The following is a 110,225-nucleotide window of genomic DNA, read 5'->3' on the forward strand; positions in this document are numbered from 1 at the left end:
CGTGACGTAGCATGAGGTAAAGCACACCGCCCGCCAGAGCCCCCCTTTTGGCGAGAGCGCGTGTCGCCACCACGGCCGCCTCGCATGCTGGCTCCGTCTGTCACGTTCGGCGGTCACGGGACTTGATCTCCCGTGTGAGTTGAGAAAGGCTGGTGCCTTTCCATATCGAAGGTTTGTTGCGTCATGAGTATTGAAAATCTGAACGACGAGAGCGTGCTCCGTCTGTATGAAAATATCCGGATCCAAGTGGCCGCCGATCGTGCCTTAGGTGGCCGGTATCATCTCCTTGGTAACACCGCGAAACACCGCGCCGACATCCTTCGCGAGGAGATCGATCGCCGGCGGTTACGGGCCGATCGGATCGATTGGTACCGATGAGCGGAGGCAGAGGTCTCCGTGTGCTCGCTAGTTCATCTTGCGGCGGAGTTCCTGGATTATTCGCCCGCTGGTCGTCGACGTATTCTTGGGGCGACTTGCCGCGCTTCCTCAGTAGGCTCCGGATGGGGAGGCTGGAGAGGCTCTGGGGCGGGCTGCTTCTCGGTCTGATGCGTCTTGCTCACTGCTTTAGCTCGCTAAGTATCAGGTCCCGATAGGCCACGTGCCGCGCTTGCGATATCCGCAACGCATCAAGCAACTGGCGGGCCTCCGTCGCGTCATGGCCGCTCCAATCAATGTCAGCTATGCGCTGCTCTTGATCGTTAACATGCCGGTCACCTTGAGCTATGTGCCGTTCGGCTTCCCCAAGGTGGCGAAGTTGCATCGCGCGGTCCACTGCTCCGTGATCTTCATAGCGCTCGGCTTGGTCGATCGGTTCATTGCCGTCAAAGAAATGTCAGACGGAGCGATGCTTGCCGCTTTCGCGGGATGTGCGGCAACGGTGGTCGCGGTATCAGCGCTCACGTTCCGATATATCGAGGCGCCATTCATGGGGAGCCGTGCCAAGACGGCGATGACCTACAGCGCCCAGCCTAGCACTTAGTTTTACGCGAAATGGCAGGCTTACAATCTGTTCAGCAGATTGCTTCTACTCGGGCAAAATGGAAAATATCTCGGTATGGGGGTGTCGCGGCCTAACGTGTTGACCAAGGCGTCGATCCAGTTCGAGAGGGCTCTTAAGCTTCAGCCCGCCGAAGGTCTCGCAACTCGGATACGATCCGCTGTTGAAAAGACGGTGCCGTCGTCCCGATCCAAGCAGATGCGCTTTCAGCTTGCTTATTAGAAGCCCTAGGATCACCCAAGGACTCGCTGGAGCCGTTTGGGCCGTGCGTGCTGGGTTTCCCGTACCGCGTTCTGCGGGCGCGCCTGGGCTTCCTGAGAGTCACCTGGGGCGGCGCGAAGCGAGCGGCGACGTGTAAACGGTTTGCCGCGGGGTTAGGCCAGTCCGATATTCCAGGCCGATAGTGCCATTAATTGCCTAAGTTCGGCTTCTTATCTCGGCCACCTTTATTCACGATTTGCCGAGAGAAAGCGAAGCGGCAACCCACCTTTCTTTGAGGCGTCCTGATAATTGCGCTTAATCTTAAATATGCAATCCACCTTCGACGGGGTGTGATGCCACTTGTCATAAGACGTGCCGACATTTAACAAATACTTAACGACGATACCGGCAGGGGCAAAAGCATGCTTATGCGATCAAATGCTGTGCGATCAAATTTTGCATTGGATGGCAAAACATTTGCTGTTGCCTATCAGCGGGCTCAACCCTTCCCACATATCGCTCTCAAGGATTTGTGGGATGCGGAACAAATTGCTGAGGTCTCCAGGCAAGTCAAAGAGTTTTCGTTTTTTGATGGAGAGAAGGATTTCTACGGGACGCAGAAAAAGCGTTATTGCGGAACTTACGAGAGAATGCCACCAGCGGTACGAGAACTGATTGATACTTGTCACCAGCCCAGCTTTATCAAATTCCTGGAGGACATGACCGGCGAGAGTGATCTGGTCGGCGACCCCCAATTGGTTGGAGGAGGGATTCACAGTTCGACGAGAGGCGGCTTTCTCAAGGTGCATGCAGACTTCAATTGGAACGAACAACTTGGTTTATACCGCCGTCTTAATTTGCTCATTTATTTGAATTCTGGCTGGGAAGAGTCTTGGGGGGGATCTCTTGAATTGTGGTCAAGGGACATGAGCCGGAAAGAGGTTTCGATCGCTCCGCATTTTAACACGGTTGCAGTTTTTTCGACTGACGAGAGTAGTTACCATGGCCATCCGGACCCACTGAATTGTCCGGAGAGGGTGACGAGAGATTCAATCGCTTTATATTATTACAGTCCCGCGAAGCCAATCGACGCGAGAAAAACCAAACGCGGCATCAGCGAATATCGCTCTAGAGGCATTTCAGACCTCCTGTCTTCCGTAAAATATAAGCTGATCGATAAATTCAGAGCCAGGTTAAGATACTAGTTTCGCGGAATGGCTGACTGACAGTAACAGTTCGCCTGCTCTCGACGAGATCAAGCTTTGGTTTGTGGCTACGCAACAGGTGATGTTCCATAAGGCCAGCCGAGATCACGCCGCCGCCAGGTTCATCGCCGGAGAACCAGTGGAGCTAAGCAAGCTCTAGCAATCCTTCTCGACTGCGTAGCAGTAACGCTGCGGAAACCAATCGCGACTAGGCTTGCTATTGCGCTGGTGGACTGATCAAGCGCAATATGCATGGGCATGAGGAGCCCGTTCCCACTTGGTGAGGGGGCTTCCTTTTTGATCGACAGAAATGCGCGTTAACAAGATCAGTTGGGACAAGATCGGCCGCGTGACGGAGCCCGGCCGATACAAGTGCTTCTTCGGCTACCTAACTGTAACGTCAGACGATATCGAAGTGTGGGCGCGCTATCCCGACGCGACGTTCACCTTGATCACGCAAATGGCAGACGAGCAGTCGGTGGGCGAAGAATATCGTCTAGGCGCATTCGACATCGGCGATCCTCAACGATAGGAACGCCCCTTTCGGCGAGGTCATTACGCCGCCGCTTGCGCAGCCTTCGCACGCTCCTCAAGAGCATAGATTGTCGATACGAGGTTGTCTCGTCGCGAGCGAAGATTTAGTGCGAGAGGCGGATATGCAGGCTGTCGCACATCGAACACACCTGCTTTGGCTTCCTCTTCGAGGATGTCGGAATTCAAAAGATCGACGCGCCACCATAGATCGGAGATGAGCGCGCTGAGCTGCAACTCCCCGGTGATGCCGGAACGGGACACTTCTTGCATCGTTTGCCTCAACCTGAAACGGCCAGTCGTTGGGACCGACCTTTAGGTCGTGACTGAGCAAATAGGATGCCAAGGATGCCGTCGCGGGCGAGTTCCGCAATTAACCCCGCGCGGCGGCATCAAGCTTAATTCGCCAGTTCAAGCGGCAGCGAACGCGCAGGCCGCGTTGGGTGACTGCTTCAATGGTCCGAGCGAGGTTTCCGTCTTCCGTTTGAGATCGACGGCCTCGCCACGCACGACCAGCTGCGCTTCTCCACTCAGGCGAGGGATGCGGGGCCGCCCGCTGTTCACGCAATTGTTCCTGGAAACAGCCTCCAAGGTCGCTGATCGATCGGCACCTTCATATTGCGTATCTACACAAACACATCCTATAATTGACTCTCTCCGAGAGATGCGAAATGTCGGTTGCTGGCTTCCGGGTCCGAACGCGGGCGGCTGGAGTCGAGCACCTTTGCAAGGAGGACAGCATGACGCTCAAGCCCGGATTCCAATTCGCAGAGGCGCAAGTTCTGCTCGAGATGGCGCAGCATGCCTACGCCGGCACGCCATCGCTGACCGAAGCGGTGGCAACCTGCGGCGTTCCCGGCGTGCCCAACCCAAGCTCAAATTGGGCGATCCGTAAGGACCTCACCCCGACGAACTCCACGCTATTGGATAACTACTGGCAGGTCTGGCAGAACCAGAGTGACACCACCCAATACGCGATCGCAGTGCGCGGCACCGTCGCAAGTGCCGCCAGCGTGTTGGCCGACTTGCTGTTTCCCCTGATCAACGCGCGCTTCGACGTGAAGTTCGGTCAGATCTCGCTGCCGTTCGACCTGGCCCGGGATGAGGGTGACAGTGCGGTGAAAGCCGGTGTGCATTCGGGCTTCGCTTTGAGTTTGCTGCTCATGCTGTTCACCACCGATCGCCCACTGTTCGTGACCTTGGGGCTGCTCGCGGAGAAGGGCAACGACGTCTACATCACAGGGCACAGCCAGGGGGCCTCGATTGCTACGCTGCTGACCTCGCTGGTCCGGCACTCGACGCTTCTTTTTAAAGGGCCGGTCTACAAGACCTATACCTTCGCGCCAGCCAAGGCCGGCAACGACCATTACGCATACGATTACGCGCGGCTTGCCGGGGTCGACGGATATGCTTGGGCCGTGACGTCGACGCAGGACTGGGTGCCGCAGGCACCGTTTTCCCTGGAGTGGATATCAGACCTCAACACGCCAAATCCGCTGCGCGGGTTCGGCGGCAGTCCCAATCCTGAGGCCATGATCGCGCTCGGTAGCGCAACCGCCGACGCTGAGAGCGCGGTCAATCGCGTTCGCGATGATTCGGTGAGGCGGCTCAAGCAGCGGGTCGAGAGTCTCTCTCTGAGACTGGCGTCCGAGACGATTCACTTGAACGCCGCCGATCTTGGGGCGGCATCCGCCGCACCGGTCACCGGATCGACAATCTCGGACATGATGCAGCAGATCCTCGACCAGATTCAGCTCTCGCTGAACTATGCTGACGTCGGCTCGCTGCTGCCGCTGTTCGCCAATCCGGGCGGCAACCCGACTGATGGGACGCCAGGATGCCAGAAGCTGGACTATTTCTGGCAGCACCACCTCGGCAATTATCTGAAATACCTGAAGCAGCAGTATGGCGGCTGAGCCGACGGACGAATCGAACGACGTTGTCATCTCTGCTCCGCCCGGGCGGCTTCATCCGCGCGTCGCCAGACCGGAAACGGGTCTGCGAGCTTGGCCCATTCCGCAACGTTCATGGCCGGTTTGCCCGGCACGAGGCATGCGTCCAGGCCAGCGCGGAGCGAGCCTTCGTCCATGCCGGTGCCGATGAACACGATTTCCTGGCGGCGATCGCCATAGATGTCGTTCCAGTTCGCACGCAGCCGCTTCCGCCAGAAAGGATCATCCGGCCATCGTTCCGCAGGCACGCTTGCCCACCACGAACCAAGGCCCTGGGTGCGCGTGATCGAACCGGCCTGACTGATCTCGCCAAGCCAATGCGGGCGTGTCGCCAGCCAGAAATGTCCCTTGGCGCGAATGACGCCGGGCCACGGCTCCTTGATGAACTTGTCGAACCTGGCGGGATTGAACGGCCGGCGCGCGCGATAGACGAAGTTCGTCACGCCGTATTCTTCAGTTTCCGGCACATGATCGGCAAAGCCATAAAGCTCCTTGTACCAGAGCGGATGCTGCTGGGCCCTTGCGAAGTCGAACCGGCCGGTGTCGAGAATGCGATCGAACGCGACGCGACTGTGGTCGGCTTCGATGAAGTCCGCTTCCGGATTGAGCGCGCGGATGATTTGTCGTGCCGCCTCGCGCTGCGCTGGTGAGGCGTCATCGATCTTGTTGAGAACGATCACGTCGGCGAACTCGATCTGCTCGACGAGCAAATCGACCAGCGTGCGGTGGTCGTTGTCCAGCGCTTCGCCGCGTTGAGCGAGAAATTCGGTCGACGAATAATCCTTGAGCAGGTTCACGGCGTCGACCACGGTGACCATGGTGTCGAGGCGTGCCACGTCGGAGAGGCTTTCGCCGCCCTCGGAACGGAAATCGAAGGTCGCGGCGACCGGGAGCGGCTCGGAAATGCCGGTCGATTCGATCAGCAGATAATCGAAGCGATCATTTTCGGCGAGGGCGCGCACCGCCTTCAAGAGATCATCACGCAGCGTGCAGCAGATGCAGCCGTTGGTCATCTCGACAAGCTTCTCATCGGTCCGGGACAGGTTCGCACCGCCATCGCGAACCAGATCCGCATCGATGTTCACTTCGCTCATGTCGTTGACGATCACCGCCACTTTCAGGCCGTGGCGGTTGTTCAGGACGTGGTTCAGCAAAGTTGTCTTTCCAGCCCCGAGGAAGCCGGACAAGACGGTGACGGGGAGTTTTGGCATGGAGATCGAAGAGCCTTTTCAAGGGGATACGGCGTTGACGTTCGGGAGCCGGCATTTGAACCGCGAATGTAATGTTATAACATTACATTCGTTAGGCAAGCCTTCGTCAAGTCGTTTTGCGGTTCAGCCGGAATTGTCAGGAGACTTGATCGTGGCCCCTTCGGTTGGGGCAGTGCCTGTTGCCGGACAGCAGCACGCCCGAGGGATGAGCGAACAAGCGCTCAGCCATATTCCTCGCCGATGCCGTACTCCCGGTAGATGTCGAGCGGATCGACGTCGGGGAACAAACGGCATTTGGCCTGGGCCAGATGCAAGCTGACCGCCGCCGGCTCCTTGCCGTTCGACAGCATCTTGCGGATGTCGTCCATATGCGCGCTCGGCTGGTGCTTCGGCGCGAGCTGCTCCAGCGCGACCAAGGCGGTCGCGAGCGCCTCGGTCAGCACCCAGTCGTCGTGGCCCGTGATTCCCTTTCTCGGCATCGGCAGACCCCACGCAATACGACGACAACACTCTACCGTAGCTTCCGTCAAATCTCCATCGAGCCGCGGGACGCCTCGTAGCGAGCGCGGAACATGCCGGACGCTCTCGCTTGCATTGTGGCGGCGCGTGGCTAAAAGGCGGCGGCGCGCGGGCGCTGGTATCTTTGTTGAAACAAAGTTCGCGTAGACGGACCTGCGCGGCGTTCAGGCCGGCCGTTCCGGCCTGAACCCCACATCCCCGAATTCGCAACACCCTTCCGGTTGCGCGCCTTCTCTCGGCTGGAGCCAGCATGGTCTTTCTAAGCTTCGTCTACCGCTTCCTGACCAACTTCGCGTTCATGGCGATGGTGTATTTCAGCCTGAACTTCATGGAGAAGTATCCGAACCGGGCGATGCTCGCGATCCTGGTGCTGGTCTACAGCGCCATGCGCGCGGCCTCGACGCTGCGCTCGTTCTACTTCTTCCAGAAGATCGAGAAGCTCGAGACCGAGGCGCGGCGCCTCCAGGGCCCGATCAATGACGGGTCCGGTGGAACGAATGCGCGCAAGCAGGTCGTTACCGACGTTGCGCGGCTGCGCCGTGACGGCGAGCTGAAGTCCTATATGGACCTGTTCTTCCTGGCGCTGATCGTGCTGCTCTGCGTCGCCAACATCATGCGGCAGTAACCAAGGCTTACTGCGCCCGCTTCTTCAGGCTGGCAACCCGCGTCGGGCGCGGCGTAGCGCCCTTGGAATGAGCTGAATGTTTCGGCGCGGCATGTGCGGCATGTGCCGTCCGCCGTGCCTGCATCCTGGCCGCCTTGCCTTTGGCATGAGGCGTCTCGGCCGCCATCGCGAGCCGCGTCGCGGCCCGCCGCGACAATGTCGTCGACAGCAGCACCTCGATCGAGCCCTCAGGGATCACGAAGAGATCGCGGCCGGGCACGGGCAGGGTGGCCGCGACATCCGCCTGCGCCATGGTCTTGCGCGGCAACAGCGACTGATGCGCGGTTTGCGCGTTGAGATCAGCCAGGCCGGGCGCCGGGAGCCGCTCGGTTTGCGTGAACACAAAATTCGGCACGGCCGGCCAGCGCGCGATCGGTGTCGTCTCCGTCGGCGGATGCAGCAGCCATTCCACGGCTGTGGTCGGCGTCGCCGGCCGCTCAGCGGTCGCGGGCACCACATGGACGATGCGATAGCCACGCGCCTTCAGGTCGCGGATGATCTTTGGCAGCGCCGCCACGGTGCGGGGCTGGATGTCGTGCAGCAGCAGAATGCCCTTGCCCTTCGCCTCCAGCCGCTGGATCGCGAGCTGGTAGACGCGGTCGGGCGAGACATGGCGCCAGTCGTCGGCGGGGAAGTCGGCGCTCCAGACCTGGATGCCGCGCGAGATCAGAAGATTTTCGACGCCTTCGGCGCGCATCAGGCCGGGAATGCGGAAGAACGGCGCGAGCTTGGATGAATCGGTCATCGCGGCCGAGGTCCACTCGATGCCGCCGTTGATCTGCGCCTCGGCTTTGTCGAGCGGCATCCGGTCGAACGTCAGCGGATGGGTCATGCTGTGGGTACCGACGGTGTGGCCCGCTGCCACCAGCTTGCGCACGCCTTCCGGGTTCGCCTTGGCCTGCTCGCCGATGATGAAGAAGGTCGCCTTGATGCACTCGTCTGCGAGCATCTGGAGAATCTGGTTCGAATATTTCGGCAGCGGACCGTCGTCGAAGGTCAGGACGACTTCGTGGTCCTTCAGCGGCAGTGTCTCGCGGTACTGCATGGTGCCGATGCGCGGATGTTCGTGCGGGTCGACGACAATGGTGCGGGAGGTGCCGAGCGCGTCCGGATGGCCTGGGCAATCGGCCGCAAACGCCGCCGGCGAAGCCGTGGTCAGCAACCCCAGAAGCAGGACGGTCCAGGATCGCTTCCGGAAAGCAACGCTACTGCCGATCATGAATCCCGTCTGTCCTCACACGCGATTGTCGCAATATTCGTTGGTCGGAGCCGTCCCGAAACGGTTCAGGCTTAAGACCCCGGTCATCATTGCATGGGGTAGCATGAACAGAGTGTTAATAGGGCTCAAATCACCCCATTTTGCCCGGGCGTGACATTCCGGCATCAATGCGCGTCAGCATTCTTCTGTGATGTGCCCGCCGGCACCAAATGAACCACGTGAAAGCCGTTCTCCCGCAAATACCGCAAGAAGGCCGGCATGATGGCGGCGGTGCGCGCCTTCGGATCGTGGAACAGGATGATGCCCTTGCCGGCGGCCGCAAGGCGCTCGGTGATGAGCTTCAATTCCTGATCCGGCGTCATCTCGTTCCAGTCGCTGGCCCACAGATCGGCTCCGAACACGGCGATGCCGCGCGACTGGAGCAGGTCAAGCTCGGCTTGCGTGGACTCGAAATAGGGGAAGCGAAAAAACGGCGTCGAGGGCGTCGTGGTTGAGACCCCGTGCAGCGCCATCTCGTCGGCGGCGATGCCGCGGTCGATTTCGCCCTTCGCCTTGTCGAACGGGATCCGCGCCATGAACGGATGCGACCAGGTGTGGTGTCCGATGGTGTGGCCCTCGCGGGCGATGCGCTTGACCATGTCGGGATGCTCGGACGCATGCAGGCCGATCAGGAAGAAGGTCGCGCGCACGCATTCCTGCGCCAGCGCGGCCAGCACCTTCGACGTGGTCGGCGGGTTCGGGCCGTCGTCGAAAGTCAGTACGACTTCGTGATCGGCGAGCGGCAGTGTTTGCGGAAAGCTCTTCAACCCGACGCGAGGATAGGTCTTGGCATCGACGCTCAGCAGGCGCGAGGTACCGAGTGCGTCCTTGCGCGGGCAGTCCGCAGCCTCGGCCGAGGCGCTCGCGGTGAGGGCAGCGAGAGCCACGCCCACCGTGATCGAGGTCCATTTCGGTCGATGCATCTTTGTCATTGCGCTCGCGATTGCCTTGTGGGTATTGCCTGACCGTCAGCCCAAACCACCTGATCCAACCTGTCAAACGGCGAGGCGTACCATGGATGAACATATGGACGGTACCCCTTCCGCCGAGGCCTCGGTACTCGACCACGTTCCGATGCGCAATGAAGACGGCGAAATTCGGCACGAATTCGTCGCGGAGATTGCGCATGCGATCGAGGCTGGTGACAGTGCCGCGCTGCGCGCCTGCGTTGCCGAGTTGCACGAGGCCGATCTCGGCGATCTGATTGCGGCTCTCGAAGCCGACGACCGCGTCCGCCTGGTCGAACTCACCGGCCGCGACTTCGACTTCTCGGCGCTGAACGAGGTCGACGAGTCCGTCCGCGAGGAGATTCTTGACGAGCTGCCGCCCGAGACCGTGGCCGAAGGCGTCCGCGAGCTCGAATCCGACGACGCGGTGGAGCTCTTGGAAACCCTCGACGAGGAGGAGCAGGAGGAGATCCTCGAGAAGCTGCCGCTGCAAGAACGCGTCGCGCTCGAGCGCAGCCTGCTTTATCCGGAAAATTCCGCCGGAAGGCGGATGCAGACCGAGTTCATCGCCGTGCCGCAGGATTTCACCGTCGGACAGGCGATCGACTACATGCGCGACACGCCCGATCTGCCCGAACGCTTCTACGAGATCTACGTCGTCGACAAGGAGCAGCACTGGCATGGGGCGATCTCGCTCGACGTGCTCCTGCGCGCGCGCCGTCCGGTGGCGCTTGCCGAGCTGACCGATGAGGACCGCCGCCGCGTCTCCGTCCTGGAGGACCAGGAGGAGGTGGCGCGCATGTTCGGCAAATATAACCTCGTTGCAGCCCCCGTGCTCGACACCCAGGACCGCCTCGTCGGCGTCATCACCGTCGACGATGTCGTCGACGTCATCGAAGAGGAGGCGGACGAGGACCTCAAGGCGCTGGGCGGCGTCAACAGCGACGAAGAGCTTTCCGACACCGTGTTCACCATCGCGCGGGCGCGGTTCAACTGGCTGCTGGTCAATCTGGCAACGGCGTTCCTGGCATCTTCCGTGCTCGGCCTGTTCGAGGGCCAGCTCGAGAAGATGGTGGCGCTTGCGGTGCTGGCGCCGATCGTGGCGAGCCAGGGCGGCAACGCCGCGACCCAGACCATGACGGTCGCGGTGAGGGCGCTTGCCACCCGCGAGCTCGGCTCCTCCAACGCCTGGCGCGTGGTGATGCGCGAGGCCCTGGTCGGCATCGTCAACGGCCTGGCTTTCGCCGTGATCACGGGCATTGCCGCGGTGGCCTGGTTCAAGATTCCTGGCCTCGGCATCGTCATCGGGCTTGCGATCATCGTGAACCTCTTTGCCGGTGCGCTCGGCGGCATTCTGATCCCGATGGCGCTCGAGCGCGTGCGGGCCGATCCGGCGGTGGCCTCCGGCACGTTCGTGACGACCGTGACCGATGTCGTCGGCTTCTTCTCCTTCCTCGGCATCGCGACGCTATGGTTTGGGCTGAAATAGGGGCTAGTTGGGGCCGCTGCTCTCTCCCAGCCCGTCATTGCGAGCGTAGCGAAGCAATCCAGAATCCCTCCGCTGCGGCAGTCTGGATTGCTTCGTCGCAAGAGCTCCTCGCAATGACTCGGGGGAGATCGCGCGCCTCACCGCCTTTAATCCGAACTTAAGCGTGCTGCCGCATCATCGCCCGCGCTTGGGGGAATGAGCATGCGTGTGCGGCTGAAGGCGGACGGACGGATCGTCGAGTTGCGGGACGGGCAAGAGTTTCCTGTCCAGCCGTTTCCAATCCAGCCCGCGACCAGTCCAACACCGGCCGAGGCCGGTTCGCTCGCGGTCCGCTATCTGCGCCGGCGTGCCTGTCTGACCCAGATGGAGTTCGCGGCAAAGCTCGGCGTGCCCGTCGAAACCATCCGCAACTGGGAGCAGGGCAAGCGCGCCCCGCGCGGTCCCGCGAGGGCGCTGCTGGCGGTCATCGCACATGCGCCTGATACGGTGTTCCAGGCGCTCGCCAAAGCTTGACGCCAACCTCCCGTTGGCATTGCGCTGAATATCCGGCCCAACCGCAGCGGCTTCCGTTGGCAGCCTGACGGGCCGGGTCCATAATGACGCCTGGTGACATTTGGGGCGATCGCAACAGAGAGGCTTCCTCATGCTGTTCGTCGAGGCCAACGGCGCAAGCATCCCGGCGATCGGGCTCGGGACCTGGGAATTGAGCGACCGGACCTGTGCGCGCGTGGTCGAGCAGGCGCTGCGGCTTGGCTACCGCCACATCGACACGGCCCAGGTCTATGGCAATGAGCGCGAGGTCGGCGACGGCCTGCGCGCCTCCGGCGTGCGCCGCGACGAAATCTTCGTCACCACAAAAGTCTGGACCAACCATTTCGCGCCCCACGATCTCGAGCGGTCGCTCAAGGAGAGCCTGGTCAAGCTGCGGTTTCCCGCCGTCGATCTCGTGCTGCTGCACTGGCCCAATTCGCACGTGCCGCTGGCGGAGACGCTGGGTGCGCTGGCGCACGCCAAGAAGATGGGCCTGACACGGCATATCGGCGTCTCCAACTTCACGGTGGCGCTGATCGAGCAGGCGGTCGCGCTGTCACCGGAGCCGCTCGTCTGCAACCAGGTCGAATATCACCCCTATCTGGACCAGGCGAAGGTGAGGGCGGCCTGCGGCCAGCACGGGCTGGCGCTCGTCGCCTACAGCCCGATCGCCAGGGGCCACGTCAAGGCCGACCAGGTGCTGGCCGAGATCGGCCGCGCCCACCACAAGACGCCGGCGCAGATCTGCCTGCGCTGGCTCGTGCAACAGAATGTGTCTGCAATTCCCAGGACCTCGCGCGTCGAGCGCCTGTCGGAAAACATCGAGATCTTCGATTTCGAGCTGGCGGGGGACGAGATGGCCCGGATCGCGGCGCTGGCCAGCCCGAAGGGCCGCCTGACTGATTTCGGCTTCGCGCCGAAATGGGATTGAGGGGTGGCCGCGGTATGGTAGGAGCAAGCCGGCAACCCAAGATCGGGCGATGGAACCGCGGAAGATCATACGGACGGACATTGCAGCGTCGGCGATCGCGCATCTGACGCTGGTGGGGCTGATCATCCTGATCAGCGAGGTTCATCCATTTCATCCCGCGCCGCCCGAGACGGTCTCGGTCGACATCGTCACGCCTCAGCAGGTCCAGGAAGAGATCAAGGAGCAGGAGGCCAAAGAACAGGTCAAGGAACAGGTGAAGGAGCCGGATCCGACCCCCGATCTGCAACTGCCGAAGATCGACTTCACCGACAAGGACAAGGCGGCGATGGCGCCGAAGCCTGCGGCCAAGCAGCAGGCTTCGCCGCAATCGTCGCAGAAGCAGTCCGAACCGCAGCAGAAACAGGCGCAGCCACAGCCCTCGCAGACGCCGAAGCAGCGCGAGGCCAATGCGCAGACGCAGACGCCTCAAACGCCGCCGCAACCACAAACTCAGCAACCGCAACAACAGCCGCCGCAGTCGCAATTGCCTCCGCAACAGCCCCCGCCGCAGCCTCAGCCGGAGCAGCAGCCGCCACCGCCGATGCCGCAGGCTGCGCCACCGGCCTATCAGGCGCCGGAGCCGGACGTGACTGTCAAATACGGCGTCCTGCTGGGCCTGCCACCCGAATTGCCGACCGAGCCGAAAGACGCGCCCAAGGATGACGGCGGCGATGCCAAGGATTCGGTCAGTGCGAAGCTTCCGCCCGAGGTGATCGCCGAGCTTCGCCGGCACTTGAGGAGCTGCGCGAAGCTTCCGGCCGGGGTCGCGCCGACCGACAATGTGCGCATCAAGCTGCGCGCGGTGCTCGCCACCAACGGCACGCTGGCGCGCCCGCCAATTCTGATCGAAGCCCCGCCGTCCGCCAAGGGTGTGGCCGTCGTGAAGTCCGCGATGAGCGCGCTCGAGGCCTGCCAGCCCTACAAGATGCTACCGGCCGACAAGTACGGGGAGTGGAAGGTAATGGACCTTTCGTTCACGCCGCAGGATTTTGGGTCGTAGAGCGGAATTCAGTGTGTCGCGCGGAGCGAAACCTGTTTGGTGACATCATGCGTCGCTCCTACGGCCGCCCGGTACGCGGCTTCAGCCATGCCATCATCGCGGCCTGCGGCGTTCGCCGGCTGCGCGGCAGATTGTGTCTTGCGGTGGCGCGCTGCGCAAAGTCGATTGCCTGTTCGGCGGACCGTCGCTGCTCGGGCGCAAGAGCCATCCACTCGCGGATGACGGCGCGTCTTGTCTTCGATTTCAACATCTGATTGAGCCTTTGAGGGGTTCTGACGGTGTGCGTGCTCACGCCGCCTGCTGGACGGGGATGGCCTGCGAACGTCGCGCCAGTAGCACGCTGCCGCAGGGATGCTCGGCGCCTTGCAGGACGACGAAGCCGTGCTTCATCACCGCGGCCCGAAGAGTTTCCTTCGCTGTCGCCTTCTGCGCATCGAGCCAGATCACCAGCACGGCGCGCGGGCTGAGGAAGTCATCGAGCCAGTCCATCGTGGCACCGAGCGCGTGGAGCGTGCGCCGCCGCCAGTCCACGAGCGCGACTTCATATTGACCTGCCGGGCGGCCACAATTGCCTCCCGCTGCCGCCAGCAGATACCCGCGGCGATGCAATGCCATCATCAGTTCCATGCTCTTTGCGCCGACCACGACGATGCGCTGTCGCGTCGAACAGTTCGCGATTGCCATCATCGGATCAATGATCCTGTCGCTGCCCTCTGAAGTAGACATCATTTTCACCAGTTCGTTGCGCCGCGCGAGTTTGCGCGACGGAGCGGATATGGTGTCTGAGACTGTATGATTTCGAGACTGGCGCGATCGCGACCGCATAGGATCGGCATAGGACCAGTTCCGACTGCGCGCTTCCGGCAACTTATGCCGCGGCTAGAAGCGGGCGATGCGATCCCCATCGAATTCAAATGTGCTCGGCGTCATCTTGTGGGCGAGCGCTCGCCATTGCGCCTTGTCAGGAGACCGGGATGTCCGCCTATCGTGCATTGATCATGGGACTACACGACCGCCCAATCCGAATGATCCAGATGGATTGCATCGACGATGAATCCGCGATCAGCTCCGCGGAAAGGCTCGTCGACGGCCACAACGTGGAGCTCTGGCAGATGGATCGGCCTGTGGCCAGATTCGATTCCCGGTCCGGGAAAATCTACAAGAAGTGAGCCGGGATCGCGCGGCGGGCAGGCCATCCTTGACGGCCGTGAGCACGCTGTCACGCTAGGACGGTGTCACGCTAGACCAGAATGGTCCTCAATGGTTGCTACGCGCTATATGGTTCGCGAGCCAGGTGAGTGCTGCCAGGATTCCGGGCAGTTGCAGGTCATGACGAAGCTTGCCGGCCGCCGGCAGGAGACGATGGTCCACAGTGACACCGACCCGGGGTAGCGCCTAGTAACGCCCGCGAAATCCGCGGAGCAGCACACGGCAACAAGCTCCCGCCGGCAAATCGCGCGCCCGACGGGCAAAACACCCGCGGGGCCGTCAAGGCGCTCGAGCGAAGATATTCCACTTTACCGAAATTCGGAATTGACGTATGTGTCGCCCATCCCGGCTCGACCTTGAGGGGCGATCATGTGTCGTCACGTTTCGCGAGCCGGGCTTGCGGTGGACGCGGCAGCGTCGGGGGCGAGAGGTGCGGGCAGGGCGGATTGTTCTCCGTGAGCCCGAGGCTTCGTGCCGACGAGCGGCGCTGTTAGGTTCGTCTCGCCAGCATTCTTTCGGCAACGTCGACAACGCCGGAGGATAATGCTGCGAACAAGCGGGCCGTGCGTACGGCAAAACCGTGTGGTCCTGGCCGTCGTTGCTACGGCCAAGCTCTTGCGGAGGCGGCATTCGCGTCAACCGGCGCGATGCCCGCGAATTTCGCGGGGGCGAGGGAGGCCAGAACGAACTCGGCTCCCGGGAGAGCACGGCATAAGCCGTCAACCCACTGCGCAGGGAAGGCCGTGTGTTGGGCTTCACCTGTATGCCGCTGTGCAGTTTTTCTGCATGTGCCTTCGCACAGCGGACCGTGGGTGCCAGCCGGCACCCGGCCTTCCCTGCGCCCTCTTGGATAAGAGGGTGGAGCGATGAAGCAAAGCTCGGGCGAATTGCGCCGCGAGAATGCGAAGGCGTGTCTGCACGTCGAATGGCGAGCTAGAAGATGACGACGATGCACCTTGCTCCGTCATTGCGAGCGCAGCGAAGCAATCCACCGTCTTTCCGCGGAGGGATTCTGGATTGCTTCGCTGCGCTCGCAATGTGGAGAGAGTCGGAATCAATGCCCGCGCCGCTGCATCGCCTCGCCATCCCCCACCACCTCCGGCGCCATCGCCTCCCACGCGCTCGACGCGAACTGGCGGCGCCAGGTCACGATCACCACCGCGGCGGTGGTCACGAACAGCACCCAGGGGCTGACGAACCAGCCGAGATAGCCGAGCGCGAAGAAGAAGGCGCGCTGGCCGCGGTTGAAATGGCGGCCGGCGGATTCGAACACGCGCGTGGTGCGGATGACGTGGGCTTCGGCCTGTGGCGTGTCGCGCTGCGAGGCCGGCGGCATGCCGCCGAACAGGATCGCGACATAGTTGAACAGGCGATAGGCCCATGCGAATTTGAAGAAGGCGTAGACGCAGATCAGCACCAGGCCGACGCATTTCAGCTCCCACATCGCGGGCGAGACGCTGAGGTCGATCGGCAGCTTGCCCAGAATGGCGATCGCGTCGTTGGTGGCATGTAGCAGCGCCAGCGCGCCGCCGAGAGCGAACAGGCTGGTGGAGGCGAAGAAGGCGGTGCCGTTCTGGAGCGAGGCCATGATCTGCATGTCGACCATGCGGGTCTCGCGGTCGAGCAGGCGGCGCACCCAGACCTCGCGGTAGCGGTTCATCCGCGCCGACAGGCTGTCGCGGCCATAGGCCGAGTGCTCCAGCGTTGCGGCATAGACCAGCCATTCGATGATGAAGAAGCCGACGGCGGTGATGTCGACCCAATGCCTGCTCATGTCGCACTCCTCGCGAGGATCACAACGATTGCCATGCATGCTTCGGCGCGGCAACGATTGATTGGCGGCAGCGGATGGCGTTAAAAGCAGCCACATCAGGAGACTCGGGAAGGACCAGTGCATGGCAGCGCTCAAGCTTGCGATCGGCAACAAGAACTACTCGTCATGGTCGATGCGGCCCTGGCTCGCGCTGCGCGCCAACGACATCCCGTTCGCTGAGACCGTCATCCCGCTCTACACCGACAATCCCGCGGACAAGCAACAGATCCTGAATTTCAGCCGCGCCGGCAAGGTACCGGTGCTGGTCGACGGCGACATCACGGTGTGGGATTCGCTCAGCATCATCGAATACATCGCCGAGCGCTACCCGGAGAAGAAGCTCTGGCCCGACGATGTCGCAGCCCGCGCGCATGCGCGTTCGGTGTGTGCCGAGATGCATTCCGGCTTCGTGCCGCTGCGCAGCGAATGCGGCATGAACCTGCACCGCCCCGTGCGCCCCGTGACGCTGTCGGCGGATGCGCTGGCCAACGTCGCGCGCGTGCAGGAGATCTGGCGCGAGTGCCGGGCGCGCTATGGCGCCAACGGGCCATTCCTGTTCGGCCGCTTCGGCGCGGCGGATGCGATGTATGCGCCGGTCGTGCACCGCCTCCGGACCTTTGCGATCGACGTCGAGCGCGAGGCCAAGGCTTATATGGAAACGATGATGGCGCTGCCGGCCTTCCAGGAATGGACCCGCGACGGTCTCGCCGAAACACTTGTCATCGAAAAGTTCGAGACTGTGTAAATCACGAAATGTGATTGGGCGCCGCTTGACGGCATGCCGGCTCGCGGCGCTCAATCGCGATGGAACAATCCGCAAGGAGAGGGCTCGGCTATGGGAATTCTGGACTCGCTGGAAAACAACCCCGCATTGCGCAGCGCGCTCGGCCAGCTCGGCGCGGCGGTCCTGCCCGCCGTGATGAACGAAGTGCTCGGCAGCAACAATCAGGGCGGCCTCAGCGCGATCGTCGCGAAGCTCCAGCGGGCGGGCCTCGGTGACCAGGTCAAATCTTGGCTCGGCAATGGTCAAAACCTGCCGATCTCGGCCGACCAGCTCCGCGCCGTCCTCGGCAACGACACGGTCCGCCAGCTCGCCGCCCGCTACAACATTCCGGTCGACCAGCTGGGCCAGATCCTGGCCCAGGAGCTGCCCAAGGCGGTGGATCAGGCCAGCCCGGAGGGCCATCTGCCCCATACCGCCTGAGGGGTGGTTCCAGCGGTATTACCGGGGGGCTTTGTTCCCGTTATCGTCCTGAAAAGGCTTCCAAATTGGTGTGTTTGCCATGCTCGCATGAGGCTGGCCAAAAACGCCGCATGCGTGCTATACAACGCCCGGGTTTCCGGCCGGCCGCCGCAGTGGGACCATGGGCGAGGCAGGCGTTGTTTGAGTGATGGAGAGGGTGTTGAAGCACAAATTCCCGATTGGAACGCGCGTATTGTTCACGGCCAGCAACGTCGCGCGCCCGGCTGCCAGCGGCGCGTATGAGATCATCCGCCTGCTGCCGACGGATGGCGACGACTGCCAGTATCGGATCAAGAGCTCGACCGAGGCCTTCGAACGGGTCGCCAAGGAAAGCCAGCTCGCACCCTCCTGACGCGCTGACGTTACGGTACTGCGCATTGACGTCGCTGACGAATTTGCTCTGCTCGCCGTCAAAAGGCCCGCTTCACCTCAACAAGGTGGGCCCGGCGGCAGTGGCCGACACACGGTGATCGCTTTGACCATTCGCTCTCTGCTCGCGTGAGGGGACGTCGCGCATGAACTGGGCATGGGCCACCTCGCTCGACGAAATCTGGCGCTCGCCGGCCTTTCCGATGTGGATAACGCTGGCGGCTGCCGGCTTCTTCGGATTGATTCTCCTGATCACGCTCGTGCGCGCCGAGAAGTCGGTCGCCAACGGCGCGCTGACCGTCATCACGCTGCTCGCCATCGGCATTGCGGTGGCAGCGACCATGCGCATCTACGGACCGGTGGGCCGCAACGCGCCGGACGAAGCCCGCGCACAGGCCGCAGCGACTGCGAATCTGCCGGCGCTGTCCTGCCTCGACGGTCTCGCCGGCGAAGCCGTGCTGACCGGCTGCGAGAAGGCGTTGTTCGGCTCGCCGGATGCTGCGGCTGCCGCCGTCTCCTACACCGCGGCGAGGATTGACCGGCTGACCGCGCTCGGCGATGCCGCGACCGCCGAGATGAGCCTGACGCCGGACATGAAGGTGCTGCGCAAGGCGCTGGAGCGCGATCGCTACGGTCTCGTCGCGCAGGTGCTGGTCGCGCGCGATGGCTGCACCCAATTCGATTGTGCCGTCTTCCGCTCGCTGACCGATCAGCAGCAGGTCGCCGCCAATATGGATGCGCATCTCTATGACATGCTGGTCGCGCGCTATGCGCCGGCCTGGAACGCGCCAGCAGCGGCGCCGGCGATGCCGCCTTCGGGGGCACTTGCCGGGCTGCCGACGGGCAAGCCGACCAATGCGGAGTTCCCGAGTGCCTCGTCGACGCCGCCGGTCAGCATCATGAATCCGGAGCCGCCGACGGCTGCGACGCGCCCGGCGCCTGCCACTGCATCAGCGCCGCGCGCACCGGCCGCGTCCTCCGCGCAGGCCGCAGCGCCTGCTGCACCGGCCGCGAAGAAGCCGCCGGCGCCGAAGGCCGCCCGCGCGCCGGTAGCTGCGCCGGTTCCGCTCGCGCCGCCGCCGGCCTCGGCTCCCGCGGCTGCGGATAACGAGTAGTTCGGCTTTGAAAACCCGCGGCCAGCCCGCTAATGCTGGGCCATGCCACTCCATCTGATCAAGCTTGCCGTCGGCTGCGACTCCATCAAGGAATTGAAGGGTTGGGTTGCCGAACGGATGCAGACGGCCAAGAAAAAGGGCCTGCCGCAACACCACATCCATATCACCCGCATGGTGCCCAAGCGCGACGCCGAGATCCTCGCCGGCGGTTCGCTCTACTGGGTCATCAAGGGCGAGGTCGCCGCGCGCGAAAAGATCATCGGCATCGAGCCGTTCCGCGACAAGGACGGCATTGGGCGCTGCCGGATCGTGATGCAGCCGAAGGTGATCTCGGTGTCGCCGCGGCCGATGCGCCCGTTCCAGGGCTGGCGCTATCTCGCCGACGATTCCGTGCCATCCGATCTCGGCAAGTCCGCCGCAGGCTCCATCGCGGCGATGCCGGAGCCGATGCGGCGCGAGTTGCGCGATCTCGGACTGCTCTGAGCAATCGGACTGCTCCGAAAAGGCTGCTCAAGGCGGCGTGACGATATGCAGCCGCGCCACGTCGGACGGCGGCACCACGAACGGACGACCGCCTTCGTCGAGACTGTCGACGATGTCGACCAGCCCGGGTTCGACGCCCATCTCGAGCAGGTACTTCCGATACTGCTCGCCAAAAATCACCGTCAGGCTCTCGCGCTGTTCGTCCGAGACATTGGGCGCGCGGCGGTTGCGGATGGAGCGGCCACTCAGCACCACCCTGGCGCCTTCAGGCAGGCTGCGATGCACGCCGCCGGCGAGGACAACACGCAGGCCAGATCGCACGCGGGGTCCGGCACTGACACGGCAGCGTCGAGCGGCCCGCCCTGGCGCTTCAGCGCAAAACAATCCGCCTCCGGCCTGCCGGCGCAGGCCTCGACCTCGGTCGTGCCCGCGGTGGCGTCCAGGCCGTGGTCGCGCAGGATGCGGCCCATGCTGGTCGCAACGTTGAGGTTCGATGGGCCCCAGCTATGGCGAGGGAACGAGCCTAACGGCAGGGGCAAGTTGAGGCGAGGTGTAAGATCAACCTCGGCTATCGCACCGAGATATTGTCGATCAGCCGCGTCGTGCCGAGCTTGGCCGCGACCAGGATTCGCAGCGGCCCGTCCTTGCGCGAGGTGACCTGTGCCAGCGTCTCGGCATGGCGGACTTCGAAATAGTCGAGCGCAAATCCGGCCGCGCTGATCATCTCGGCGCCGCGCGCCATCGCGGGCGCGATCGCTTCGCCGGCCTGGATGCGCCCGGCGCTCTCCTTCATGGCGCGGTAGAGCGTGGTGGCGGTCTGCCGTTCGTCGGCCGAGAGATAGACGTTGCGTGAGGACATCGCGAGCCCGTCGCGCTCGCGCACCGTGCGGGAGCCGATGACCTTAACGCCGAGGTCGAGATCGCGCGCCATTTGCGCCACCACCCGCAATTGCTGAAAGTCCTTCTCGCCGAAGATCGCAACATCCGGCCGACATTGCGTGAACAGCTTGCCGACCACGGTGGCGACGCCGCCGAAGAAGTGCGGGCGGAAGCGGTCCTCGAGGTCGGCGAGCGCCGGACCTTCCGGCACGATTCGGGTCGCGAAACCCTCCGGATACATCGCCTCGACACCGGGGTGCCAGACGATATCGACGGCTTCGGCCGCGAGCTTGGCGATATCGGCCTTCCAGGTTCGAGGGTATGCGCCGAAATCCTCGGTTGGCGCGAACTGGGTCGGGTTGACGAAGATCGAGACCACGACGCGGCTCGCGCGCCGCTTGGCCAGGCGCACCAGCGACACATGCCCGTCATGGAGCGCCCCCATGGTCGGCACCAGCGCGACCGTGGCTTTTCGCTTGCGAAGATTGTCGACGGCGCGCCGCAGCGCGGGGACCGTGCGGGCGATCAAGGGGCTTGGTGACATCAGGACTCGAGAGGGCTGGGCAGGGAGTTGGGCGCGGCCGATCGCGCGACCGGCTAACCTTAACAAGCGGCGGCCGTGGACGCCATGCATCGACATGCGGCACAGCATCCGCGTAGCGCCCCGCGGGATGTCGCGACGTTGTGGGCTGGATCACAGACGCGACACGGCGACGCAATTCATGATGAAAAACGGCGCACTGCGATTTCGTTGTCCTGTCACGCATTTCACTTGACCGCAGACGCGGTCAACTCGAAGATATTCCTTAGGGGTGTTGAGGATCGCTATGCTTGTGCAGGCTAGCCAAGGCCAATCCGGCACGGCGCATGTCGTCGTGCTCGGCAACGAGAAAGGCGGCTCCGGCAAGTCGACCACCGCCCTGCACATCGCGGTTGCGCTCCTCAAGGCCGGCCAGCGCGTCGCTACCATCGACCTCGACTGCCGCCAGCAGAGTTTCACCCACTACATCAACAACCGCTCCGCCTGGGCGCGCCGCACCAGGCTCGACCTCGAACTGCCGGTGCATCGCTGCATCAAGCTCGGCGAGACCATGCAGATCGCCGAGAACGAGAGTTCCGAGTTCCAGCAGTTCATGGAGGCGGTCTCGGCGGTCGAGAGGAGTTTCGACTTCATCGTCATCGATACACCCGGTACCGACAGCTACCTGATGCGGCTCGCACACTCGATGGCCGACACGCTGGTCACGCCGATCAACGACAGCTTCCTCGATTTCGACGTGCTCGGCACGGTCGATCCCGCCAATTATGCGGTCACGGGGGAAAGCCACTACGCCGAGATGGTGCGCGACACCCGCCGCAAGCGCCGCCAGCTTGACGGCGCGAGCACCGACTGGATCGTCGTGCGCAATCGCCTGTCGATGCTCGGCTCGCGCAACAAGCAGCTCGTCGCCGACGGCCTGAAGGATTTGTCGCTGCGGCTCGGCTTCCGCTACGTCGACGGCTTTGCCGAGCGCGTCGTCTACCGCGAATTCTTCCCGCGCGGCCTGACTGCGCTCGACGAGATCGACGAGGCCACGCTCGGCATGCGGCCTAACCTTGGCCACCTGACCGCGCGGGAGGAGGTGACGAGCCTGCTCCGCCAGCTCAAGCTCCCCCTCGACGAGCGCGGTCGCCGCCGCGCGGCCAACCGGGCCGAGTGGTTCAGCCAGGTCGACAAGCCGCTCGAGGTCCACGACATCCTCGAAGCCTAGACGGTACGCCGCTACTTCCAGCCGACAACGGCCGCCGGTTCCCGCCGGAACCGAGTTCGTGCGAAGTCGTTTTCATCCTGTATTTACCGCGAAATTGAACCCGAACGAGACCAGTTGCGTCGGATGGTGACCTGCACCCTGACGTAGCGGTATGAGAAGAGGGTGCCCAATAAAAGTGTGCGTCGCACAATGAAAGGGCTGCCAAATCACAATATTTGGCCTTCCTGTCACGCGGCTGTGACGTATATTAGGGAATAGGCGAGAGGGAGCCAAAGAGCTCCCCTAACAAACACGGTTTCGACAGGGACTTCAGGTGAGACAAGCCTGAGGCTGAGGACGAAAATGAAGCGTGGAATTGCCGTTCTGGTGTGTGTCAGTGCCCTCTGCGGCGTCGCCTATTTCACGGCGAGCAAGTGGGCGATCAAACATGAGACCATCACCTTCTACGATCCCTCGCGCGACAACCGTCCCGTGCCTGTCGACATCGCGATCCGCCGCGATAAGGAAATGCAGGCCAATGCCGGCATGATCACGATGCCGGTCGCTGTGATCAATCACGGCAACACCGTCAAGAACACCGAGTACGGCTTCCTCGCCAACGCCTTTGCCGCGCGCGGCTACCTCGTGGTCAGCCCGCAGCATGATTTGCCGACCGATCCTCCGATGGTAACCAAGCCCGGCGAACTCTATGTCGGCCGGCTGCCGCAGATCCTGCGCGGTGTCGCCAATATTCATCTCGCGATGCAGGAGATGAAGAAGGTTCAGCCCAACGCCGACTACGAGAGGGTGACGATGGTCGGCCACTCCATGGGCGGCGACATCACGATGTACTTCGCCAAGCAGTATCCGGACGAGGTCAAGAAGGTGGTGACGCTGGATAATCTCCGCGTGCCGTTCGTGACCGCCGGCAAGTTCAAGATCCTGTCGTTCCGCTCAAAGGATCCGCAATTCAAGACCGATCCGGGCGTGATCCCGACCGATGAGGAGTGCGAGAAGGCCGGTATTCAGGTTGTGAAGACTGACTTCCAGCATAACGACATGCGCGACACCGGCCCGGATGACGCCAAGAACTCGATCCAGGGCATGCTCGATAAATTCCTGAGCGACACCGACAGCGCAATCGCGCCAGTGGATACCTCGTCGTCTCCGCCGAAGATACTTGAGCCCGGTCCGGTTGCCCTGATGGCGCCCGCCAAGAGCTGAATCCTCTAGAGCTGATCGACCAGTCATATCTGGAAGCAAGTTTCGAAGCCTCCGCCGGCATCCGCCTGCGGAGGCTTTGCACATTGACCGGGCAGGGTGCGCTATCCACATTGGTGGCTTGAGACCAAGCGCGACCAGAGATGTCCGATAAACCAATCAAACCGCGCAATAGCGATGCAGTGGCTGCGAAGGCCGAAGGCGACGGCGCGCTGCCGCAGGCACAAACCTCGACTTCGGAGGATGTCGCCGCCTTCGTCGCCAGGGCGCGTGCGCTATCGCCGCATGCGCCCGGCGCGAAGGGCCGGCTGATCTTCGCGCTGGACGCGACGATGAGCCGGCAGCCGACCTGGGACATGGCCTGCTCGCTTCAGGCGGACATGTTCCGCGAGGCGTCCGTGCTCGGCAGTCTCGACATCCGGCTCGTCTATTATCGCGGCTACAATGAATGTCGCGCCACCGGGTGGATCTCCGACAGCGGCAAGCTTGCGACGCTGATGAGCAAGATCGAGTGCCGCGGCGGCGATACGCAGATAGGCAAGGTGTTGACGGAGGCACGGCGCGAGGCGGTCGCATCTGGCGTGCGCGCCGTGGTCTTCGTCGGCGATGCGATGGAGGAGAAAGTTGACGAGCTCTGCGCCAAGGCCGGTGAGCTCGGCATGCTCAAGGTGCCGGTGTTCCTGTTTCAGGAAGGCCATGACATTGTGGCCGAGCAGGCTTTTCGCGAGATCGCGCGCCTGACGGGTGGCGCCTGGTGCCGGTTCGATCCCGGCGCGGCGGCGCAGCTGCGCGAACTGCTGCGCGCGGCCGCGGCCTACGCCGCCGGCGGCCGTGAGGCGCTGTTGAAACTGTCCAAGACCGCAAGTGGCGCGGCCATGCTGATCGGGCAGATGAAGTAGCAGCTTAAGCGGGAGCGGCTTGCGCCGGAGGCGGTGCCGCGACCGGCGGCAGCAGGCGTCTTTGCAGGATCAGCCGCAACGTGCCGAGCGCGATCAGCCCGACCACGATATTGGCAGCCGCGAACAGATATGGCGCGAGCAGCGCGATCGCGCCGGTGTCGCCATGTCCGGCCATGCGGATTGGTGCGATTGCAAGCGCGGTGGCGCCGAAGGTGAAGCCCCAATAGGACACCGAGAACGGCTGCTCCATGATCCATGGCAACAGGCGCAGCAGCAGCAGCGCCATCATCAGCCCGTAGCCGACGAGAGCGTGCGCGAACATGTCCGGCACGCCGCCATCGATTGCGAGATAAGCGACGGCTCCGACCGCGGGCGGCGCGAGCTGGATGCCGAGCGTCGGCCGCAGCGCAACCGGAAGGGTCGCGACGGTGTAGAGCCGGTGCAGCAGCACAGACTCGATCGCGAGCCAGGAGAACAACGCGATGCCGAAAGCGAGCTGTCCCCAATCGGGGTAGCCGAGCGCAGAGGAGACCGCGGCGGTGACGAAGCCACCAGCAACCGTCGGCAAGTACAGTACAGGCGTCGTTGCGGTGTGGTCGCGGTTGCCACGCCATAACAGTCCCGTGCGCCACAATGCGAAGCCGAGCGTGAATGCTGCCCCAAGGCCGAACAGGATCTCGGCGGTAAGTCGGGAATAGGGCTCGGCGGCGATCGCGATCAGCATGGTTGACACGCCGGCGAGACCGATGAAGCAGCACTGCACGGGATGATGGGCTTCGCCGAGCGATTCCGCGCGCGCCAGGATCCAGCGCAGGACGAAGAGGACGAGCAGCAGCGCCCAGACAAGGGACGCGAGCGCGAGCAGGATCTCGCCGACGATCGCCGGCAGATGCCAGACCTGGTGCGCAGCGCGCCAGGCATTGCCGAGGCCCGCGAGCCCAAGCACGATGCCGAAGAAGGCGGCCGGCACGATCGGTGGCCTAAACCCGATGCTCATCGTCTCCCCCAATCTCCGCCTGGACGAACTAGGACGCTGTTGCCGCCTTCGTCACCGCCGCGAGCAGCGCCGACATGTTGCCGAGCACGACCATATCGGCCGGTACGCCGTGGCGCGCCGCAAGCCATGCCGGATCATTGTACGATAGCCAGGTGGCGCCGGCGGCATCCTCCCAGACCTGCGCCTTGAGCGGCAGGTCGATACCGATCGACTGGACGGATTGCATCAGAGGCGTTCCAGCCTTGGCGTTGCCGAAGATCATGACTTCCGTCGGCCGCAGGGAAGGGCCGGCCTCCGCCGCGCCCGCGGTGTGATCGATCCGGGCGAAGATGCGCAGGCTCTTCGCCGTCAGCTCTGTCTCGAGCCGGTCCATGGTTTCCCGAGGCCCATAAGGGCTCGCAAGCGCCACCAATCCATCTACGCCCATCTCGCAGCTCCGTTCGGGTCGCATCGCGCCGGACTATCGAGCGAACAACGGTCTGGTGTCATCTGCCGATTGCGGACGCGCGAAACGACGCCATGCTTTTTGACAAGAGGACGACTATATTCACGCCCATGACACTCATCGCCGGCGTTGTCGCCATCATCACGATCTATCTGTTGCTCCAGATGTTCCGCGCCGCGAATCCAGCGGTGTTGGCGCGTACCGTCAAGATCGGCGGCGGCGTGGTGGCGCTTGCGGTTGCTGCCTTCACCGGCTTGAGAGGCGAGCTGGCGGTGGCGATTCCGCTCGGAATATTCGGCGCCGGGCTGCTGGGCTGGACGCCGTTGGCGAACGCGGGCTTCGGCAATATCGGTGGACTGTTCGGCGGCGGCGCGGCGCGCTCGTCCAGCCAGACCTCGCGCGTGCGCTCGCAATTCCTCGACATGCGGCTCGACCACGATTCCGGCCAGCTCACAGGCCAAATCGTCGCCGGGCCCTACGCCGGGCGCGGTCTCGACGAATTCGATCTCGCTGGCCTGCTGGCGATGGTCCCGGCGTTCGATGCCGAGAGCGTGGCCTTACTTGAAAGCTATCTGGACCGCCGGTTTCCCGCCTGGCGTCAGAACGCGCAGGGCGACGCGGCAGGGGGGCAGCGCCCCACGGTGGCGAGCGGCAAAATGACGGCGGAGGAAGCCTATCAGATCCTTGGCTTGCAGCCGGGGGCGGGGCGTGACGACATCAGCCGGGCTCACAAGTCCCTGATGAAGAAACTGCATCCCGACCAGGGGGGCTCGACGTACCTCGCTGCCCGTGTAAACGAGGCCAAGGATACTCTGCTTCGTACGCATAACGGCTAACTCCGGCACTACGCTACAAACGCCCGTACCGCGTGAACTCCGCTTGCTCTGTCTGCCGTCGCCCCGATGCCCGCCGTTTTTGGCGTGGTCGATCCCTTGAGTGAAAATTTAACCGTAAATTGTTGACGAGAGGTTGTCGCCGAACTGACTTTGCGTCACCGGGCCGCCCCAAAACAAAAATGCCCGCGGCTGGCCGCGGGCATTTTGTTCGGAATGCTGGAGAAGATCAGTTGCGGACGGTGATGCAGGAGATGTCGGCGCGCTTCAGGGCGCGGCAGACGGCTTCGGCCTGGTCCCGCTCGAGCCCGGCGAAGCGGGCGCGGTAGAGCTTGCGGTTGTCCTTGGCGAGGACCGGCTCGGTGAATGGATCGGCCTTGCTGAGCAGGCCGCGGGCGGAGCTGCGCGCGGCATCGATGCGCTGCTGGGCTTCGTTCTCGCTCTCCAGCGCCCCGACCTGGACGATCCAGCCGCTATGGGTGACGACCGGCCTGGTCGTGGCGCTCATCTGGATCGGCTGCGGCGCCGGATCGGCCGAGGCGAGCTTCGCGGCCACAGGTGCGGGCGCGGTAGCGGACGGCAGCACGCCGAGGATGCCGTTGCCGGTGCCGAAGCCGGCAGGCTGCGGCGGCAGTTCAGCGCGGGCGACCTCGGCCCTGGCGGGCTCTGGCTTGTTGATAATGTCGGCCTTGGCGACCACAGCGCCGGAGGTCTCCGCGACGTCGTTGCGGGGCATGATCGTGCTGGTGACCAGCGGCGCGACTTGCGTCGGGGCGGCGGAAGCGACCTTCACGGTGCCCGCCTTGACCTGAACCGTCTTGACCCGGACCGGCTTCATTGGCTCGGACGAGCCCGGAATGAGGGCGAGCGGCTGGCTCGAGATCACGCCGTTGGTGAGCGGCGCCGGTTCGATCTTGGACTCAGTGGGCCTGGCTTCAGGCTTTGCCTGGGCCGGCGGCATCGCAGCCGTCGCAGCGGCAAGCGCCGACAGGCGCGAGGCCTGACGTGGCGCGGGTGCCTCGGGGGCTGCTACGGCTGCAGCCTGGACCTGCGGAGCGGGGCGGGCCGGGGTGTCGGATGCGTCGGCGACGTCGATGCTGGCATCGGCGCCGTTACGCTCGGTGACCGCCACGACAGTGTGAGTGGTCGCGCCCTTCTCGAGATTCTCCGCGAGCAGGTTGCGCATGATGGCGTCGCGCGAGCCGCCGCTGCGGCCGCCCAGCACCACGCCGATCAGGTGGCGGTTGCCGCGGCGCATCGACGTCACGAGGTTGAAGCCGGAGGCGCGGGTGTAGCCGGTCTTGATGCCGTCCACGCCCTCGACGCTGCCGAGCAGGTGATTGTGGTTGCGGATCGACTGTCCGTGCCAATTGAACGTGGAGGTCGAGAAGTAGCGGTAGTAGCGCGGGAAGCGCTCCTGGATGGCGCGGCCGAGCGTGGCCTGGTCGCGCGCGGTCGTGACCTGCTCGTCGTTGGGAAGGCCGTTGGCGTTGCGGTAGACCGTCTTGGACATGCCGAGCGAGCGCGCCTTGCGCGTCATCATCTGCGCGAAATCGTCCTCGTCGCCGCCGACCGCTTCCGCGATCACCACGGCGGCATCGTTGGCTGAGCGGGTGACGAGACCCTTGATCGCGTCCTCGACGCGAATGGTCTGACCTGCCCGCAAGTTCAGCTTGGTCGGATCCTGATCGGCGGCGTGCTGCGACACCGGCATTTCGGTGTCGAGCTTCATCTTGCCGGACTCGAGGCGCTCGAACAGCAGATAGAGCGTCATGATCTTGGTGAGCGAGGCGGGATGGCGAAGCCCATCGGGGCTGGTCGACTGGAGCACCGAGCCGGAATTGCCGTCGACGATGATCGACGCGAATTGCGGGCTGGAGCTCTCGGAGACATCGCGCTGCACCCGATGGTGCGCGTAATGGCGCCGATAGCGCCGTGCATCGGCGGCATCGGTCGTGAAGATGACGGCTGTGGTGACCGTAAGAAGCCCGAAAACGCCAACCCGCGCCAAGCGCGAGGAAGACCAGTTGTTACGAAGCATGGAACCCCGTCCCCGTTTGTGACTTGATCACCGGCTCGTGAGGCGAAATTGTGCCCTGCGGACCCGGGATCATTACCTGCTCAAGCTGTTCCTCCGCCAGTGCTCGCTGCGGGGAACGTTGGGCCTGAGCCGCTATTCTGGCTAAGGTGATGTTCTCAAACGGCTTTCGACCGTCTGCGGAAGCTGAACACGTCCAGGGAATCAGGGTAGGGGGCGGCGGTTTCCAAAATCTTAAGGAAGCATTGCGGGAAAGCCCGGGAATCTCCGCAACTTGCATCTATTTTTGTGCGTCGCACAAGATTCTTGACTTTTTTGTGCGTTGCACTAATTGTGGGCAGAGTCAGGGAGCCGGGGCTTCCGGACGAGAGTCAGGGAAAAGGATTCCAAGATGTTCAAGGTTGAAGACTTTCAGAACTACGGGAAAGAGCATTTCGAGACGTACGTTGCCTCCGCGACCTCGGTGCAGCACGGCCTCCAGGCGATCGCGAGCGCCTATGGCGACTACACCAAGAAGTCGTTCGAAGACACCAAGTCCTTTGTCGAGAAGCTCTCCGGCGTGAAGTCGCTGGACAAGGCGGTCGAAGCGCAGACCGATTTCGCCCGTTCCGCCTACGAGACCTTCGTCGCGGAATCGCAGAAGATCGCCGGCCTCTACAGCGATCTTGCCAAGCAGGCGTTCAAGCCGGTCGAGACCGTCGTGTCGAAGTTCACCCCGGCCGCCAACTAATTTTTTCCGGAAGTCCTGGAATCAAGAAGCCCGGCTCGTTCAGCCGGGCTTTTTTTGTTCGGGAGCGACGAATCCGTCAGTGTGCGACGCGCGGCTTCGACGGTGAGGTGCCGATGAACACCGAGATGGTCTGGCTCGCCGAGGTGATCAGATAGAACTTGTCGGTGCTGCTGGCGCAATATTACGCACGCTGGACTCGCATCGCCGGGGTTCACCTGTGCCGTATCGGATCGTGACGTTGCCGCGCCGTCGTCTGCTGTGCGGTCCTTGCAAGAGGAGTTGGTGTTCCGCGCCGACGCTTTTTTGACGTGCCCGGCCCCGTAGAAAAGCGGAGGTATCCAGCACGAAACCGTCGCACCACGTTAACGAGAGGTTCCTGGTCAACACGTTCTAAACGATCGGGCGGAAATTTTTGTCAAATCGGTCCGGATTGATTAACCTTCGCCAGGATCGCCGCACCGGGAATCGGGCCCCGCGACCGCATCGGCCGGACCTTCGCACGCTTGCGGCGAGCCGGGGGCGGGCCCATATTCCCTGCAACCGAGCCGGCTTGGACCGGACCGGTTGGAAGCGGCGATCCAACAAGGCGGCGCGACTGTGCAAGGCTCCCAAGTGCGGGGCCGCGCGGCGTACCGTCATTCGCTTCCATGGGGAATTTGAACGCCTGAGCCATGCCGCAACTGACTTCCACACTAGACCTGCCCGCGGCCGCCGCCGCCCACGCTCCCCGGATGAGCAACGACGAGAACCGTTCGGGGGGCCCGACGGGTCCGAACACGTCGGTTATCACCAAGGTCAAACCGAAGACCAAGCGGCCAAATCTCTACCGTGTGCTGATTCTGAACGACGACTACACGCCGATGGAATTCGTCGTCCACGTGCTGGAGAAGTTCTTCCAGAAGGACATCGAGGCCGCGACCAAGATCATGCTGCATGTCCATCATCACGGCATCGGGGAGTGCGGCGTGTTCACCTACGAGATCGCCGAGACCAAGGTGACGCAGGTGATGGATTTCGCCCGCAAGCACCAGCACCCGCTGCAATGCGTGATGGAAAAGAAGTAAGGCACGTCGCCGCGTGTCCGAAGCATGCTCTTGCGTTTGCCGCTGTGTGATCGTCGCGTGATGCCTGTACGCGACGCGCGCCGTGGGCAGGCAAAACTACGGAAGTCGGCGCCGGCGCCAGTCCCGCCCAAATCGGAACGGGTTTTGCATCGAAAATACCGCAGGTGCCGAGTCGCGGAACCGCTCTTTCGCCGGGCTCTAGTATAACTATATGTGACAAAGGTTGTTGTTGCCTGACCGGGCGATGGCGATCATGATGGTGGGGGCCATAGAGGACGCGAATGCCGACTTTTTCCCAAAGCCTTGAACAATCCCTGCATCGTGCACTGGCGATCGCAAACGAGCGTCATCACCAATACGCGACGCTCGAGCATCTCCTGCTCTCTCTGATCGACGACTCCGATGCAGCCGCCGTCATGCGCGCCTGTAGCGTCGATCTCGACAAGCTCCGCACGAGCCTCGTCAATTATCTTGAGACCGAATTCGAGAATCTGGTGACGGACGGTGCCGACGATGCCAAGCCGACCGCCGGTTTCCAACGCGTGATCCAGCGCGCAGTGATCCACGTGCAGTCGTCCGGTCGCGAAGAGGTGACCGGCGCCAACGTGCTGATCGCGATCTTTGCCGAACGCGAGAGCCATGCCGCGTATTTCCTGCAAGAGCAGGACATGACGCGCTATGACGCGGTCAACTACATCAGCCACGGCATCGCCAAGCGGCCGGGCGTCTCCGAAGCGCGGCCCGTACGCGGCGTCGACGAGGAGACCGAGGCCAAGGGTAACGAGGACGCCAAGAAGAAGGGCGAGGCGCTCGATACCTATTGCGTCAACCTCAACAAGAAGGCGCGTGACGGCAAGATCGATCCGGTGATCGGACGCAATTCCGAGATCAACCGCGCGATCCAGGTGCTGTGCCGCCGGCAGAAGAACAATCCGCTGTTCGTGGGCGAGGCCGGCGTCGGCAAGACCGCGATCGCGGAAGGTCTCGCCAAGCGCATCGTCGACAGCGAGGTGCCGGAGGTTCTGGCGGCTGCGACCGTGTTCTCGCTCGACATGGGTACGCTGCTCGCGGGTACCCGCTATCGCGGCGACTTCGAAGAGCGCCTGAAGCAGGTGCTGAAGGAGCTCGAGGCACATCCCAACGCCATCCTGTTCATCGACGAGATCCACACCGTGATCGGTGCGGGCGCGACGTCGGGCGGCGCGATGGACGCCTCGAACCTGCTCAAGCCGGCGCTCGCTTCGGGCACCATTCGCTGCATGGGCTCGACGACCTACAAGGAATACCGCCAGCACTTCGAGAAGGACCGCGCGCTGGTGCGCCGGTTCCAGAAGATCGACATCAACGAGCCGACGGTCGAGGACGCGATCGCGATCCTCAAGGGTCTAAAGCCCTACTTCGAGGACTACCATCGGCTGAAGTACACCAACGAGGCGATCGAGGCTGCGGTCCAGCTGTCGTCGCGCTACATCCACGACCGCAAGCTGCCCGATAAGGCGATCGACGTGATCGACGAGTCCGGTGCGGCGCAAATGCTGGTCGCTGAGAACAAGCGCAAGAAGACCATCGGCATCAAGGAGATCGAAACCACGATCGCCTCGATGGCGCGGATCCCGCCGAAGAGCGTGTCGAAGGACGATGCCGAGGTGCTCAAGCATCTCGAGCAGACCCTGAAGCGCACGGTGTTCGGCCAGGACAAGGCGATCGAATCGCTGGCCGCTTCCATCAAGCTCGCACGAGCAGGCTTGCGCGAGCCGGAGAAGCCGATCGGCTGCTACCTGTTCTCCGGTCCGACTGGCGTCGGCAAGACCGAGGTCGCCAAGCAGCTCGCGTCGTCTCTTGGCGTCGAGTTGCTGCGCTTCGACATGTCCGAATACATGGAGCGGCACACCGTGTCGCGCCTGATCGGCGCGCCTCCCGGCTATGTCGGCTTCGATCAGGGCGGCCTGCTGACCGACGGCGTCGACCAGCATCCGCATTGCGTGGTGCTGCTCGACGAAATCGAGAAGGCGCATCCCGATCTCTACAACGTGCTGCTCCAGATCATGGATCACGGCCGGCTCACCGACCACAACGGCAAGCAGGTCAACTTCCGCAACGTGATTCTGATCATGACCACGAATGCAGGCGCTTCGGATCTCGCCAAGCAGGCGTTCGGCTTCACGCGCTCCAAGCGGGAAGGCGACGACCACGAGGCGATCAACCGTCAGTTCGCGCCGGAATTCCGCAACCGCCTCGATGCCGTCGTCTCGTTCGGCCATCTCAGCGTCGAAGTGATCGGCACGGTGGTGGAGAAGTTCGTGCTCCAGCTCGAGGCGCAGCTCGGCGACCGCGACGTCACCATCGAGCTGTCGGAGCCCGCCAAGCTCTGGCTGGTCAAGCACGGCTATGACGAGCAGATGGGCGCGCGGCCGATGGCCCGCGTGATCCAGGAGCACATCAAGAAGCCGCTGGCCGACGAGGTGCTGTTCGGCAAGCTCAAGGGCGGTGGCCACGTCCGCGTCGTCCTGGTCAAGGACGAGGCCGACGAGACCAAGGAGAAGATCGGCTTCGAATTCGTCGAGGGGCCGGTCACGCCGAAGCAGGAAAAGCTGCCCGCCCGCAAGCGTCCGCCAGGCAAGCCCAACAAGCCGGGCGGTCCCGGCGGCTCCAAGGGGCCGACGTCGAAAGGCCCGTTGGTCAAGGCTTGATCTGCGCATCATCAATCGAAAAGGCCGGCTGAAAAGCCGGCCTTTTTGTTGACGCCGATGTCGGGTCGCAGAGTGGCCTTACGTTCCGGCCTCGGGCGCGGGTGGCGGACGCGGCTTCTTCGGAGCGCGTGGGGCTGCGTGCGGGACGGTCGGCTGCATCGTCACGATGACCGGATTAGGCTTGTGATCGGTTGCCGCACCCGTCGCGGCGTCGACGCCCATGCCGACGACACCGCCAAGAAGAAGATTGCCTGCAAAGCCGGCGGCCCCACCGGTCTGTATGTCGCGGCTGAGCGGCACGATCTGCGGTTCATAGCCTTCCTTCTGGAAGGCAATCGAGATGTCGGCGTTGCGCTTGACGACCACGGAGCAGGGCGTCACGCAGGTGGTCGGCACCTCCATTCCGCTGACAACAGCTTCTATGCCAGATGGTGTCGATGAGATGCTGATATTCTCTGTCGTGCCGCGCGTGACAGACGCGCAGCCGCCCAGCATGACGCTGAGCGTCACAATTCCAATTGAACGCACTAATAAATGCCCCTTGTCCCGCGGCCAGTGAAGCGCAACTAGAGCGCGAGGGCAATACCTCACTGATCCAGATAGTTAAGCCACGCACGGGTTGTGTGCTGACATGGCGGGGACCTGAGCGTGGGCCCAACTATTCGCCCCGCAGGCGCTGGTCGTCCTGGACACGGACATGTTCGGCGCCGCGCGCGCCCGCGGGCGACAGCCGCAGCATGCTCAGCATTGCGCCGCAGAGCGCAAATCCAACGCCGGTCAAGAGCGCGATCCGGGTTCCGTCGATCGGATAGCGGCCGAGGAACAGCGCCACCAGCGCGGCGCCCGTGGTCTGGCCGAGCAGCCGTGCGGTGCCGAGCATGCCGCTGGCGCCGCCGGAGCGCTCGCGCGGGGCGGCTGCGATCATGGTGCGGTTGTTCGGCGTCTGGAACAGGCCGAAGCCGACGCCGGCCAGCGCCATCCGCCAGATGATGTCGAGCGGTGTCGGGGCCGCAGGCAGGAAGGCGAGCGCGCCGAGGCCGCAGGCGAACAGGGTCAGCCCGATGCCGCCGAGCAGGCCGGCCGGATATCGCTCGACGAGACGGCCGGCGAGGGGCGCTGCGAAGGCCACCGCAATCGGCCAGGGTGTGATCAAGAGGCCCATATGCACGGCCGAATAGCCGAAGCGGCTCTGGAGGTAGAAGGGGATCGCAACGAAGGCCAGCATCTGCCCGCAGAACGAGGCGATCGAGGTCGCAATCGAGAGCCCGAAGACGGGAATGCGCAGGAGATCGACCGGCAGGAGCGGCGAGGCCATGTGCGTTTCGCGGTAGATCAACAGCGCGCCTGCGACGATGGCGATGGCGAACTGGACGAGACAGGTGATCGTCGCCTCGCCGTGGCCGACGCTGTCGATCGCGGCGATGCCGACGCCGAAGGTGATCGCCGATAGACCCGCGCTTTGCCAGTCGAAGGAATGGCTCGCGGGCGTCGTATGCGGCAAGCTGCGCAGGCCGAGCACCAGCGTTACCACGCCGAGCGGGACGTTGATCGCGAACAGCCAGGGCCAGCTGCCGACCGCAAGGATGCCCGCCGCGATCGTCGGCCCGACGGCGGCGGAGAAGGCGACGACGAGCGCGTTGACCCCAATGCCGCGTCCGAGCAGGCTGCGCGGGTAGGTGAAGCGCACCAGCGCCGAATTGACGCTCATGATGCCGGCCGCGCCGAACCCTTGCATGATGCGCGCGATCGTGAGCAGCGGCAGCGTATGCGCCAGCGCGCAGAAGGCCGACGCGAGCGTGAACAGCACGAGCCCGACCAGATAGACGCGGCGATAACCGACGATCTCGCCCAGCGACGCCAGCGGCAGCAGCGAGATCGTGATCGCGAGCTGATAGCCGTTGACGATCCAGATCGAGAAGGCCGGGCTCGCATTCAGGTCGGCCGCGATCGTCGGCAGCGCCACATTGGCGATGGCGCTGTCGACCACGGCCATGATGATGCCGAGCGCAATGGTCAGGACTGCCTGGTTGCGTTGCGGCTGGGGCAGGCCGTCGGCATGCTCGATCTGGACAGACGACATGGTGGAGGCGCGCTTGATTCGAGCCGTGATTGATCCCCGGATTAGGAAATTACGGGATGCATCGCAACCCGGCAGGACCCGGACGGTTCCTGTCCCGGGAGCGAGTCTCCCGGCGCCATGGGGCATGGGTCAGGACGGATTTTGCAGCCTCACCAGCGCGATGTCGACTTTCCTAGGATGTAGAGCGCGATGAGCCCAAGCGTCACCGCCGTCGAGATGATCAGGGCGCAGCGATCCCAATCGATCCGCGCCCGTCCGCCGCGGTTGAGATTGAGGGCCGTGAACAGGGCCTTCATGGCAAATCGGCGCATCGTGGGGCCTCGCAAGGCCCGCACGATGCCACGGCCGGCGCAGAGCCGTTTGATGCAGCTCAATCGAGGCGGAGTCCGCGGACGAAGTCAATCAGACCGGCGGCGGATTGCGATCGGTAAAGGTCGTTCGCTGGTGCCAGTACGGATAGGGCAGCGTCACCTTGCTCGCCGAGTCGAGCTTGTCGATCTGCTCCTTGGTCAGTGACCAGCCGACCGCGCCGAGATTTTCGCGCAGCTGCGTCTCGTTGCGCGCGCCAATGATCAGCGTCGCGACCGTCGGGCGCTGGAGCAACCAGTTCAGTGCGATCTGCGAGACGCTCTTGCCTGTCTCCTTCGCGACCGCGTCGATCGCCTCGACGACGCGATAGACGTGCTCGTCGGGCACGGGCGGCCCGAAATCGGCCGTCTTGGGCAGGCGGCTGACTTCGGGCTTCGGCTGTCCCCGGCGAATCTTTCCGGTAAGGCGGCCCCATCCGAGCGGTGACCACACGACCGCACCTAGCCCCTGGTCGAGGCCGAGCGGCATCAGCTCCCATTCATAGTCGCGGCCGATCAATGAATAGTAGGTCTGATTGGCGACGTAGCGCGGAAAGCCGTGCTTGTCGGCGACACTGAGCGACTTCATCAGGTGCCAGCCTGAAAAGTTCGAAACGCCGACATAGCGGATCTTGCCGGCGCGCACGAGCACATCGAGGGTGGAAAGCACCTCTTCAGGCGGGGTGAATGCATCGAAGCCGTGGAGCTGGAACAAATCGATGTAGTCGGTGCCCAGCCGGCTCAGCGAAGCATCGATGGCCGCGAGCAGATGTTGCCGTGACGAGCCGACATCGTTGGGTCCGTCGCCGAAGCGGAATGTTGCCTTGGTCGAGACCAGCACCTTATCGCGGCGGCCCTTGATGGCCTGCCCGAGAACGCGCTCGGATTCGCCGAGCGAATAGACGTCGGCGGTGTCGAACATGGACACGCCGGCCTCGAGGCAGATGTCCAGCAGGCGCCGCGCTTCGGTCGCGTCAGTCGTCCCCCATGCCGCGAGCCGGCCAACGCCGCCGAACGTGCCAGTGCCAAGGCTCAAAGCGGGCACCATGAGGCCGGACCGGCCCAAGCGTCGGTATTCCATCGATATGCTCCTCGGCTGACCGCTGATTGATCCGAGCGGTCCCGTTGCCGGATAGTAACGCAGGCATGCGCTTCGGACCCATGCACGCGCACATGGCGGGTCTGCTCCGCCAGATCCTTGTTTGGTCAGAGTTGGGCGTGCCCGGTTCGGAATCGCGCCACCGGTAGCCTCAATGCCGCAACTGGCTCTGCCGGAAGTCGCGTGGCGACATCCCGAAATGCTCGCGGAAGACGCGGCCGAAATGCGAGAGATCGTTGAAGCCCCAGGCGAATGCGATCTCGCTGATGTGGCGGTGGGCGAGCACGGGCGAGGCGAGGTCGCGTTTGCATTGGGCGAGTCGCTCGGCGAGCACATAACGCTGAAACGAGGTGTCCTCGTCGGCGAGGAGATCGTTCACGTAGCGCGGTGAGATGCCAAGTCCGGCGGCGGTCTCTGCCAGCGAGACATCAGGGTCGGAGAGGCGAGAGCGGATATGCGCCTTGAGCCGGTAGAGCAGGGCGGAGCGATGGGTCGAGGACGGCAGCGATGTCTGGCCGAGCCGCTCGCTGAGCGCCAATGCCAGGAGATCGACGGCCTGCTCCGACAGCGCGGCGGCGTTGCTCGGCGCGAGCCGGTCCGCGCTCTGGCAAAGCTTGAAGATGAAATCATAGGCGAGCCGCTCGAGCGGCACGTCGGCGCCGAATGAGATCGCGGTGAGCGCCTCGGTGCCGCCGAGCCGCCGCCGCAACATCTCGCGCGGCACCTTGAAGATGGTCTGTGTAAACGTATCGCTGAACTTCAGCTCATAAGGCCGCGTGGTGTCATAGAGCGCGAACTCGCCGGGATGGATCACGGTCTCGCGGCCATCCTGCACCACGCCGCCGTTACCGCGATTGCCGAGCGCGACGAGAACAAAATCCTGATCCGAGCGCGCGATACGCGAGGGCGTGCGGAACACGTGCTGACGGTCGGAGCTGACGTCGGAGCATACCGCCTTGCCGAGCGAGGCCTGCGTGACCGAGCCGTGAAAGGCGCTGCCGAGGTCGGACTTGCAGTCGAGCCCGACGAAGACGTCGCAGACGATGTCCTGCCACAGGGCGAGCCGCCGGTAGCCGGGGCTGCCGTCCGTCGTGAACTGGATTGGCATCGGCAAGCCTCCCTTTCACATCCAGCAAAACCGCATGTTGGCGCAGATCCAGCCTGACCGCAGGCAAGTTCCGTACCGCGGCGGCGATCCCGTCCGGTCGAGTTTTTGTTCCGTCGTGGTCGAGCGCCGGCCGCCCGCCTGGCTCAATAGACTGCATCGGACCTGGTCTCCGATCAACCGGCAATGGAGGCGGCAATGGGCATCGAACATCCGAAATACAAGGTGGCTGTGGTTCAGGCAGCGCCCGCCTGGCTCGACCTCGACGCTTCGATCGACAAGTCGATCGCGCTGATCAGGGAGGCGGCCGAAAAGGGCGCCAAGCTGATCGCTTTCCCGGAGGCGTTCATCCCCGGTTACCCCTGGCACATCTGGATGGACTCGCCCGCCTGGGCGATCGGCCGCGGTTTTGTGCAGCGCTATTTCGACAACTCGCTGTCCTACGACAGTCCCCAGGCCGAGCGCTTGCGCGATGCCGTGCGCAAGGCGAAGCTCACGGCCGTGCTCGGCCTCTCCGAACGCGACGGCGGCAGCCTCTATCTCGCACAATGGCTGATCGGCCCCGATGGCGAAACCATTGCAAAGCGCCGCAAGCTGCGGCCGACCCATGCCGAACGCACCGTCTACGGCGAGGGCGACGGCAGTGACCTTGCCGTTCACGCGCGGTCCGACATCGGCCGCATCGGCGCGCTCTGTTGTTGGGAGCACCTCCAGCCGCTGTCGAAATACGCGATGTACGCCCAGAACGAGCAGGTGCACGTCGCGGCCTGGCCGAGCTTCTCGCTGTACGATCCCTTCGCGCCGGCGCTCGGCGCCGAAGTGAACAACGCCGCCTCGCGCGTCTATGCGGTGGAGGGCTCCTGCTTCGTGCTGGCGCCTTGCGCGACGGTGTCGCAGGCCATGATCGACGAGCTTTGCGACCGGCCCGACAAGAATGCGCTGTTGCATGTGGGCGGCGGCTTCGCCGCGATCTACGGACCCGACGGCAGCCAGATCGGCGACAAGCTCGCGCCCGACCAGGAGGGGCTGTTGATCGCCGAGATCGATCTCGGGGCCATTGGCGTCGCCAAGAACGCCGCTGATCCCGCCGGGCATTATTCGCGTCCCGACGTCACACGGCTGCTGCTCAACAAGAAGCGATACCAGCGCGTCGAGCAGTTTGCGCTGCCGGTCGACACTGTCGAACCTACGGATATTGCCGCGGCGGCGAGCTGATCACCGCGATCACGGAGGGCATGGCCATGGAATCCGCAATTCCTGTGCACCTTGAGACGACGCGCACCCGCCACAAGCGCGTGCCGGACGACTACCAGCCGCCATATCCGTCATTCGTGGCGCGCTACAAGCCCGCCGTGAGCCGCGTCGTGATGGCCTATTTCGGCGTGCAGTATCGCGGCACGGCATCGACGGCAGCGAAGGAAGCGCTCGCGGACATCGTGGAGCGCTTCTCGGCAGAAGGCGGCCCCTCGCATTGGGACCGCGCGCATTATGTCGATCAGGCCGGCTTTGAGAATGTCGTATCGGTTGCTTATTGGGACGACATTGCGCGCTTCGATGCCTGGTTCGCGGCGGCGCGTGAGGCCTGGACGGGCAAGACACGCGAGGGCATCGGCACCTTTATCGAGGTGTTGCGGCCCTCGGTCGAGCGGCACGAGACGTTGTTCTCCTCGCTCGGCCGGTCCGAGGGTGTCGCCGTCATCGCCGACGGCATGAGCGGCGAGGTGCAGGAGCATGCCTATTGGGGCGGTATGCGCGACCGCATCCCGCTGTCGCAGACCGATGCGATGGCGCCGGGTGGCGGCCCCGAGCTGATCCGCGACGGCGCGCGGCTGCGGGTGAAGGCACACGACAATCTCTGCCTGATCCGCTCCGGGCAAGACTGGAGTGACACGGAGACGTCGGAGCGAAAGCTCTATCTCGACGACGTCGAGCCGGTGCTGCGCGAAGGCATGGATTTTCTGCGCGACGCCGGCCTCGGCATCGGCTGCTACACCAACCGCTACATGCAAGTGCTTTCGGTTGACGGAAGCGTCAGCGAAAAGTCCTACGGCCAGAGCTGGTGGAAGAGCCTCGCAACGCTGGAGCGCTGGGCGGAGTCGCATCCGACTCACGTCAAAATCTTCGGCGCGGCGATGAAGTATCTCTCGACGCTCGGGCCGTCAGCAAAGCTGCGGCTCTATCACGAGGTCACAGTCGCGGCTGCGGACGAGCAGTTCTTCGAATATCTGAATTGCCATTCGAAAACGGGCATGCTGGCTGCGGTCGAGGCCGTCAGCGCCTAAAGCATGATCCGGAAAAGTGCGAAGCGGTTTTCCGAAAAGATCATGCTTAAACAATAACCTGAAGCGCGATGACGATTTATCATAATCTCATCGCGCTTTAGGCGACGCAATGGGCGAGCAGCTCGGGGTGCGCGGCGCAGATGTGATGCGCGCCGGCGTCCCGCAGCTCGGCCTCGCTGCCATAGCCATAGAGCACGCCGATCGCGGTCATGCCATTGGTCCTGGCGCCGATCACGTCATGACTGCGGTCGCCGATCATGATCGCGCCGCAGGGATCGACCTTGGCCTCGTCGAGTGCGAAGCGGAGCAGGTCGCGCTTGTCGACGCGCGTGCCATCGAGCTCTGATCCGAACACGCGCTCGAAGTAGGGTTTCAGGCCGAAATGATCGACGATGCGGGTGGCGTAGACCGCGGGCTTGCTGGTGGCGACGAACATGCGCGGTGTTGTCGCGGCAAGCGTTGCCAGCGTGTCCACAATGCCGGCATAGGTCTCGTTCTCGAACAGGCCGATATCGCTGAATCGCTCGCGATAGAGCAGCAGCGCGCGATCGGCGAGTTCGTCGGTTCCAGTGATTTTTTTCAGGCTGGCATGCAGCGGCGGCCCGATGCACCAGGTCAGCTCGTCCTCGCTCGGCACCGCAAGGCCCAGCCGCTCCAGTGCGTACTGGATCGAGCGGGTGATCCCGGGCTTCGGGTTTGTCAGCGTGCCGTCGAGATCGAAATAGATTGTCACCATGCCATCCGTGCCCGTGCTGATATTGCCGTCGATTGCTTGACCTAAACGAGGCCGTAGGCCAAGGCAACGCCGCCTCGCTGATGTCGCGTGCCGTTTTAAAGCTCGCTATTCGCGGGGCGTGAGCGTAGGGTCAAGAGATCACCGCCCTTCCATGGCATCCATCGGTGACTGAGGGTCACTAGCGCTCCCGCCGAACGAGGAGGAGCGCGCATGCCTCGATTTAATCTGGCCGACTGGATCGTGCCGCCGGTGATCGTCCCGCTGTTTCTGTTGCTCCTGGTGGCTGCTGCGGCTCTTCTGCATGGATAGGACGCCGCTCCAATATCTGGTGAGCGGACGCGATCAAAGCGGCTTCGTCAGCTTGGGCCGGACCACGACGGCTGCTGCCTTGAAGAAGGCGAGAGAGCTGTTGCAGGAAGGCTATATCGACGTGCGGATCTGCACGCCACAGGGCCGGGTTTTGCTGGCTGACGAGTTTGACCAGTTCGAGGCATGAGGAGACGCCCGGCGGTTCGTCAAACGGCGCGCCCGGGTCCTCCGTAAGGAACGATACCTACATGAAATTGCTTATTGTCGCACTGGCGTTTGGCACATTCGTGCAAAGTGCTGCCGCCAAAGATCTGGACTGCCGTGCGATCGAAAGCACGAGCGGACGGCTGGCCTGTTACGACGCTGCGTTTCCGCCAAAAACGAAGCAACCCACTGCTGCCGAAAACAACGCGGCGCGGGCCGCCTATACGGACCCGTTCACTGCGGAAGAGGCGAAAACGGCAGCGAAGCTAAAGAATATCTGCCGCGGTTGTTGAGGCCGTGCGCTGTCAGACATCAAGCAAATCATCGAGGTGCCGACATGACGCCGCTCCGCCGTATCGCCGTCATCGGCAACTCGCTGCCTCGCCGGTGCGGAATTGCGACCTATACGACCGACCTGAAGAACGCGATCTCGATTTCGCGCAAGGATCTGGAGACCTGCATCGTGGCAATGACCGATCGCGGTCAAGCCTACGATTATCCGCCGGCGGTCGCGTTCCAGATCAAGGATGGCAATATCGAAGACTACGTGCGGGCCGCGGATTTCCTCAATGCCGGCCGGTTCGACGCCGTGTGTTTGCAGCACGAGTTCGGGATTTTCGGTGGTGAAGCCGGGGCCCATATCCTCGTGCTGTTGTCCCGCCTTGCGATGCCCGTGGTGACGACGTTCCATACCGTGCTGGCCAATCCGACACCTGCGCAGCGGACGGTCATGGAGCGCATCGTCGAGTCGTCGTCGAAGGTCGTGGTGATGGCCCATAAGGGCCGCGAGCTGTTGCGCGACGTCTACCTGGTGGCTGACGACAAGATCGAGGTCATCGCCCACGGTATTCCCGATGTCGCCTTCGCCGAGCCCGATGCAGCGAAAGCCAGACTCGGATTTGAACAAAGATCGGTAATTCTGACATTCGGCCTGTTGTCACCGAACAAGGGCATCGAAGTCATGATCGACGCCATGCCGTCGATTCTGAAGCGTTGCGAGAATGCGGTGTACGTCGTGCTCGGCGCAACGCACCCCAATTTGGTGCGGAACCAGGGCGAGGCCTATCGCGAGAGCCTGATGGCGCGGGTGCGCGAACTCGGAATTGACGACCACGTGGTGTTCTTCGATCGGTTTGCCGACCTGGCCACGCTGCTTGAATTCATCTCGATGTGCGACGTCTATGTCACGCCCTATCTCAACGAGGCCCAGATGACGTCGGGAACGCTGGCCTACAGCTTCGGATTGGGGAAACCGGTCGTGTCGACGCCTTACTGGCACGCACGCGAGCTGCTTGCCGACGGATGCGGTGTGCTGGTGCCTTTCGGCGACGCCGCGGCGATCGGCAAGGAGATCTCAAACCTGCTGACCGACGACGCCCGCAGGCAGGCGATGTCCCGGCGCGCCTATGCTGCGAGCCGGATGATGACTTGGGAGCGGGTGGCCGAAAGCTATGTGTCCGTCTTCGAGAAAGCGCGGCAAGGTCATCGGCCCAAACTCTTCGCGCGCTCCGAGATGAGCGCGCCGGAGCCACGTAGCGCCGCGCCGCCCGATATGCAGATCGGCCATTTCCTGTTGATGTGCGACGATGTCGGTTTGTTCCAGCACGCGGTATATTCGGTGCCGGATCGTGCCCACGGCTATTGCGTCGATGACAATGCCCGGGCACTGCTGCTGGCCTGCGCCCTCAATGGTCCGGGCGAACAGCCGCTGTCGGAGGTTTTGACGAGCCGGTTTGCGGCATTCGTGCAGCATGCCTGGAACCCTGACACACGGCAATTTCGCAACTTCATGGGGTTCAACCGAACCTGGCTAGAAGACAGAGGGTCCGAAGACAGCCACGGGCGAACGCTATGGGCTTTGGGCGAAGCCGCACGCAGGGACGCGAGCCCGGCACGGCGCCTGTGGGCTGCTACCTTGTTCGCCCAGGCATTATCGATCGCGGAGAGCTTTCGTTCGCCCCGCGCGTGGGCGTTCATGCTGCTGGGTTTGGACGCTTATTGCGCGGTAACGCCAGGCGATCTCCACGCCAGGGAGGTCCGGCATTCCCTCGCCGACAGGTTGATGGCTTGTCTGGCGTCGGTCGAGACGCCGGACTGGGTGTGGTTTGAGGAAGGGCTGGCCTACGACAACGCGCGATTGCCGCAGGCGCTGTTAATCACAGGCATGGCGACGCAGATGCCTCAATATCTCGATGCGGGATTGAGGTCTCTGCGCTGGCTCATGACGCAACAGACGACCGCGGCAGGGCATTTCCGGCCGGTCGGCACCGCCGGCTTCGGCGAGCAGCGGCAACGTCCCCGTGCGTTCGATCAGCAGCCCGTTGAGGCAACGGCAACGATCGCTGCCTGCCTCGCTGCGTGGCGTGCCGACGGCAACGCCGAATGGAAAGCCATGGCGACTCGGGCCTTCGCCTGGTTTCTCGGCAGCAACGATCTCTCAGTGGCGCTGGTCGATCCGCTCAATGGCAGTTGCCGGGATGGTCTGCACCCCGATCGCGCCAACGAAAACCGCGGGGGTGAGTCGGTCGTTTGCTATCTCCTTGGACTTGCGGAGATGCGCCAGCTTGCGCGCGTCAACCCGAGCCTGACAAGGCCCACGGCCTTGCGCGCCGTGAGCGCCTGAACTTCATCTTCTCATTCAGCAAGCCGAGGACACCTTGTCACAAGCTTCTTTCCTGAACCGGCAAGGGCTTCATCTGCGCCCCGATCCAGCGCGAGTCATCGTGCGGCCATTCAAGCCGGCAACCGAACCCCGCGACCTGAACCCGACCGACAAGATGCGGGCAAATCATATCGTCGACCGGGTTCTCGCACTCAGTTCGGAAGCCGTTGCGGTTCAGCTTGCGGATGTCCTCGACAATTTCCAGGGGCGACATCGTAACCTCCTGGAGAGGTTCGAGACCCGCGCGGATGAAATGGAAGATGCGTTCGCGAAGCATGGCGTCTTCTCGAAGACCCAGCGTCAGCTGGTGGGCGCCTACTTTCTCAGCGAGTATTCGTTCGAAGCCTCTGCCTTGTTCAACCCCAGCATCGTCCCGCACCCGGATCAATCGGGGGCGCCGAAGGGAGGCTCGCGCTTCATCATCAGTCTCCGGGCCGTCGGCGAGGGGCATGTCTCGTCACTGACGTTTCGAACCGGAACGATTGCGGCTGACGGGAGCCTGGCCGTCGATCCGACGGCGCGCCTTGCTTCGGTTCCCCGGATCACCCATCGCGTATCCGGGCCGGACGGCGACCGCGTGGAATTGATGTTCCGGCCCGAAGAAGACCTGAGCGAGCGGGTCATCTTTCCCATTACCGAATCCCAATCGAACGGCATCGAGGATGCGCGCTTCGTCAAATTCAACGACGGCGATCGGGCGGTCTACTACGCGACTTATACGGCCTACAGCGGACGGGCTATCCGGTCCGAATTGATCGAGACCAGCGATTTCATGTCGTTTCGACTGACGCCTTTGCGGGGGGCTGCGGCGCACAACAAGGGCATGGCGCTGTTCCCACGCAAGATCGGCGGCCGCTATGCCATGATCGCGCGACAGGACAATGAGAACCTGTACCTGCTCTATTCGGACGACCTCTACACGTGGGAAGGCGGCGGCGGGGTACCCCTTCTGAAACCGCAATTTCCGTGGGAGTTCGTCCAGATCGGCAATTGCGGGTCGCCCATCGAACTTGACGAAGGTTGGTTGCTGCTGACGCACGGTGTCGGCCCGATCCGAAAGTACTCGATCGGAGCGGCGCTGCTCGATAAGCGCGACCCATCCAGGGTGCTCGCACGTTCGGCCGAGCCGCTGCTCCGGCCTGAACCGTCCGAACGCGAAGGGTATGTCCCCAACGTCGTCTATACCTGCGGCGCGATGAGGCATAATGACCGGATCATCCTGCCCTATGCCGTGTCGGACACCTTCTCCAGTTTCGCAACGATCAGGATTTCCGCACTCATCGAAGCGATGCAAGGCTGATCGCGGCTTTCGCAGTCGTTGATGTCAACTCCGTTTGCCGACACGTCAGAGGAGGCTTCATGGTCCGCGAAACAACCTACGTGGTGCAGGCATTCAATGCCGGCAAGGGTAAAAATTTGAAGGCCGACCCTCCCATCGTCTGCAAGTCGGAAAGCGGTGCGCTGCGGGCGGCGGAGAGGCTGGCCTTGAGCAAACTCGGCGTCGTCGCGTTCTCGTCCAGCGGCGATCCTGAAATGGGTGACTATGACGATGAGCCAACCGTGTTCTTCCGAAAGGGCGAGCTTCCGGCTGGCTTCGACTGAGTCCCTGGTCGCGGTCGAGCAGATATTGACACAGGAGCCGAGATGAACGAGCGCCTTGAAACTTTGAAGAAGGCCCGAGATCGCATGATCGAGGACAGGGACCAGCATGCGAAGGTGCTGGCCGCTCCCTTTGATCGTGACAAGGCCGAGCGGGCACGGAACAAATTCGTCGAGCTTCAAATGCTGATCGATGCCCTGGACCGCGCTATCAGCGCAGAAAATCCCGTCTCAAAATAAGACCGAAGCGAGCGAAAGGCGGACCGGCGAACGCCTCATCGCAGGACCGCAGCCGGGTGCCGACGGCCACCGCGGCTCGCTTTATTGCTGCCGGGCCCATTCGACGATCGCTGTGGCATCGGCGCCGGCCTGGGTCTCCCAGGTGGCGATCGCGCTTGTTGCGGCTCTTCGAAGCGCTGCGACGAGGGATGCCGGCGCCGGCTCGGCAATGCGGACGCCGCTGTCGCGCATGCGTGCATAGTTTTCGATGGTGCGATGGGCCAGGAGTGCGAACTGGCTCTGCTCGGTCTCCGCTGCGGCCGCCAACACCTCGCGCTGCATCGGCTGGGGCAGCGTGGCAAACGCCTCGCTGCGAACGAAGGCGATCGAGACCGGCATCGCGTAGTTGATGGCCGTGAAATACGGCAGGAAGTCCCAGAGCTTGCGTCCCGCGCCGCCGTCGCCGGAGGTTAGGAATGCGTTCAGCCGGTGCTCTCTGAGCCCGGCAAGCGCCGCGTCCATCGGCAGGAATTGCGCGTTCGCACCGGCGCCACGCATCACCTCGCTGGAGTTGGCGTCATAGGCGCGCAAGTTGAGTTTCGGCAGGTCGTCGGCGCCCTCCAGCGAACGGTCAGACCAGAGACCCGTCGCCGGCCAGATCGTCACATAGAGCAGCGTGAGGCCGCGGGCGGCGAGCGCCTTCTCGTAAAGCGGGCGCGCCCGCACATTGGCGGCGCGGGCGACATCGACTGATTGCACCAGGAAGGGCAGGGTGGACAGGCCGAGCACCGGATCGAGGCCGGACAGCGCGCCAGCGAAGGCATCGCCGCCGGCGATTTTGCCATCCAGCGCCGCGCGCGGCATCTCGCCCGAGCTGATCTTGAGCTCGTTGTCGAAGGCGTTGGCCACGGTCACGAAACCGTTTGTGCGCGCGGCGACGCGATCGGCGAAACTGGTGAGCCCGATCCCGGAAATGTTGTTCTGCGGGTATTCCGTAGTCATCCGCCAGTTGACTTGCGCCGTGACCGGCGCTGCGGACAGGATGGGCGCGGCGAAGACAAGGATCAGGGCAAGAATCGCGCGGATCCGCTTGGCGGGGGAGGGCATTGAGAGAAGCTGGTCAGGCAGCATATATTGGCAACTCGTCGAACCATGGCACGGTGCCACAACATGGCGGATCACCTTGTTGCATGCCGCACCGGCGCGCGCCACAGCGATGCTTGGGCACGGCAGACGCGAATTGCATCACGCATCATCGCCGCACTGCTCGTCTCGGTGACACCGGCGGCGGCATGGGACAGCTCGCCGGCAAAAACCAGCGTCGCGGTCCCGAGCGTCGAGGAGCTTGCAATGCCGGCGGAGAAGCCGGCCGATGCCCGCGAGAGCGACACCCGGGAGTCAATCTGCCTGATCATCGAGGCCGCCGCGCGCGATGCCAATTTGCCGCTGGAATTCTTCGCCCGCGTGATCTGGCAGGAGAGCCGCTTCCAAGCTGATGCGGTTGGCCCTATGACGCGCAGCGGCGAGCATGCGCAGGGGATCGCGCAGTTCATGCCGGGCACGGCGAGCGAGCGCGGGCTGCTCAATCCTTTCAATCCGGTCCAGGCGCTGCCGAAGTCGGCCGAGTTTCTCAACGAGCTGCGCAATCAGTTCGGCAATCTCGGTCTGGCTGCCGCGGCCTACAATGCCGGGCCGCGGCGGGTGCAGGACTGGCTCGCCGGCACCGGCGGAATGCCCGAGCAGACCCGCAACTACGTCTTCGCCATCACCGGCGCGAGCGTCGATACATGGGCCAAGGCAGGCGGCACCGGCAAGGGACCGCCGAGTTCGCCGCCAACGAGCTGCCGCGATCTGATGGCACTGTTGAAGCGCGCGCCAAATCCCTTCGTCGCCGAGCTTGAGCAGCATGTGGAGCTTGCCGCTGCAAAAATCTGGGGCGTGCAACTCGCCGCCGGCTTCGACCGAAACAAGGCCCTCGCGATGTATTCCCGTGCGGTGACGCGCCTGAGCGCCGTGATCGGTGACCGCGATCCAAGCCTGCTCTCGTCGGTGATGCGCAGCCGCGGCACGCGCGCCTTCTACCTGGTGCGCATCGGCGCCGACACACGCAGCGAGGCGGATGATCTCTGCAACCGAATCCGCAAGGCTGGCGGGGCCTGCTTCGTGCTGAAGAATCGGGGTGTGACCGGGTAGGGGCTGTCCCGGCACGCATGCCAGCCCCGCCGCGCGCTTCCTTGACGCAGTCGCCCGCATTGCCCGTTATGCGGGCACGATTCCTCATCCCGGCCAATTCTCCCGTGGCGCTTCCTCCGCTCGATTCCCCTCATTGGCAAAGTCCCTGGCGCGCCTTTGCGTGGGGACTGCGCTCGATCACGCAGACGATCCTCACGCTCGTCCTGTTCGCGACCTATCTCGGCATTGGCGCGCTCGCCCATGACAGCCATTTCAGCCTGCTCTGGGCGCTCTGCTCGACACTGTTCGTCTGGGCGGGTCCGGCGCAGATCATCCTGATCACCACGCTTGGCTCCGGCGCGACCGTTATCCAGTCGGCGATTGCGGTCACCGTCAGCGCCATCCGGCTGTTTCCGATGGTGGTCTCGGTGCTGCCACTGATGCGCACGCCGACGACCAAGCGACGCGAGCTGTTCTCCGCGGCGCATCTCACGGCCGTGACGCTGTGGGTCGAATGCCATCGCTTCCTGCCGCAGGTGCCGCGCGAGCGGCGGATTGCCTTCGTCAACGGACTTGGCTTCGGTCTGGTCTCGGTGTGTCTTACTGCCAACACGATCGGCTATTTCCTCGCCGCCAATCTGACACAGACGCTGGGTGCCGCGATCCTGCTGTTGACGCCGCTGTCCTTCCTGTTCTCGACCGCGCGCAACAGCCGCGAGGTCGCGGACGTCGTCGCGCTGGCGCTCGGAGTTCTGCTCTATCCGTTGGCCGCGAAGATGAACTCTGGCCTCGACATCCTCGTCAGTGGCCTGGTGGCAGGCACGATTGCCTATGGAGTGCACTGGTGGCGGGAGGTGCGCGCATGAGCGCCGCGCAACTCATCGGCGACTGGCACGCGCTGTTCGTGCTGTTCGTCGCCGGCGTCATTCCGAACCAGATCTGGCGCATGCTCGGCTTGTGGTTCGGCGGCGGCATCGACGAAGGCTCCGAGCTGCTGGTCTGGGTGCGGGCGGTGGCGACCGCAATTCTGGCCGGAGTTATCGCCCAGATCGTGGTCGAGCCGCCCGGCGCTCTGGCAAGTGTGCCGGAGGTCCTGCGCTACGGCGCGGTCGGCGCCGGCCTCGTCGTCTTCCTCTTGGCCCGCCGATCGATCTTCGCGGGCGTGGTTGCCGGCGAAGTCTTCATGCTGGCCGGCAAGTGGTGGTTGGGCTAAAACCCTCGCGAATAGCCAAGGGAATTGGACATATGGTTCGCGAAAACGAGCTCCGCGAGGGCGAGGTCGCTATCGAGCTACCGCCGACGCAGGACGCCGGCCTTTTCTTCATCGGCCGCATTCGCACGCCCTGGACCTCGCGGCTGGAGACGCCGCGGCAGGGCCGCGCCGACGGCCCGGTCTGCCGCCTCGAGATCTTCGAGCCGTTCGTGCCGGCCATCAAGGGCGTCGATTTCTACAGCAATCTCGAAGTGCTGTACTGGCTCGACAAGTCGCGCCGCGACATCGTGCTGCAAAGCCCGAAGAACAACGAAAAAACCCGCGGCACGTTTTCGCTGCGCTCGCCGGTCAGGCCCAATCCGATCGGCACGTCGATCGTCAAGCTGGTCGGGATCGAAGGCAGCACAATTTTGGTGCGCGGCCTCGATTGCATCGACAATACGCCGCTGATCGACCTCAAGCCCGATCGCTGCGAGTTCACGCCGCTTGCGGCGCCGCAGTCCGGGGATTTTCAGACGGAGTGAGGGGCGCTCCGCTCCAACCCCGTCATTGCGAGCGGATAGACCTAGCCCGCCTTCAGCGCCGCGATCAGCTTGGTCGCATTCTCTTCCAGCACCTTGACGTCTTCCTTGCGGCTTGCCGGCGGCAGCATCGCCACGCCGTCATGGCGAGGCATGACGTGCATGTGGAGATGAAACACCACCTGGCCGCCGGCGGCCTCGTTGAACTGCTGCACCGTGATGCCGTCGGCCTTGAACGCCTTCATTGCGGCAGCGGCGATCTTGTGCGCGCCGCGGGCGACATGGGCGTAGTCGTCGGGCTTGATGTCGAGGATGTTGCGGGCAGGGGCCTTCGGGATCACCAGCGTGTGGCCGGGCACGCGCGGCATGATGTCGAGGAAGGCGAACACGTGATCGTCCTCATAGACCTTGTGGCAGGAAAACTCGCTGCGCAAAATCTTTGCAAAGATGTTGTTGGGGTCGTAGGCGGTCATGGCAGCTCCTCGGCGGCTCCCTGGAATTTTGCGATTACTGTCACCAGCCGCGGCAAGGCGTCAAGGCGCCTCGTCGGCGTCTTTCCGAAACGGGCCAAGCTCAGCCAACTCCCGCCCGGCCTCTGCGACATAGGTGCGCTCGCGCTTGAGGTAGTCGTCGATGGCGCGGCGCAGGCCGGGATCGGCGATGAAGTGGGCGGAATGGGTGGTCCGCGGCAGGTAGCCGCGCGCGATCTTGTGCTCGCCCTGCGCGCCGGCCTCCACATGGGTCAGCCCGCGCTTGATGGCGAAATCGATCGCCTGATAGTAGCAGACCTCGAAATGCAGGAACGGATGATGCTCGACCGCGCCCCAGTTGCGGCCGAACAGCGTGTCCGAGCCGATGAAGTTGATCGCGCCCGCGATCCAGCGATCGTTGCGGCGGGCCATCACCAGCAGCACATCCTCGTTCATGGTCTCGCCGATCAGCGAGAAGAATTCGCGCGTGAGATAGGGGCGGCCCCATTTGCGCGAACCGGTCTCCATGTAGAACCCAAAGAACGCATCCCAGGCGTCCTCGGTGATATCTTTGCCCGTGAGCCAATGGACGGTGATGCCCGCGGCGAGTGCGTCGCGCCGCTCGCGCTTGATCGATTTGCGGTGGCGCGAGTTCAGGGTGGCCAGGAAGTCGTCGAAGCTGGCGAAGCCCTCATTGTGCCAATGGAACTGCTGGTCGGTGCGCTGGAGGAAGCCGTGCTCGGCGAGCAGCTTCCATTCAGCCTCACGCGCGAAGGTGACGTGCACCGAAGAGGCTTTGCTGACGCCGCACAGCGCCACCAGCCCGCCTGCCAGCGCCTCCGCGATGCGCTCGCGATCGACGCCGTCACGGATCAGCAGCCGCGGTCCTGTCGCCGGCGTAAAGGGGACCGAGACCTGAAGCTTCGGATAATAGCGGCCGCCGGCGCGCTCATAGGCGTCGGCCCAGCCGCGGTCGAAGACGTATTCGCCTTGCGAATGCGATTTCAGGTAGCAGGGCACGACGCCGGCGACACGGCCGTTGACCTTGGCCACGAGATGCCGTGGCCCCCAGCCGGTGCGGATCGTCGCCGAACCCGACTTCTCAACGGCAGACAAAAATGCGTGGGAGACGAAAGGGTTATAGGAGGGTTTTAAGAGGCCGGCGGAATCGCCTGGGAGCCCGGATGAGGTTCCCAGGCCATGCCCGTTGCAAGCCTTGCCGGGACTGGCGCAGGCGTCCCAATCCTCCGGCGATACTTCGCCAATCGACGGTACGGCTTCGAGCGTGATTTCGGATGATGCCATTGCGCCCAAGATCGTGCATTGCAGCAGCGACTTCAAGAGGGCGGGAACATCAAGCCTACGGCACGAACCCCTCGAAAATCATCTGATCGGCATATTGCCCGACGCGTGTCCGCTGCTCCGCCGTGCGCACGGTCCAGCCGAGCAGGGCGCAGCCCAACACGTTGCGGGCGATCCACGGCGCGGGCGCTGGAAGGTGGTCGACCTTGAAGGCGACGAAATGCGGCTGGGTCTGCAAGCCGTGGCGCAGGTACAGCATGCTGTCGCGCTGCGCTTGCGTCAGCTTGGCCCAGTAATCGTCCTCATAGCTCCGCTGCGCGACGATGCCGCGCGGGCGGGAGGGCAACAGCTCGCGTAGCGCCAGCACCTGGTCGGGATCGAAGGACATGCCGACAGCGGGCCCCTGATAGGACGCCAGCACCTCGGCCATCCGCTTCACCAGCTTGCGGTCGCCGTCAAAATGGCTCTTCACCTCGATCACCAGCGGCACTCGGCCGGCAACCATGGTGCAGAGGTCGGAGAGCGACATCATCCGCTCGTCCGTGTCCTTGAACCTGAGGGCCTTCAGCTCGGCGGCGGTCTTCTCGACCACATCCCCGGTCGCCTCGGTGAGGCGGCCAAGCGCATGGTCGTGATGCACCATGGCCTCGCCGTCGGCGGAGAGCTGGATGTCGACCTCGATGGAAAAATTGCCCGCGAGCGCCGCCTGCACCGCGCCCGGCATGTTCTCGACGATGCCACGCGAGATGTCATGCAGGCCGCGATGGGCGACCGGCCGCGCTGTCAGCCAATCCGGAGCGCGCATGAGGGTCAGGCGACCTCGAACACGCCTTCGACCTCGACCGCCGCATCAGCGGGCAGCGAGGCAACGCCGACGGTGGTACGGGCGTGGCGGCCCTTGTCACCGAAGGCGGCAACCATCAGATCGGAGGCGCCGTTGAGCACCTTCGGCCCGTCCAGGAAGTCGGGCGCCGAGTTGATGAAGCCGCCGAGGCGCACCACGCGTACGACCTTGTCGAGGTCGCCGAGCGCCGCCTTGACCTGGGCGAGCAGGTTGACGGCACAGCCGCGCGCCGCTGCCGCGCCGTCTTCGAGTGAGACGCCGGCACCCAGCTTGCCCTTGGCGATGAGCTTGCCGTCGGGTGCGAAGCAGACCTGGCCGGAGACGAACAGCAAATTACCGGTGCGCACGAACGGCACGTAATTGGCCACCGGGGTGGGGGCCTCGTGCAGCTTGATGCCCTGTTCCGCCAGTTTCTGTTCGACCGTGCCCGCCATCTTCGACCTCGTTGTCCAAAAATCCATCCGCTCCGGACGCCTGATGTCGCGGCCGGGCGCGCCCTGTTTCGCCCATCGTGCCGCCACATGCAAGCAAGCCGATCGGGGCGGCAGGGCACCCGTCCGGACTGCATTTTCCTGAGGCAGGTCAGGCGGTTCAACGAGGAGGCGCAACTTTACGTGAAACCGCCGCAGTTGCGACGCAATGCAACGGTCATTAAAGTGTCGAATCTGCGCTTCCCAAGGGACAGACATGGTGCACCTTTTCCGGACTTCGCTCGGTGTGATGGCGCTCGCGGCGGCCGCTTTCGGGGCAGGTGGCAAGGCCCACGCGGCCAGCGGTCCGTTCCTCGCGCATCAGGCGCTCTACGATCTGAGCCTCGTCAAATCGCGCTCCAACTCCATCAACAGCGCGCGCGGCCGCATCCTCTACAATTTCGCCGGAAGTAGCTGCGAGGGCTACACCTCCGAATTCCGCCAGGTCTCCGAGCTCGACAGCGGCGAGGGCAAGATCACGCTCAGCGACCTCCGCTCCAATTCCTGGGAGGACGCCGCGGGGAAAAGCTACCGCTTCAAGATCGAGACGCGGATGAACGAGACCGAGGCCGGCCTCGTCGACGGCTCAGCGGAGCGCGACGGCGACCACATCAACGTCAAGCTGAAGCTGCCGGCGCCGAAGAACTTCACTCTCGACGGCAAGGTCGTGTTTCCGACCGAGCAGATCCAGCACATCATTGCTGCCGCCAAGGACGGCAAGTCGCTGCTCGAGCTCTCCGTCTATGACGGCTCCGACGACGGTCAGAAGGTCTACAACACCCTGACCGTGATCGGCCAGCCGATCGCCGCCGACCGCACCGCTTCGCCCGATCCGTCGACCTCGGATGAGCACATGAAATCGCTCAAGCGCTGGCCGATCACAGTCAGCTATTTCGATCGCGATGCCCAGCAGAAAGAGGGCGAGCAAACGCCGGTCTATGCGATGGCGTTCGAGCTCTACGAAAACGGTGTCTCCCGCCAGCTCGTGCTCGACTACAACGATTTTGTCATTTCCGGCGCGATGGGCAAGTTCGACGTGAAAGACAGCAAGCCCTGTAATTAAGGGCGCGACGTCTAGCTCTTGTCGCACTCAGAGGCTACGCTTGCTCCCAACGACAGACATCAGGGAGCCAGCCCATGCCCAAGCTCGATCATCTCCGCCCCAGCGGTTTGCATCACAATCCGGCCTATTCCCATGTCGTCACCGCTTCCGGCGCGCGCACCATCTACATCTCGGGTCAGGTGTCGGTTGACGAGGAGGGGCGGATCGTCGGCGAGGGCGATCTTGCGGCGCAGACCACGCAGGTGATGCAGAATCTCGGCCACGCGTTGAAGGCGGCCGGCGCGAGCTATGCCAACATCGTCAAGATCACGACCTTCGTCGTCGGCTACAAGCCGGAACTGCGTCCCGTCATCGGCAAGGCCCGCTCCGTCTTCTTCGAAGGCATGGAGCCACCGGCCTCGACCCTCGTCGGCGTCTCCGCGCTCGCCGCGCCGGAATGGCTGATCGAGATCGAGGCGGTGGCGGTCGCGGATTGAGGTCTTCTGTTCGAGATGCGAATTGGAGGAGTGTGCACGTGCCCATGCTCGGTCACTGCGAGCGTAGCGAAGCAATCCAGGATCATTCCGCGGCGACAGTCTGGATTGCTTCGCTACGCTCGCAATGACGAGTCTGGGGAGACGGCATCGTGCACAACGAGCGCCACGCTCACTCTTCCGCCTTCTCCGGCCCTTCATACGCAATCCCGCGGATCACCGCGGCGCTTCCGAATTTCTTGCGCAAACTGTCCACCGCCCGCTCGGCATGCGCGGCGCGGCGATCGAGCATGTCGGTGTCGTCGGCGGGCGAACCTTCCCGCAGCGCGCTGACGCCGGCGCCCATCAGGCGGAAAGCGGTGCCGTCGATTTCCTTGGCCAGCATCTCGCGGCAGATCGCAAAAATCTTGGCGGCGAGCTGCGTTGGTGCCGCGATCGATTGCGAGCGCGTGCGCTGGCGGAAATCGGCGGTCTTCAGCTTCAGCGTGACGGTGGAGCCGGCAAGCTCGCTGCTCTTCAGCCGCGACGACGTCTTCTCGCACAGCCGCCACAAGATCCGTTCCAGCGTCGCGAAATCGCGGATGTCGGTCTCGAACGTGGTCTCGCTCGAAATCGTCTTGGCGCCGCGGTCGGCTTCGACGCGGCGGTCGTCGATGCCGCGCGCAAGCCGCCACAGCCTGCGGCCTTCGCTCGGAAACTGCCGCATCATCTCGATCTCGTCGGCCTTCTGGAGGTCGGCGATGATCCGGAAGCCGCGTTGCCCCAGGCGCTCCTGCGTCGCCGGCCCCACGCCGAAGATGAAGCCGACCGGCTTCTCCGCCAGCATCGTGCGCGCTTCCTCCTGATCGAGCGCGGCAAAGCCGCGCGGCTTGTCGAGGTCGGAGGCGACCTTGGCGAGAAACTTGTTGCAGGACAGGCCGACCGAGACGCTGATCCCGATGTCGCGCTCGATATTGCGCGCGAACCGCGCCAGCACCTTTGCCGGGATCATGCCGTGCACCCGCTCGGTGCCGGAGAGATCGAGAAAAGCCTCGTCGATCGAGAGCGGCTCGACCAACGGCGTCAGCGCCTGCATGGCCTGGCGCACCTCGCGGCCGACCCGGACGTATTTCGCCATGTCCGGCCGGATCACGGTCGCATGCGGGCAGGCCTCTAGCGCCCTATACATCGGCATTGCCGAGCGCACGCCATAGGTACGCGCGATGTAGCAAGCCGCCGACACCACGCCGCGCTTGCCGCCGCCGATGATGACGGGCTTGTCGGCGATGTCAGGATTGTCGCGCTTTTCGACCGTCGCATAGAAGGCGTCGCAATCGATATGGGCGATGGTCAGCGCCGATAGCGCGCGGTGGCGGACGAGGCGAGGGGAACCGCAGGCGGAACAGCGCCGCACACTCATGTCCAGATCGGCCAGGCAATCCCGGCAGAAGCAGCGGGGCCCGGCCGGGTCGGGGGCGCTCACGGCACGTCGCGCTCCCAGGTGCGGTCACCGAGCGCGTCGCCCAGCACCTGCCGCGCTGCGGCAACATTGGTCGGGTGCAGCTCCGATGCGGTCGCAAACGCCTTCACGGTGGCGTCATCGCGCATCACGAAATCGAGTACGCTGAGCAGGAAATTCGGGTCCGAGGCGGCGTTCCGGAGCGTCTCCGGGCCGACGCCTGTCTCAGCCAGGAACAGGCCCAGCCGCTCGGGATCGCCCGCGACGAAGGACAGTGCCTGAATCGCAACGATTTCAGCGACTTCGCGAGGGTTGTAAACAGGCTTTTTCACGGGCCCGGTTTGCCTTTCCGTTAACTTTCGGTGTCTACTTTGGATCATGCCCGAGTCTCGGCCTTGAGTCTTGCGACCCCAGACAAGCAACTGGAAACCACATCGCAGAAAGTCGGCCCTCGAGTTTAACGAAACTAGAGCGAATCTGAGGCTAGTTTGAATCCAGTTTTCGAAGCGCCGGCAAGCGGCGCCTGAGGCGTCACATGTATTGCTCTCCTTGCCAATCAGGAGGACGGGATGGCTAAGACCGTCCTGATCGTGGAAGACAACGAGCTCAATATGAAGCTCTTCCGCGACCTGTTGGAGGCGCACGGCTACCAGACTTCGGGCACCAGCAACGGCTACGAGGCGCTCGATCTCGTTCGCAAGACGCGGCCCGACCTCGTGCTGATGGATATTCAATTGCCGCAGGTCTCGGGCCTCGAGGTGACGCGCTGGATCAAGGACGATCCGGAGTTGCGCGCCATTCCCGTCGTCGCGGTCACGGCCTTTGCGATGAAGGGCGACGAAGAACGCATCCGCGAGGGCGGCTGCGAAGCCTATTTGTCCAAGCCGATCTCGGTCGGCAAATTCATTGAGACGGTCCGACGTTTCATCGGGTAGGAGTGAGTTGAGTGTCCGCGCGTATCCTGGTCGTCGATGACGTTCCTGCCAACGTCAAGCTCCTCGAAGCCCGCTTGTCCGCCGAATATTTCGACGTGATGACCGCCTCGAACGGCACGGAAGCGCTCGCCATCTGTGCCCGCGCCGAATGCGACATCATCCTGCTCGACGTCATGATGCCCGACATGGACGGATTCGAGGTTTGCCGCCGCCTGAAGACCGATCCGGCGACCCACCACATCCCCGTGGTGATGGTGACCGCGCTCGACAGTCCCGCTGATCGCAACCGCGGTCTGGAGGCCGGCGCCGACGATTTCCTCACCAAGCCCGTCTCCGACGTCGTGCTGATCGCGCGGGTGCGCTCGCTGACGCGGCTGAAGATGATGACGGACGAGCTGCGCATGCGCGCCATCACCTCGCTCGAGATCGGCATGCAGGCGCCCGAGCGCACTGCGATCGCCGATAGCGGGAAGGGCGGCCGTATCCTGCTGGTCGACGACCGCCCGTCGTCCTATGAGCGTTTGGCAGGCCTGCTCGCGGCCGAGCACACTGTGGACGTCGAGCCCAATCCGACCGAAGCGTTGTTCCACGCGGCCGAGGGCAATTACGACTTGCTGATCGTCTCGCTCGATCTGAACAATTTCGACGGCCTGCGGCTGTGCAGCCAGGCGCGCTCGCTGGAGCGCACGCGCCACGTGCCGATCCTCGCGATTGCGGAAGCCGAGAATTCGACGCGGCTGCTCCGCGGCCTCGAGATCGGCGTCAACGACTATCTGCTGCGCCCCATCGACAAGACCGAGCTTTTGGCGCGCGCCCGCACCCAGATCCGTCGCCGCCGCTACACCGATCATCTGCGTGACAGCATGCAGAACTCGATCGAGATGGCGATCACCGACGCGCTCACCGGCCTGCACAATCGACGCTACATGGAAAGCCATCTGGCGACGCTGGCAGAGCAGGCCTCGACCCGCGGCAAGCCGCTGGCGCTGATGATTCTGGACATCGACTACTTCAAGTCGATCAACGACAATTACGGCCACGATGCCGGCGACGACGTGTTGCGTGAGTTCGCGGTGCGCGTGCGCAAATCGATCCGCGGCATCGATCTCGCCTGCCGCTACGGCGGCGAGGAGTTCGTCATCGTCATGCCGGAGACCGATCTGCACGTCGCCGGCATGGTCGCCGAGCGCCTGCGCCGCTCGATCGCGGGCGAGCCCTTTGCCGTCCACAAGGGCACCAAGCGCATCGAGGTCACGATCTCGATCGGGCTGACCACGCTGGAGCAGAAGGGCGAGGCGGTTGCCGACGTCCTCAAGCGCGCCGACACTGCGCTGTACCGTGCCAAGCACGATGGCCGCAATCGGGTGGTGTCGCAGGCGGCGTGAGGCTGCCGGCTACACAAAAAGTGCGAAAACAACCCCATGCACAGTAGCCGACGTTAGTCGCATCAGGGACTTACGCGGATTGCATCCTCGTTTGACTCGTCGGGCAAAACAGGCGCACGATGTCATCATCGCGCATCAGCTGAAACGGCTGTGATTACTGCGGCGAACGCTTGCCCTTCACAGGCTTCGCAGCATCCTCTACATCCACCCCCGCATTCCGCAACAGTACCTTCGCTGCTTCCTTTGCCGCGCGCGCCATTGCCGGATCGTCACGCACGAGATCCTGCGCGATCGAACCGTCGACCAGCAGCACGAGCTGCGTAGCGAGAGCGTCCGCTTCCGCAACACCGAGCTCGCTCAGCCGTTCGCGAAACCAGACGCGGCGGCTTTCCTTGAAGGCGATCGCGATCTTCTTGACGGCGCGGTCCCTGGGCCCGAGCTCGGCCACCGCATTCACGAACGGGCAGCCGCGAAAATCCTTCGCGGAAAAACGCCGCTCCAGCGAATCGAAGGTGGCGAGAATCTGCTCGGCCGGCGGCTTGTCCGATGGGCGCGGCTGCACGAAGCGGCGCTCCAGATAGGCTGCGATCAGCGCGTCCTTGGAGGGGAAGTGGTTGTAGAGCGTGCGCTTGGAGATGCCGATCTCGGCCGCGATGGTGTCGACGCCGATGGCGCGAATGCCTTGCAGGTAGAACAGCTTGTCGGCGGTCTCGAGGATCCGCTCTTTCATCGTCTGTGGGGCGGGCGGGGGAGCCATGCGGTGAGATAAGTCCTCTTCGCTTGACAGCGAGAGCCTCCTATAGACTAATTACACAGGTCTGTGTAACCAAAATCAACGCGAATTGCAGACGCCGGCACGGGTGCCGTGCCCACGAGGGAGAACAACAATGCCCCTATTGCAGGTCCTGCGCCCGACATTGCCCATTTTGATCGGCGCCTCGATCATGCTGACGCTGAGCATGGGGTTGCGGCAGTCGCTCGGGATCTTCATGCAGCCGCTGACGCATGACATCCACCTCTCGGTGTCGGACTTCACGCTGGCGCTGGCCGTGCAGAACCTCGCCTGGGGCTTCCTCCAGCCGCTCGCCGGCGCGATGACCACGCGCTACGGCTTCCGCCCGATCATGATCGTGGGCGCCATGATGTACATCGTGGGCCTTATCCTGATGGCGACCGCGAATGGGCTCGTCGCCATCATGATCGGCGCCGGCGTGCTGATCGGCACCTCGCTGGCCTGCACCGCGGCCGCGATCGCGATGTCGGTGGCCGCGCGTGCGGTGCCTGCAACGGTGCGCTCGACCGTGCTCGGCATCGTCTCCGGCGCGGGCTCGCTCGGCGCGCTGCTCTCGGCGCCGCTCGGGCAGATCCTCAACGAAGGATTTGGCTGGCGCATCGGGCTTGCCGGCTTCGTGGTGATGTCCGTGCTGATGATCCCCGCCGCGTGGTACGCCGGCCGTGTCGACGCGATTCCGCTGCCGAAGCCGACCGCCGATGACATCGGCGATGCCACGGCCATGACTGCGGCGAAGACCGCATTCGGCAATGCCTCCTTCGTGGTGATGACCTGCGCCTATCTCGTTTGCGGCATGCAGCTGGTGTTCCTGACCACGCACCTGCCGTCTTATCTCGCAATCTGCGGCCTCGACCCGATGCTGAGCGCGCAGACGCTCGGCATGATCGGCGGCTTCAACGTCCTGGGCTCGCTGTTCTTCGGCTGGGCCGGTCAGCGCTGGAACAAGCTGGCGCTCTTGGGCGGCATCTACATCCTGCGCTCGCTCGCACTCGCCTGGTACTTCATGCTGCCGGCGACGCCGGCGTCCACGCTGCTGTTCGGCGCAATCATGGGCTTCCTGTGGATGGGGGTCGGCCCGCTGGTCGCGGGCGCCGTCGCCGAAATGTTCGGGCTGCGCTGGCAGGCGATGATCCAGGGCCTTGCCTTCATGAGCCACCAGATCGGCAGCTTTCTCGGCGCCTATGGGGGAGGGGTGATCTACGACTCGCTCGGCTCCTACACCATGGCCTGGCGCATCGGCGTGGCGCTCGGCCTCGCCGGCGGCATCATCCAGGTCGCATTCGCGCTGATCCGGCCGTCGCAGCCGCCGGTGCTGAAGGCGGCGTAGTCAAGGCGTTTCCTCATGAAGCGTCCGCTGAGGAGTTTACAGCGGACGCGGCGCTGCTTGGTCACGATCGACCGCTTGCAAAGCGGAGGCGAGCGGTCTCACAACATAAGCGGTCTTTTTGGAACGTTTTCGTTTTCCGGTTGTTGATCCGCCTGATCCCTGACCGAAAGCCACGGTTCGACGCGACCAGTCCTTCGGATGACGCGAATTAGCTCGCTATCTGTCCGTGAAAGGCGCAGCAATGGTTGCTGTAAAAGCTCAACGGTCGCCGAGATGGGCGAACAACTGCTGCTGTCTCCACCTTTAACAAATTCGTTCAACTACGCCAGGGGCTGATCTGTAATCGGCTGTATGACGAGCGAGGCTATCCGTGTCGACGGATTTAACACCGGTGCCGAACGTTCTAGTCGTCGAAGACGAGATGATTCTGCGCATGCGCGCGGTCGACATCGTGGAGGACGCGGGGTTTAACCCAGTCGAGGCGGTCAACGCCGACGAGGCAATTTCAATTCTTGAATCCCGTTCGGACATTTCCCTGCTTTTCACCGATATTCAAATGCCCGGCAGCATCGACGGCTTGAAGCTCGCCCATGCGGTCCACGACCGTTGGCCCTCCATCAAGATCATCCTGGTTTCCGGTCAAGTGAAGCCGTCAGACGCGGAAAGGCCGGCGCAAAGTCGTTTCTTTGGCAAACCGCTGGGTGTTGAACAAATGATCGCTGAATTGCAGGATATGGTCGGTGCGGGCGCATTGAGAATTGTTCCTGACGCAACGATATTGCCGATGAACGTGGCGCTGCCCGGCGCAGAACCAATTGCCCCGTCGCCCCGCTCCGCGCAGGAAGTTGTGTTGTCGGCAGAAAATGACAGCCTCCGGCTGCTGCTGGAGCAAGCCGGCATCGATGCTGAGACCTTACTTATCCAGGCCGGGATCGACGCCAAGGAACGCGAGGCCGCCGACAAGTTGCAGAAGCTGATCCTTGGTGAACTCCATCATCGCATCAAGAATACGCTTGCCACGGTGAGCGCGATCGCGTCCCAGAGCTTTCGTGCAGCGCTGAGTATCGAGGCCGGCCAGAAGGCCATGGAGGGGCGGTTAACCGCATTGGGCCGAGCCCACGATTTGCTGATGCAGGTCAGTTGGGCGAGCGCAAGTCTTACCCACACCTTTAGCAGCGCAACGGAGCCGTACGACAGCCAAGGGGGCCGGCGCTTCCATTTCAACGGGCCGGATCTCAGAATTACATCAGGCGCGGTCATTGCGCTTGCGATGACTTTCAATGAGCTGTGCACGAACACGACCAAATTTGGCGCTCTTTCCGTCCCTGCTGGGCGCGTGGAAATCGCGTGGACGATCGATGAGCCCAAACAACGGCTTCGCCTTGTCTGGACGGAAAGCGGTGGACCCGCGGTTGAGCCGCCGGTACGGCAAAGCTTCGGCACCCGCATGATGAAGTCTCTCGGTCAACAATTGAACGGCCAAGTGCAGCTCGCCTACCAACCGTCCGGCTTCATCTATTCGCTGGATGTTCCACTTAGCTCCGTCGCGGCAGCCGCTTGACGATTGTCCACTTCCGCTAATGGCCCCGAAGGCGAAGAGGTGCGGGAAGCCGCATAGGTCCGCTGTATCAGGGAGACCGGACATGAGCCGCTCCTGCTCGACCGACGCTCATGACCCCTGGCGGACACCGGCCGGATCATCCCGGCCGATATCTTTCTCATTTGCTGAAGCGCGCCTCTTTCGGCCGTCTAGTCTCGCGTTTAGTATTGCCCGGTTCCAATTGAGGGGCGGACATGTTGCGGCGGGAGTTTGTAACCTCACTCTGTGGTGTGCTTGCTGCATTTTCAGTTGGCCCGTTTGCACACGGTCAAAAGAAGCGTCCGCTGATCATTTGGATCTCGGCGTTTGCACCTCCCACGGGGCAAGAAGACCTAAAATTCAGCGCCTATTTCCTGGAAGGAATGGCCGGACTTGGCTGTTTGCGGGACCGCGATTTCACATTCGAGTTTCGAACTGGTGGAGGTCTACCTGACCTTCCGAGATTGGCCGAAGAAGTTGTCGTGGCGCAGCCTTCCGTGATTGTCGTTCCGGCAACGTTCGAAGCGGTCGCGCTAAGTAAGGCGACGTCTCAGATTCCGATCGTTTGCCCCGCGCTCGCCGATGCAGTTCATCTTGGCTTAATCGAGAGTGAGGCGCGCCCGGGACGGAATATTACTGGTATCGAGCCCTACATCTCCGGACTGCCTGCCAAGCAAATAGAGCTCGCACGAGAAGTAGTGCCGAGCGCAAAGCGGATTGGCCTTCTCACAAACGACGTCGATCCAAAGGGGCCGCCGCAAACTCGGGAGCTCAGCGGTGCGATCGCCAGCCTCGGATTGACAGCTATTCCGGTAAACGCAAATCAACCAAGCGAGATTGGGGCGGCCTTTGAAAAATTCGCAATTGAGAATGTAGATGTCGTGGTTGTATTACAGACCAACCTGCTGCTTCTCCGAAGGTTTGTGATCTCGGATATTGCTCTCAAGCATAAAATGCCGACGGTCTACGGCTATAGAGAAAACGTGGTCGCGGGCGGTATGGTGAGCTACGGTGTGAATCTCAGCTGGTGCTATACGCGCGGTGCATACTTCGTTGACCGGATACTCAAAGGGGCCAAGCCCGGAGATTTGCCTATCGAGTTTCCGACTTCATTCTGGCTTGCAGCCAACATTCGCGCTGCGAAATCGCTGGGGATGAGCCTATCGCCGAGCTTGCTCGCTCGCGCGGACGAAGTGATCGAATGACTGTTATTGGACCCAAGCCGCCTGTAAGGACGGGCAGAGCATGTCTGCTCTGCCCAGTCGGTAGCGGACCGTGCCCTCGATCTTTTGGGTTACGGTGACAGTGCACTTAACTGCTGCCGCGAATAGGTTTCGCGCGTGACGATGAGTGGGCAATTGAATGCACTGTCACCGCAATTCCCAAGATTGTTGCGGCGCAAATTAACCTTTGAACCCTGTTTCTATGGTCGCAATTTCCTGATGTGATCTTCAATATTGCGAGCCAATTTGCTGTGACCCCTGCTCAGGGGCGCCGTGCCGATCATCATTATGTCGTGACTAAAACTATAGAACAGGAAGGACATCACATGCCTTCACGCCGTAGTTTTCTGACCGGCACCGTCGCGACCGGTGTCGCGCTGTCAATGCAGCACGCCGCGGCAACAGCCGCGCAGCAAAAACGAGTGATCGTTGATTCGCAGGTTCACCTGTGGCCGGCGAGCACCCCGGAAAGACCATGGCTCCCCGGTGCCAAACCGCAGCTTCCGGAGCCCTTCATCATCGAGCGAATAATTCCACTGATGGACGAGGCAGACGTCGATCGCGTCGTCATCGTTCCGCCAGCATCGCTCGAAGGCGAGCGCATCGACTATGCCCAAGAGGCGGTCAAACGGTACCCGGGCCGCTTCGCCATCATGGCGCGTGTAGCTCTCGACAAGCCCGACCGCGCGGCACGGCTTGCGACTTGGCGCGACCAGCCCGGAGTGCTGGGCGTGAGGTTGAACTTCGGCCCCGGCGAAGCGGCGTGGCTGACAGACGGAACCGCGGACTGGTTCTGGCCGGCGGCGGAGAAGGCCCGCCTGCCTGTGATGTTTCTCACGTCGGGCCAAACATCGCTGTTCGCCCGCATCGCCGAGCGACACCCGCAACTTATGCTCATCATCGACCACATGGGCGTCGGCGCGGGCCTGCGCCCTCGTCCGGATTCATCGGAATCCGTGAGAAACAACACGGTGCCGGAAGCTATTGCCCAGTCGGTCGCGCTCGCAAAGTATGCGAACGTGTCGGTGAAGTTGTCGTCGGTACCGCTGATTTCGACTGAGCCATATCCATTCCGTGACGTGATCCCGCATATCCACCGCCTATTCGACGCCTACGGCCCGGAGCGCTGCCACTGGGGAACCGATGTAACCAATTCATTCGCCAGGGCCACCTACCGGCAGCGCGTGACGCAATTCACAGAGGAGCTTCCGTTCCTCACCGAAAGCGACAAAGACTGGATCATGGGCCGCGCGATCCTAGCGCGGCTTCGCTGGACCTGAACCAAGCTTGCTGCGATGCATGAGTCCGCCTCTGGCCCGAATGGGAAGTGGCGACACCTCTCATTGAGGTCGGCTTAGTGAGGCGGAGCGGACTCGATTTGCTCACTCCGAGTTCTTCGCATTTTGACCCCGAAGCGGGCACAATTTGGCCGACGTTTCTTCGCTTGTTCCCCTTTCAAAGATTGGGAGACTTACTTGCGCAAGGCATTTTGGTCTTTAGTTATTGTGCTTCTTTGCTGGTCTTCTTGCGCCGACGCCGCTGGCATCCAGCTTTTCAACCATGGCCCGAACTTGTCGGGCGCGATCTGGTATCCATGCGAGGCCAAACCGAAAGATGTGGAACTCGGCGACCTGGGGGTGGGCGTCGAATATGGTCTCATCGGAGTGAAGGATTGCCCCGTCACCGGGGCAAAGCTGCCACTGGTCATCGTCTCCCACGGTTATGTCGGATGGTTCGGCGGGCACCATGACACGGCAGCGGCGCTAGCCGATGCCGGGTTCGTCGTCGCGGCAATCAATCATCCGGGCGACAACGCGAACGATTCCTCAAAAAAAGACGATCTTTCATCCTTCTTGTCGCGTCCGACAGACATGGTCCGTCTGCTCGATTTCGTGCTGCATGACTGGAAAGATTGGGCCGTCGTTGATCCGGCGAAGATCGGCCTGTTCGGATTCTCCAAGGGAGGCTACACTGGTCTGGCACTGATCGGGGCCGCACCGGACTTCGGCCGTTTTGCGCGCGGTTGCACCGATGCGTCGAAAATCTGCGAGCAACTTAGGAGCGGCGACATTCCCGTCCTAGCGCAGGATGCGCGCATTCGCGCCGCTGTAATCGCCGATCCGATACCAGGCTTTTTCACGCAATCCAATCTGGCCGCGATCAGCATTCCGGTGCAGTTCTGGCGAGCGGAGGTCGGAATCGGGATTATCGATCCGGAAGGCACGGCGCGGGTCTCCCGTGCGCTACCGGGAAAGCCGGAAATTCACAGCGTGCCTGCGAGCCACTTTGCGTTCGTAGCGCCATGCTCGCCGCAACTCACGGCCGCGCTGCCTCGCATCTGCACCGACAAGCCCGCTGGGTTTGATAGGTCAGCGTTCCATCGCGAATTTAACGAGAGCATAGCGCGATTTTTCCATGAGCAACTGGCTGAAGGCAACTGACGGCTACCGCCAAGGCTTTGGCGGATAAGTCGGCTTCTGGGCCCCTTTGAGACATGCCCGCCCAGCCTGCAAATGTCCGTTCACCGCGGTAGACCGGAAGTCGCCGTGATAGGCCATGAAGGACCACATTGAGCGACTTAGGCAACTTGGTGTTGAGGCAGTCGACGACTAAGTGGCGTCTTCTGTATTCTGGCTTTGCGTGTGCTGCCCGCCTGCGAGTGTTTGAGCGGTGCAGAGGCCAAGAATTTTGCACCAGAATTGCGGTCGAACAATTCCAACGGGTTGCGCAGCGGCGTCGTTTGTTGGTGGGTTGCGTCGCCGCATCAATGCGTTACCACGATGAAATCCGTGTCTTTTCCGGTCTCATGGCTAAATCCGTCGTCGGAAATAATCAATGAAGAGGCCGGCGTCAGGAGTTCAGAGATCCTCTCAACCGTATCCTGGGGTATTTCGATGCGGTTGAGGACAGCGTTGGCCTGATCCGACGACGGTACCGATAGGGCGGTTTGCTTGACGGGCGCTTCGCGCTCTTTCTTGGCACCCTCGATGCGAGGAAATTCGTCCGGAATCGACACGACGGTCCAGCGAATAGCCGTTCCCTCGTTCTGGAATTCCATTGCGGTAAACACGTGCGTTCCCAGCGGCTCCTCCGGATTTCCGATCTTGACCGGGACATCAAACAACGGCGTGAATCCCTGACGCACGAACAGCTTGCTCAACTTACGACTGACGAAGATGGAGATTGGGACGATCTTTTTAGATGCTCCTCCAGCGGGAGCCGAGCTTGGAACCTGGAGACTAGTGGCTTCTGGAGTCTCGGCCTTGGACACGAGTGTGCTCTTACCCGCGACTGTGGCAGCCGGAAATTCCGGCGAAGCGGACACGGCTTTCGGCTGAAAGAGGTGCGAATTGGTTATCTCGACCGGCTGGACATCGTCGTGTGCAATGATCACGCGCGTGCCGCGCTTCGTGAGATGCCAGAGTCGAATGGCAAAGTCATTTTTCAAACGGATGCAGCCGTGTGATGCCGGATGCCCAGGCACGACACCGGCATGCAACGCTATCCCTGACCATGTGATGCGCTGCATGTAGGGCATGGGGGCGGCGCTATAAATATTTGAACGGTGCCATCGTTGTTTGGTGATCACGCTGAACACGCCGAGGGGCGTAGGATGCCCCTGAGTTCCCGTGGACACCGATGAGCGTGCGATCAGGGCCCCGTTGTCAAAAACCGAGACCCGTTGGTCGGCGATCGAGATGATGATCTGGAGCGGGCCCTTCGGAGGGTCCTCGGGCCGAGCGTTCTTCGCAGATTCAGAGTTTGTCTGCCGGTGGTGGTGCTTGTGTTTGTACGGAGCGTATTGGCCCGGCCAGAACGTGTGTTGGGGTCCAAACAGAAATTGAGCGTGTGCGATCCCCGCAGGGAGCATGAAGATGGCGAATACAGCCGTTGTTATCGCGCGCTGCATTGCTAGTAATCCCTGAGCGAACATCGCCCGGTCCAATAGGCGCGATTCCATCGTTTCGAAACGATGCGCGAAGCCGACGCCCGATGCGTCATCCCGACCAGCGCGCCAAGCCTCTCCTTCAAATCTGGTCGCAGTGGGTCGAAAATTGGACCGTACTCACAATTACGGTGGGAGTTGCCGTTGAGACGGGCGGAATTGCTTGTGATCGACGCGTTGCAATCGGGCAACATGTTTCGGAGAAATTGACGAGTGGCCGTTTGCGCCATTGCGCGACCCACATTGATCCCAAGAATGAGCCTCTTCGCATGCTTGGCTTTTCTACACGGCTCCGGCGGAGCCTATGGAGGCGACGGCATCATGAACCCGCGGCGATTTGCGATAGTGGCGCCAACGTGTTGCGGAACGGTCGTTCTCGCGGGGTGGATCGCTGGCTGGCTGGCTGGCTTCGGTTCGGCCGGCACCGAAAACGCCCGCGCAGTGCCAATCGAGGACCGCGCAGCATCTCTCGCCGCCACCGCCAGGCTCGCGGATGAACCGCAGGCAATAGCAACGGCCAACGCCGTTGTCGCCAACACCGTTGTCGCGAACGCCACTGTCGCCGGCGCCGAAGTGGCGACGGCCGCCGAACCCGCGGCAGGGACGACCGACACGACGGCGGCATCGGATAAGCCGGAATCGATCGTCGCGTTGTCCGATCCGTCGCAGACCCTGTCGGCCGATTTACCGCCTGTCCAGGAATCGGTGGACTTGGGCCACCGTGATGTTGCCCAACCGGCGCCGACAACGTGCGGTGCATCCGGCGGTTCCTCCAACTCGGGGCCGCAGGATTTCCGGTATCTCATTTGTTATGTCTGGTCCGAACTGCCGCCTGCCGAGAAGCCGGCTGCGATCGTCTTGCGTTCGTTCAAGGACATCCCGGTCGGAACGCCGGTGGAAGAGATCAAGCGCGCGTCCGACGCTTTCGGTCTGGATTTCACTTTCATGAAGGCGGTGGCCAAGGTCGAGTCCGGTTTCGACCCCAAGCAACGCACCGGGTCGTATATCGGACTGTTCCAGCTGAGCAAATACGAGTTCGGCAAATTCGGCTCCGGAGACATTCTCAATCCCCGCGATAATGCGGTTGCGGCAGCCTACAAGGTCATCGTCGAAGGCATTCTGTTTCGGTGGGTGACGCACAGGGAGCCGGACTTGAACGATCTCTACCTGATCCATCAGCAGGGCTGGGAGGGCGCCGCGGAGCACCTCAGCCAACCCAAGCGCATCGCCTGGAAATCGATGTGCGCCACCGGCGAAGGCAGGGAGAAGGGCGAAAAATGGTGCAGGCGCGCGATCTGGCGCAATACGCTTCCGGCCGTCAAAGAGGCGTGGAAATCGGTGGAGAAGCTGACGTCGGAGGCGTTCGTCGGAATGTGGCGCGAGCGGGTTGCTCAATTCTATTCGAAATACATGACCACCGCCGATGCCGAGCGGGCGCACAAGTAAATTTGCGTTGAGTGGTTTGCAGGAGTTGCCGCATCCCCGGGCCGAGCGGGGCCTTACCGCCGCTGGTCGCGCGAATGCACTTTACGTCGTCAACGACGCGCTCGGGTCGTTCCTGCTGCGCGCTAGCAGGGCCAACTCCCATTGCAACCGTCCACGGTTGCCAGTCGTGGGGAGGTCATTCTGCGCGCCGGGTGCCACGCGGATCGACATCCGGGTTGGAAGCGACGTAGTCGATCTCGCCGCGCGAGATACCGATATCGTAAAGCTCCCTGTCACTGAGGGCGAGCAGCCTGGCTCGGATCCTTTGGCATCCGTACCATTCGTGTAGGGCGGCGCAGCGGTCGCCTAAAAAGCTCAGGCCGAGCCGAATCGGCGAGAACGTCTGTCTTGAGGTGGACGCGTTGTAGGTTGTCGCCATTTGACGTCTCCCTCGGTACCTGCCTCTGACTGAAATAGTGCCAGTTGATGGAAGGGCGCGCTTGATATCCGGCTTACATTTTCCTTACCCGCGGCTTATTCTTTGAGTTCCAACGGTGCGCGAGCGCGTCAGGCGATCAACGAGGTGACCAAGGAGCGGTAGCGTGCGCTATTTCTTCGAGGACTACGCTCTCGACACCGACCGGCGCGAGCTGCATCGCGGCTCTAACGTCGTTCCGACCGCACCACAGGTTTTCGATCTGCTCGATTACCTGATCCGGAACAGGGAGCAAGTCGTCAGCAAAGACGACCTCGTGAAGGCCATCTGGAATGGACGCATCGTGTCCGATGTGGCGCTGACCACTCGTCTTAACGCTGCCCGAAGCGCGATCGGTGATTCCGGTGACGAACAACGCCTCATCAAGACGCTGCCACGAAAGGGCTTTCGTTTCGTCGGCGCGGTGCATCAGGCAGGTAGGCTATCCGCCATCACGGAGGAATCAACCGGCTACGTGGATTCGTCGAAGCCCGCACCTGCGCTCCCCGACAAGCCCTCGATTGCGGTATTGCCGTTCGAGAATATGAGCGGCGATCCAGAGCAGCAATATTTTGCCGACGGAATGGTCGAGGAGATCACGACAGCGCTTTCGCGGTTCAAATGGCTATTCGTCATCGCCCGAAACTCGAGCTTCACGTTCAAGGGCAGGGCGGTCGATATCAAGGAAGTTGGGCGCAGGCTTGGCGTGCGCTATGTGCTCGAGGGGTCTGTGCGCAAGTCGTCGGACAAGGTTCGCATCGCGGGGCAATTGATTGATGCGGTTACAGGCGCGCACATCTGGGCCGACACGTTCGAGCGCGACCTGACGGACGTTTTCGCTCTCCAAGACGAGGTCGCAGTCGCTGTCGTTTCGGCCATTGAGCCGAAGTTGCTCCAAACAGAAATTGCGATGGCAACGCGGCGGCGGCCGGAGAACCTTACTGCCTATGACTTCTACCTTCGGGCTTTGCCGCCGTATTACGCCGCGACCCGCGAAGGGTTCGCTGAGGCGCTAAGGCTCGCTCATAACGCCCTGGAGCTGGACCCGCGGTCCGACTCCGTTGCGGCTTTGGCAAGTCTGTGCCACACGCTCAACGTTACTATGGGCTTTTCTGTCGATCCCCATTTCGATCGCAGGGAAGCGATCCGACTTTTTCGTCTGGCACTGAGTATCGACGACAGCGATCCCGACACGTTGGCGAACGCTGCTACCGTCTCGGCCTTCATGATTGGTGATTGTGAACGCGAGATCGAGATGGCGGATCGCGCAGTCGCACTCAACCCGAATTCATTCTGGGCGTGGCATGGTAGAGGCTGGGTGTACAGAATAGCAGGGCAGCCGGAAGAGGCGATCAGGAGCTTTGAACGTGCGATTCGCATGAGCCCGGTCGATCCGCTCCTGCACCGCTCTTTCATCGGCATGGCAATGGCCTTCATTGAACTTGGCCGCTTTGACGAGGCCATCGCGGCGGCAAAGAAGGCTGTTCGTCAGAACCCCTCTCATTCGGCATCATACCGGTGTCTGGCATCCGCTTTTGCCCATCGCGGACGCGACGCGGAGGTGCGCGAGGCAGTGGCGGGGCTACTGGAGCACGACCCTTCTTTTACAATATCCACCTACATCGCTCGCGGTGGGCAATCGAAGGCGAAGCTATTGATCGAGGGGCTTCGCAAAGCCGGGTTGCCCGAATAGCCCTTCAAAGCCGGGCCGTGATGAGCAACGTGTTCTGGAAGATTCGAGACGCCATCTCGGCGGCGTCTCGAATCCGACCAAGTCCACAGGACATCCACTCGGAATATCCGCTTGATCCCGTGATTTGCGGCTTTGCCCTACTTGCAAGGATGGCGGCTGCCGTCGTCACCGAGGTAGGTGCCCGTTGCCGGATCGTATGACCGATAACGCTCCGAGCAAGAACGTCCGTCCACGCGAGCCAGAGCTCCTTGCGCAGGAGCTGCGCCATCCGGCAACTCGAGGCCCTCCCGACCTGCCGGCGTCAGTGTGCCGTTCAGGTTGCGATTGGGGTTCTCGGCCTCGTACGTATCCGGATGGCTGCTCGCAAAACCAGATTGCGCGTAGGCGGTGCTTGCGGTCAGGCCCGACAACAAAGCCACGGCAGCAAGAATTTTAAGTGCAGTCATAGTCGATCTCCATCAGTGGCCGGTGCGTCGTGCCCCCGGTGCGACAGAATGTGGATCGACATCTGCGCTGAACAAGCTCACTGCGATCCCAAACTCGCTACTGGCGCAATCTCGTCGTTCAAATACGGAAAGAGTCGTTTGTTTGCGGAACGCGAAGAATGGTCCAACGCCGCCATTCGCAGGCTCGTCATCTGCATCCGAGCCACACGCCGTGCGAACTAGAACAATATCTCTAGCTGCTGAAAGACGTTCGAGCGGAGGATGCACTGCTGCTCACACGCAAGGCCGCGATGGAATTGTCGCGGACGGGCCCAGAGGGCCCCGCCAAGGTCAGCAGCCAATCCGGCGATCTGACTTGATCTTGGCTTCGCGGAATTCGACGTGCTTGCGCCCGACCAGGTTGTACGTCTTGACCAGCCTGTCGATCATGGTGCGCCAATCACGCAGGCAGGAGCGAAGACTGTTCCTGGCTTGACCGCCATTCGGAAACCTGGCCCTCGAGCTCGAGGCGAAGGTGGTCCACGACGCTGGCCCAGTCGCCTCGCTTTGGCTGCCTGAACAACCTCATCGACCGATACCACGGGCTGTCGTCGCGCTCGAGCAGCCAGCGCCAATCCGGGTTGAAGGGCAATAGCGTCCAGACCGGAGCGCCCAGCGCGCCCGCAAGGTGAACGACGCTGGTGTCGACCGAGATCACCAGGTCGAGACAGCTCATCAGCGCCGCGGTTTCGCTGAAATCCGTGAGCTGTCCTGTGAGGTCGACGATCTCGGAGCGCTCGTCGAGGAAGGCCCGATCCTGATCCCGGACGCCTTTTTGCAAGGAGACGAACTGGACGTCGCAATCCAGGAGAGGCGCAAGGGTGCGCAGTGCCAGCGATCGGTTGTGATCGTTCTTGTGATCTGGGTTGCCCGCCCAGACCAGACCGACGCGGAAGCGATTGGGGGGACCAAGCCGGTCTTCCCACGTTTTCACGCGCGCAGCCGAAGGCGCGGGAACGTAGGCTTGCGCAAACGGGATCGTATCGAGCCGTGTCCCGAACGCTAACGGCAGCGTTCCAAGAGGGCAGTGCAGATCGAACGCCTGCGATGACGATCGGCCGATGCAATTTGCAACCCCGGTGATGCCGCCCAAAAGCTGCTGGATCGGAGGCTCGACCTCCAGGATGACTTGAGCTCCGAGCGCAGCCACCATGGGCACATAGCGCGCGAACTGAATTGCATCGCCCAGTCCCTCATCGGAGTGAAGCAAGATGGTCTTGCCTTCGATCGGCTGGTCACCAAGCCAAAGGGGCTCCGAAAAGCCGCGATCGACCAAACCGACAGAGGGAAGTCGCCAACGCGCCTCGCGCGCAAGCCAGCCTCGCTCGAAGTCTCCGGTCAGCAGCTGAAGCGTTGCGAGATAGAACAGCGTCTGCGCATCGTTTGGAGCGGCCGCCAGGGAATTTTGAAGGGTCGCGAAAGCTTCATCCAGCAATTGCAGATGCAACAAGACCACGGCCTTGTTGTTGAGCACGGCATGGAAATCCGGCCGAAGTGCCAGCGCCCGATCGAAGCAGGCGAATGCCTGTTCCAGCCGACCAAATCTCCAATGAAGCAGGCCGAGATTGTTGTGCGTCTCCGCGAGGCTCGGATCCAGCGCAATGGACTTCTCGTAGTCGACCTGCGCTTCCTCGAACCGGTCGACCTTCGAGAGGCAAACGGCGCGCATTTGATACAGAGCTGCGGAATTTGGATTCAGCTTCTCGGCGACGTCCAGGCTTTCCAGGGCTTCCGCATGCCGGCCGAGTTCAAGCAGCAGCATGCCGCAATTATGCGCGGCCTCCCAATATTGCGGATGCAGTTTCAACGCCTGCTGCAAGTGCAGCACAGCCTCGTCCCTGTGCGCGAGTTGCCAGAGCAGATTGCCGAGGTGATTCCAGAGACCCGCATCCTGCGGCTTGAGGATCAAGGCCTGGCTGTAGTGTCGCCGTGCTTCTTCAAGCTGACCCTGCCGCTCCAGCACCGTGGCGAGACTGAGGAGGTACTCTGCCTTCGGTGCCTGCTTGATGGCGCGCCCGATCCATTCCGCGGCGGCGTCATGCTGCTGCGCCTGAAAACAGAGCACGCCCAACAAATGGAGGGCATCCGGGTGCTGCTCGTCCAGCGTCAGCGCTTGCTGGCAACACAGCTCAGCCTCGGCAATTCGTCCCGATTGGAAATGCGCGAAGCCAGCCTGGCAGAGCGCTGCGGGCGTCACTTTTCCGGATTGTTTGGCCGCGACCCGGCGCTCTCTGCGATTCATGAACGGATGAAAATGATCCAAAGCCCGCCTGCATCGCTAGACGATTCTCGGAATCGCGTCGACGCGTTGAGCGCGACAGCGTAGCCGAGGCTTGCGCTTGCTTGCGTGAGGCTTGGGCTTACTTGCGTCAACGCAGGAGCATGAAGCGGATATTGCCCCGTCACCCTGAGGTGGAGAGGCGGTGCTGCTGCTTGGGGGCCGCTCATCCCTCGAGGCTCCCCGCGCGATGCTTGCATCGCACGGTTCGCACCTCCAGCGACAACGGCTTCGCCGTTGCGCGGGGATGACAAAGGACGATCGGCGTAGCGCCGTCGTGAGGGACTAACGCGGACGTCCCGACCGATTGAGGTCTGCGACCTTAAACCTGTTGCCGGCCTGCAGGCTGCTGCAAAACCAGTGGGCTCTGTTTCGAAACTCGCCCAGGAACACCTTCGTCTCGACGCAATTCTCGTAGGATGTGTGGGTGATGGTGTCTCGGCACGTTGGCGAGAGAGGTCCATAGTTCAGGCCGCCGCCCGACTCGCTACATCCAACCCAGGGATCCTTGCCGTGTGGGAAACTTGATGCACAGCCACCGTTGCAGCTGCTCGCGACTTTCTCCAGGCTGGTAATCCGCCCCATCACAGAACCCGGCGCATACGAAGGCGTCCGTGTGGCTGACGACGCGGTTCGATCGGTTGACGATGTACGGCGAGATCCGCCCGTGCTTGCCGCGCGTTCCGGCTTGGGTGGTCTTGCCGCCTGCTTCGGCGCGTCGACCGTGACGGAGGGGAGTGTGGCGGTGGAGCCTGCTGGAATCTGCGACGCGGCCGGGCCGCACAGCAGGACGGTTGACAAGGCTGCGATGGCTGACGGCACGACATAGCCTGACGACAATCTCATGACATGACCTCCCAAATCCGGGCCGGAAATGCCGTCCCGGGAAGTTCACGGTAACATACATTCTTGGTTGAGCAACCAAGGGTTGATGTTGTGTCTCGCGGATTGATCGCTGGCGATGCCTCGTGTGCACGTAGCGCATCGCTAAGCGCAACGGTGCGTCCGGAACACGAGGGGGAGCATTGCTGTCGGCCACACATCGTCATTGCGAGCGTAGCGCGTCAACTTCGGTCTCGTGCGCCGTACGTTGCCCCGAGGACACGCGAGGAGGCCCAAAATAAAAACGGGGCCGCGAGGGCCCCGTCAAAGTCCGTAGCTTATCCCGCGATCTTACTTGATCTTGGATTCGCGGAATTCGACGTGCTTGCGCGCGACCGGGTCGTACTTCTTCTTGACCAGCTTGTCGGTCATGGTGCGCGAATTCTTCTTGGCGACGTAGTAGAAGCCGGTGTCAGCCGAGGACACGAGCTTGACCTTGATGGTGACCGCTTTGGCCATGTTCAGGACCTCTGAAAATTAGGGAATCTGGAGCCGGCCAAACGGCCCGCGTTGGCCGGCAACCTAGCCAGAAACCGCCTGATGTCAAGGTTTTAGGGCCGGAAAACCACTCAAACCGGGCCCATTAGGCCTCGAAGAACCGGTTTTTCGGGCGCGGTAGGCCCAGATTCTCCCTCAAAGTGGGCCCTTCATACTCTTTGCGGAAAATCCCGCGGCGCTGGAGCTCCGGGACCACCTTGTCGACGAAATCGTCGAGGCCGGCGGGCAGGAACGGGAACATGATGTTGAAGCCGTCGGAGCCGCGCCCGACCAGCCATTCCTCCATCTGGTCGGCGATGGTTTTGGCCGTGCCGACGAAGGCGAGCCCGCCGTAGCCGCCCACGCGCTGGGCGAGCTGGCGCACCGTGAGCTTGTCGCGGGCCGCGATGTCGACCATGCGCTGCCGGCCGCTCTTGCTGGCGTTGGTCTCGGGGATTTCGGGGAGTGGGCCATCCGGGTCGAAGCCGGAGGCGTCGGTGCCGAGGATGACGGAGAGCGAGGCGATGGCGCTGTCGTAGTGCACGCGGCTGTCGAGCAGCGCGCGCTTTTCCTTGGCCTCGTCGACGCTGTCGCCGACCACAACGAAGGCGCCCGGCAGGATCTTGAGGTGATCAGGATCGCGGCCGACCTTCTCCATGCGGCCCTTGATGTCGGCATAAAGCTTCTGGCCGTCAGCGAGACTGCCGCCGCCGGTGAACACGGCTTCCGCCGTCTCCGCCGCGAGCTGCCTGCCGTCTTCGGACGCGCCGGCCTGCACGATCACCGGCCAGCCCTGCACGGGGCGGGCGATGTTGAGGGGACCGCGCACCTTGAGATATTGGCCCTTGTGGTCGAGCACATGCATCTTCGAAGGATCGACGAACAAGCCGGTCTCGACGTCGCGGACGAAGGCGTCGTCGGCGAAGGAATCCCACAGGCCGGTGACGACATCGTAGAATTCGCGGGCGCGCTTGTAGCGCTCGGCGTGCTCCATGTGGTCGTCGAGGCCGAAATTCAGCGCCGCATCCGGGTTCGAGGTGGTGACGATGTTCCAGCCCGCACGACCGCCGCTGAGATGGTCAAGCGAGGCGAAGCGCCGCGCGACATGATAGGGCTCGTCGAAGGTGGTCGAGCCCGTCGCGATCAAGCCGATCCGCTCGGTGACGGCCGAGAGCGCCGACAGCAGCGTGAACGGCTCGAACGACGTCACCGTGTGGCTGCGCTTGAGTGCATTGATCGGCATGTTCAGCACGGCGAGGTGATCGGCCATGAAGAAGGCGTCGAACTTGCCGGCCTCGAGCTTCTGAATCAGCGTCTTGATGTGGCCGAAGTTGAAATTGGCGTCCGGCCAGGCCCCCGGATAGCGCCAGGCGCCGGTGTGGATGCTGATCGGGCGCATGAACGCGCCAAGCTTGAGTTGCCGTTGTGCCATCGCCCCGTATCCGTTCTGGGTATTGTTGAAGAACACATAGGCACGCCCCGGAACTCCGCCATTGGGAGCGGCGGGAAGATTTTTTCGTTTTTCGCGGCGCGCTCAGCACATTCGCGTCGTTCCGGGGCGCCCCGCCAGCGGCCAGCCCCGGAATGACGGGGAGAGGGGCCTCGAACCAATCCGCCGCTTGATCCGACCAAGCCATGAACCCCAGGGAAACCCGACATGGCAGGCGCAATGACAGTAGACGGCGGCATCGTCCGCATCGACCGGCCGATGCCCTGGATCGGCCGGTTGCTGTCGCTGCCGCTCTTGGCGGCAAGTGCCTATCTGCTCTGGAACGTCGCCCTCGGCCTGCGTCAGGATTTTTCCGGCTTCGGGCGCCTCGCCGACGATCTCGTGCCGGTGCTGGTGTTCACGGGCCTCGGGCTGCTCGTCGGCATTCCCGGCATGATCCTGCTCACGTTTCGCTACTTCGTCGTCCTCAACGAGACGCTGCGCCAGATCGTGATCACCAGGCAGTTTGGCCCGCTGAACATTCGCTCCGCGCGTGATCTGGCCGATTATCACTTCATCAGCATCACCGACGACTGCGACCCGCAACTGACGAGCTATGACGTCAATCTCTGCGGCAACAGGGGCACGGAGCCGATCGCGCTGATGAGCTTCACCAAACGCGATGAAGCCAACCAAGTCGCAAACGAGCTCGGGCGAGCGCTGAAACTTCCGGCACGCGACTATGTCGGCACCGAGCCGGATCCTGATTAAGGTCCAGCCACGACCTGTTGCTACCCGGTCCGGAAATTGCCATCCTCGCGGCTGATCACCGCAATGGAAGGCCATGACCTCCGCCAATAATTCCATTCCCGCGATTCTATCGCGCGGCAAGGGCCATCAATTTCTCCTGTATGGCGACTCCTGCTCGGGCGTGCCGGGTGCACCGCACGAACAGACGTTCGCCTCGGTCAACGCGGTCGTTCAACGCCTGAGACCGCAGCCCGAATTCATCGTCTTTCCAGGTGATGAAATCATCGGACTGACGCCCGATCCGGACGCGCTGCGCGCGCAATGGCGATATTGGCTGGACACGGAAATGGCATGGCTCGACCGTGCGGCCATTCCGATGTGGCACACGACCGGCAATCACACGACCTACGACGTGATGAGCGAGACGGTGTTTCGCGCCGTGCTGGACCTCCCGGACAATGGGCCGCCGGGGCAAGCTGGTCTCTCTTACTTCGTGCGGCGCGGCGACCTCCTGATGGTGTTCATCAACACGCTCTGGAGCGGCCTGGGCGGCGAGGGCCATGTCGAGCTCGCGTGGCTGGAAGCAACGCTCAGAGACCATGGCGATGCCCGACATAAGCTCGTCCTTGGCCATCACCCGGTGTTTCCCGTCAACGGCTTTACGGGGACGTATCAACGCGAGATCGGCCACGAATACGCGCGTCCGTTTTGGGACATCCTGGTCAACGAAAACGTGCTTGCCTATCTGTGCAGCCATATCCTCGCCTTCGATGTGCAGGCGCATCGCGGTGTCCTGCAGATTTGCACTGCGGGCGCGGGAACGGCTCACAGGATGCCGGAAGGCGTCGAGTATCTGCATTGCATACAGGCCGCGCTCGACGAGGAGGGCCTGCGCTATCAGGTGCTCGATCTCGGCGGCGTCGTCAGGGAGAGGATGGAATGGCCGTTGCCAGATCCTGATCCCGCCCGGTGGAGAGAGCTGCCGCTCGGAGATGTCGAAGCGCCGTTTGGCGGCCATGTGAAGAGCGGACACCGGATCGAGCTGAGACTGGTGGGGCAAAGCGCAGCGACCGATGTCGCGCCCGCCCAGACGATTTTGACGGCCTTCGCGCCTGGTTCGATCGCGCCGTTCTGGCTCGGGCTCCGGGGACCGAAGCAAACTCTGACAGCCATCGTAGGCCGTCAGCCGGGGCGCAGTCCGTCCTATTGGTTTGGACCTAATCTTCCAGCAGGCGCTGGTTTCGATATTCACGTCACGATCTATCCGGATATGGGTCCCGGCGGTCTTCTGTACCGCCATCACGACTCTCACCGTTGGTCGTCTTTCACCTCTGCGTCGGCGCAAGGGCTGGAGCAGCTTTCGTGGCCCCGGCACTGGGCGATCGGCCACGGACAAGACGGCAGCGAAGACCGCGCCTTCAGAGGTGCGGCGCTGCGTTTGCTGATCGCGTGAGCGGGCTCCGAGAAGCCGGGAACCGGCTCAGCTCAAAATATCCTTCTGCATCTTGCCGGCGTAGAAATGGTAGAACGGCACCGGCGCATCGTGGCGGAGCGGGCCGGTGGCAAGGCGCGTGTCGAGCTCGTTGAGCACGTTGCGGGTCATCGGATGCAAATCGGCGAGCGGCTTTGAGCCGAGCTCGACCCAGACCAGCTCGACCAGCTCCGCATCCGCATGGATCACGCCGTCGACGCGATGGGTGATCGCGGAGGCATCCGCGGTGAAGAAGCGCGTGTCGAACCGCTTGACGCGGCCGGGCGGGGTGATCGCGCGCGCGATCAGGAACAGGCTGGACGGATCGGGCAGCAGGCCGGCATCCGCGAACGGCTGCCAGTTGCCCTCGAGCTTGGGCGCCTTGCCCTCAGCCTTGCGGCCGAGGCAGAGGCCGGTCTCCTCGCAGGCCTCGCGGATTGCGGCGATAGCGAGCGATTTTGCGCGTGAGGGCGGCGTCTTCGGGCTGCCCTTGGCCAGATTTGATTCCAGCTCGGTCGTGATGGGGGCTGCGACCGGGACGCGATAGTCGGCCTTGTCGACGCGGCCGCCCGGGAAGACGAATTTTCCGGGCATGAACACCACCTTGTCGTGGCGCCTGCCGACCAGCACTTTTGGAATCGCGCCGCTGCGATCGACCAGGATCAGCGTCGCCGCATCCCGGGGGCGGAAATAGGGATGGTGATCAGCTTCCTTCTGATCGTGGACCTTCGCCTTTTCGTCCTGCGCAATATCCGTCATGTCCTCACCCAAACCGCTTTTGTTTATTTTGCTTACACCGGCGGAATACCATCCGGCGGGCTGTCGTCAAACCCGTGCATGCGCAGAGCCCATTGCAATCCGACCACGGCGCCCTTGACCGGCTGCAGCAGCCCCAGCGAGGCGAAGAAGGTGAAGGGCAGATAGGCGGCGAAGGTGAGCCAGCCCGGCGTCGTGTAATTGGTCTCGATCCAGAGGATGGTCGGCACGGTGATGTGGCCGACGATGACGATCACGAGATAGGCGGGCAAATCGTCGGCGCGATGCGGCGTGAAGTCGAGGCCGCAGACCGAGCAATTGTCCGCCGTCTTCAGAAAGGCGCGGAACAGTTTTCCTTCGCCGCAGCGCGGGCAGCGGCCGCGAAGGCCGCGTCTCATCGCAACCCAGAGGTCGCGCTTCTCGATGAGGCCGGTCTCGCGCGTCCAGACTTTTGGGACTGTGTTCATCGTTACCACGCCTTACCTTTTTGGCCGCTGCCTTTCCCCTTGTTCTTTCCTTGGGTCTTCTTGCCCTTGCCTGGCTTCTTCTGCTTCGCCGGCTTGTGCTTCTTCGACGGACTGCGTCCGGGATGCGCCTTGAACGAGGGGCGGCGTTGCGGACCAGATGACCTGCGGCCCCGCGGCGCGGTCTCGCCGGACGACGACAGCAGCTCGAAGCGCAGTGCACCTGCGATGGGAGCTGCTTCGATCAGGCGGACGTCAACGACGTCACCGAGCTGATGCATGGTGCCGCTGCGCGTGCCGACGAGAGCGTGGCGGCCCTCGTCATAGTTGAAATATTCCGTGCCAAGGGACCTGATCGGGATCAGGCCGTCGGCGCCGGTCTCCGCGAGCTTGACGAACAGGCCGGCGCGCGTGACGCCGGAGACGCGGCCCTGGAAGCTGGAGCCGATGCGATCGGCAAGATGATGCGCGATGAGCCGGTCGACGGTCTCGCGCTCCGCCTTCATCGCGCGCCGCTCGGTCACCGAGATGTGAGCGGCGACTTCGCCGAGACTTTCCGGCGTTTCGCTATCGGGCAGGGCGCCTTCACCAAGGCCGAGCGCGCGAACCAGCGCGCGATGCACGACGAGGTCGGCATAGCGGCGGATCGGCGAGGTGAAATGCGCGTAGCGGCGCAGGTTCAGGCCGAAATGACCGTAATTTTCCGAGGAATATTCGGCCTGCGCCTGCGCGCGCAGCACGACTTCGCTGACCAGCGGGAAGTGATCATGGCCCTCGAGTTGCGCCAGCACGCGATTGAACAAAGCAGGGCGCAGCGCGCCGCCCTTGGCGAAGGGGACGTCGAGTGTCTGCAAAAACTCCGCGAGCGCGTGGACCTTTTCCAGCGTCGGCTCGTCATGCACGCGGTAGATCAGCGGCAGCGATTTTTTCTCGAGCATTTCCGCCGCCGCGACGTTGGCGAGGATCATGAACTCTTCGATCAGCTTGTGCGCGTCCAGCCGCTCGGGGACGATGACGCGGTCGACCGTGCCGTCGCTCTTGAGCAGGATCTTGCGCTCGGGCAAATCGAGATTGAGCGGATCGCGCTCGTCGCGGGCGCGCTTGACGCAGGCATAGGCGGCGTAGAGTGGCCTCAGGATCGGATCGAGCAGGGGGCCGGTGGTGTCGTCTGGCCGGCCGTCGATTGCGGCCTGCGCCTGCGCGTAGTTCAGCTTGGCCGCCGAACGCATCAGGATGCGATGAAAGCTGTGCGAGCGCTTGCGCCCGTCAGGCGCAATGATCATCCGCACCGCGAGCGCGCCGCGGGGCTCGCCCGGCACCAGCGAGCAGAGATTATTGGAGATGCGTTCGGGCAGCATCGGCACGACGCGGTCGGGGAAATAGACCGAATTGCCGCGGTCGAGGGCATTGCGGTCGAGCGCGGTGCCCGGCTGCACGTAGAAGCTGACGTCGGCGATGGCGACGTCGACGATGAAGCCGCCCTTGTTGTTCGGATCGGGATCGGGCTGCGCGTGCACCGCGTCGTCGTGATCCTTGGCATCCGGCGGATCGATGGTGACGAGCGGCACGTCGCGCCAGTCCTCGCGTCCCTTCAGGTTGGCCGGCTCAGCGGCTTCCGCCTCGCGCTCGGCGGCGGGGGAGAATTGCAGCGGGATGTCGTGGGCGTAGATCGCGATCAGGCTGATCGCCTTCTCCGACTTGACCGAGCCGAGCTTCTCCTTGACCCGGCCCGAGGCCAGCCCAAAGCCGCGCGAGCGGACGATGTCGACGCTGACGAGATCACCGTCCTGCGCGCCGTGTGCCTCGGCCGCGGCTATGTTCAGCTCGCGGTCGGCGGACTTCTTGTCGACCGGGATCAGCCGTCCGCCGCCTTCGGGCAGGCTGCGGAAGACGCCGAGGATGCGGCTCTTGGTCTTGTCGAAGACCTTGATGATGTGGCCGCGATAGGCCGGACCTTCGGTCTCATCCGAACGCTCGACGCGCAGCAGCGCGCGGTCGCCGACGCCGGCCGCGGTGCCGGGCTTTGGCCGGCGCGGCATGGCGATGAGGATTTTTGGCGGCTCGCCGCTTTCGACCTCGTCCCATTCGGTGGGGGCGGCGATCAGCTCGCCGTCAGGGTCGCGGCCGGTGATGTCGGCGACCAGTGTCGACGGCAGGCTGTCCGGCTCTGAAATGGTGTGGCGTTTCTTCTTGACGGTGCCGTCGTCGGCGAGCTCGCGCAGCATGCGCTTGAGCTCGATGCGATCGGCGTTCTTCAGGCCGAACTCGCGCGCAATTTCGCGGGTCCCGACCTTTCCCGGGGTTGCCTTGATGAAGGCGACGATGGCTGCCCTGTCGGGAAAGCCATGGTCATTCTTGCGTTTCACTTAACCTCTTAAGTCGTGCCGGCGCTCTTCTTGGCCGGAGCTTTGGCGGCGGACGCCTTGGTCGGCGACGTCTTGACTGCTGAAGTCTTGGCGGTCGACGACACGGCTGCGCGCGCCTTGCTGGTGGATTCGGATTTGGTTTTGGCCGCGGCTTTCTTCGCGGCCGGTTTCTTAGGTTTTGGCGCGGCGTCATCGCCGGACTTGGCTGCCTTCGCCTTCTTCGCCGGCTTGGCGGCCTTCTTGGGCTTGCCGCCACCCTTGGCCGCGCGCTCGTCGATCAATGCGATCGCCTGCGGCAGCGTGACGGTGTCCTTTTCGAACTCGGCGGGGATCGTCGCGTTGACGCCGCCCGCGGTGACGTAGGCGCCGTAACGGCCGCTCTTCACGGTGACGGTGCCGAGCGTCGGATGGTCGCCGATCGCCTTGCCGGGATCGGCGCCGAAACGGCGGCTCGGGCCCTTCAGAACCTTCTCGGCGATCAGCGTCACCGCGCGGTTGAGGCCAATGTCGAAGACTTCGTCGCCGGCCTCGAGGCTGGCGTAGGTCTTCTCGTGCTTCACGAATGGCCCGAAGCGGCCGAGGCCGGCGGTGATCGGCTCACCGGTTTCCGGATGCTTGCCGATCTCGCGCGGAAGCGACAGCAGCTTTAGCGCAAGCTCGAGCTCGACATCGCCGGGCGAGGTGCCCTTCGGGATGCCTGCGCGCTTCGGCTTCTCGCCTTCCGCGTAATCCTTCTGCTCGCCGAGCTGGATGTAGGGGCCGAACCGGCCGGCCTTGACCCAGACGTCGCGACCGGTGTCGGGATCCTGGCCGAGCGAGCGGTCGGCGCTGGCTTCGCCGTCGGCGGCGAGCTGGCGGGTGTAGCGGCATTCCGGATAGTTCGAGCAGCCGACAAAGGCGCCGAACTTGCCGGCCTTCAGATTGAGCCGGCCGTTGCCGCAGCTCGGGCACTGCCTGATATCGCCGCCGTCGGTCCGGGGCGGATAGATGTGCTGCCCCAGCATGTCGTCGAGCACATCAAGCACCTGCGCGACGCGTAAATCCTTGATCTCGTCGACGGCGCCGATGAAGCCGCTCCAGAAATCCTTCAGCACCTGCTGCCAGGAGATCTCGTTGTTGGAGACGCGGTCGAGCTGCTCTTCCAGATTGGCGGTGAAGTCGTATTCGACGTAGCGGGCAAAGAAGCTTTCGAGGAACGCGACCACGACGCGGCCCTTGTCCTCGCCGTGCAGGCGCTTCTTCTCCAGCTTGACGTAGCCGCGGTCCTTCAGGACCTGGAGGATCGAGGCGTAGGTCGAGGGCCGGCCGATGCCGAGCTCTTCCATGCGCTTGACCAGCGAGGCCTCGGAGAAGCGCGGCGGCGGCTCGGTGAAATGCTGGGTGACGGCGAGCGACTGCCGCTTGAGCGCGTCGCCCGAACCCATCGCCGGCAGGCGGCGGGAGTCCTCGTCTTCCTCGTCGTCGCGGCCTTCCTGATAAAGAGCGAGGAAGCCGTCGAACTTCACAACCTGGCCGGTGGCGCGCAAGTCCAGCGTACGCCCGCCGACCTTCGCCGTGATGTCGACCGTGGTGCGCTCGAGTTCCGCCGATTCCATTTGGCTCGCGATGGTGCGCTTCCAGATCAGCTCGTAGAGCCTCGCCTGATCGGAATCGAGCTTGCGGCTCATGCTGTCGGGGCGGCGCGACATGTCGGTCGGGCGGATCGCCTCGTGGGCTTCCTGCGCGTTCTTGGCCTTGGCCTGGTACTGGCGCGGGGCGTCCGGCACATAGGCGTTGCCGTAATCCTCGCCGATCACCTTGCGCGCCTGGGTGATCGCGGACGGATCGATCTGCACGCCGTCGGTACGCATATAAGTAATGAGTCCGGTGGTCTCGCCGCCGATGTCGATGCCTTCATACAGGCGCTGCGCGATCCGCATCGTGTGCGCCGGCGCAAAGCCGTATTTGCGGCTGGCTTCCTGCTGGAGCGTCGAGGTCGTGAAGGGCGCCTGCGGATTGCGGCGGGCCGGCTTTGCGTCAACTGAGGTCACCGCGTAAGCGGCCGTTTCGAGCGCTTTCTTGAAGTCCTCGGCTTCGGCGCCGGTGCCGATGTCCAGCCGCTGGATCTTCTTGCCGTCGGCGCCGACGAGGCGCGCCTCGAACGCATCGCCGCGCGGCGTAAGCAAGGTCGCGATCAGCGACCAATATTCGCGCGCAACGAATTTTTCGATTTCAAGCTCGCGGTCGCAGACGAGCCTCAGCGCCACCGACTGCACGCGGCCGGCCGAGCGGGCGCCCGGCAGCTTGCGCCACAGCACGGGCGAGAGCGTGAAGCCGACCAGATAGTCCAGCGCGCGGCGCGCCATGTAGGCGTCCACCAGCGCGCCGTCGATCTGGCGCGGATGCTTCATGGCTTCCGTGACCGCCTGCTTGGTGATCGCGTTGAACACCACGCGCTCGATCTTGTGGTCCTTGATCGCGCGCTTCTCTTTCAACACCTCCAGCACGTGCCACGAGATGGCCTCGCCCTCGCGATCAGGGTCGGTGGCGAGAATCAGGCGGTCGGCACCCTTCAGGGACTTGGCGATGTCATTGAGCCGGCCGGCCGCCTTGGGGTCGATCTCCCAGATCATCTTGAAATTGGCGTCTGGATCGACGGAACCGTTCTTCGCCGGCAAGTCCCGGACATGGCCGAACGAGGCCAGAACCTCGTAGGACGAGCCCAGATACTTGTTGATCGTCTTGGCTTTCGCCGGCGACTCCACAATGACGATATTCATGTAGTTCCAGTGACTTACGGGAGAATTTGGGGCCGAATTCGATAAGATTCGGGTCGGCCGTTTCGACCCGAACATGGGTGGTGAGGCCCCCGGTGTCAAATCGAAGGGTGTTGAAAGGCCGCGGAATGGGAAAAGTTTCATATCGAGAAAGTTGCAAAATACCACCTTGGAGTTGCGATCGATGTCAGCGTAATGTTTCCGCGGGGCATGGATTCGGATGGGGTTCTGGTGGCAAAGCCAGGAAAGAGACGGGCGCGCGCCGCATCAGGCGCGGAGGGGCGCTCGCGCAACGAGGAACCGGGAGAGGGCGGGGCGGATGAGGCGGTTGCCTTCATCGCCGAGCAGGTCACCGCGTTGCGCAAGCTTGCCGAGCGGCACAAGCTGGACGTGCTGCATTATCTCCTGGGCATGACGCAGCTCGAGGCCGATGAGCATCTGCGGCTGCGGACGAAGCGCAAGCTGTCGTAGGGGCTTGCGGCGGCGCTAGGGTAGGGCACGCTGCATCAACCCCGTCATTGCGAGCGCAGCGAAGCAATCCAGAGTCTTTCCGCGGTGGGATTCTGGATTGCTTCGCTGCGCTTTCAACGACGGGTGTGGTTAGCTGTTGCGATCAGCCATCCTGGCCAATCGTTGGCCGAGATATTCGGCAGTGCTCAAATCACTCTGCGGCAACGCGCCGTCGATCAAGTGTGTCGCCAGGCCAAGCTGGCTGCCCAAACGATTACGGCCACTCGGATCCTCCCCACCCGGAATATCAAGTCCGCACCAGAGCATGCCGTGCTGCGCAGCCAGAATCGAAAAGTAGCTCAACGTGTGGAGTTGATCGCCGCTCGCGCAGGCACCCGTGGTGAATCCGGCTGCGACCTTGTTGGCCCATCGCTGCTGGCTCCATCGGTCACTTGAAGCGTCAGCAAAGGCTTTGAATTGGGCCGCTGGTCCGCCCATGTAAGTCGGGCTGCCAAATGCGACCGCTCCGGCGCGGTCAATGGTCTCCAAGAAGGTCTCGTTCTGGAAGCGGCCTGACACAATGTCGTCGCCGTTGATGCGACAAAGTGCGATCTCCGTCATCCCGGCCGCGCCGCGCGCGACCGCATGCGCCAGCTGTTCGGTGGTGCCGGAGATGGAAAAATAGACGACGGCGAGCAGGGGCATGATGGTGCCGCTCTGGGGTGTCTCGCCATCTTTGACGCCGGCGATAGTTTGTACAAGTCCCTCCACGCAGTCATTGCGAGCGCAGCGAAGCAATCCAGAATCCCTCCGCGGTGACGGTCTGGATTGCTTCGCTGCGCTCGCAATGTCGGCGTGGCGGCAATTCGGGCTTTATACCGCCGACCGTTGGCGCGGCGCTCGCCGCAGCTTCAGCGTGGTCTCCGCCTGACTGAGCAACCGCCCATCCGCCGCTCGTAACTCCAGCGTCCGCACCGGGCGGCCTTTCTCGCGATCGACCAAAATGGTCGCGATCTCCTCGGGGTGATCATCGAACTGCTCGCTCCATTGCCGGAGCGCGACCAGGATCGGGAAGGTGCCGCGGCCTTTCGGCGTCAACACATATTCCTGATAGGCGCTGCCGTCGGAGGCGGGGGCGGTTGCCAGAATGCCGTGGTCGACAAGCGCGCGCAGCCGTGCGGCCAAGATGTTCTTCGCCATGCCGAGCTTGCTCTGGAATTCGCCGAAGCGGCGGACGCCGAGCAGTGCCTCGCGGATGATCAGCAGCGACCACCAGTCGCCGATCGCCTCCAGCGATCGTGCAACCGGACAGCTGTCGCCCTCGAAGCTCGTTCGTTTCACCATCGTGTCGTCCCGCTACGTTTGCCGGATCCCGGCGCCGATCACGCGCTTGTGTGGTTGCATCATAAAACCATATGCCCTAGATGGCAAGTGTAGTTTCATTATGCAACCACTGGAGGCGAGCGTGAGGCTCAAGAACAAGACGGCACTGATCACCGGCGGCAACAGCGGCATTGGTCTGGCGACGGCAAAACTGTTCGTCGCAGAAGGCGCCAAGGTGGTGATCACCGGGCGCAACAAGGAGACGTTGGCGGCGGCCGCGAAGGAGCTTGGGCCGAACGGGCTCGCGCTCGTTGCCGATGCCACCGACATCGCCGCGACCGAAGCTGCAATCAAGAAGGGCGCCGAGAAATTCGGCAAGTTCGACATTGTGTTCGCCAATGCCGGCATCCCCGGCGGCACGCCGCTGGGATCGGCGACGCTCGAGGTGTTCGAGAAGGTGATCAGCACCAACCTGACCGGCGTGTTCTTCACCGTGCAGTCGGCGCTGCCCTATCTCAACGACAACGCCTCGATCATCCTCAACGGTTCGGTGATCTCCGTGCTCGGCATTCCCGGCTATTCCGCCTATGGCGCGGCGAAAGCCGGCGTGCGCGCGATGGCGCGGATCATGGCCTCGGAACTGTCTCCGCGGGGCATCCGCGTCAACGTGGTCGCGCCCGGTGCGATCCGCACGCCGATCTGGGGCGCCGCGATCGCAACACCCGAGGCGGAGAAGGCGTTCGAGAAGCGCATCGCGCTGACGACGCCGCTCGGCCGCATTGGTGAACCAGATCACATTTCGAAGACGGTGCTGTTCCTCGCCTCTGACGATGCCGCGCACATTCAGGGCCAGGAGATCTTCGTCGACGGCGGCGCGGTAGCCTCGCCAAGCGGTGCGCCGATCTATCGCGGTTGATCGACGTTTGCGAAAATTGAATCGGTCGGCGCGCCAGAGGCAGGTTGCGCCGGCCGGTTCCCGCATCTGGCGAGATGTATTTTCTGAAGCTTGCGTGATGCGTTGAACCTTCGCGCGTGCTGCCAAGACCTTTTTATAGGCCGGGGTCATAAGACCACCCATTTAAGGGAACCCGTTATGCCAAAGGCAGCACGTATTTTTTCACCGATTTCAGCACCGCCTATTTACACCGAACGATCCGCCATACCTGCGAAGCGCTCCGACAGTTCAGAGTTCGTGGCGGTCGCGTTGTTCTCTTGTATCGGCCTGTTCGTTTCCCTCGTCGCCGTGATCCTCGGCATGCAGGGCGTGTGGCTTTAGCTGCACGGTACGTCCGCCGGTCCATCAGCCGCCGCAGGCAGTTTGGCGGCTGATGAAGTCGGCGTGGCTTTTAGGCCGCGCGCAGGTTCGTTGCCGCCTGGAGCGCGTTCGCGAGCGACTTCTCGCGATGCTCGGGACCAACCTGGATGCCATCGGCGATGATGAACTCCGGATTGGTGATGCCCATGAACGCGAACACGCCGCGCAGATAGGTTTCGAGATGTTCGAGCGATGCGGCGGGTGAGCCCGCGCCGTAATAGCCGCCACGCGAGATCGCCAAGATCACGCGCTTGCTGCCGGCAAGGCCCTCCGGCCCGTTCGTGCCATATTTGAACGTCTTGCCCGCCACCAGAACGCGATCGATCCACGCCTTGAGCTGGCTCGGGATGGTGAAATTGTACATGGGCGCGCCGAGCACGACGATGTCGGCAGCGAGGAACTCGTTCAGCACCGCTGCGCTTGCGGCAAGGTCGGGGCCGAGCTCCGCAGGCGCGGGTGCACCCTGCGCGGCCGCGAGGTGCGAGCCGGAGAGATGGGCAAGCGGGGTCTGGGTCAGGTCGCGATAGACCAGGTCGAGCGACGGGGTTGCCTGCCGCAGCCGGTCGACGATGGCGGCGGAAACCTGCCTGGAGACGGAGTGGGGGCCGAGCACGCTGGAGTCGATATGGAGGAGTTTCATTTGGGTCACCCATGGTATAGATTTGTAACCTGCACTACATGAGTGACTACCGAAATCCCCGCAAGAACGCACTTTTTTGAGCCATGGGCACATCTTTGAGACCTGCACACATCGATTTACCTGCCACGCCGATGCCGGATCGCGACCATTCCGACTGCCGCGGCGTCGCCTCGATCCTGGCGCGCGTCGGCGACAAATGGAGCGTGTTCGTGATCATGATGCTCAGCGACGGGCCAAAGCGCTTCAATGAGCTCAAGCGCATGATCAACGGCATCTCGCAGCGGATGCTGACCCTGACCTTGCGTGGGCTGGAGCGCGACGGCCTCGTCACGCGCACGATCTTCCCGACCATTCCCCCGCGCGTCGATTACGAGCTGACCGATCTCGGCCGCGGGCTCCAGCTGCCGGTGAAGGCGCTCGGCGAGTGGGCGATCGCGCATCAGGAGCAGATCGCGGCGGCGCGCACGCGGTTCGACGAGCGCAACACCCCTTAAAGTAACGAGACAAGACCGCCGCCGTGGCGTTCGAGCCGGCCGGCGAGTTCGAGCTCCAGCAGCACCGTGCGCACGATCGCAGGCGAGGCGCCGGACATCCGCACGAGATCGTCGATCGAGATCGGTGTGGGGCCGAGCAGGCTCGTGATCTGGTCGCGGTCATGCCCTTGCGGATCGCTCTCGAACGGTTCGCTGTCGGGCTCGCCGGCGGTGTGCATCAACGGCCGCTCCATGATCGGTGCGACTGCGTTGATGACGTCGGCAGCTTCCGTGACGAGCGTTGCGCCCTGCTTGATCAGATCATTGGTGCCGGCGGCGCGCGGATCGAGCGGCGAGCCGGGGACTGCAAACACCTCGCGGCCCTGTTCGGCGGCCATGCGCGCAGTGATCAGCGAGCCCGAGCGATGCGCCGCCTCAACCACGACCACGCCGAGCGAGGCACCCGAGATCAGCCGGTTGCGGCGCGGGAAATCGCGGGCGCGCGGCTCATGGCCGAGCGGCATTTCGGAGATCGCAGCGCCCTTGTGGTCGAGGATCGCTGTGAGCAGATCGCCATGCTCGGGCGGATAGATGCAGTCATGGCCGCCGGCGAGCACGGCGATCGTGCCGGTTTCGACGCTCGTGCGATGTGCGGCCTGGTCGACGCCGCGCGCCAGCCCCGAGATGATGACAAAGCCGGCTTCGCCGAGTTCGCGCGCGAGCTGGCCGGCAAACTTCAAGCCGGCGCCGGACGCGTTGCGCGAGCCGACGATCGCGATCATCGGCCGCATCAAGGTTTTTGTGTCGCCGCGCACGGCGAGCAGGGGCGGCGCGTCGTCGAGCGTTGCCAGCCGATCCGGATAGCCATCCTCGCCGGGCGCGAGCCAGGCGATGCCAAACTTGCGGCTCGCGGCGAGCTCGGCCTTCGCTTCATCCGCGCTACGGATACGCCCCGATCGCGCCGCGCCACCGCGGCGCGCCAGATCAGGCAGCCGCTCCAGCGCGGCCCGCGCGGTGCCGAAATGATCGACCAGCGACCGGAAGGTGCGCGGCCCGACATTGTCGGAGCGGATCAGCCGCAGGCGGTCGATCCTGTCAGCTTCGCTCAGCTCCACACTCGGATTGATGGCGTCCACGGCGTCTCCTTGTGGATGCAGCATGGAACAACCAGAGGGCGTGGGCAATGGCGGCGTGTGTTTGATTGGGCTTCAATATAGTGCCGGAAGACCCGCCGCGGTCGACGGGTCTTCCGCGAACTTGTCCGCTCAGCGAGCGTGCGCCGCCTGAGCGACGCCGACACCGCCACGCGAGACGCGAGCGTCAAGACTGAGCGCGCCGGCGCCGAAGGCAAAGATCTGAAGCAGGCCGCCTGCCATCATCACGTTCTTGAGGAAATGGATCATCTGGTTCTGGTCGGCAAAGTTGTTGTGGAACGCGGCTGCCGCGGCGAGCGAGAAGATGGCGAGCGCCAGCGCGACCGACCGGGCCTGATAGCCTGCGATCAGCAGGAGACCGCCGCCGAGTTCGACGAGCACTGCGATCGCATAGGCCAACGGGGGCACCGGCAATCCGGCAGAGGCGATGTAAGCGGTCGTCGCACCATAAGCGGTGAGCTTGCCGAAGCCAGTCAACACGAATGGGAGGCCGATCAGCAGCCGGCCAACGAGGGAAGCATAACGGGTCGTATCCATGGTAGTCGCTCCTGTGCTTGGGTTGAGGTCCGGTGGCGGTGCGCCGCAAGGCCCTTTGTCGTGTCCTCAAACTGGCCCGATCGAATTGCGACCGAAATAGAAATGGTTGAAAGTCACCGTTTCCATTTTTGATCCTTTCGGTGTGGCGCCCGCGGTGACGAATGCTCTGGTCGAACCGCTGATTTCTCTCGATTCCACTCATGGATCGGCCGCGTCCACGTGCGCTTGCGCGACCTCGTCCCGATGCTAAAAGCGATGGCAATAAGAAGGGTACTGCCATGATCTCACTTGCCGACCTCCAGCGCCGCATCGATAGCGGCGAGCTCTCGCCCGACGCAGCCATCGCTCAATCGCACGCGGCAATCGAGGCGAAAGAGAAGGACGTCCACGCCTTCGTCCGTCATGACAAGTCGGCCAAGGCACAAGTCTCGGGCCCGCTGCGCGGCATCGCAGTCGGTATCAAGGACATCATCGACACCGCCGATTTCCCGACCGAGATGGGCTCGCAGATCTATCGCGGCTGGCAGCCGCGCGCGGACGCGCCGGTCGTGATGATGCTGAAGCGGGCCGGCGCCACCATCATCGGCAAGACCACGACGACCGCGTTCGCCTCGCGCGATCCGACGCCGACGCTCAATCCGCACAACCTCGGCCATACGCCGGGCGGCTCGTCTTCGGGCTCGGCCGCAGCTGTCGGCGCCGGCATGATCCCGCTGGCGCTGGGCACCCAGACCGGTGGCTCGGTGATCCGGCCGGCGGCCTATTGCGGCGCTGCCGCGATCAAGCCGTCGTTCCGCATGCTGCCGACCATCGGCGTCAAATGCTACTCATGGGCGCTCGACACGGTCGGTCTGTTCGGCGCCCGCGCCGAGGATCTCGCGCGCGGACTTTTGGCGATGACCGGCCGCACCGAATTCTCCGGCATCGGCCCGGCCAAGCCGCCGCGCATCGGCGTGGTCAGGCAGGAGTTTGCCGAGGCCGTCGAGCCGGCCGCAGAGCAGGGCTTGCAGGCCGCGATCAAGGCGGCCGAGCGCGCCGGCGCCAGCGTTGTGACCATCGACTTGCCCGAGACGGTGAAAGAAGCCTGGCGTATCCACCCCATCATCCAGGATTTTGAGGCGCATCGCGCACTCGCCTGGGAGTTTTCCGAGCGGCACGACGAGATCGCGCCGATGCTGCGCGAAAGTCTCGATGCCACGGTCGGGCTGACGCCGAAAGACTACGACGAGGCACGCCGGATCAGCCGCCATGGCCGCCGCGATCTCAGCGGCGTGTTCGACAACGTCGACGTGCTCTTGACCTATTCCGCGCCGGGCACCGCGCCGGCCAAAGAGCTCGCCTCGACCGGCTCGCCCCGTTACAACCGGCTCTGGACGCTGATGGGCAATCCTTGTGTCAACGTGCCGGTGCTGAAGGTCGGTGGCCTGCCGATCGGCGTGCAGGTGATCGCGCGCTTCGGCAATGATCCCGGGGCGCTTGCAGCGGCGTGGTTCCTGGAGGATGCGCTGGCGAAATCAGGCTAGCGCGGGTTCGGCTGACACAGCGCGATCGTCCGATGTGATCTGCGTTGTGGCCGCATTCGAACTTTGCCCGAGCCAGCGCTCGGCGGCTTCGCGGCCGCTCCGGTGCAACAGGCGGATGAAGCCGCGGCCGAGATCGGTGGACGAGCGCTGCGCAAGTCCGTCAACGCTGTCTTCGGCCGCGATCTTGAACAGCCGCAGCGAAGGCGCGGCGTGTGACTGAGCCCATTCGATCGCCGCGATCTCGGCATTGAGGGCGGCATTGGCCGCGATCTGGTCGAGCCGGCGGTCGATCGCGGCGAGCGTGATCGGCACATAGCTGTCCCGGGTCGGCGTGACCTGGACCAGCAGCACGTCCGTCGCCGCCGTTTCCTGCACCAGCTTGACCAGCGGCGGATTGCCGCCATCCCAATAGGCCTCGCCGTCGATCTCCACCGCGCAGTGGACCAGCGGCGGGCAGGTCGAGGCCAGCGCGACGTCGGTGGTCACGGCGTCGTTGCGAAAGATCTGCTGCTGCCCGTCGCGAATCCGCGTCGCCGCGATCAGCAGTTTTGGGCATTTCGCATCGAGCAGCGCGGCAAAATTGATGTCGCGCGACAGCGCCTGCCGCAGCGGATCGAGATCGAATGGATCGAACTGGCCGGAGCGCAAGGTCGGCCCGAACGCCACCGAGCTTCCCGCCGGCGAGAAGCCGCCAACCAGCATCAGCGAGCGGAACGAGGCCTCGTGCATCAGCCGGACCCAGAACCGGTTCAGCCGCGAACGAGCGCCTTCGCGGCCGCCTTCGGCGAGGCCGCAAGTCAGCAGCAGCGCGTTGATGGCGCCGGCGCTGGCGCCGCTGACGGTGTCGATCTCGATCGAGGGTTCTTCGAGGAGCCGCTCAAGCACACCCCAGGTGAAGGCGGCAAAGGTGCCGCCGCCCTGGAGCGCCAGCGACAGTTTTTTCGGCGGCCATTGCTCGGAGCCGACTTGGTCGCGTGCGACACGCGCGACCGCAGTTACGACCTCGACCGGCGCTTGCGCGACGGGAGCGGGCGGCGCTGGCGGTGAAACAGGCGTAGGCTTCGGAGCAGAAGGCGGCGAGGGCGCACCAGACCAGATGTCCGTTGCCGAGAGCAGCTGGCTTGCCGCGGTAGGCGCAGCACGTTGCGAACCAACCTCGATATGCGCGCCGACAATCTTCTCGCTCATTCTGAGCTACCGCCTAACGCCATTTCCGCTGTCAGGATGACAGGCGTGGAACTTGTCCGCCACCCTGCCGTGAGTCGGCCGCGAGTTGCGAACAAGATTTGGCAGATAATGCGGAGGCGCTGCGGCGGTATTCGTACTTTTTCCGGCCTTAGATTTTGTTTTGACGCGTTTTCTTGACGCGAACCGGTATCCACTTCGCTCGAAAACGCTCTACGCCGTCTCGCCGATCCGGCTTTCCTTGCCCGATTGCAAGCGCTTGATGTTCTCGCGATGCGCGTAGAACAGCAGCAGCGTCAGCACCACGGCCAGCGCTGCGAGCGCGAGGTGGCCGAACCACCACAGGAACAGCGGTGTGATGAAGGACGCCACCAGCGCCGAGAGCGAGGAATAGCGGGTGGTGAAGGCGGTAGCCAACCAGAGTACGCAGAACACGATTGCGGCGGGCCAGAACAATCCGAGCAGGATGCCGATATAGACGGCAACACCCTTGCCGCCTTTGAACTTGAGCCAGACCGGGAAGAGATGGCCGAGAAAGGCGCCGAGGCCTGCCACCATCGCGGCATTGGGACCGGCGATGTAGCCGGCGATCACCACCGCCGCGGTGCCCTTGAGCGCGTCGAACAGCAGCGTTGCCGCGGCGAGGCCCTTGCGACCCGTGCGCAGCACGTTGGTGGCGCCGATGCTGCCGGAGCCGATCGAGCGCAGATCCTGCGTGCCGGCGAGCTTCGTGAGAATCAGCCCGAACGGAATCGAGCCGAGCAGGTAGCCGATGACGAAGGCCACCGGCAGGAATGCTTCAAGCCCCATCACGGCATCTCCATGCTGAACTGCGACGCCACGCATGATCACGCCTTGATGCGTTGTCATGGCACGGGGCGACGCCCGAAACCGTCACCCTAGACATGCTCGTAAACCGTCCGCCCGCCGACAATGGTGCGCACGACGCGGCCTGTAAAGCGGGCTTCGTCGAACGGCGTATTCTTGCAGGGCGATTTGAGCTCGGCCGGATCGACGACCCAGGGGACGTCGGGGTCGATCACGATAACATCCGCGGGGGCGCCGGTGCGCAGGGTTCCGCCGGGCAGGCCCAGGATCTCGGCCGGCCGGGTCGACATCGCCCGGATCAGCGTCTTCAGGTCGAGCTCGTCATTGTGCACGAGGCGAAGGCCCGCGGGCAGCATGGTCTCGAGCCCGATCGCGCCGGGGGCAGCTTCCGCGAACGGCAGGCGCTTGACCTCGACGTCCTGCGGATTGTGGTCGGACATGATGACGTCGACGAGGCCGGATGCGACGGCTGCGACCATCGCGCGGCGATCGTCTTCGGTGCGCAGCGGCGGCGACAGCTTCAGGAACGAGCGGTAGGGGCCGATGTCGTTCTCGTTCAGCGCAAGATGGTTGATCGAGACCGAGGCGCTGACGGCGAGGCCGGCATCGCGGGCGCGCTTCAGGACCTCGAGCGAGTCGATGCAGGACAGCGACGCCGCGTGATAGCGCCCGCCGGTGAGCGCGACGAGGCGCATGTCGCGCTCCAGCATCACGGCTTCGGCGGCGTTCGGGATGCCCACCAGGCCGAGCCGGCTCGCGAACTCGCCCTCGTTCATCACGCCTTCGCCGACGAGATCGGGATCCTCGGTGTAGTGCACGATCAGCGCGTCGAAATCGCGGGCGTAGGTCAGCGCGCGGCGCATCACCTGCGCATTGGTCACGCTTTTGTCGCTGTCGCTGAAGGCGATGGCGCCGGCGGCCTTGAGCAGACCGAACTCGGTCATCTCCTCGCCGCGCATGCCCTTGGTCAGCGCCGCCATCGGCTGGATGTTGACGATCGCGGTGTCGCGGGCGCGGCGCATCACGAAGTCCACCGTCGCCGAATTGTCGATGACGGGCGAGGTATCGGGCTGGCAGATGATGGTGGTGATGCCGCCGGTCGCAGCCGCCTGGCTCGCGGACGCAAAGGTCTCGCGATGGCTGAAGCCGGGCTCGCCGACGAAGGCGCGCATGTCGATCAGGCCGGGCGCCACGATCTTGCCGGCGCAGTTGACGACGTCGGTGCCCTCGGGGACGCCGGCCGCTCCAATGCCGCGGCGGGTCTCGCGGATGATTCCGTCGGCAATCAGGACGTCGCCGGGGCCGTCGAAATCCCGCGAGGGATCGACGACGCGGGCGTTGGCGAGCAGGATGGGGCGGCGGTCAGTCAGCATGAGCATCACGCGTTCGGCAGGTTGCGGGCGAGCGCTTCGAGCACGGCCATGCGCACGGCCACGCCCATCTCCACCTGTTCGCGGATCAGCGATTGCGCGCCGTCGGCGACCGCAGTGTCGATCTCGACGCCGCGATTCATCGGGCCGGGATGCATTACCAGCGCGTCAGGCTTGGCGTAAGCGAGCTTCTTCTGATCAAGCCCGAAATAATGGAAGTACTCGGAGGTTGACGGTACGAAGGAGCCGTTCATGCGCTCGCGCTGCAGCCGCAGCATCATGACGATGTCGGCGCCGTTGAGCCCCTCGCGCATGTCGCGCGCAACTTCGACACCCATCCGTTCGAGACCCGGCGGCAGCAATGTGGTCGGGCCGACCACACGGACGCGCGCGCCCATGGTGTTGAGCAGGATGATGTTGGAGCGGGCAACGCGCGAATGCAGCACATCGCCGCAGATCGCGACCACGAGGCCCTCGATCCGGCCCTTGTTGCGGCGGATGGTCAGCGCGTCCAGCAGCGCCTGCGTCGGATGCTCGTGCGCGCCGTCGCCGGCATTGATCACGGAACCGTCAACCTTGCGGGCCAGCAGTTCCACCGCGCCGGAGGCGTGATGCCGCACCACCAGGATGTCCGGGTGCATGGCGTTCAGCGTCATGGCGGTGTCGACCAGCGTCTCGCCCTTTTTCATGGACGAGGAGGACACCGACATGTTCATGACGTCGGCGCCCAGACGTTTTCCGGCGAGCTCGAACGAGGACTGGGTCCGCGTCGAGGCCTCGAAAAACAGGTTTACCTGCGTCCGTCCACGCAGGACGGTGCGCTTCTTGTCAACCTGGCGGTTGAGCTCGACATATTCTTCGGACAGGTCGAGGAGGCCGGTGATGTCGGCCGCGGAAAGGCCCTCGATGCCCAGCAAATGCCGGTGGCCGAGGACGAAGGTCGATTTCGATGTCATTAAAACGAGAGCTATAGGCTGGGATGGCTGGGGGGGCAAGGGCCAATGCCGGGGCGGGGAGTTATCCCCTGATCTGTCGGTCTTGTCGGTGTGGTGCGCCCAACTTGACCTGCCTCCGTCATGCCCGGGCTTGTCCCGGGCATCCACGATCTTCTATCGCATTTGACGTAAAAAGGCCGTGGATGGCCGGGACAAGCCCGGCCATGACGATGTGGATGGACCTCGTGAAATCAATTCGATTGGCAATCATCGCGATCGCGACCGCCTCATCTGCTTCAGCCCAATCGCTCCCCGGCGGCTTCGTCTATTTGCGCGACATCGACCCCAGCATCATCCAGGACATCCGCTACGCCAGTGCCAACAATTTCATCGGCCGTCCGATGAGCGGCTACGGCGCGGGCGAGTGCGTGGTGAAGCGGGAGGTGGGGTTGCGGCTGAAGACCGTTCAGCAAGACCTGGCGGCGCAAAATCTGTCGCTGAAGATGTTCGACTGCTACCGGCCGGCGCGGGCCTCGCTCGACATGGTGAAGTGGTCGCAGAACGGCCGCGAGACCGCCGCCGAGCGGCGCTACAATCCGAAGATCCCCAAGACCGAGCTGTTCCGCCTCGGCTACATCGCGAGCCGCTCGCAGCATTCGACCGGTGCTGCGCTCGACCTGACGCTGGTCGATCTCAAAGCTGACAATTCCGCCAAGCCCGATCCGTCAAAAACCTATGCCGACTGCACCGCGCCGGTCGAGGCGCGCATCCCGGAAGGCAGCGTCGACATGGGCACCGGCTATGATTGCACCGACGCGAAGGGGCATACGGCAGCACCGTCGATCACGGCCGATCAGCGCGCCTGGCGCAAGCGGCTGCTCGCTGCGATGGCGAAGCAAGGCTTTGTGAACTATTCGAAGGAGTGGTGGCATTTTTCCCTGCCGGGGGCGGGCGGGGCGGCCTATGATTTCCCGATCCAGCCGCGGCGGAACTGATTCCGGCCGCAGGAAAGCGTCATGACCGAGCCCAGCCTCGCGACCCCCGAAGTCTTCAATGATCCGCCGCTCACCGTGACGCCCGCGAATGTAGCGCCACGCGTCTGGAAATTCTGGGGCACCGCGCTGTGGGGCCTGCTCATCTTCATCGCGATGTTCGTCGGCCAGGTCGGGGCGATCCTGCTGCTGGTGGCGCTGCGCGGCCTTCCCTTCGACATGGCCTCGATCCAGCTCGTCGGCCGCGAGCCGCAGGCGCTGGCGCTGTCGGTGATCATGGGTCTGCCCACGACGCTGGCAATGGTGTGGCTCGCCATCCGCATCAAGAAGGCCTCCTTCGTCGATTATCTGGCGCTGCATTGGCCGTCCTGGAAACAGCTGCTGTTCGGTGCCGTCGGTCTCATCGTGATCGTGCTGGCCTGGGAGGTGGTATCGCGATCGCTGGGCCGCGAGGCGACGCCAGGCTTCATGACCGATCTCTTGAAATCGGGCCGCGACAAGGGCGCCGCGCTGTTGCTGCTGATCGCCTTCAGCGTGGCCGCCCCGATGTCGGAAGAAGTTCTCGCGCGGGGCTTCCTCTTCCGCGGTTGGTCGGCGAGCTTCCTGCGCGTGCCCGGCGCGATCATCCTGTCGTCACTGGTGTGGACGGCGGTGCATCTGCAATACGACATGTACTTCCTCGCCGAAGTCTTCTCGATCGGCGTCTGGTTCGGCTATATGCGCCATCGCGCCAACTCGCTCTGGCTCACGATCGCGCTGCATGCGCTGAACAACATGACGGCCGTGGTGCTGACGATGTGGCTGGGGAGTTAGCCCTTACGCCACCAGCGCGATCGCAATCGGCATCGTGATCGCGGCCAAGATCGTCTGCAGCGTGATGATTTGCGCCAGCAGCGGCGCATCGCCGCCCATCTGGCGGGCCAGCACGTAAGCGCTGGGTGAGGTCGGCACCGCCGCGCAGATCGCGACGATGGCGAGGCTGTCGCCGGAGAGGCCGAACCAGGCGGCCAGCACCAGCGCGAGCACGGGCATCAGCACCAGCTTGAACGCCACGCCGAGCGTTGCGCTCACGCTTGGGCGGAGCAGGCCCTTGAGCTGGAGACCGGCGCCGGTGACGAGCAGGCCGATGGCGAGTGAGGAACGGCCGAGCGCGTCGGCGACCTCGTGCCAGATCTTTGGCAGCGGCAAATGGATGACGTTGATGAAGAGGCCGATGGCGCAGGCCCAGATCAAGGGATTGCGGATCACCGTCATGACGATCGCGCGTGCGGATTGTTTTTCCGGCGATGCGTAGTGCGCGAGCACGGCGACGCTGAACACGTTGACCAGCGGAATGATCGCGACCATGGCGACCGAGGCCAGCGCCAGCCCGACGTCGCCGAACATGTTGGCGGAGACCGACAGCGCCACATAGGTCTGCCAGCGCGTCGCGCCCTGGAAGATCGAGGTGAAGGCCGGGCCGTCGATGTCGAGTCGCGCCAGCGCCGGGCGCAGCGCAAGGCAGAGCAGCGACATTGCGAGCGCGGAGAGCAGCAGCGCACCGCCGACGCCTGCGACCGGCACCTTGGTGAGGTCGGCCTTCACCAGCGTCTGGATCAGCAGCATCGGGAACAGCACGAAATAGGTCAGCCGCTCCAGCCCGTGCCATTGCGTGTCGAGCCGCATCAGGCTGCGCCTGAGCACGACGCCGAGCACGATGAGGATGAAGACCGGCAGCAGCGCCGCGATCACGACGATCATGGATCAGCCAGCTTCTGCGCGAAGATTGGCGAGCCGGTCGAGCGCGCCTTGCAGGATGAAGATCGCGGCGTGCTCGTCGATGACTTCGGCACGCTTAGCGCGGCTGACGTCCATGCCGATCAGCTCGCGCTCGACCGCCACGGTCGAGAGCCGCTCGTCCCACAGGCCGATGGGGAGCGTGGTGAGGCCGGCAAGGTTGCGGGCGAAGGCGCGGGTCGACTGTGCGCGCGGGCCTTCGCTGCCGTCCATGTTGATGGGCAGGCCGAGCACGAAGCCGACGGCCTTGCGTTCGGCTGCGATCGCAAGAAGGCGGGCGGCGTCCTGCTTGAACGCCTTGCGCTGGATGGTCTCGACGCCGGTAGCCAGCCGCCGGTCCGGGTTGGACACCGCGACGCCAATGGTCTTGGTGCCAAGATCAAGGCCGACCAGCCCGCCGCGCTCGGGCCAGTGGGTTGCAGCATCGATCAGAGGCAGGATAAGAGCCGGCATGGTCTAGCGCATATCACGCGTCGCGCTGCGGAGTGAACCGGGAACATGGATGCCTTGACGTTATTCGGCCTGTTTGCCGTCATCGCGATGCTGGTCTGCTATGCCCTCGAGGATCGCAGCCACTGGTTCGTGCTGTTCTTCGCCGCCTCTTGTGTGCTCGGCTCGGCCTACGGCTTTCTGCAAGGGGCCTGGCCGTTCGGCCTGGTCGAGGCGATCTGGGCCGTCGTTGCACTGCGGCGGTGGCATCTCAGGCCGCGATGATTTCGTCTTCTTTCTTGAGGCAGGCGATGAGGCCGCTGAGCGCGCTATATTGATGTGCGGCGCGGCGTTGGATGAACAGCGTCTCGACGCGGGCATGAGCAGGGCTCAGCGTATGGATCGACACGCTGCCGTTCATGGCGCTGCGCTCGACCACGGCGCGCGGCAACAGCGTCACGCCCATGTCGGCGGCGACGCAGCCGATCATGCCGTCGAGCGTGCCGAGCTCGAAGCGCGCCGCCGAGGGCCAGCCGAACTCGACAAAAATCTGTTCGAGCCGTTGGCGATAGGTGCAGCCGGTCCGAAACGCGAGCGCCGTCGGGCCGGATTCCGGCGTGGCGGTGCGCAGCTCGGCAAGCGAAGCCCAGCGCCGCGCGCTGACCAGCACCAGCTCTTCGCGGAATGCGCTGGTCGCGGTGAGGTCGGCATGCGCGATCGGGCCTGCGACGAAGGCGCCGTCGAACGTGCCGTCGAGCACGCCTGCGACGAGATCGGCGGTGGTCGCGGTGCGCAGACTCAGCCGCACGGCGGGGAAGCGGCGATGGAAATCGGCCAGCAGCGGCGGCAGCCGCACCGCGGCCGTGGTCTCCATCGAGCCGATCGCGAGCGGTCCCTTCGGCTCGCCATCGTCGCGCGCGGCGAGCACAGCCTCGCGCGACAACGCGGTCATCCGCTGCGCGTAGGGCAATAGTCTTTTGCCGGCCCCGGTCAGGGTCATGCCGCGGCTGTGGCGCTCGAACAGCGGCGTGCCGATCTCGGCCTCGAGCGCCTTGACGCGCTGGGTGACATTCGATTGCACCGTGTTGAGCTCTTCGGCAGCGCGGGTGATGCCGCCGGTGCGGGCGACCGCGGCGAAGGTCTGGATGTCGCTGAGTTCCATGGCATCGTTTCGTTTTTGTGATGGCAGCATTCGCTAGAATTCAATTTTCGAGAATGTTATTCCCGCCTAAGGTGTCTGTCGAGAGTGGAGGAGCCATGCCGATCACCACGCCGCTGACCCAGCTCCTGGGCATCAAGCATCCGATCCTGCAGGCGCCGATGGATACGATCGCAGGGACGCGGCTGACCCGTGCCGTGAGCGAGGCCGGCGGCTTCGGGATTTTGGGCGGCGGCTACGGCGATCGAGCGCGGCTCGAGGCCGAGGCGAGGGAGCTCCGCGGCTTTGCCCCGTTCGGCATCGGCTTCATCACCTGGAGCCTGGCAAAGCAGTCAGAGCTTCTCGACATCGCGCTGGACGCGCATCCGCAAGCCATCATGCTGTCGTTCGGCGATCCCGCGCCGTTTGCGCCGCGTATCAAGGCGCGCGGCGTGCGGTTGATCTGCCAGGTGCAGAGCGAGGAGATGGCGAAGCAGGCGCTCGATGCCGGCGCGGACATCCTGATCGGGCAAGGCACCGAAGCCGGCGGCCACGGCGCGTCGCGCACCACGGTCGATATCGTGCCGGCGATCGTCGATCTTGCGGCCGGGCGCGTGCCGGTCGTTGCCGCCGGCGGGATCGCCGATGGCCGCGGTCTGGCGGCGATGATGATGCTCGGCGCATCCGGGGTGCTGATCGGCACGCGTTTTTATGCGAGCGTCGAGGCCAATGGCGCGGAGGAAGCGAAGCAGCGCATCCGCGCGGCTGATGGCAATGACACCGTGCGCGGCGTGGTCCCCGACTGGTCGCGACAACTGTTCTGGCCGGCTCCGTTCACCGCGCGCACGCTGGTCAACGACCATATCAAGAGCTGGACCGGCCGCGAGATCGAGCTGATGCAGCGCGCGGGCGAAGTTGCGGTAGAATATATGGCGGCCAAGGCCGCTGGCAATTTCGAGGTCGCGGCCGTGTTTGCCGGCGAAGCGGTCGGACTGATCCATGATATTCCGCCCGCGGCAGAGATCGTCGAGCGGATTGCGCTTGAGGCCGAGCAGCTGCTCGCCGGCCGGCGTAACTCCGTCGCATCGCTCGCCTGAATAAGAGAGAAAACCCATGTGGCCTGACCGTCGACTGATCGATCTCTTCAAGACCGAATTCCCGATCGTGCTGGCGCCGATGGCCGGCGTGATGGATGCGGAGCTCGTGATTGCCGCCGCGCAAGGTGGTGCGCTGGGATCACTGCCCTGCGCAATGCTGTCGGCGGAGAAGGCGCGCGAGCAGGTCAATCTCATCCGCCAGCGCGTGACAGCTCCGGTCAATTTGAACTTCTTCTGCCACACGCCGGTCGAACTCGATGCCGCGTCCGAGGCGCGCTGGAAACAGCGGCTCGCGGGCTATTACAAGGAGCATGGCCTCGATCCGGCCACGCCGATCGCTGCGGCGAACCGCGCGCCGTTCGATGCAGCCTTCTGCGACGTCGTCGAGGAGCTGAAGCCCGAAATCGTCAGCTTCCATTTCGGCCTGCCTGACGCGCCGCTGCTCAAGCGCGTCAAGGCGGCCGGCTGCCTCGTCATCTCGTCGGCGACCACGGTGAAGGAAGCGGTCTGGCTTGAGCAGCGCGGCGTCGATGCCATCATTGCGCAAGGTGCGGAAGCCGGCGGCCATCGCGGCATGTTCCTGACCGAGAACATCGCCGAGCAGCTCGGCACCTTCGCGCTGGTGCCGCAGATCGTGGATGCGGTAAAGCTGCCGGTCATCGCGGCTGGCGGCATCGCGGACGGGCGCGGCATTGCCGCAGCCTTCGCGCTCGGTGCGGCCGGCGTGCAGATCGGCAGTGCCTATCTGCGCTGCCCGGAATCCAAGGTCAGCGCCGGAGGCCGCAAGGCGCTTGCCGAGGCGGGGGACGATTCCACCGTCATCACCAATGTGATGACGGGCCGGCCCGCGCGTGGCGTCCAGAACCGCCTGATGCGCGAGGTCGGACCGATCTCGCCGGATGCGCCCGCGTTTCCCCATGCGGCGACCGCGCTGGGGCCGCTGAAGGCGGCTGCTGAAAAGCAGGGCAGGGTAGATTTCACCAATCTCTGGGCCGGACAGGCCGTGGCCCTGGGCCGCGAGGTCCCGGCGGCCGAATTGACCCGAGATCTTGCGAAATCGGCCTTGGCTCGCCTGCGCCAGATGGCGGGCTAGCGCGCAGCGCCGGTTGCGGCGCAAAAGCGGCCTCTGCTATACGGCACATAGGTTTTGCCGTGAGAGGCCTTATATAATGTCCGTCGACGCCGCTACCGTCCGCCGCATCGCGCATCTGGCGCGCATCGCTGTTTCCGAGGACGAGGTTCCGCATTTACAGGGCGAGCTCAACGCCATGCTCGCCTTTGTCGAGCAGCTCTCGGAGGTCAATGTCGAGGGCGTGGAGCCCATGACCTCGGTCACCCCGATGCAGATGAGGAAGCGGGCCGACGTGGTCAATGACGGCGAGATCGCCGACGATATCGTTGCCAATGCGCCCGCGACCGAAGGTCACTTCTTCCTGGTGCCCAAGGTTGTTGAGTAATTCAATTCAGGACGCCGTCCGATGTGCATGCTTTGCGACGATGAGAAGGCCTATCAGGCCTACATGAACTATCTCGACAAGATGGAGCGGCAGGGCAAGGCTGCCGATCCCAATGTCGCCGTCAACGCCGTGCTCGACGAGATCGAGGCCGCTGCGAATGCCGCCGCCAAGAAAAAAGACGACCCGGCCAACGACAAGACCCTGTCTCCGTTCTTCTGCAGCCCGATCAATAAATGACCGATTTGACATCGCTGACGCTCGCCGAGGCCCGCAAGGGTCTCGCGGCCAAGACTTTCACGTCACTCGAACTGACCGACGCGCATCTTTCCGCGATCGAAGCCGCGCGCGTGCTCAACGCCTTCGTGATGGAGACGCCCGACCAGGCGCGCGCCATGGCGCGCGAGGCCGACGCCAAGATCGGGAAGGGTGACGCTGGTCCGCTCGCCGGCATCCCGCTCGGCATCAAGGACCTGTTCGCGACCAAGGGCGTGCGCACCACGGCTTGCTCAAAGATCCTCGGCAATTTCGTGCCGACCTATGAGTCGACCGTGTCCTCGCAGCTGTGGCGCGACGGCGCCGTGATGCTCGGCAAACTCAACAATGACGAGTTCGCGATGGGCTCAGCAAACGAGACCTCGTGCTTCGGCCCCGTCGGCAATCCCTGGCGGCGTGAGGGAAGCAACACGACGCTGGTGCCGGGCGGCTCGTCCGGTGGTTCGGCCTCGGCCGTGGCGGCGCTCTTGTGCATGGGCGCGACCGCGACCGATACCGGCGGCTCGATCCGCCAGCCGGCGGCGTTCACCGCGACCGTCGGCATCAAGCCGACCTACGGCCGCTGCTCGCGCTGGGGCATCGTCGCTTTTGCCTCCTCGCTCGACCAGGCGGGTCCCATCGCACGCAGCGTACGCGATAGCGCGATGCTGCTGCGCTCGATGGCCGGACATGACCCGAAGGACACGACCTCGGTCGACGTTCCCGTGCCGGACTACGAGGCTGCGATCGGCAAGTCCGTGAAGGGCCTCAAGATCGGCATCCCCAAGGAATACCGCCTCGACGGCATGCCGGCCGAGATCGAAAAACTCTGGAGCGAGGGCGCAGCCTGGCTGAAGGCGGCCGGCGCCGAACTCGTCGAGGTGTCGCTGCCGCACACCAAATACGCGCTGCCGGCCTATTACATCGTGGCGCCTGCGGAGGCCTCCTCCAACCTCGCGCGCTATGACGGTGTTCGCTACGGCCTGCGCGAGCAGGGCCGGAGCATCATCGAGCTCTACGAGAACACCCGCGCCGAAGGTTTTGGTGCGGAGGTGCGCCGCCGCATCATGATCGGCACCTATGTGCTCTCGGCCGGCTATTACGACGCCTATTATCTGCGCGCCCAGAAGGTGCGCACGCTGATCAAGAAGGATTTTGAGGATTGCTTCGCCAAGGGCGTCAACGCGATCCTCACGCCAGCGACGCCGTCGGCGGCCTTCGGCATCGGTGAGAAGGGCGGCGCCGACCCCGTCGAGATGTACCTCAACGACATTTTTACGGTGACTGTGAACATGGCGGGACTGCCGGGCATCGCCGTTCCGGCGGGCAAGGACGCGCAGGGCCTGCCGCTCGGGCTGCAACTGATCGGCCGTCCCTTCGATGAGGAAGCGCTGTTCTCGCTCGGCGAGGTGATTGAGCAGGCGGCAGGCCGCTTCACGCCCACGAAATGGTGGTGAGCATGCCCGATCTCAAAGCCAACCTCCTCAAAACCAGCCTTGCCAGTGCTGCGCCGGCGGAAGGCCTCGCGCCGCCGCTGGCCGCGTTATGGTGGGCGGCAAAGGGAGATTGGGACGCCGCGCACAAGCTCGTGCAAGACGAGGACACCAAGGACGCAGCCTGGGTCCATGCCTATCTGCACCGCGTCGAGGGCGACCTCGGCAATGCCGGCTATTGGTACCGCCAGGCCAGCCAGCCCGTCGCGAAGGATTCGCTTGAAGCAGAATGGCAGCGCATCGCCGATACGCTGGGTGGGAGTGCGTCCGCATGAGCGAGCCTGGATTCACGGGACCCAAGGCGAAGCCGGAGGATCTGTTCGGTCGTTTTCGCGAGATCGTTTCTGATCCCCTCAACCTCCTGATCGAACGCGTCCCGATGGCCGGCCTTGTCGAAGGCGACCAAGTCTATCTGCATAACGGCCTCAAGGTCCCGGGCATCGGCCCCGGGGCGTATTACGGACCCTTCAGCAGCGTGCTTGTGATCAATCGCGGCGTCCACGAGCCGCTGGAAGAATACGTCTTCCAGGAATTGCTGAAACGGCTCGGCGAGACGCCCTCAATGATCGAGCTCGGCGCCTATTGGGGCCACTATTCCATGTGGCTCAAGAAGGTGCGGCCCAAAGCAGACGTCATCCTGGTCGAGCCGGACCCCGCTTGCCTGAAGACCGGTCAGGATAATTTCGCGCGCAACGGACTGAAGGGCGAGTTCGTCAAGGCTTTCGTCGGCAAGGGCAAATTCGAGGTCGACGCTTTCTTCAGGGACAGGAAGATCAAGCGTCTCGACATCTTGCATGCCGATATCCAGGCTTTCGAGGTCGAGATGCTGCAAGGCGCGGAGAGCGTGCTGACCAAGCGCCGCGTCGATTATCTCTTCGTTGCAACCCATTCGCAGGACCTCCATTACGAGGTCGTCGATCGTCTCAAGGCGTACGGCTACCGCGTCGAGATCTCCAGCGATTTCGAGAACCAGAGCACGTCGTTCGACGGCTTCGTGTTTGCTTCCTCGCCGGAGGTCAACCCGCTGTTCGGAGAGATCGAGACGATGGGCCGCCCCGAGATCGCGCTGCGCCGGCCGGCCGATGTGCTTCGGTCGCTCAACGGGTTTCTCGAAGCCGGCGAAAGGCGAGCAGCCAACGGACCAGTAACGCCATGAACGCACCTGCCACCCCCCACAAGCTTCTCAAGGGCGCCACCGGCGATTGGGAGATCGTCATCGGCTTGGAAATCCATGCCCAGGTGACCTCGAACTCAAAGCTGTTCTCAGGCGCTTCCACCGCGTTCGGCGGCGAGCCGAATTCGCATGTGTCGCTGGTCGACGCGGCGATGCCGGGCATGCTGCCTGTCATCAACGAGGAATGCGTCAGGCAGGCTGTCCGGACCGGGCTGGGACTGAACGCAAAGATCAATCTCCGTTCGGTGTTCGACCGGAAAAACTATTTCTATCCGGACTCGCCGCAGGGCTACCAGATCAGCCAGTACAAATCGCCGATCGTCGGCGAAGGTGAGGTCGAGGTCGAGCTGGATGGCGGCAAGACCGCGACCATCGGCATCGAGCGCCTTCATCTCGAGCAGGACGCCGGCAAATTGTTGCACGATCAGTCGCCGTCGCTGTCCTTTGTCGATCTCAACCGGTGCGGCGTCGCGCTGATGGAGATTGTCTCGAAACCGGACATCCGCGATGCCGAGCAGGCCAAGGCCTACGTGACAAAACTGCGCTCGATCTTGCGCTATCTCGGCACCTGCGACGGCGACATGGAGAAGGGAAGCCTGCGCGCCGACGTCAACGTCTCCGTGCGCAAGCCGGGCGCGCCGCTCGGCACCCGCTGCGAGATCAAGAACATGAACTCGATCACCTTCATCGGCCAGGCGATCGAGTACGAGGCGCGGCGCCAGATCGAAATCCTCGAGGATGGCGGCGCGATCGACCAGGAAACGCGGCTGTACGACCCCAACAAGGGCGAGACGCGCTCGATGCGGTCCAAGGAAGAAGCGCATGACTACCGCTACTTCCCTGATCCGGATCTGCTGCCGCTGGAGTTCAGCCAGGCTTTCGTCGACGAGCTGAAAGCTGGGCTTCCCGAGCTGCCGGACCAGAAGAAGACGCGGTTCGTCGCCGACTTCGGCCTGTCGGCCTATGACGCGAGCGTGCTGGTGGCCGAGCGCGAGAGTGCGGTGTTCTACGAGACCGTGCTGGACACGCTCGCCAACCGCGCCCGCGACGGCAAGATGGCGGCGAACTGGGTGATCAACGAGCTGTTCGGCCGTCTCAACAAGGAAGGCCGGGATATCACGGACTCTCCGGTCAACGCCGAACAGCTCGCTGCGATCGTCGATCTGATCGGCGAGGGCACGATCTCCGGCAAGATCGCCAAGGATCTGTTCGAGATCGTCTGGCAGGAGGGCGGCGATCCCCGCGCGCTGGTCGAAAGCCGCGGCATGAAGCAGGTGACGGATCTTTCGGCGATCGAAAAGGTTGTCGACGACATCATCGCGGCCAATCCCGACAAGGCCGCGCAGGTCAAGGACAAGCCGCAATCGCTCGGCTGGTTCGTCGGTCAGGTCATGAAGTCGTCGGGTGGCAAGGCCAATCCGCAGAGCGTCAACGACCTGCTCAAGTCCAAGCTCGGCATCTGACGTCACGCGTTCGGACGAGGTGACGGACGCGCTCTCCGTCACCTCGCGTCAGCTCGCCATGCGGCGCGCGTTCGTCATCGACGGCCAACTCATCTGCCTGAGCCGCGCAGCGGCAACCGAATCGCCGTCACGCGATTCGCGCAAAACGGCGGCTTGCACACGCTCTGACGAGCGCTCGCGCCGTTAAGCATGAAAATATTTTCGTTGCCAAAACCCGCGACTCAGAGTCCGCGAAACGCCTCCACGACATGATCGGGCGAACCGCGACGCACGTCACTGCGTTGATCACGCGCAATGCGCAAGTGCAGAATAATACTTGCAGCATAGAGTTTCTTTGCAGTCGCTACGCTCACCGACATCGATGCAGCTACCACTTCGCGCGATCGCAAGCGCATGTCTCTGTGAGCACTTGCGCCGCGTTCGCCAAGCGCACGCGCTCCGCTCCGTCAACACTTCCTTAAGTGAGAAGATGTTTTTTTCGTCGTGTTGGTGTATTCGGGGTGAGTGCATTCGATCCCCGAATGTACGCAGCGATTACAGCCATCTCACACATCGGAGGGCAACATGGCCAAGAAAGCAAAGAAGGCGAAGAAGGCGAAGAAGGCGAAGAGCGCAGTGAAGAAGACTGCGAAGAAGACCCGCAAGGTCGCCAAGAAGAAGTAACTTCGCTTCTGAAGTTGCCGGCTCCTAGAGAGCCGGCACGTCATCAGCGCCTCTCAAAAGGTTCTGGTCGACGATAGAGGGTGTCGGCGAGACATCAGGTCAACGGTCGGATCGTTCTCTTTCGCGGGTTCGCTCGCCAAAGCCCGGTCCGGCAGAAGAAACAAGTTTTCTTCGTTCGGTGCGGCTCCGGTTCTCCGGCTCTGCAATTTCACGAGTAGCCTCGCGGTCAAAGTGGAATCTGGTCCTGACGTGTTCGCCGACGCCCTCGTTCCTTGAGGCCGGGGTATTGCCGGCATTTCCTTTCCCCACATTGCTGATCTGACCGCAACGTTGCCGCGTTGCGCTGCTGCCGTTCTTTGCCGCCTTGGCTTGGGGCAGGCGAGGGCAGCGGCGAACTGTCGTTGCCACGACAGTCGTCGCCGAGCCGCAATGCCAAACCACCGCACCCATGCCGGGTCTCGACCTTCGTGGCCTGCCGCCACGACTGCCGCCGGTAGTGGCCTAGACTAGGCGACGTGCGCCTTTGCAGCGCGCCGCCCATGCACATTGTAACCACAGGACACGCGCCACCGCGTGCGATGGTTATCGATGTCCCAAGATCCCAAGGTAAACCAAATCTGACGAATCGCAGAAGTGCCTGCAAATCAGGGACTTCTTGAATTGCGTGCGCATGCGGCGCGGGTTCGCGTTTACGTCTGCTTCATCGCGATACTTAAACTGCCATTCAAATTTGCCCGCCATCATCAGCTCCAACAAGCCGGCAAACGGCTTGGGCAAGAAGACTTGGGATGAGTTGAACAGCGCATGATCCAGGATGGATCACGCAAATCAGAGTTGGACGGGAGCCGCGCTCGGGGGAACGAGGCGGCATAAGAAAAAAGGGGATGCGTTATGTTTCAGGGTACTTTTGATCTCGATACGGCGACGCCGATCGACGCAACCGCGCTGTCGGACGTGCTGTTCGAGCGCGGGATCTATTGGGCGAGTGGCCGGTCCGGTCTGGTCGATCTCGTCGCCGCGCACAAATGGTTCAACCTCGCCGCGCTGAAGGGCCGCAAGGACGCTGTCGGGCTGCGCCAGGAAGTGGCCGGCCAGATGTCGGACGCTGAGATCTCCGCCGCGCAGCGCGATGCGAGGGCGTGGGTTTCCGCGCACTGAGCGGTGAATCGCGCGCCTAGCCGTGTTTTCGCAGGCAGGCGCGGCTGAGCTGACTCAAGAATCTGCGCCGTACCGCCGCCTGGACCCTAGGCGGCATGAGCAATCCCGACACGAATGACCAATGGCTGCCGATTCAGATCGCGCCCGACGCATGCGATCTGGACTTGGGCGGCTGGTCAGGCCGGCAAGCCGGTGCTGATGTCGCCCTCGCATTAGCGGATCCGGCGGCCCGGCCGCCAGATGCGGGCACACATATATAAGGACAGCGAATCGGCCGTCTGGGCAGACGCTGATCCTGTCGCGAGGCTTGCGCGGTCGCCGTCATGCCGGACTTTCAGGTGAAAGAACACGCCAGTCGCAATTCTGCCGCTTGCGGCTCGCCGCCGGGTCGGGCATACCGCCCCTATTGGAGACGTGGCCGAGTGGCTGAAGGCGGCGGTTTGCTAAACCGTTATAGGCTTGTAAAGGCCTATCGAGGGTTCGAATCCCTCCGTCTCCGCCAGCATATCCAGCTAAAATATTGATTTTGTTTGGCTTTGCGGGGCTGCACGCGCCCGTCCCGGCGCAGATATCGGCCTCGCCCCCTCAAATCGGAAAATTCGCTGGCGAAAACGTCGCGCCGGGGCTGCCGGATCTGCTCAGCCATCGACTTATGCCTCGCTTT

General features: G+C 63.4%; 115 protein-coding genes, 1 tRNA gene and 1 pseudogene. 66 read left to right on the plus strand and 51 right to left on the minus strand.

The window, feature by feature from the left end:
• Positions 1-183 precede the first annotated feature (183 nt).
• The 4 genes from ACPPVR_RS18200 (at position 184) to ACPPVR_RS18215 (ending at position 2,935) form a co-directional block, all read left to right on the plus strand.
• On the plus strand, positions 184-378 hold the full coding sequence (locus ACPPVR_RS18200) for a hypothetical protein (protein ID WP_426615539.1): 195 nt from the start codon (positions 184-186) through the stop codon (positions 376-378).
• A 277-nt stretch (positions 379-655) separates the two neighbouring features.
• Complete coding sequence (locus ACPPVR_RS18205; protein WP_426615540.1) at positions 656-979, plus strand: hypothetical protein; 324 nt, start codon at positions 656-658, stop codon at positions 977-979.
• Between the two features lie 641 nt (positions 980-1,620).
• Positions 1,621-2,403, plus strand: coding sequence for a 2OG-Fe(II) oxygenase (locus ACPPVR_RS18210; protein ID WP_426615541.1), 783 nt, complete (start codon positions 1,621-1,623; stop codon positions 2,401-2,403).
• A gap of 310 nt (positions 2,404-2,713) precedes the next feature.
• On the plus strand, positions 2,714-2,935 hold the full coding sequence (locus ACPPVR_RS18215) for a hypothetical protein (RefSeq protein WP_426615542.1): 222 nt from the start codon (positions 2,714-2,716) through the stop codon (positions 2,933-2,935).
• A 23-nt stretch (positions 2,936-2,958) separates the two neighbouring features.
• Here ACPPVR_RS18215 and ACPPVR_RS18220 read toward each other — a convergent pair whose 3' ends face one another.
• Complete coding sequence (locus ACPPVR_RS18220) at positions 2,959-3,207, minus strand: hypothetical protein (protein WP_426615543.1); 249 nt, start codon at positions 3,205-3,207, stop codon at positions 2,959-2,961.
• Between the two features lie 467 nt (positions 3,208-3,674).
• Here ACPPVR_RS18220 and ACPPVR_RS18225 point away from each other — a divergent pair, with 467 nt between their 5' ends.
• Complete coding sequence (locus ACPPVR_RS18225; protein WP_426615544.1) at positions 3,675-4,850, plus strand: lipase family protein; 1,176 nt, start codon at positions 3,675-3,677, stop codon at positions 4,848-4,850.
• A gap of 26 nt (positions 4,851-4,876) precedes the next feature.
• Here ACPPVR_RS18225 and zigA read toward each other — a convergent pair whose 3' ends face one another.
• Together zigA and ACPPVR_RS18235 are read right to left on the minus strand one after the other, a co-directional pair.
• Positions 4,877-6,097 (minus strand): zinc metallochaperone GTPase ZigA, encoded by a 1,221-nt coding sequence (zigA, locus tag ACPPVR_RS18230; RefSeq protein ID WP_426615545.1) that lies wholly within the window; start codon positions 6,095-6,097, stop codon positions 4,877-4,879.
• Between the two features lie 221 nt (positions 6,098-6,318).
• A complete protein-coding gene (locus ACPPVR_RS18235; RefSeq protein ID WP_426615546.1) occupies positions 6,319-6,576 on the minus strand; it encodes a hypothetical protein in 258 nt (85 codons plus the stop codon).
• 290 nt (positions 6,577-6,866) lie between these two features.
• On the opposite strand from ACPPVR_RS18235, the gene ACPPVR_RS18240 reads away from it, so the two are divergent.
• Positions 6,867-7,241 (plus strand): hypothetical protein, encoded by a 375-nt coding sequence (locus tag ACPPVR_RS18240; protein ID WP_426615547.1) that lies wholly within the window; start codon positions 6,867-6,869, stop codon positions 7,239-7,241.
• A gap of 7 nt (positions 7,242-7,248) precedes the next feature.
• On the opposite strand, the gene ACPPVR_RS18245 is transcribed toward ACPPVR_RS18240, so the two are convergent.
• Entirely contained in the window at positions 7,249-8,499 is a 1,251-nt protein-coding gene (locus tag ACPPVR_RS18245) for a polysaccharide deacetylase family protein (protein ID WP_426615548.1), read from the minus strand.
• Positions 8,500-8,663: 164 nt separating this feature from the next.
• Positions 8,664-9,470 carry a polysaccharide deacetylase family protein gene (locus ACPPVR_RS18250; RefSeq protein ID WP_426615549.1) on the minus strand — a complete coding sequence of 269 codons (807 nt, stop codon included), beginning with the start codon at positions 9,468-9,470 and terminating at the stop codon, positions 8,664-8,666.
• 82 nt (positions 9,471-9,552) lie between these two features.
• Here ACPPVR_RS18250 and mgtE point away from each other — a divergent pair, with 82 nt between their 5' ends.
• The 4 genes from mgtE (at position 9,553) to ACPPVR_RS18270 (ending at position 13,475) form a co-directional block, all read left to right on the plus strand.
• Positions 9,553-10,974: a magnesium transporter gene (gene mgtE, locus ACPPVR_RS18255; protein WP_426615550.1), complete on the plus strand. Its 1,422-nt coding sequence runs from the start codon at positions 9,553-9,555 to the stop codon at positions 10,972-10,974.
• Positions 10,975-11,169: 195 nt separating this feature from the next.
• A complete protein-coding gene (locus ACPPVR_RS18260; RefSeq protein ID WP_426615551.1) occupies positions 11,170-11,487 on the plus strand; it encodes a helix-turn-helix domain-containing protein in 318 nt (105 codons plus the stop codon).
• 130 nt (positions 11,488-11,617) lie between these two features.
• Complete coding sequence (locus ACPPVR_RS18265) at positions 11,618-12,436, plus strand: aldo/keto reductase (RefSeq protein WP_426615552.1); 819 nt, start codon at positions 11,618-11,620, stop codon at positions 12,434-12,436.
• 49 nt (positions 12,437-12,485) lie between these two features.
• Positions 12,486-13,475 (plus strand): hypothetical protein, encoded by a 990-nt coding sequence (locus ACPPVR_RS18270; protein WP_426615553.1) that lies wholly within the window; start codon positions 12,486-12,488, stop codon positions 13,473-13,475.
• A gap of 58 nt (positions 13,476-13,533) precedes the next feature.
• On the opposite strand, the gene ACPPVR_RS18275 is transcribed toward ACPPVR_RS18270, so the two are convergent.
• Entirely contained in the window at positions 13,534-13,725 is a 192-nt protein-coding gene (locus ACPPVR_RS18275; RefSeq protein WP_426615554.1) for a hypothetical protein, read from the minus strand.
• A gap of 38 nt (positions 13,726-13,763) precedes the next feature.
• Complete coding sequence (locus ACPPVR_RS18280; protein WP_426615555.1) at positions 13,764-14,204, minus strand: hypothetical protein; 441 nt, start codon at positions 14,202-14,204, stop codon at positions 13,764-13,766.
• Between the two features lie 245 nt (positions 14,205-14,449).
• On the opposite strand from ACPPVR_RS18280, the gene ACPPVR_RS18285 reads away from it, so the two are divergent.
• Positions 14,450-14,644, plus strand: coding sequence for a hypothetical protein (locus tag ACPPVR_RS18285; RefSeq protein WP_426615556.1), 195 nt, complete (start codon positions 14,450-14,452; stop codon positions 14,642-14,644).
• A gap of 1,094 nt (positions 14,645-15,738) precedes the next feature.
• On the opposite strand, the gene ACPPVR_RS18290 is transcribed toward ACPPVR_RS18285, so the two are convergent.
• On the minus strand, positions 15,739-16,458 hold the full coding sequence (locus tag ACPPVR_RS18290; protein ID WP_426615557.1) for a DUF599 domain-containing protein: 720 nt from the start codon (positions 16,456-16,458) through the stop codon (positions 15,739-15,741).
• Positions 16,459-16,579: 121 nt separating this feature from the next.
• On the opposite strand from ACPPVR_RS18290, the gene ACPPVR_RS18295 reads away from it, so the two are divergent.
• From ACPPVR_RS18295 to ACPPVR_RS18315, 5 genes are all read left to right on the plus strand, one after another.
• Positions 16,580-17,242: a glutathione S-transferase family protein gene (locus ACPPVR_RS18295; protein WP_426615558.1), complete on the plus strand. Its 663-nt coding sequence runs from the start codon at positions 16,580-16,582 to the stop codon at positions 17,240-17,242.
• Positions 17,243-17,332: 90 nt separating this feature from the next.
• Positions 17,333-17,701, plus strand: a complete 369-nt coding sequence (locus ACPPVR_RS18300; RefSeq protein WP_426615559.1) for a YidB family protein — start codon at positions 17,333-17,335, stop codon at positions 17,699-17,701.
• 187 nt (positions 17,702-17,888) lie between these two features.
• Positions 17,889-18,092 (plus strand): hypothetical protein, encoded by a 204-nt coding sequence (locus tag ACPPVR_RS18305; protein ID WP_426615560.1) that lies wholly within the window; start codon positions 17,889-17,891, stop codon positions 18,090-18,092.
• A gap of 163 nt (positions 18,093-18,255) precedes the next feature.
• Complete coding sequence (locus tag ACPPVR_RS18310; protein ID WP_426615561.1) at positions 18,256-19,224, plus strand: hypothetical protein; 969 nt, start codon at positions 18,256-18,258, stop codon at positions 19,222-19,224.
• Between the two features lie 42 nt (positions 19,225-19,266).
• The gene (locus ACPPVR_RS18315) at positions 19,267-19,707 is read left to right on the plus strand and encodes a DUF1489 family protein (protein WP_426615562.1); all 441 of its coding nucleotides are present in this window, start codon (positions 19,267-19,269) and stop codon (positions 19,705-19,707) included.
• 27 nt (positions 19,708-19,734) lie between these two features.
• Here the strand turns inward: ACPPVR_RS18315 and ACPPVR_RS18320 are convergent, their stop codons facing one another.
• Positions 19,735-20,028: a hypothetical protein gene (locus ACPPVR_RS18320; RefSeq protein ID WP_426615563.1), complete on the minus strand. Its 294-nt coding sequence runs from the start codon at positions 20,026-20,028 to the stop codon at positions 19,735-19,737.
• A gap of 247 nt (positions 20,029-20,275) precedes the next feature.
• Positions 20,276-21,130, minus strand: a complete 855-nt coding sequence (gene panC, locus ACPPVR_RS18325; RefSeq protein ID WP_426615564.1) for a pantoate--beta-alanine ligase — start codon at positions 21,128-21,130, stop codon at positions 20,276-20,278.
• 283 nt (positions 21,131-21,413) lie between these two features.
• On the opposite strand from panC, the gene ACPPVR_RS18330 reads away from it, so the two are divergent.
• From ACPPVR_RS18330 to ACPPVR_RS18340, 3 genes are all read left to right on the plus strand, one after another.
• Positions 21,414-22,337: a division plane positioning ATPase MipZ gene (locus ACPPVR_RS18330; protein WP_426615565.1), complete on the plus strand. Its 924-nt coding sequence runs from the start codon at positions 21,414-21,416 to the stop codon at positions 22,335-22,337.
• A 342-nt stretch (positions 22,338-22,679) separates the two neighbouring features.
• Entirely contained in the window at positions 22,680-23,540 is an 861-nt protein-coding gene (locus ACPPVR_RS18335; RefSeq protein WP_426615566.1) for an alpha/beta fold hydrolase, read from the plus strand.
• A 140-nt stretch (positions 23,541-23,680) separates the two neighbouring features.
• Positions 23,681-24,436: a VWA domain-containing protein gene (locus ACPPVR_RS18340; protein WP_426615567.1), complete on the plus strand. Its 756-nt coding sequence runs from the start codon at positions 23,681-23,683 to the stop codon at positions 24,434-24,436.
• Positions 24,437-24,440: 4 nt separating this feature from the next.
• On the opposite strand, the gene tehA is transcribed toward ACPPVR_RS18340, so the two are convergent.
• Positions 24,441-25,433 carry a dicarboxylate transporter/tellurite-resistance protein TehA gene (gene tehA, locus ACPPVR_RS18345; protein ID WP_426615568.1) on the minus strand — a complete coding sequence of 331 codons (993 nt, stop codon included), beginning with the start codon at positions 25,431-25,433 and terminating at the stop codon, positions 24,441-24,443.
• A 28-nt stretch (positions 25,434-25,461) separates the two neighbouring features.
• The gene (locus ACPPVR_RS18350) at positions 25,462-25,860 is read right to left on the minus strand and encodes a DUF302 domain-containing protein (RefSeq protein ID WP_426615569.1); all 399 of its coding nucleotides are present in this window, start codon (positions 25,858-25,860) and stop codon (positions 25,462-25,464) included.
• 128 nt (positions 25,861-25,988) lie between these two features.
• Between ACPPVR_RS18350 and ACPPVR_RS18355 the strand changes: the two genes are divergently transcribed.
• Positions 25,989-26,714: a DnaJ domain-containing protein gene (locus ACPPVR_RS18355; protein ID WP_426616130.1), complete on the plus strand. Its 726-nt coding sequence runs from the start codon at positions 25,989-25,991 to the stop codon at positions 26,712-26,714.
• 226 nt (positions 26,715-26,940) lie between these two features.
• Here ACPPVR_RS18355 and ACPPVR_RS18360 read toward each other — a convergent pair whose 3' ends face one another.
• Complete coding sequence (locus tag ACPPVR_RS18360; protein WP_426615570.1) at positions 26,941-28,752, minus strand: serine hydrolase; 1,812 nt, start codon at positions 28,750-28,752, stop codon at positions 26,941-26,943.
• A gap of 388 nt (positions 28,753-29,140) precedes the next feature.
• Here ACPPVR_RS18360 and ACPPVR_RS18365 point away from each other — a divergent pair, with 388 nt between their 5' ends.
• The 3 genes from ACPPVR_RS18365 to clpA all read left to right on the plus strand — a co-directional run bounded on the left by ACPPVR_RS18365 (position 29,141) and on the right by clpA (position 33,233).
• On the plus strand, positions 29,141-29,479 hold the full coding sequence (locus tag ACPPVR_RS18365; protein WP_426615571.1) for a phasin family protein: 339 nt from the start codon (positions 29,141-29,143) through the stop codon (positions 29,477-29,479).
• 731 nt (positions 29,480-30,210) lie between these two features.
• A complete protein-coding gene (gene clpS / locus ACPPVR_RS18370) occupies positions 30,211-30,543 on the plus strand; it encodes an ATP-dependent Clp protease adapter ClpS (RefSeq protein ID WP_014494655.1) in 333 nt (110 codons plus the stop codon).
• Positions 30,544-30,824: 281 nt separating this feature from the next.
• Positions 30,825-33,233, plus strand: a complete 2,409-nt coding sequence (clpA, locus tag ACPPVR_RS18375; protein ID WP_426615572.1) for an ATP-dependent Clp protease ATP-binding subunit ClpA — start codon at positions 30,825-30,827, stop codon at positions 33,231-33,233.
• 78 nt (positions 33,234-33,311) lie between these two features.
• Here clpA and ACPPVR_RS18380 read toward each other — a convergent pair whose 3' ends face one another.
• The 5 genes from ACPPVR_RS18380 to ACPPVR_RS18400 form a co-directional block, all read right to left on the minus strand.
• Positions 33,312-33,761, minus strand: a complete 450-nt coding sequence (locus ACPPVR_RS18380; protein WP_426615573.1) for a translation initiation factor 2 — start codon at positions 33,759-33,761, stop codon at positions 33,312-33,314.
• 130 nt (positions 33,762-33,891) lie between these two features.
• Positions 33,892-35,313 (minus strand): MFS transporter, encoded by a 1,422-nt coding sequence (locus ACPPVR_RS18385; RefSeq protein WP_426615574.1) that lies wholly within the window; start codon positions 35,311-35,313, stop codon positions 33,892-33,894.
• Between the two features lie 149 nt (positions 35,314-35,462).
• Positions 35,463-35,624 (minus strand): hypothetical protein, encoded by a 162-nt coding sequence (locus tag ACPPVR_RS18390; RefSeq protein ID WP_426615575.1) that lies wholly within the window; start codon positions 35,622-35,624, stop codon positions 35,463-35,465.
• A 91-nt stretch (positions 35,625-35,715) separates the two neighbouring features.
• Positions 35,716-36,741 (minus strand): aldo/keto reductase, encoded by a 1,026-nt coding sequence (locus ACPPVR_RS18395; RefSeq protein ID WP_426615576.1) that lies wholly within the window; start codon positions 36,739-36,741, stop codon positions 35,716-35,718.
• Between the two features lie 169 nt (positions 36,742-36,910).
• Positions 36,911-37,867, minus strand: coding sequence for a helix-turn-helix domain-containing protein (locus tag ACPPVR_RS18400; RefSeq protein WP_426615577.1), 957 nt, complete (start codon positions 37,865-37,867; stop codon positions 36,911-36,913).
• Positions 37,868-38,062: 195 nt separating this feature from the next.
• Between ACPPVR_RS18400 and ACPPVR_RS18405 the strand changes: the two genes are divergently transcribed.
• Complete coding sequence (locus ACPPVR_RS18405; RefSeq protein ID WP_426615578.1) at positions 38,063-39,079, plus strand: carbon-nitrogen hydrolase family protein; 1,017 nt, start codon at positions 38,063-38,065, stop codon at positions 39,077-39,079.
• A 26-nt stretch (positions 39,080-39,105) separates the two neighbouring features.
• Positions 39,106-40,146 carry a phenylacetaldoxime dehydratase family protein gene (locus ACPPVR_RS18410; protein WP_426615579.1) on the plus strand — a complete coding sequence of 347 codons (1,041 nt, stop codon included), beginning with the start codon at positions 39,106-39,108 and terminating at the stop codon, positions 40,144-40,146.
• Positions 40,147-40,243: 97 nt separating this feature from the next.
• Here ACPPVR_RS18410 and ACPPVR_RS18415 read toward each other — a convergent pair whose 3' ends face one another.
• Positions 40,244-40,882: an HAD family hydrolase gene (locus tag ACPPVR_RS18415; protein WP_426615580.1), complete on the minus strand. Its 639-nt coding sequence runs from the start codon at positions 40,880-40,882 to the stop codon at positions 40,244-40,246.
• A 301-nt stretch (positions 40,883-41,183) separates the two neighbouring features.
• On the opposite strand from ACPPVR_RS18415, the gene ACPPVR_RS18420 reads away from it, so the two are divergent.
• The 6 genes from ACPPVR_RS18420 to ACPPVR_RS18445 all read left to right on the plus strand — a co-directional run bounded on the left by ACPPVR_RS18420 (position 41,184) and on the right by ACPPVR_RS18445 (position 45,896).
• Positions 41,184-41,378, plus strand: coding sequence for a hypothetical protein (locus ACPPVR_RS18420; protein WP_426615581.1), 195 nt, complete (start codon positions 41,184-41,186; stop codon positions 41,376-41,378).
• A gap of 61 nt (positions 41,379-41,439) precedes the next feature.
• Positions 41,440-41,688 (plus strand): type VI secretion system-associated protein TagO, encoded by a 249-nt coding sequence (locus ACPPVR_RS18425; RefSeq protein ID WP_426615582.1) that lies wholly within the window; start codon positions 41,440-41,442, stop codon positions 41,686-41,688.
• A gap of 44 nt (positions 41,689-41,732) precedes the next feature.
• Positions 41,733-44,018 carry a glycosyltransferase family 4 protein gene (locus tag ACPPVR_RS18430; protein WP_426615583.1) on the plus strand — a complete coding sequence of 762 codons (2,286 nt, stop codon included), beginning with the start codon at positions 41,733-41,735 and terminating at the stop codon, positions 44,016-44,018.
• A gap of 34 nt (positions 44,019-44,052) precedes the next feature.
• Positions 44,053-45,357, plus strand: a complete 1,305-nt coding sequence (locus ACPPVR_RS18435) for a glycoside hydrolase family 130 protein (protein WP_426615584.1) — start codon at positions 44,053-44,055, stop codon at positions 45,355-45,357.
• Positions 45,358-45,416: 59 nt separating this feature from the next.
• Positions 45,417-45,659: a hypothetical protein gene (locus ACPPVR_RS18440; protein ID WP_426615585.1), complete on the plus strand. Its 243-nt coding sequence runs from the start codon at positions 45,417-45,419 to the stop codon at positions 45,657-45,659.
• Between the two features lie 42 nt (positions 45,660-45,701).
• The gene (locus ACPPVR_RS18445) at positions 45,702-45,896 is read left to right on the plus strand and encodes a hypothetical protein (protein WP_426615586.1); all 195 of its coding nucleotides are present in this window, start codon (positions 45,702-45,704) and stop codon (positions 45,894-45,896) included.
• An 81-nt stretch (positions 45,897-45,977) separates the two neighbouring features.
• Here ACPPVR_RS18445 and ACPPVR_RS18450 read toward each other — a convergent pair whose 3' ends face one another.
• The gene (locus ACPPVR_RS18450; protein WP_426615587.1) at positions 45,978-47,006 is read right to left on the minus strand and encodes a TRAP transporter substrate-binding protein; all 1,029 of its coding nucleotides are present in this window, start codon (positions 47,004-47,006) and stop codon (positions 45,978-45,980) included.
• 21 nt (positions 47,007-47,027) lie between these two features.
• Here ACPPVR_RS18450 and ACPPVR_RS18455 point away from each other — a divergent pair, with 21 nt between their 5' ends.
• From ACPPVR_RS18455 to tsaA, 4 genes are all read left to right on the plus strand, one after another.
• Positions 47,028-48,068 carry a transglycosylase SLT domain-containing protein gene (locus ACPPVR_RS18455; RefSeq protein WP_426616131.1) on the plus strand — a complete coding sequence of 347 codons (1,041 nt, stop codon included), beginning with the start codon at positions 47,028-47,030 and terminating at the stop codon, positions 48,066-48,068.
• A gap of 104 nt (positions 48,069-48,172) precedes the next feature.
• Complete coding sequence (locus ACPPVR_RS18460) at positions 48,173-48,913, plus strand: AzlC family ABC transporter permease (protein WP_426615588.1); 741 nt, start codon at positions 48,173-48,175, stop codon at positions 48,911-48,913.
• The gene (locus tag ACPPVR_RS18465; RefSeq protein WP_426615589.1) at positions 48,910-49,260 is read left to right on the plus strand and encodes an AzlD domain-containing protein; all 351 of its coding nucleotides are present in this window, start codon (positions 48,910-48,912) and stop codon (positions 49,258-49,260) included. The genes ACPPVR_RS18460 and ACPPVR_RS18465 overlap by 4 nt, the downstream gene beginning before the upstream one ends.
• A 32-nt stretch (positions 49,261-49,292) precedes the next feature.
• Positions 49,293-49,784, plus strand: a complete 492-nt coding sequence (gene tsaA, locus ACPPVR_RS18470) for a tRNA (N6-threonylcarbamoyladenosine(37)-N6)-methyltransferase TrmO (RefSeq protein WP_426615590.1) — start codon at positions 49,293-49,295, stop codon at positions 49,782-49,784.
• Positions 49,785-49,825: 41 nt separating this feature from the next.
• On the opposite strand, the gene ACPPVR_RS18475 is transcribed toward tsaA, so the two are convergent.
• The 4 genes from ACPPVR_RS18475 to ACPPVR_RS18490 are packed head-to-tail and all read right to left on the minus strand — an operon-like array spanning position 49,826 to position 52,831.
• On the minus strand, positions 49,826-50,254 hold the full coding sequence (locus tag ACPPVR_RS18475; RefSeq protein WP_426615591.1) for an HIT domain-containing protein: 429 nt from the start codon (positions 50,252-50,254) through the stop codon (positions 49,826-49,828).
• 60 nt (positions 50,255-50,314) lie between these two features.
• Positions 50,315-51,556 carry a GNAT family N-acetyltransferase gene (locus tag ACPPVR_RS18480; protein WP_426615592.1) on the minus strand — a complete coding sequence of 414 codons (1,242 nt, stop codon included), beginning with the start codon at positions 51,554-51,556 and terminating at the stop codon, positions 50,315-50,317.
• Between the two features lie 55 nt (positions 51,557-51,611).
• On the minus strand, positions 51,612-52,358 hold the full coding sequence (locus ACPPVR_RS18485) for a glycerophosphodiester phosphodiesterase (protein WP_426615593.1): 747 nt from the start codon (positions 52,356-52,358) through the stop codon (positions 51,612-51,614).
• A 5-nt stretch (positions 52,359-52,363) separates the two neighbouring features.
• A complete protein-coding gene (locus ACPPVR_RS18490; RefSeq protein ID WP_045008051.1) occupies positions 52,364-52,831 on the minus strand; it encodes a RidA family protein in 468 nt (155 codons plus the stop codon).
• 253 nt (positions 52,832-53,084) lie between these two features.
• On the opposite strand from ACPPVR_RS18490, the gene ACPPVR_RS18495 reads away from it, so the two are divergent.
• Together ACPPVR_RS18495 and ACPPVR_RS18500 are read left to right on the plus strand one after the other, a co-directional pair.
• Positions 53,085-53,930, plus strand: coding sequence for a cell envelope integrity EipB family protein (locus tag ACPPVR_RS18495; RefSeq protein WP_426615594.1), 846 nt, complete (start codon positions 53,085-53,087; stop codon positions 53,928-53,930).
• A 74-nt stretch (positions 53,931-54,004) separates the two neighbouring features.
• On the plus strand, positions 54,005-54,406 hold the full coding sequence (locus ACPPVR_RS18500) for a RidA family protein (protein WP_426615595.1): 402 nt from the start codon (positions 54,005-54,007) through the stop codon (positions 54,404-54,406).
• Positions 54,407-54,575: 169 nt separating this feature from the next.
• Here ACPPVR_RS18500 and ACPPVR_RS18505 read toward each other — a convergent pair whose 3' ends face one another.
• Positions 54,576-55,865 carry a DNA polymerase IV gene (locus ACPPVR_RS18505; protein ID WP_426615596.1) on the minus strand — a complete coding sequence of 430 codons (1,290 nt, stop codon included), beginning with the start codon at positions 55,863-55,865 and terminating at the stop codon, positions 54,576-54,578.
• Positions 55,862-56,173 carry a DUF3572 domain-containing protein gene (locus tag ACPPVR_RS18510; protein WP_426615597.1) on the minus strand — a complete coding sequence of 104 codons (312 nt, stop codon included), beginning with the start codon at positions 56,171-56,173 and terminating at the stop codon, positions 55,862-55,864. Before ACPPVR_RS18510 ends, ACPPVR_RS18505 begins: the two co-directional genes overlap by 4 nt.
• A 237-nt stretch (positions 56,174-56,410) precedes the next feature.
• Between ACPPVR_RS18510 and ACPPVR_RS18515 the strand changes: the two genes are divergently transcribed.
• Together ACPPVR_RS18515 and ACPPVR_RS18520 are read left to right on the plus strand one after the other, a co-directional pair.
• On the plus strand, positions 56,411-56,776 hold the full coding sequence (locus ACPPVR_RS18515; RefSeq protein WP_246919875.1) for a response regulator: 366 nt from the start codon (positions 56,411-56,413) through the stop codon (positions 56,774-56,776).
• An 11-nt stretch (positions 56,777-56,787) separates the two neighbouring features.
• Positions 56,788-58,161 (plus strand): PleD family two-component system response regulator, encoded by a 1,374-nt coding sequence (locus tag ACPPVR_RS18520; protein ID WP_426615598.1) that lies wholly within the window; start codon positions 56,788-56,790, stop codon positions 58,159-58,161.
• 154 nt (positions 58,162-58,315) lie between these two features.
• Here ACPPVR_RS18520 and ACPPVR_RS18525 read toward each other — a convergent pair whose 3' ends face one another.
• Complete coding sequence (locus ACPPVR_RS18525; protein ID WP_426615599.1) at positions 58,316-58,918, minus strand: TetR/AcrR family transcriptional regulator; 603 nt, start codon at positions 58,916-58,918, stop codon at positions 58,316-58,318.
• Positions 58,919-59,048: 130 nt separating this feature from the next.
• Here ACPPVR_RS18525 and ACPPVR_RS18530 point away from each other — a divergent pair, with 130 nt between their 5' ends.
• The 5 genes from ACPPVR_RS18530 (at position 59,049) to ACPPVR_RS18550 (ending at position 65,524) form a co-directional block, all read left to right on the plus strand.
• Positions 59,049-60,281: an MFS transporter gene (locus ACPPVR_RS18530; RefSeq protein WP_426615600.1), complete on the plus strand. Its 1,233-nt coding sequence runs from the start codon at positions 59,049-59,051 to the stop codon at positions 60,279-60,281.
• A 370-nt stretch (positions 60,282-60,651) separates the two neighbouring features.
• On the plus strand, positions 60,652-61,842 hold the full coding sequence (locus tag ACPPVR_RS18535; RefSeq protein ID WP_426615601.1) for a sensor histidine kinase: 1,191 nt from the start codon (positions 60,652-60,654) through the stop codon (positions 61,840-61,842).
• Positions 61,843-62,075: 233 nt separating this feature from the next.
• Positions 62,076-63,065, plus strand: a complete 990-nt coding sequence (locus ACPPVR_RS18540) for an ABC transporter substrate-binding protein (protein WP_426615602.1) — start codon at positions 62,076-62,078, stop codon at positions 63,063-63,065.
• A gap of 239 nt (positions 63,066-63,304) precedes the next feature.
• On the plus strand, positions 63,305-64,363 hold the full coding sequence (locus tag ACPPVR_RS18545) for an amidohydrolase family protein (RefSeq protein WP_426615603.1): 1,059 nt from the start codon (positions 63,305-63,307) through the stop codon (positions 64,361-64,363).
• A 195-nt stretch (positions 64,364-64,558) separates the two neighbouring features.
• The gene (locus ACPPVR_RS18550) at positions 64,559-65,524 is read left to right on the plus strand and encodes an alpha/beta hydrolase family protein (protein ID WP_426615604.1); all 966 of its coding nucleotides are present in this window, start codon (positions 64,559-64,561) and stop codon (positions 65,522-65,524) included.
• A gap of 323 nt (positions 65,525-65,847) precedes the next feature.
• Here ACPPVR_RS18550 and ACPPVR_RS18555 read toward each other — a convergent pair whose 3' ends face one another.
• The gene (locus ACPPVR_RS18555) at positions 65,848-66,993 is read right to left on the minus strand and encodes a L,D-transpeptidase (protein WP_426615605.1); all 1,146 of its coding nucleotides are present in this window, start codon (positions 66,991-66,993) and stop codon (positions 65,848-65,850) included.
• Between the two features lie 357 nt (positions 66,994-67,350).
• Here ACPPVR_RS18555 and ACPPVR_RS18560 point away from each other — a divergent pair, with 357 nt between their 5' ends.
• Positions 67,351-68,475: a transglycosylase gene (locus ACPPVR_RS18560; protein WP_426615606.1), complete on the plus strand. Its 1,125-nt coding sequence runs from the start codon at positions 67,351-67,353 to the stop codon at positions 68,473-68,475.
• A 175-nt stretch (positions 68,476-68,650) separates the two neighbouring features.
• On the opposite strand, the gene ACPPVR_RS18565 is transcribed toward ACPPVR_RS18560, so the two are convergent.
• Positions 68,651-68,893: a DUF1127 domain-containing protein gene (locus ACPPVR_RS18565; RefSeq protein WP_426615607.1), complete on the minus strand. Its 243-nt coding sequence runs from the start codon at positions 68,891-68,893 to the stop codon at positions 68,651-68,653.
• Between the two features lie 163 nt (positions 68,894-69,056).
• On the opposite strand from ACPPVR_RS18565, the gene ACPPVR_RS18570 reads away from it, so the two are divergent.
• Positions 69,057-70,622, plus strand: coding sequence for a tetratricopeptide repeat protein (locus ACPPVR_RS18570; protein WP_426615608.1), 1,566 nt, complete (start codon positions 69,057-69,059; stop codon positions 70,620-70,622).
• Positions 70,623-70,759: 137 nt separating this feature from the next.
• Here ACPPVR_RS18570 and ACPPVR_RS18575 read toward each other — a convergent pair whose 3' ends face one another.
• The 5 genes and pseudogenes from ACPPVR_RS18575 to ACPPVR_RS18595 form a co-directional block, all read right to left on the minus strand.
• Positions 70,760-71,068, minus strand: a complete 309-nt coding sequence (locus tag ACPPVR_RS18575; RefSeq protein WP_426615609.1) for a BA14K family protein — start codon at positions 71,066-71,068, stop codon at positions 70,760-70,762.
• A gap of 439 nt (positions 71,069-71,507) precedes the next feature.
• On the minus strand, positions 71,508-72,200 hold the full coding sequence (locus tag ACPPVR_RS18580) for a glycosyltransferase family 9 protein (protein ID WP_426616132.1): 693 nt from the start codon (positions 72,198-72,200) through the stop codon (positions 71,508-71,510).
• Between the two features lie 342 nt (positions 72,201-72,542).
• Positions 72,543-73,349: pseudogene (locus ACPPVR_RS18585) on the minus strand (tetratricopeptide repeat protein); the annotation flags it as partial.
• Between the two features lie 1,209 nt (positions 73,350-74,558).
• Positions 74,559-74,726: a 50S ribosomal protein L33 gene (rpmG, locus tag ACPPVR_RS18590; protein WP_045008041.1), complete on the minus strand. Its 168-nt coding sequence runs from the start codon at positions 74,724-74,726 to the stop codon at positions 74,559-74,561.
• A 124-nt stretch (positions 74,727-74,850) separates the two neighbouring features.
• Positions 74,851-76,176: an LLM class flavin-dependent oxidoreductase gene (locus ACPPVR_RS18595; protein WP_426615610.1), complete on the minus strand. Its 1,326-nt coding sequence runs from the start codon at positions 76,174-76,176 to the stop codon at positions 74,851-74,853.
• 225 nt (positions 76,177-76,401) lie between these two features.
• Between ACPPVR_RS18595 and ACPPVR_RS18600 the strand changes: the two genes are divergently transcribed.
• Positions 76,402-76,944 (plus strand): hypothetical protein, encoded by a 543-nt coding sequence (locus tag ACPPVR_RS18600; RefSeq protein WP_426615611.1) that lies wholly within the window; start codon positions 76,402-76,404, stop codon positions 76,942-76,944.
• Between the two features lie 73 nt (positions 76,945-77,017).
• On the plus strand, positions 77,018-78,376 hold the full coding sequence (locus ACPPVR_RS18605; protein WP_426615612.1) for a metallophosphoesterase family protein: 1,359 nt from the start codon (positions 77,018-77,020) through the stop codon (positions 78,374-78,376).
• Positions 78,377-78,403: 27 nt separating this feature from the next.
• On the opposite strand, the gene ACPPVR_RS18610 is transcribed toward ACPPVR_RS18605, so the two are convergent.
• From ACPPVR_RS18610 to topA, 4 genes are read right to left on the minus strand one after another with little or no spacing between them, the layout of a single operon-like run.
• On the minus strand, positions 78,404-79,153 hold the full coding sequence (locus ACPPVR_RS18610; protein ID WP_426615613.1) for an NUDIX hydrolase: 750 nt from the start codon (positions 79,151-79,153) through the stop codon (positions 78,404-78,406).
• 32 nt (positions 79,154-79,185) lie between these two features.
• Positions 79,186-79,617, minus strand: coding sequence for a DUF983 domain-containing protein (locus ACPPVR_RS18615; RefSeq protein WP_426615614.1), 432 nt, complete (start codon positions 79,615-79,617; stop codon positions 79,186-79,188).
• Between the two features lie 2 nt (positions 79,618-79,619).
• Positions 79,620-81,980: a ribonuclease R gene (gene rnr, locus ACPPVR_RS18620; RefSeq protein WP_426615615.1), complete on the minus strand. Its 2,361-nt coding sequence runs from the start codon at positions 81,978-81,980 to the stop codon at positions 79,620-79,622.
• 8 nt (positions 81,981-81,988) lie between these two features.
• Complete coding sequence (gene topA / locus ACPPVR_RS18625) at positions 81,989-84,739, minus strand: type I DNA topoisomerase (protein WP_426615616.1); 2,751 nt, start codon at positions 84,737-84,739, stop codon at positions 81,989-81,991.
• A 228-nt stretch (positions 84,740-84,967) separates the two neighbouring features.
• Here topA and ACPPVR_RS18630 point away from each other — a divergent pair, with 228 nt between their 5' ends.
• Positions 84,968-85,207: a hypothetical protein gene (locus tag ACPPVR_RS18630; protein WP_426615617.1), complete on the plus strand. Its 240-nt coding sequence runs from the start codon at positions 84,968-84,970 to the stop codon at positions 85,205-85,207.
• Between the two features lie 129 nt (positions 85,208-85,336).
• Here the strand turns inward: ACPPVR_RS18630 and ACPPVR_RS18635 are convergent, their stop codons facing one another.
• Both ACPPVR_RS18635 and ACPPVR_RS18640 read right to left on the minus strand, forming a co-directional pair.
• Positions 85,337-85,891, minus strand: a complete 555-nt coding sequence (locus tag ACPPVR_RS18635) for a flavodoxin family protein (protein WP_426615618.1) — start codon at positions 85,889-85,891, stop codon at positions 85,337-85,339.
• A 168-nt stretch (positions 85,892-86,059) separates the two neighbouring features.
• A complete protein-coding gene (locus tag ACPPVR_RS18640; protein WP_426615619.1) occupies positions 86,060-86,530 on the minus strand; it encodes a winged helix-turn-helix transcriptional regulator in 471 nt (156 codons plus the stop codon).
• Positions 86,531-86,651: 121 nt separating this feature from the next.
• Here ACPPVR_RS18640 and ACPPVR_RS18645 point away from each other — a divergent pair, with 121 nt between their 5' ends.
• Positions 86,652-87,425 (plus strand): SDR family oxidoreductase, encoded by a 774-nt coding sequence (locus ACPPVR_RS18645; RefSeq protein ID WP_426615620.1) that lies wholly within the window; start codon positions 86,652-86,654, stop codon positions 87,423-87,425.
• Between the two features lie 177 nt (positions 87,426-87,602).
• Complete coding sequence (locus ACPPVR_RS18650; protein WP_426615621.1) at positions 87,603-87,785, plus strand: hypothetical protein; 183 nt, start codon at positions 87,603-87,605, stop codon at positions 87,783-87,785.
• A 70-nt stretch (positions 87,786-87,855) separates the two neighbouring features.
• Here ACPPVR_RS18650 and ACPPVR_RS18655 read toward each other — a convergent pair whose 3' ends face one another.
• Positions 87,856-88,464, minus strand: coding sequence for an FMN-dependent NADH-azoreductase (locus ACPPVR_RS18655; RefSeq protein WP_426615622.1), 609 nt, complete (start codon positions 88,462-88,464; stop codon positions 87,856-87,858).
• Positions 88,465-88,547: 83 nt separating this feature from the next.
• Between ACPPVR_RS18655 and ACPPVR_RS18660 the strand changes: the two genes are divergently transcribed.
• Positions 88,548-88,958 carry a winged helix-turn-helix transcriptional regulator gene (locus ACPPVR_RS18660; protein WP_426615623.1) on the plus strand — a complete coding sequence of 137 codons (411 nt, stop codon included), beginning with the start codon at positions 88,548-88,550 and terminating at the stop codon, positions 88,956-88,958.
• Here ACPPVR_RS18660 and dprA read toward each other — a convergent pair.
• Positions 88,955-90,097, minus strand: coding sequence for a DNA-processing protein DprA (dprA, locus tag ACPPVR_RS18665; protein ID WP_426615624.1), 1,143 nt, complete (start codon positions 90,095-90,097; stop codon positions 88,955-88,957). The genes ACPPVR_RS18660 and dprA overlap by 4 nt on opposite strands.
• A gap of 105 nt (positions 90,098-90,202) precedes the next feature.
• A complete protein-coding gene (locus ACPPVR_RS18670) occupies positions 90,203-90,628 on the minus strand; it encodes a DoxX family protein (RefSeq protein WP_426615625.1) in 426 nt (141 codons plus the stop codon).
• Positions 90,629-90,906: 278 nt separating this feature from the next.
• On the opposite strand from ACPPVR_RS18670, the gene ACPPVR_RS18675 reads away from it, so the two are divergent.
• Positions 90,907-92,151 carry an amidase gene (locus ACPPVR_RS18675; RefSeq protein WP_426615626.1) on the plus strand — a complete coding sequence of 415 codons (1,245 nt, stop codon included), beginning with the start codon at positions 90,907-90,909 and terminating at the stop codon, positions 92,149-92,151.
• On the opposite strand, the gene ACPPVR_RS18680 is transcribed toward ACPPVR_RS18675, so the two are convergent.
• The 4 genes from ACPPVR_RS18680 to ACPPVR_RS18695 form a co-directional block, all read right to left on the minus strand.
• A complete protein-coding gene (locus tag ACPPVR_RS18680) occupies positions 92,143-93,339 on the minus strand; it encodes a patatin-like phospholipase family protein (protein WP_426615627.1) in 1,197 nt (398 codons plus the stop codon). The genes ACPPVR_RS18675 and ACPPVR_RS18680 overlap by 9 nt on opposite strands.
• A gap of 210 nt (positions 93,340-93,549) precedes the next feature.
• Positions 93,550-94,146 carry a glycerol-3-phosphate 1-O-acyltransferase PlsY gene (plsY, locus tag ACPPVR_RS18685; protein WP_426616133.1) on the minus strand — a complete coding sequence of 199 codons (597 nt, stop codon included), beginning with the start codon at positions 94,144-94,146 and terminating at the stop codon, positions 93,550-93,552.
• 89 nt (positions 94,147-94,235) lie between these two features.
• A complete protein-coding gene (locus ACPPVR_RS18690) occupies positions 94,236-95,537 on the minus strand; it encodes a dihydroorotase (RefSeq protein ID WP_426616134.1) in 1,302 nt (433 codons plus the stop codon).
• A gap of 5 nt (positions 95,538-95,542) precedes the next feature.
• On the minus strand, positions 95,543-96,490 hold the full coding sequence (locus tag ACPPVR_RS18695; protein WP_369723252.1) for an aspartate carbamoyltransferase catalytic subunit: 948 nt from the start codon (positions 96,488-96,490) through the stop codon (positions 95,543-95,545).
• 215 nt (positions 96,491-96,705) lie between these two features.
• Here ACPPVR_RS18695 and ACPPVR_RS18700 point away from each other — a divergent pair, with 215 nt between their 5' ends.
• Positions 96,706-97,464, plus strand: a complete 759-nt coding sequence (locus ACPPVR_RS18700) for a M15 family metallopeptidase (protein WP_426616135.1) — start codon at positions 96,706-96,708, stop codon at positions 97,462-97,464.
• A gap of 21 nt (positions 97,465-97,485) precedes the next feature.
• On the plus strand, positions 97,486-98,274 hold the full coding sequence (locus ACPPVR_RS18705) for a CPBP family intramembrane glutamic endopeptidase (RefSeq protein ID WP_426615628.1): 789 nt from the start codon (positions 97,486-97,488) through the stop codon (positions 98,272-98,274).
• Positions 98,275-98,277: 3 nt separating this feature from the next.
• On the opposite strand, the gene ACPPVR_RS18710 is transcribed toward ACPPVR_RS18705, so the two are convergent.
• Positions 98,278-99,201: an AEC family transporter gene (locus ACPPVR_RS18710; RefSeq protein ID WP_426615629.1), complete on the minus strand. Its 924-nt coding sequence runs from the start codon at positions 99,199-99,201 to the stop codon at positions 98,278-98,280.
• Positions 99,202-99,204: 3 nt separating this feature from the next.
• Positions 99,205-99,690, minus strand: a complete 486-nt coding sequence (gene ruvX, locus ACPPVR_RS18715) for a Holliday junction resolvase RuvX (RefSeq protein ID WP_426615630.1) — start codon at positions 99,688-99,690, stop codon at positions 99,205-99,207.
• A gap of 45 nt (positions 99,691-99,735) precedes the next feature.
• Between ruvX and ACPPVR_RS18720 the strand changes: the two genes are divergently transcribed.
• On the plus strand, positions 99,736-99,951 hold the full coding sequence (locus ACPPVR_RS18720) for a hypothetical protein (RefSeq protein ID WP_426615631.1): 216 nt from the start codon (positions 99,736-99,738) through the stop codon (positions 99,949-99,951).
• Here ACPPVR_RS18720 and ACPPVR_RS18725 read toward each other — a convergent pair.
• Positions 99,938-100,828: a LysR substrate-binding domain-containing protein gene (locus ACPPVR_RS18725; protein ID WP_426615632.1), complete on the minus strand. Its 891-nt coding sequence runs from the start codon at positions 100,826-100,828 to the stop codon at positions 99,938-99,940. The genes ACPPVR_RS18720 and ACPPVR_RS18725 overlap by 14 nt on opposite strands.
• A gap of 95 nt (positions 100,829-100,923) precedes the next feature.
• On the opposite strand from ACPPVR_RS18725, the gene ACPPVR_RS18730 reads away from it, so the two are divergent.
• The 8 genes from ACPPVR_RS18730 (at position 100,924) to gatB (ending at position 107,740) form a co-directional block, all read left to right on the plus strand.
• On the plus strand, positions 100,924-101,901 hold the full coding sequence (locus ACPPVR_RS18730; RefSeq protein WP_426615633.1) for an NAD(P)H-dependent flavin oxidoreductase: 978 nt from the start codon (positions 100,924-100,926) through the stop codon (positions 101,899-101,901).
• A 16-nt stretch (positions 101,902-101,917) separates the two neighbouring features.
• Positions 101,918-102,994: an NAD(P)H-dependent flavin oxidoreductase gene (locus ACPPVR_RS18735; protein WP_426615634.1), complete on the plus strand. Its 1,077-nt coding sequence runs from the start codon at positions 101,918-101,920 to the stop codon at positions 102,992-102,994.
• 76 nt (positions 102,995-103,070) lie between these two features.
• A complete protein-coding gene (gene gatC, locus ACPPVR_RS18740; RefSeq protein ID WP_426615635.1) occupies positions 103,071-103,358 on the plus strand; it encodes an Asp-tRNA(Asn)/Glu-tRNA(Gln) amidotransferase subunit GatC in 288 nt (95 codons plus the stop codon).
• Between the two features lie 21 nt (positions 103,359-103,379).
• Entirely contained in the window at positions 103,380-103,595 is a 216-nt protein-coding gene (locus ACPPVR_RS18745; RefSeq protein ID WP_014494728.1) for a hypothetical protein, read from the plus strand.
• Entirely contained in the window at positions 103,592-105,067 is a 1,476-nt protein-coding gene (gene gatA, locus ACPPVR_RS18750) for an Asp-tRNA(Asn)/Glu-tRNA(Gln) amidotransferase subunit GatA (RefSeq protein ID WP_426615636.1), read from the plus strand. Before ACPPVR_RS18745 ends, gatA begins: the two co-directional genes overlap by 4 nt.
• A gap of 2 nt (positions 105,068-105,069) precedes the next feature.
• Positions 105,070-105,378, plus strand: coding sequence for a hypothetical protein (locus ACPPVR_RS18755; protein WP_426615637.1), 309 nt, complete (start codon positions 105,070-105,072; stop codon positions 105,376-105,378).
• Complete coding sequence (locus ACPPVR_RS18760; RefSeq protein ID WP_426615638.1) at positions 105,375-106,259, plus strand: FkbM family methyltransferase; 885 nt, start codon at positions 105,375-105,377, stop codon at positions 106,257-106,259. The genes ACPPVR_RS18755 and ACPPVR_RS18760 overlap by 4 nt, the downstream gene beginning before the upstream one ends.
• The gene (gene gatB / locus ACPPVR_RS18765; protein WP_426615639.1) at positions 106,256-107,740 is read left to right on the plus strand and encodes an Asp-tRNA(Asn)/Glu-tRNA(Gln) amidotransferase subunit GatB; all 1,485 of its coding nucleotides are present in this window, start codon (positions 106,256-106,258) and stop codon (positions 107,738-107,740) included. Before ACPPVR_RS18760 ends, gatB begins: the two co-directional genes overlap by 4 nt.
• Positions 107,741-108,502: 762 nt before the next feature.
• Here the strand turns inward: gatB and ACPPVR_RS18770 are convergent.
• Positions 108,503-108,853 carry a hypothetical protein gene (locus ACPPVR_RS18770; RefSeq protein WP_426615640.1) on the minus strand — a complete coding sequence of 117 codons (351 nt, stop codon included), beginning with the start codon at positions 108,851-108,853 and terminating at the stop codon, positions 108,503-108,505.
• A 441-nt stretch (positions 108,854-109,294) separates the two neighbouring features.
• Between ACPPVR_RS18770 and ACPPVR_RS18775 the strand changes: the two genes are divergently transcribed.
• Together ACPPVR_RS18775 and ACPPVR_RS18780 are read left to right on the plus strand one after the other, a co-directional pair.
• Entirely contained in the window at positions 109,295-109,561 is a 267-nt protein-coding gene (locus tag ACPPVR_RS18775) for a hypothetical protein (RefSeq protein WP_426615641.1), read from the plus strand.
• A 408-nt stretch (positions 109,562-109,969) separates the two neighbouring features.
• Positions 109,970-110,063, plus strand: a tRNA-Ser gene (locus ACPPVR_RS18780).
• The last annotated feature ends 162 nt before the right edge of the window (positions 110,064-110,225 follow it).

The sequence above is a fragment of the Bradyrhizobium sp. McL0616 genome (assembly GCF_049993385.1).
In the GTDB taxonomy this organism is placed as follows: Bacteria; Pseudomonadota; Alphaproteobacteria; order Rhizobiales; family Xanthobacteraceae; genus Bradyrhizobium.

Coding starts and splice junctions, on each gene's coding strand:
- tsaA (WP_426615590.1), top strand. CDS start 49,293: ATGGTTCGCGAAAACGAGCTCCGCGAGGGCGAGGTCGCTATCGAGCTA.
- ACPPVR_RS18200 (WP_426615539.1), top strand. CDS start 184: ATGAGTATTGAAAATCTGAACGACGAGAGCGTGCTCCGTCTGTATGAA.
- ACPPVR_RS18485 (WP_426615593.1), bottom strand. CDS start 52,358: ATGCGCGCTCCGGATTGGCTGACAGCGCGGCCGGTCGCCCATCGCGGC.
- ACPPVR_RS18240 (WP_426615547.1), top strand. CDS start 6,867: ATGGTCTTTCTAAGCTTCGTCTACCGCTTCCTGACCAACTTCGCGTTC.
- ACPPVR_RS18245 (WP_426615548.1), bottom strand. CDS start 8,499: ATGATCGGCAGTAGCGTTGCTTTCCGGAAGCGATCCTGGACCGTCCTG.
- ACPPVR_RS18250 (WP_426615549.1), bottom strand. CDS start 9,470: ATGACAAAGATGCATCGACCGAAATGGACCTCGATCACGGTGGGCGTG.
- ACPPVR_RS18405 (WP_426615578.1), top strand. CDS start 38,063: ATGGGCATCGAACATCCGAAATACAAGGTGGCTGTGGTTCAGGCAGCG.
- ACPPVR_RS18280 (WP_426615555.1), bottom strand. CDS start 14,204: ATGATGTCTACTTCAGAGGGCAGCGACAGGATCATTGATCCGATGATG.
- ACPPVR_RS18210 (WP_426615541.1), top strand. CDS start 1,621: ATGCTTATGCGATCAAATGCTGTGCGATCAAATTTTGCATTGGATGGC.
- gatB (WP_426615639.1), top strand. CDS start 106,256: ATGAACGCACCTGCCACCCCCCACAAGCTTCTCAAGGGCGCCACCGGC.
- ACPPVR_RS18530 (WP_426615600.1), top strand. CDS start 59,049: ATGCCCCTATTGCAGGTCCTGCGCCCGACATTGCCCATTTTGATCGGC.
- clpA (WP_426615572.1), top strand. CDS start 30,825: ATGCCGACTTTTTCCCAAAGCCTTGAACAATCCCTGCATCGTGCACTG.
- ACPPVR_RS18425 (WP_426615582.1), top strand. CDS start 41,440: ATGAAATTGCTTATTGTCGCACTGGCGTTTGGCACATTCGTGCAAAGT.
- ACPPVR_RS18610 (WP_426615613.1), bottom strand. CDS start 79,153: ATGACGGATATTGCGCAGGACGAAAAGGCGAAGGTCCACGATCAGAAG.
- ACPPVR_RS18660 (WP_426615623.1), top strand. CDS start 88,548: ATGGGCACATCTTTGAGACCTGCACACATCGATTTACCTGCCACGCCG.
- ACPPVR_RS18360 (WP_426615570.1), bottom strand. CDS start 28,752: ATGCTTCGTAACAACTGGTCTTCCTCGCGCTTGGCGCGGGTTGGCGTT.
- ACPPVR_RS18285 (WP_426615556.1), top strand. CDS start 14,450: ATGTCCGCCTATCGTGCATTGATCATGGGACTACACGACCGCCCAATC.
- ACPPVR_RS18690 (WP_426616134.1), bottom strand. CDS start 95,537: ATGCTGACTGACCGCCGCCCCATCCTGCTCGCCAACGCCCGCGTCGTC.
- ACPPVR_RS18205 (WP_426615540.1), top strand. CDS start 656: ATGGCCGCTCCAATCAATGTCAGCTATGCGCTGCTCTTGATCGTTAAC.
- ACPPVR_RS18595 (WP_426615610.1), bottom strand. CDS start 76,176: ATGGCACAACGGCAACTCAAGCTTGGCGCGTTCATGCGCCCGATCAGC.
- ACPPVR_RS18770 (WP_426615640.1), bottom strand. CDS start 108,853: ATGGGTGCGGTGGTTTGGCATTGCGGCTCGGCGACGACTGTCGTGGCA.
- ACPPVR_RS18305 (WP_426615560.1), top strand. CDS start 17,889: ATGGAGAGGGTGTTGAAGCACAAATTCCCGATTGGAACGCGCGTATTG.
- ACPPVR_RS18730 (WP_426615633.1), top strand. CDS start 100,924: ATGCCGATCACCACGCCGCTGACCCAGCTCCTGGGCATCAAGCATCCG.
- ACPPVR_RS18420 (WP_426615581.1), top strand. CDS start 41,184: ATGGATAGGACGCCGCTCCAATATCTGGTGAGCGGACGCGATCAAAGC.
- ACPPVR_RS18490 (WP_045008051.1), bottom strand. CDS start 52,831: ATGGCGGGCACGGTCGAACAGAAACTGGCGGAACAGGGCATCAAGCTG.
- ACPPVR_RS18265 (WP_426615552.1), top strand. CDS start 11,618: ATGCTGTTCGTCGAGGCCAACGGCGCAAGCATCCCGGCGATCGGGCTC.
- clpS (WP_014494655.1), top strand. CDS start 30,211: ATGAGCAACGACGAGAACCGTTCGGGGGGCCCGACGGGTCCGAACACG.
- ACPPVR_RS18695 (WP_369723252.1), bottom strand. CDS start 96,490: ATGACATCGAAATCGACCTTCGTCCTCGGCCACCGGCATTTGCTGGGC.
- dprA (WP_426615624.1), bottom strand. CDS start 90,097: ATGCTGCATCCACAAGGAGACGCCGTGGACGCCATCAATCCGAGTGTG.
- ACPPVR_RS18670 (WP_426615625.1), bottom strand. CDS start 90,628: ATGGATACGACCCGTTATGCTTCCCTCGTTGGCCGGCTGCTGATCGGC.
- ACPPVR_RS18515 (WP_246919875.1), top strand. CDS start 56,411: ATGGCTAAGACCGTCCTGATCGTGGAAGACAACGAGCTCAATATGAAG.
- ACPPVR_RS18675 (WP_426615626.1), top strand. CDS start 90,907: ATGATCTCACTTGCCGACCTCCAGCGCCGCATCGATAGCGGCGAGCTC.
- ACPPVR_RS18335 (WP_426615566.1), top strand. CDS start 22,680: ATGAAGCGTGGAATTGCCGTTCTGGTGTGTGTCAGTGCCCTCTGCGGC.
- ACPPVR_RS18640 (WP_426615619.1), bottom strand. CDS start 86,530: ATGGTGAAACGAACGAGCTTCGAGGGCGACAGCTGTCCGGTTGCACGA.
- ACPPVR_RS18760 (WP_426615638.1), top strand. CDS start 105,375: ATGAGCGAGCCTGGATTCACGGGACCCAAGGCGAAGCCGGAGGATCTG.
- ACPPVR_RS18275 (WP_426615554.1), bottom strand. CDS start 13,725: ATGTTGAAATCGAAGACAAGACGCGCCGTCATCCGCGAGTGGATGGCT.
- ACPPVR_RS18725 (WP_426615632.1), bottom strand. CDS start 100,828: ATGGAACTCAGCGACATCCAGACCTTCGCCGCGGTCGCCCGCACCGGC.
- ACPPVR_RS18415 (WP_426615580.1), bottom strand. CDS start 40,882: ATGGTGACAATCTATTTCGATCTCGACGGCACGCTGACAAACCCGAAG.
- ACPPVR_RS18310 (WP_426615561.1), top strand. CDS start 18,256: ATGAACTGGGCATGGGCCACCTCGCTCGACGAAATCTGGCGCTCGCCG.
- rpmG (WP_045008041.1), bottom strand. CDS start 74,726: ATGGCCAAAGCGGTCACCATCAAGGTCAAGCTCGTGTCCTCGGCTGAC.
- ACPPVR_RS18315 (WP_426615562.1), top strand. CDS start 19,267: ATGCCACTCCATCTGATCAAGCTTGCCGTCGGCTGCGACTCCATCAAG.
- ACPPVR_RS18395 (WP_426615576.1), bottom strand. CDS start 36,741: ATGGAATACCGACGCTTGGGCCGGTCCGGCCTCATGGTGCCCGCTTTG.
- ACPPVR_RS18655 (WP_426615622.1), bottom strand. CDS start 88,464: ATGAAACTCCTCCATATCGACTCCAGCGTGCTCGGCCCCCACTCCGTC.
- panC (WP_426615564.1), bottom strand. CDS start 21,130: ATGTCACCAAGCCCCTTGATCGCCCGCACGGTCCCCGCGCTGCGGCGC.
- ACPPVR_RS18220 (WP_426615543.1), bottom strand. CDS start 3,207: ATGCAAGAAGTGTCCCGTTCCGGCATCACCGGGGAGTTGCAGCTCAGC.
- ACPPVR_RS18720 (WP_426615631.1), top strand. CDS start 99,736: ATGGATGCCTTGACGTTATTCGGCCTGTTTGCCGTCATCGCGATGCTG.
- ACPPVR_RS18340 (WP_426615567.1), top strand. CDS start 23,681: ATGTCCGATAAACCAATCAAACCGCGCAATAGCGATGCAGTGGCTGCG.
- ACPPVR_RS18355 (WP_426616130.1), top strand. CDS start 25,989: ATGACACTCATCGCCGGCGTTGTCGCCATCATCACGATCTATCTGTTG.
- ACPPVR_RS18350 (WP_426615569.1), bottom strand. CDS start 25,860: ATGGGCGTAGATGGATTGGTGGCGCTTGCGAGCCCTTATGGGCCTCGG.
- gatC (WP_426615635.1), top strand. CDS start 103,071: ATGTCCGTCGACGCCGCTACCGTCCGCCGCATCGCGCATCTGGCGCGC.
- ACPPVR_RS18755 (WP_426615637.1), top strand. CDS start 105,070: ATGCCCGATCTCAAAGCCAACCTCCTCAAAACCAGCCTTGCCAGTGCT.
- ACPPVR_RS18775 (WP_426615641.1), top strand. CDS start 109,295: ATGTTTCAGGGTACTTTTGATCTCGATACGGCGACGCCGATCGACGCA.
- ACPPVR_RS18290 (WP_426615557.1), bottom strand. CDS start 16,458: ATGAGCAGGCATTGGGTCGACATCACCGCCGTCGGCTTCTTCATCATC.
- ACPPVR_RS18440 (WP_426615585.1), top strand. CDS start 45,417: ATGGTCCGCGAAACAACCTACGTGGTGCAGGCATTCAATGCCGGCAAG.
- ACPPVR_RS18270 (WP_426615553.1), top strand. CDS start 12,486: ATGGAACCGCGGAAGATCATACGGACGGACATTGCAGCGTCGGCGATC.
- ACPPVR_RS18385 (WP_426615574.1), bottom strand. CDS start 35,313: ATGTCGTCTGTCCAGATCGAGCATGCCGACGGCCTGCCCCAGCCGCAA.
- ACPPVR_RS18565 (WP_426615607.1), bottom strand. CDS start 68,893: ATGGCGACAACCTACAACGCGTCCACCTCAAGACAGACGTTCTCGCCG.
- ACPPVR_RS18745 (WP_014494728.1), top strand. CDS start 103,380: ATGTGCATGCTTTGCGACGATGAGAAGGCCTATCAGGCCTACATGAAC.
- ACPPVR_RS18400 (WP_426615577.1), bottom strand. CDS start 37,867: ATGCCAATCCAGTTCACGACGGACGGCAGCCCCGGCTACCGGCGGCTC.
- ACPPVR_RS18450 (WP_426615587.1), bottom strand. CDS start 47,006: ATGCTGCCTGACCAGCTTCTCTCAATGCCCTCCCCCGCCAAGCGGATC.
- ACPPVR_RS18455 (WP_426616131.1), top strand. CDS start 47,028: ATGGCACGGTGCCACAACATGGCGGATCACCTTGTTGCATGCCGCACC.
- mgtE (WP_426615550.1), top strand. CDS start 9,553: ATGGATGAACATATGGACGGTACCCCTTCCGCCGAGGCCTCGGTACTC.
- gatA (WP_426615636.1), top strand. CDS start 103,592: ATGACCGATTTGACATCGCTGACGCTCGCCGAGGCCCGCAAGGGTCTC.
- ACPPVR_RS18235 (WP_426615546.1), bottom strand. CDS start 6,576: ATGCCGAGAAAGGGAATCACGGGCCACGACGACTGGGTGCTGACCGAG.
- ACPPVR_RS18445 (WP_426615586.1), top strand. CDS start 45,702: ATGAACGAGCGCCTTGAAACTTTGAAGAAGGCCCGAGATCGCATGATC.
- ACPPVR_RS18700 (WP_426616135.1), top strand. CDS start 96,706: ATGGACCTCGTGAAATCAATTCGATTGGCAATCATCGCGATCGCGACC.
- topA (WP_426615616.1), bottom strand. CDS start 84,739: ATGAATATCGTCATTGTGGAGTCGCCGGCGAAAGCCAAGACGATCAAC.
- ACPPVR_RS18650 (WP_426615621.1), top strand. CDS start 87,603: ATGCCAAAGGCAGCACGTATTTTTTCACCGATTTCAGCACCGCCTATT.
- ACPPVR_RS18635 (WP_426615618.1), bottom strand. CDS start 85,891: ATGCCCCTGCTCGCCGTCGTCTATTTTTCCATCTCCGGCACCACCGAA.
- ACPPVR_RS18680 (WP_426615627.1), bottom strand. CDS start 93,339: ATGAGCGAGAAGATTGTCGGCGCGCATATCGAGGTTGGTTCGCAACGT.
- plsY (WP_426616133.1), bottom strand. CDS start 94,146: ATGGGGCTTGAAGCATTCCTGCCGGTGGCCTTCGTCATCGGCTACCTG.
- ACPPVR_RS18540 (WP_426615602.1), top strand. CDS start 62,076: ATGTTGCGGCGGGAGTTTGTAACCTCACTCTGTGGTGTGCTTGCTGCA.
- ACPPVR_RS18555 (WP_426615605.1), bottom strand. CDS start 66,993: ATGCAGCGCGCGATAACAACGGCTGTATTCGCCATCTTCATGCTCCCT.
- ACPPVR_RS18430 (WP_426615583.1), top strand. CDS start 41,733: ATGACGCCGCTCCGCCGTATCGCCGTCATCGGCAACTCGCTGCCTCGC.
- ruvX (WP_426615630.1), bottom strand. CDS start 99,690: ATGCCGGCTCTTATCCTGCCTCTGATCGATGCTGCAACCCACTGGCCC.
- ACPPVR_RS18525 (WP_426615599.1), bottom strand. CDS start 58,918: ATGGCTCCCCCGCCCGCCCCACAGACGATGAAAGAGCGGATCCTCGAG.
- ACPPVR_RS18300 (WP_426615559.1), top strand. CDS start 17,333: ATGGGAATTCTGGACTCGCTGGAAAACAACCCCGCATTGCGCAGCGCG.
- ACPPVR_RS18215 (WP_426615542.1), top strand. CDS start 2,714: ATGCGCGTTAACAAGATCAGTTGGGACAAGATCGGCCGCGTGACGGAG.
- ACPPVR_RS18735 (WP_426615634.1), top strand. CDS start 101,918: ATGTGGCCTGACCGTCGACTGATCGATCTCTTCAAGACCGAATTCCCG.
- ACPPVR_RS18390 (WP_426615575.1), bottom strand. CDS start 35,624: ATGCGCCGATTTGCCATGAAGGCCCTGTTCACGGCCCTCAATCTCAAC.
- ACPPVR_RS18225 (WP_426615544.1), top strand. CDS start 3,675: ATGACGCTCAAGCCCGGATTCCAATTCGCAGAGGCGCAAGTTCTGCTC.
- ACPPVR_RS18500 (WP_426615595.1), top strand. CDS start 54,005: ATGCCCAAGCTCGATCATCTCCGCCCCAGCGGTTTGCATCACAATCCG.
- ACPPVR_RS18330 (WP_426615565.1), top strand. CDS start 21,414: ATGCTTGTGCAGGCTAGCCAAGGCCAATCCGGCACGGCGCATGTCGTC.
- ACPPVR_RS18475 (WP_426615591.1), bottom strand. CDS start 50,254: ATGACCGCCTACGACCCCAACAACATCTTTGCAAAGATTTTGCGCAGC.
- ACPPVR_RS18615 (WP_426615614.1), bottom strand. CDS start 79,617: ATGAACACAGTCCCAAAAGTCTGGACGCGCGAGACCGGCCTCATCGAG.
- tehA (WP_426615568.1), bottom strand. CDS start 25,433: ATGAGCATCGGGTTTAGGCCACCGATCGTGCCGGCCGCCTTCTTCGGC.
- ACPPVR_RS18605 (WP_426615612.1), top strand. CDS start 77,018: ATGACCTCCGCCAATAATTCCATTCCCGCGATTCTATCGCGCGGCAAG.
- ACPPVR_RS18295 (WP_426615558.1), top strand. CDS start 16,580: ATGGCAGCGCTCAAGCTTGCGATCGGCAACAAGAACTACTCGTCATGG.
- ACPPVR_RS18480 (WP_426615592.1), bottom strand. CDS start 51,556: ATGGCATCATCCGAAATCACGCTCGAAGCCGTACCGTCGATTGGCGAA.
- ACPPVR_RS18560 (WP_426615606.1), top strand. CDS start 67,351: ATGAACCCGCGGCGATTTGCGATAGTGGCGCCAACGTGTTGCGGAACG.
- ACPPVR_RS18575 (WP_426615609.1), bottom strand. CDS start 71,068: ATGACTGCACTTAAAATTCTTGCTGCCGTGGCTTTGTTGTCGGGCCTG.
- ACPPVR_RS18600 (WP_426615611.1), top strand. CDS start 76,402: ATGGCAGGCGCAATGACAGTAGACGGCGGCATCGTCCGCATCGACCGG.
- ACPPVR_RS18705 (WP_426615628.1), top strand. CDS start 97,486: ATGACCGAGCCCAGCCTCGCGACCCCCGAAGTCTTCAATGATCCGCCG.
- ACPPVR_RS18365 (WP_426615571.1), top strand. CDS start 29,141: ATGTTCAAGGTTGAAGACTTTCAGAACTACGGGAAAGAGCATTTCGAG.
- ACPPVR_RS18410 (WP_426615579.1), top strand. CDS start 39,106: ATGGAATCCGCAATTCCTGTGCACCTTGAGACGACGCGCACCCGCCAC.
- ACPPVR_RS18495 (WP_426615594.1), top strand. CDS start 53,085: ATGGTGCACCTTTTCCGGACTTCGCTCGGTGTGATGGCGCTCGCGGCG.
- ACPPVR_RS18710 (WP_426615629.1), bottom strand. CDS start 99,201: ATGATCGTCGTGATCGCGGCGCTGCTGCCGGTCTTCATCCTCATCGTG.
- zigA (WP_426615545.1), bottom strand. CDS start 6,097: ATGCCAAAACTCCCCGTCACCGTCTTGTCCGGCTTCCTCGGGGCTGGA.
- ACPPVR_RS18260 (WP_426615551.1), top strand. CDS start 11,170: ATGAGCATGCGTGTGCGGCTGAAGGCGGACGGACGGATCGTCGAGTTG.
- ACPPVR_RS18465 (WP_426615589.1), top strand. CDS start 48,910: ATGAGCGCCGCGCAACTCATCGGCGACTGGCACGCGCTGTTCGTGCTG.